This window comes from Vallitalea sp., from assembly GCF_025211055.1.
In the GTDB taxonomy this organism is placed as follows: Bacteria; Bacillota; Clostridia; order Lachnospirales; family Vallitaleaceae; genus Vallitalea.
The window spans coordinates 1-115,343 of sequence record NZ_JAOARO010000099.1; the positions used below are offsets into that span (position 1 = coordinate 1).

101 protein-coding genes and 1 riboswitch (1 of these 102 running past the window's edge) are annotated in these 115,343 nt (G+C 30.1%); of the genes, 84 read left to right on the forward strand and 17 right to left on the reverse strand.

Annotated features, from left to right (window positions below):
- Nucleotides 1–275 precede the first annotated feature (275 nt).
- The 17 genes from N4A55_RS15740 to N4A55_RS15820 all read left to right on the forward strand — a co-directional run bounded on the left by N4A55_RS15740 (nucleotide 276) and on the right by N4A55_RS15820 (nucleotide 21,862).
- Nucleotides 276–1,064 carry a carbohydrate-binding protein gene (locus N4A55_RS15740; RefSeq protein ID WP_443083841.1) on the forward strand — a complete coding sequence of 263 codons (789 nt, stop codon included), beginning with the start codon at nucleotides 276–278 and terminating at the stop codon, nucleotides 1,062–1,064.
- Nucleotides 1,065–1,280: 216 nt separating this feature from the next.
- On the forward strand, nucleotides 1,281–2,606 hold the full coding sequence (locus N4A55_RS15745; protein WP_293758190.1) for a methyl-accepting chemotaxis protein: 1,326 nt from the start codon (nucleotides 1,281–1,283) through the stop codon (nucleotides 2,604–2,606).
- Nucleotides 2,607–3,013: 407 nt separating this feature from the next.
- Nucleotides 3,014–3,526 (forward strand): FmdE family protein, encoded by a 513-nt coding sequence (locus N4A55_RS15750; RefSeq protein ID WP_293758193.1) that lies wholly within the window; start codon nucleotides 3,014–3,016, stop codon nucleotides 3,524–3,526.
- Nucleotides 3,513–4,646, forward strand: coding sequence for a FecCD family ABC transporter permease (locus N4A55_RS15755; protein ID WP_293758195.1), 1,134 nt, complete (start codon nucleotides 3,513–3,515; stop codon nucleotides 4,644–4,646). The genes N4A55_RS15750 and N4A55_RS15755 overlap by 14 nt, the downstream gene beginning before the upstream one ends.
- Entirely contained in the window at nucleotides 4,643–5,395 is a 753-nt protein-coding gene (locus N4A55_RS15760; RefSeq protein ID WP_293758197.1) for an ABC transporter ATP-binding protein, read from the forward strand. Before N4A55_RS15755 ends, N4A55_RS15760 begins: the two co-directional genes overlap by 4 nt.
- A gap of 96 nt (nucleotides 5,396–5,491) precedes the next feature.
- Nucleotides 5,492–6,601: an iron ABC transporter substrate-binding protein gene (locus N4A55_RS15765; RefSeq protein ID WP_293758200.1), complete on the forward strand. Its 1,110-nt coding sequence runs from the start codon at nucleotides 5,492–5,494 to the stop codon at nucleotides 6,599–6,601.
- 52 nt (nucleotides 6,602–6,653) lie between these two features.
- Entirely contained in the window at nucleotides 6,654–7,946 is a 1,293-nt protein-coding gene (gene larC / locus N4A55_RS15770; RefSeq protein WP_293758202.1) for a nickel pincer cofactor biosynthesis protein LarC, read from the forward strand.
- A gap of 13 nt (nucleotides 7,947–7,959) precedes the next feature.
- Nucleotides 7,960–8,772 carry an ATP-dependent sacrificial sulfur transferase LarE gene (gene larE / locus N4A55_RS15775; protein WP_330666445.1) on the forward strand — a complete coding sequence of 271 codons (813 nt, stop codon included), beginning with the start codon at nucleotides 7,960–7,962 and terminating at the stop codon, nucleotides 8,770–8,772.
- Complete coding sequence (larB, locus tag N4A55_RS15780; protein WP_293758206.1) at nucleotides 8,765–9,511, forward strand: nickel pincer cofactor biosynthesis protein LarB; 747 nt, start codon at nucleotides 8,765–8,767, stop codon at nucleotides 9,509–9,511. Before larE ends, larB begins: the two co-directional genes overlap by 8 nt.
- 333 nt (nucleotides 9,512–9,844) lie before the next feature.
- Nucleotides 9,845–12,034, forward strand: a complete 2,190-nt coding sequence (locus N4A55_RS15785; protein ID WP_293758208.1) for an AraC family transcriptional regulator — start codon at nucleotides 9,845–9,847, stop codon at nucleotides 12,032–12,034.
- A gap of 420 nt (nucleotides 12,035–12,454) precedes the next feature.
- Nucleotides 12,455–13,414 carry an ABC transporter permease gene (locus N4A55_RS15790; RefSeq protein ID WP_293758210.1) on the forward strand — a complete coding sequence of 320 codons (960 nt, stop codon included), beginning with the start codon at nucleotides 12,455–12,457 and terminating at the stop codon, nucleotides 13,412–13,414.
- A gap of 15 nt (nucleotides 13,415–13,429) precedes the next feature.
- Nucleotides 13,430–14,317 carry a carbohydrate ABC transporter permease gene (locus tag N4A55_RS15795; protein ID WP_293758213.1) on the forward strand — a complete coding sequence of 296 codons (888 nt, stop codon included), beginning with the start codon at nucleotides 13,430–13,432 and terminating at the stop codon, nucleotides 14,315–14,317.
- Between the two features lie 129 nt (nucleotides 14,318–14,446).
- A complete protein-coding gene (locus N4A55_RS15800; protein WP_293758215.1) occupies nucleotides 14,447–16,081 on the forward strand; it encodes an extracellular solute-binding protein in 1,635 nt (544 codons plus the stop codon).
- 47 nt (nucleotides 16,082–16,128) lie between these two features.
- Nucleotides 16,129–17,514: a sulfatase family protein gene (locus tag N4A55_RS15805; RefSeq protein ID WP_293758218.1), complete on the forward strand. Its 1,386-nt coding sequence runs from the start codon at nucleotides 16,129–16,131 to the stop codon at nucleotides 17,512–17,514.
- Nucleotides 17,507–18,673: a glycoside hydrolase family 88 protein gene (locus N4A55_RS15810; RefSeq protein WP_293758221.1), complete on the forward strand. Its 1,167-nt coding sequence runs from the start codon at nucleotides 17,507–17,509 to the stop codon at nucleotides 18,671–18,673. Before N4A55_RS15805 ends, N4A55_RS15810 begins: the two co-directional genes overlap by 8 nt.
- A gap of 493 nt (nucleotides 18,674–19,166) precedes the next feature.
- Entirely contained in the window at nucleotides 19,167–20,411 is a 1,245-nt protein-coding gene (locus N4A55_RS15815) for an MDR family MFS transporter (protein WP_293758224.1), read from the forward strand.
- Nucleotides 20,412–20,479: 68 nt separating this feature from the next.
- Nucleotides 20,480–21,862 (forward strand): MATE family efflux transporter, encoded by a 1,383-nt coding sequence (locus tag N4A55_RS15820; protein WP_293758226.1) that lies wholly within the window; start codon nucleotides 20,480–20,482, stop codon nucleotides 21,860–21,862.
- Between the two features lie 510 nt (nucleotides 21,863–22,372).
- On the opposite strand, the gene N4A55_RS15825 is transcribed toward N4A55_RS15820, so the two are convergent.
- Nucleotides 22,373–23,131: a leucine-rich repeat domain-containing protein gene (locus N4A55_RS15825; protein ID WP_293758229.1), complete on the reverse strand. Its 759-nt coding sequence runs from the start codon at nucleotides 23,129–23,131 to the stop codon at nucleotides 22,373–22,375.
- Nucleotides 23,132–23,916: 785 nt separating this feature from the next.
- Between N4A55_RS15825 and N4A55_RS15830 the strand changes: the two genes are divergently transcribed.
- The 3 genes from N4A55_RS15830 to N4A55_RS15840 all read left to right on the forward strand — a co-directional run bounded on the left by N4A55_RS15830 (nucleotide 23,917) and on the right by N4A55_RS15840 (nucleotide 26,940).
- Complete coding sequence (locus N4A55_RS15830; RefSeq protein ID WP_293758231.1) at nucleotides 23,917–25,713, forward strand: MutS-related protein; 1,797 nt, start codon at nucleotides 23,917–23,919, stop codon at nucleotides 25,711–25,713.
- 63 nt (nucleotides 25,714–25,776) lie between these two features.
- Nucleotides 25,777–26,448 (forward strand): YukJ family protein, encoded by a 672-nt coding sequence (locus N4A55_RS15835; RefSeq protein ID WP_293758233.1) that lies wholly within the window; start codon nucleotides 25,777–25,779, stop codon nucleotides 26,446–26,448.
- Nucleotides 26,449–26,460: 12 nt separating this feature from the next.
- On the forward strand, nucleotides 26,461–26,940 hold the full coding sequence (locus N4A55_RS15840; protein WP_293758235.1) for a methylated-DNA--[protein]-cysteine S-methyltransferase: 480 nt from the start codon (nucleotides 26,461–26,463) through the stop codon (nucleotides 26,938–26,940).
- A 120-nt stretch (nucleotides 26,941–27,060) separates the two neighbouring features.
- Here N4A55_RS15840 and N4A55_RS15845 read toward each other — a convergent pair whose 3' ends face one another.
- Entirely contained in the window at nucleotides 27,061–27,645 is a 585-nt protein-coding gene (locus N4A55_RS15845; protein WP_293758237.1) for an SPOR domain-containing protein, read from the reverse strand.
- A gap of 246 nt (nucleotides 27,646–27,891) precedes the next feature.
- Between N4A55_RS15845 and asnA the strand changes: the two genes are divergently transcribed.
- The 4 genes from asnA to N4A55_RS15865 all read left to right on the forward strand — a co-directional run bounded on the left by asnA (nucleotide 27,892) and on the right by N4A55_RS15865 (nucleotide 32,471).
- The gene (asnA, locus tag N4A55_RS15850; RefSeq protein ID WP_293758239.1) at nucleotides 27,892–28,899 is read left to right on the forward strand and encodes an aspartate--ammonia ligase; all 1,008 of its coding nucleotides are present in this window, start codon (nucleotides 27,892–27,894) and stop codon (nucleotides 28,897–28,899) included.
- A gap of 134 nt (nucleotides 28,900–29,033) precedes the next feature.
- Nucleotides 29,034–30,281 (forward strand): L-lactate MFS transporter, encoded by a 1,248-nt coding sequence (locus tag N4A55_RS15855; protein ID WP_293758241.1) that lies wholly within the window; start codon nucleotides 29,034–29,036, stop codon nucleotides 30,279–30,281.
- 110 nt (nucleotides 30,282–30,391) lie between these two features.
- Nucleotides 30,392–31,270 carry a hypothetical protein gene (locus N4A55_RS15860; RefSeq protein WP_293758243.1) on the forward strand — a complete coding sequence of 293 codons (879 nt, stop codon included), beginning with the start codon at nucleotides 30,392–30,394 and terminating at the stop codon, nucleotides 31,268–31,270.
- Between the two features lie 247 nt (nucleotides 31,271–31,517).
- A complete protein-coding gene (locus N4A55_RS15865) occupies nucleotides 31,518–32,471 on the forward strand; it encodes a DegV family protein (protein WP_293758245.1) in 954 nt (317 codons plus the stop codon).
- Nucleotides 32,472–32,595: 124 nt separating this feature from the next.
- Here the strand turns inward: N4A55_RS15865 and N4A55_RS15870 are convergent, their stop codons facing one another.
- Both N4A55_RS15870 and pyrB read right to left on the reverse strand, forming a co-directional pair.
- The gene (locus N4A55_RS15870; RefSeq protein WP_293758247.1) at nucleotides 32,596–33,018 is read right to left on the reverse strand and encodes an aspartate carbamoyltransferase regulatory subunit; all 423 of its coding nucleotides are present in this window, start codon (nucleotides 33,016–33,018) and stop codon (nucleotides 32,596–32,598) included.
- Nucleotides 33,005–33,934 (reverse strand): aspartate carbamoyltransferase, encoded by a 930-nt coding sequence (gene pyrB / locus N4A55_RS15875; RefSeq protein ID WP_293758248.1) that lies wholly within the window; start codon nucleotides 33,932–33,934, stop codon nucleotides 33,005–33,007. Before pyrB ends, N4A55_RS15870 begins: the two co-directional genes overlap by 14 nt.
- A gap of 499 nt (nucleotides 33,935–34,433) precedes the next feature.
- Between pyrB and N4A55_RS15880 the strand changes: the two genes are divergently transcribed.
- Nucleotides 34,434–37,337, forward strand: a complete 2,904-nt coding sequence (locus N4A55_RS15880) for a S8 family serine peptidase (RefSeq protein ID WP_293758250.1) — start codon at nucleotides 34,434–34,436, stop codon at nucleotides 37,335–37,337.
- 155 nt (nucleotides 37,338–37,492) lie between these two features.
- On the opposite strand, the gene N4A55_RS15885 is transcribed toward N4A55_RS15880, so the two are convergent.
- Nucleotides 37,493–37,717 carry a hypothetical protein gene (locus N4A55_RS15885; protein WP_293758251.1) on the reverse strand — a complete coding sequence of 75 codons (225 nt, stop codon included), beginning with the start codon at nucleotides 37,715–37,717 and terminating at the stop codon, nucleotides 37,493–37,495.
- A gap of 479 nt (nucleotides 37,718–38,196) precedes the next feature.
- On the opposite strand from N4A55_RS15885, the gene N4A55_RS15890 reads away from it, so the two are divergent.
- The 11 genes from N4A55_RS15890 (at nucleotide 38,197) to N4A55_RS15940 (ending at nucleotide 51,313) form a co-directional block, all read left to right on the forward strand.
- Nucleotides 38,197–39,348, forward strand: a complete 1,152-nt coding sequence (locus N4A55_RS15890; protein WP_293758253.1) for a sensor histidine kinase — start codon at nucleotides 38,197–38,199, stop codon at nucleotides 39,346–39,348.
- A gap of 183 nt (nucleotides 39,349–39,531) precedes the next feature.
- Nucleotides 39,532–40,179, forward strand: a complete 648-nt coding sequence (locus N4A55_RS15895) for a response regulator transcription factor (protein WP_330666447.1) — start codon at nucleotides 39,532–39,534, stop codon at nucleotides 40,177–40,179.
- A gap of 150 nt (nucleotides 40,180–40,329) precedes the next feature.
- The gene (locus tag N4A55_RS15900) at nucleotides 40,330–41,274 is read left to right on the forward strand and encodes a hypothetical protein (RefSeq protein WP_293758257.1); all 945 of its coding nucleotides are present in this window, start codon (nucleotides 40,330–40,332) and stop codon (nucleotides 41,272–41,274) included.
- Between the two features lie 58 nt (nucleotides 41,275–41,332).
- Nucleotides 41,333–42,268, forward strand: coding sequence for an ABC transporter ATP-binding protein (locus N4A55_RS15905; RefSeq protein WP_293758260.1), 936 nt, complete (start codon nucleotides 41,333–41,335; stop codon nucleotides 42,266–42,268).
- A 15-nt stretch (nucleotides 42,269–42,283) separates the two neighbouring features.
- Nucleotides 42,284–43,624 (forward strand): ABC transporter permease, encoded by a 1,341-nt coding sequence (locus tag N4A55_RS15910; RefSeq protein WP_293758262.1) that lies wholly within the window; start codon nucleotides 42,284–42,286, stop codon nucleotides 43,622–43,624.
- Entirely contained in the window at nucleotides 43,625–44,782 is a 1,158-nt protein-coding gene (locus N4A55_RS15915) for an ABC transporter permease (RefSeq protein WP_293758265.1), read from the forward strand.
- A 73-nt stretch (nucleotides 44,783–44,855) separates the two neighbouring features.
- A complete protein-coding gene (locus tag N4A55_RS15920; protein WP_293758267.1) occupies nucleotides 44,856–45,653 on the forward strand; it encodes an exodeoxyribonuclease III in 798 nt (265 codons plus the stop codon).
- A gap of 242 nt (nucleotides 45,654–45,895) precedes the next feature.
- The gene (locus tag N4A55_RS15925; RefSeq protein ID WP_293758269.1) at nucleotides 45,896–47,377 is read left to right on the forward strand and encodes a sensor domain-containing diguanylate cyclase; all 1,482 of its coding nucleotides are present in this window, start codon (nucleotides 45,896–45,898) and stop codon (nucleotides 47,375–47,377) included.
- Nucleotides 47,378–47,504: 127 nt separating this feature from the next.
- On the forward strand, nucleotides 47,505–48,716 hold the full coding sequence (locus tag N4A55_RS15930; protein ID WP_293758271.1) for a tetratricopeptide repeat protein: 1,212 nt from the start codon (nucleotides 47,505–47,507) through the stop codon (nucleotides 48,714–48,716).
- 99 nt (nucleotides 48,717–48,815) lie between these two features.
- Entirely contained in the window at nucleotides 48,816–49,499 is a 684-nt protein-coding gene (locus tag N4A55_RS15935) for a response regulator transcription factor (RefSeq protein ID WP_293758273.1), read from the forward strand.
- 2 nt (nucleotides 49,500–49,501) lie between these two features.
- Entirely contained in the window at nucleotides 49,502–51,313 is a 1,812-nt protein-coding gene (locus N4A55_RS15940) for a sensor histidine kinase (RefSeq protein WP_293758274.1), read from the forward strand.
- A gap of 104 nt (nucleotides 51,314–51,417) precedes the next feature.
- On the opposite strand, the gene N4A55_RS15945 is transcribed toward N4A55_RS15940, so the two are convergent.
- Entirely contained in the window at nucleotides 51,418–53,013 is a 1,596-nt protein-coding gene (locus N4A55_RS15945; RefSeq protein ID WP_293758275.1) for a peptide chain release factor 3, read from the reverse strand.
- A gap of 254 nt (nucleotides 53,014–53,267) precedes the next feature.
- Here N4A55_RS15945 and N4A55_RS15950 point away from each other — a divergent pair, with 254 nt between their 5' ends.
- Together N4A55_RS15950 and N4A55_RS15955 are read left to right on the forward strand one after the other, a co-directional pair.
- Nucleotides 53,268–53,624 carry an ArsR/SmtB family transcription factor gene (locus tag N4A55_RS15950; RefSeq protein ID WP_293758277.1) on the forward strand — a complete coding sequence of 119 codons (357 nt, stop codon included), beginning with the start codon at nucleotides 53,268–53,270 and terminating at the stop codon, nucleotides 53,622–53,624.
- A 90-nt stretch (nucleotides 53,625–53,714) separates the two neighbouring features.
- Entirely contained in the window at nucleotides 53,715–55,730 is a 2,016-nt protein-coding gene (locus tag N4A55_RS15955) for a heavy metal translocating P-type ATPase (protein WP_293758280.1), read from the forward strand.
- An 11-nt stretch (nucleotides 55,731–55,741) separates the two neighbouring features.
- Here the strand turns inward: N4A55_RS15955 and N4A55_RS17100 are convergent, their stop codons facing one another.
- On the reverse strand, nucleotides 55,742–56,041 hold the full coding sequence (locus N4A55_RS17100) for a DUF1722 domain-containing protein (protein WP_443083842.1): 300 nt from the start codon (nucleotides 56,039–56,041) through the stop codon (nucleotides 55,742–55,744).
- Nucleotides 56,042–56,066: 25 nt separating this feature from the next.
- Nucleotides 56,067–57,239, reverse strand: a complete 1,173-nt coding sequence (locus N4A55_RS15960) for an AraC family transcriptional regulator (protein ID WP_293758283.1) — start codon at nucleotides 57,237–57,239, stop codon at nucleotides 56,067–56,069.
- A 213-nt stretch (nucleotides 57,240–57,452) separates the two neighbouring features.
- Between N4A55_RS15960 and N4A55_RS15965 the strand changes: the two genes are divergently transcribed.
- From N4A55_RS15965 to N4A55_RS16000, 8 genes are all read left to right on the forward strand, one after another.
- Nucleotides 57,453–58,535, forward strand: a complete 1,083-nt coding sequence (locus N4A55_RS15965; RefSeq protein WP_293758286.1) for a GHMP family kinase ATP-binding protein — start codon at nucleotides 57,453–57,455, stop codon at nucleotides 58,533–58,535.
- A gap of 38 nt (nucleotides 58,536–58,573) precedes the next feature.
- Nucleotides 58,574–59,311: a sugar phosphate nucleotidyltransferase gene (locus N4A55_RS15970; RefSeq protein ID WP_293758289.1), complete on the forward strand. Its 738-nt coding sequence runs from the start codon at nucleotides 58,574–58,576 to the stop codon at nucleotides 59,309–59,311.
- Nucleotides 59,312–59,370: 59 nt separating this feature from the next.
- Entirely contained in the window at nucleotides 59,371–60,777 is a 1,407-nt protein-coding gene (locus N4A55_RS15975; RefSeq protein WP_293758292.1) for a phosphoglucomutase/phosphomannomutase family protein, read from the forward strand.
- Nucleotides 60,778–60,825: 48 nt separating this feature from the next.
- Nucleotides 60,826–61,842: a UDP-glucose 4-epimerase GalE gene (gene galE / locus N4A55_RS15980; protein WP_293758295.1), complete on the forward strand. Its 1,017-nt coding sequence runs from the start codon at nucleotides 60,826–60,828 to the stop codon at nucleotides 61,840–61,842.
- A 273-nt stretch (nucleotides 61,843–62,115) separates the two neighbouring features.
- Entirely contained in the window at nucleotides 62,116–62,928 is an 813-nt protein-coding gene (locus tag N4A55_RS15985) for a histidinol-phosphatase HisJ family protein (protein WP_293758298.1), read from the forward strand.
- 457 nt (nucleotides 62,929–63,385) lie between these two features.
- Nucleotides 63,386–64,075, forward strand: coding sequence for a GDSL-type esterase/lipase family protein (locus tag N4A55_RS15990; protein ID WP_293758301.1), 690 nt, complete (start codon nucleotides 63,386–63,388; stop codon nucleotides 64,073–64,075).
- Between the two features lie 43 nt (nucleotides 64,076–64,118).
- Nucleotides 64,119–65,405 carry a hypothetical protein gene (locus N4A55_RS15995; protein ID WP_293758304.1) on the forward strand — a complete coding sequence of 429 codons (1,287 nt, stop codon included), beginning with the start codon at nucleotides 64,119–64,121 and terminating at the stop codon, nucleotides 65,403–65,405.
- Between the two features lie 4 nt (nucleotides 65,406–65,409).
- Entirely contained in the window at nucleotides 65,410–66,129 is a 720-nt protein-coding gene (locus N4A55_RS16000; RefSeq protein ID WP_293758306.1) for a hypothetical protein, read from the forward strand.
- A 70-nt stretch (nucleotides 66,130–66,199) separates the two neighbouring features.
- Here the strand turns inward: N4A55_RS16000 and N4A55_RS16005 are convergent, their stop codons facing one another.
- Nucleotides 66,200–66,856 carry a GntR family transcriptional regulator gene (locus N4A55_RS16005; RefSeq protein WP_293758309.1) on the reverse strand — a complete coding sequence of 219 codons (657 nt, stop codon included), beginning with the start codon at nucleotides 66,854–66,856 and terminating at the stop codon, nucleotides 66,200–66,202.
- A gap of 331 nt (nucleotides 66,857–67,187) precedes the next feature.
- Between N4A55_RS16005 and uxuA the strand changes: the two genes are divergently transcribed.
- The 7 genes from uxuA to N4A55_RS16040 all read left to right on the forward strand — a co-directional run bounded on the left by uxuA (nucleotide 67,188) and on the right by N4A55_RS16040 (nucleotide 72,297).
- Complete coding sequence (gene uxuA, locus N4A55_RS16010; RefSeq protein WP_293758310.1) at nucleotides 67,188–68,279, forward strand: mannonate dehydratase; 1,092 nt, start codon at nucleotides 67,188–67,190, stop codon at nucleotides 68,277–68,279.
- On the forward strand, nucleotides 68,263–69,870 hold the full coding sequence (locus N4A55_RS16015) for a mannitol dehydrogenase family protein (protein ID WP_293758312.1): 1,608 nt from the start codon (nucleotides 68,263–68,265) through the stop codon (nucleotides 69,868–69,870). Before uxuA ends, N4A55_RS16015 begins: the two co-directional genes overlap by 17 nt.
- Nucleotides 69,871–69,888: 18 nt before the next feature.
- The gene (locus N4A55_RS16020) at nucleotides 69,889–70,074 is read left to right on the forward strand and encodes a LemA family protein (RefSeq protein WP_293758314.1); all 186 of its coding nucleotides are present in this window, start codon (nucleotides 69,889–69,891) and stop codon (nucleotides 70,072–70,074) included.
- Nucleotides 70,075–70,327: 253 nt separating this feature from the next.
- Nucleotides 70,328–70,738, forward strand: coding sequence for a hypothetical protein (locus N4A55_RS16025; RefSeq protein ID WP_293758316.1), 411 nt, complete (start codon nucleotides 70,328–70,330; stop codon nucleotides 70,736–70,738).
- Nucleotides 70,739–70,748: 10 nt separating this feature from the next.
- Complete coding sequence (locus N4A55_RS16030; protein ID WP_293758318.1) at nucleotides 70,749–71,834, forward strand: hypothetical protein; 1,086 nt, start codon at nucleotides 70,749–70,751, stop codon at nucleotides 71,832–71,834.
- An 11-nt stretch (nucleotides 71,835–71,845) separates the two neighbouring features.
- A complete protein-coding gene (locus N4A55_RS16035; protein ID WP_293758320.1) occupies nucleotides 71,846–72,157 on the forward strand; it encodes a hypothetical protein in 312 nt (103 codons plus the stop codon).
- Entirely contained in the window at nucleotides 72,157–72,297 is a 141-nt protein-coding gene (locus N4A55_RS16040; protein ID WP_293758322.1) for an XkdX family protein, read from the forward strand. The genes N4A55_RS16035 and N4A55_RS16040 overlap by 1 nt, the downstream gene beginning before the upstream one ends.
- A 6-nt stretch (nucleotides 72,298–72,303) precedes the next feature.
- Here the strand turns inward: N4A55_RS16040 and N4A55_RS16045 are convergent, their stop codons facing one another.
- Together N4A55_RS16045 and N4A55_RS16050 are read right to left on the reverse strand one after the other, a co-directional pair.
- Nucleotides 72,304–72,522: a hypothetical protein gene (locus N4A55_RS16045; protein ID WP_293758325.1), complete on the reverse strand. Its 219-nt coding sequence runs from the start codon at nucleotides 72,520–72,522 to the stop codon at nucleotides 72,304–72,306.
- Between the two features lie 216 nt (nucleotides 72,523–72,738).
- Nucleotides 72,739–73,179, reverse strand: coding sequence for an Lrp/AsnC family transcriptional regulator (locus N4A55_RS16050; RefSeq protein WP_293758327.1), 441 nt, complete (start codon nucleotides 73,177–73,179; stop codon nucleotides 72,739–72,741).
- Nucleotides 73,180–73,853: 674 nt separating this feature from the next.
- Between N4A55_RS16050 and N4A55_RS16055 the strand changes: the two genes are divergently transcribed.
- From N4A55_RS16055 to N4A55_RS16120, 14 genes are all read left to right on the forward strand, one after another.
- The gene (locus tag N4A55_RS16055; RefSeq protein WP_293758330.1) at nucleotides 73,854–75,113 is read left to right on the forward strand and encodes a Glu/Leu/Phe/Val family dehydrogenase; all 1,260 of its coding nucleotides are present in this window, start codon (nucleotides 73,854–73,856) and stop codon (nucleotides 75,111–75,113) included.
- A 208-nt stretch (nucleotides 75,114–75,321) separates the two neighbouring features.
- Nucleotides 75,322–77,964 carry a sensor histidine kinase gene (locus N4A55_RS16060; protein ID WP_293758332.1) on the forward strand — a complete coding sequence of 881 codons (2,643 nt, stop codon included), beginning with the start codon at nucleotides 75,322–75,324 and terminating at the stop codon, nucleotides 77,962–77,964.
- Nucleotides 77,965–78,001: 37 nt separating this feature from the next.
- Nucleotides 78,002–79,519 carry a response regulator transcription factor gene (locus tag N4A55_RS16065; protein ID WP_293758334.1) on the forward strand — a complete coding sequence of 506 codons (1,518 nt, stop codon included), beginning with the start codon at nucleotides 78,002–78,004 and terminating at the stop codon, nucleotides 79,517–79,519.
- Between the two features lie 124 nt (nucleotides 79,520–79,643).
- Nucleotides 79,644–80,546 (forward strand): ABC transporter permease, encoded by a 903-nt coding sequence (locus N4A55_RS16070; protein ID WP_293758336.1) that lies wholly within the window; start codon nucleotides 79,644–79,646, stop codon nucleotides 80,544–80,546.
- Nucleotides 80,539–81,411, forward strand: a complete 873-nt coding sequence (locus tag N4A55_RS16075) for a carbohydrate ABC transporter permease (RefSeq protein WP_293758338.1) — start codon at nucleotides 80,539–80,541, stop codon at nucleotides 81,409–81,411. The genes N4A55_RS16070 and N4A55_RS16075 overlap by 8 nt, the downstream gene beginning before the upstream one ends.
- Nucleotides 81,412–81,488: 77 nt before the next feature.
- The gene (locus N4A55_RS16080; RefSeq protein WP_293758340.1) at nucleotides 81,489–83,000 is read left to right on the forward strand and encodes an extracellular solute-binding protein; all 1,512 of its coding nucleotides are present in this window, start codon (nucleotides 81,489–81,491) and stop codon (nucleotides 82,998–83,000) included.
- A gap of 122 nt (nucleotides 83,001–83,122) precedes the next feature.
- A complete protein-coding gene (locus tag N4A55_RS16085) occupies nucleotides 83,123–84,499 on the forward strand; it encodes a sulfatase family protein (protein WP_293758342.1) in 1,377 nt (458 codons plus the stop codon).
- A gap of 20 nt (nucleotides 84,500–84,519) precedes the next feature.
- Nucleotides 84,520–85,986 (forward strand): sulfatase, encoded by a 1,467-nt coding sequence (locus N4A55_RS16090; RefSeq protein WP_293758345.1) that lies wholly within the window; start codon nucleotides 84,520–84,522, stop codon nucleotides 85,984–85,986.
- A 90-nt stretch (nucleotides 85,987–86,076) separates the two neighbouring features.
- Nucleotides 86,077–87,225 (forward strand): hypothetical protein, encoded by a 1,149-nt coding sequence (locus N4A55_RS16095; protein WP_293758348.1) that lies wholly within the window; start codon nucleotides 86,077–86,079, stop codon nucleotides 87,223–87,225.
- Between the two features lie 10 nt (nucleotides 87,226–87,235).
- Nucleotides 87,236–89,251: a hypothetical protein gene (locus N4A55_RS16100; protein WP_293758350.1), complete on the forward strand. Its 2,016-nt coding sequence runs from the start codon at nucleotides 87,236–87,238 to the stop codon at nucleotides 89,249–89,251.
- A 50-nt stretch (nucleotides 89,252–89,301) separates the two neighbouring features.
- Nucleotides 89,302–90,681, forward strand: coding sequence for a sulfatase-like hydrolase/transferase (locus N4A55_RS16105; RefSeq protein WP_293758352.1), 1,380 nt, complete (start codon nucleotides 89,302–89,304; stop codon nucleotides 90,679–90,681).
- A gap of 49 nt (nucleotides 90,682–90,730) precedes the next feature.
- Nucleotides 90,731–92,146, forward strand: coding sequence for a sulfatase family protein (locus N4A55_RS16110; RefSeq protein ID WP_293758355.1), 1,416 nt, complete (start codon nucleotides 90,731–90,733; stop codon nucleotides 92,144–92,146).
- 76 nt (nucleotides 92,147–92,222) lie between these two features.
- Nucleotides 92,223–92,912: a DUF1961 family protein gene (locus N4A55_RS16115; RefSeq protein ID WP_293758357.1), complete on the forward strand. Its 690-nt coding sequence runs from the start codon at nucleotides 92,223–92,225 to the stop codon at nucleotides 92,910–92,912.
- 44 nt (nucleotides 92,913–92,956) lie between these two features.
- Nucleotides 92,957–94,123 (forward strand): glycoside hydrolase family 88 protein, encoded by a 1,167-nt coding sequence (locus tag N4A55_RS16120; protein ID WP_293758360.1) that lies wholly within the window; start codon nucleotides 92,957–92,959, stop codon nucleotides 94,121–94,123.
- 62 nt (nucleotides 94,124–94,185) lie between these two features.
- On the opposite strand, the gene N4A55_RS16125 is transcribed toward N4A55_RS16120, so the two are convergent.
- From N4A55_RS16125 to N4A55_RS16140, 4 genes are all read right to left on the reverse strand, one after another.
- A complete protein-coding gene (locus tag N4A55_RS16125; protein WP_293758363.1) occupies nucleotides 94,186–95,430 on the reverse strand; it encodes an FAD-dependent oxidoreductase in 1,245 nt (414 codons plus the stop codon).
- Between the two features lie 141 nt (nucleotides 95,431–95,571).
- The gene (locus tag N4A55_RS16130) at nucleotides 95,572–96,129 is read right to left on the reverse strand and encodes a YeeE/YedE thiosulfate transporter family protein (protein ID WP_293758365.1); all 558 of its coding nucleotides are present in this window, start codon (nucleotides 96,127–96,129) and stop codon (nucleotides 95,572–95,574) included.
- 39 nt (nucleotides 96,130–96,168) lie between these two features.
- The gene (locus N4A55_RS16135; RefSeq protein ID WP_293758368.1) at nucleotides 96,169–96,396 is read right to left on the reverse strand and encodes a sulfurtransferase TusA family protein; all 228 of its coding nucleotides are present in this window, start codon (nucleotides 96,394–96,396) and stop codon (nucleotides 96,169–96,171) included.
- 20 nt (nucleotides 96,397–96,416) lie between these two features.
- Complete coding sequence (locus N4A55_RS16140; protein ID WP_293758370.1) at nucleotides 96,417–97,112, reverse strand: YeeE/YedE thiosulfate transporter family protein; 696 nt, start codon at nucleotides 97,110–97,112, stop codon at nucleotides 96,417–96,419.
- A 345-nt stretch (nucleotides 97,113–97,457) separates the two neighbouring features.
- Here N4A55_RS16140 and N4A55_RS16145 point away from each other — a divergent pair, with 345 nt between their 5' ends.
- Entirely contained in the window at nucleotides 97,458–98,357 is a 900-nt protein-coding gene (locus tag N4A55_RS16145) for a LysR family transcriptional regulator (RefSeq protein WP_293758372.1), read from the forward strand.
- Here N4A55_RS16145 and N4A55_RS16150 read toward each other — a convergent pair.
- On the reverse strand, nucleotides 98,354–98,572 hold the full coding sequence (locus tag N4A55_RS16150) for a sulfurtransferase TusA family protein (RefSeq protein WP_293758374.1): 219 nt from the start codon (nucleotides 98,570–98,572) through the stop codon (nucleotides 98,354–98,356). The genes N4A55_RS16145 and N4A55_RS16150 overlap by 4 nt on opposite strands.
- A 154-nt stretch (nucleotides 98,573–98,726) precedes the next feature.
- Here N4A55_RS16150 and rffA point away from each other — a divergent pair, with 154 nt between their 5' ends.
- The 5 genes from rffA (at nucleotide 98,727) to N4A55_RS16175 (ending at nucleotide 103,805) form a co-directional block, all read left to right on the forward strand.
- A complete protein-coding gene (gene rffA / locus N4A55_RS16155; protein WP_293758376.1) occupies nucleotides 98,727–99,866 on the forward strand; it encodes a dTDP-4-amino-4,6-dideoxygalactose transaminase in 1,140 nt (379 codons plus the stop codon).
- Nucleotides 99,867–99,918: 52 nt separating this feature from the next.
- Nucleotides 99,919–100,653 carry a glycosyltransferase gene (locus N4A55_RS16160; protein ID WP_293758377.1) on the forward strand — a complete coding sequence of 245 codons (735 nt, stop codon included), beginning with the start codon at nucleotides 99,919–99,921 and terminating at the stop codon, nucleotides 100,651–100,653.
- 34 nt (nucleotides 100,654–100,687) lie between these two features.
- The gene (locus N4A55_RS16165; protein WP_293758378.1) at nucleotides 100,688–101,941 is read left to right on the forward strand and encodes an ATP-grasp domain-containing protein; all 1,254 of its coding nucleotides are present in this window, start codon (nucleotides 100,688–100,690) and stop codon (nucleotides 101,939–101,941) included.
- Between the two features lie 167 nt (nucleotides 101,942–102,108).
- Nucleotides 102,109–103,047 carry an ABC transporter substrate-binding protein gene (locus N4A55_RS16170; protein ID WP_293758379.1) on the forward strand — a complete coding sequence of 313 codons (939 nt, stop codon included), beginning with the start codon at nucleotides 102,109–102,111 and terminating at the stop codon, nucleotides 103,045–103,047.
- A complete protein-coding gene (locus N4A55_RS16175; RefSeq protein ID WP_293758381.1) occupies nucleotides 103,044–103,805 on the forward strand; it encodes an ABC transporter permease in 762 nt (253 codons plus the stop codon). Before N4A55_RS16170 ends, N4A55_RS16175 begins: the two co-directional genes overlap by 4 nt.
- Here N4A55_RS16175 and N4A55_RS16180 read toward each other — a convergent pair.
- Nucleotides 103,800–105,356 carry an ArnT family glycosyltransferase gene (locus N4A55_RS16180; RefSeq protein ID WP_293758383.1) on the reverse strand — a complete coding sequence of 519 codons (1,557 nt, stop codon included), beginning with the start codon at nucleotides 105,354–105,356 and terminating at the stop codon, nucleotides 103,800–103,802. The genes N4A55_RS16175 and N4A55_RS16180 overlap by 6 nt on opposite strands.
- Before the next feature lie 278 nt (nucleotides 105,357–105,634).
- Here N4A55_RS16180 and N4A55_RS16185 point away from each other — a divergent pair, with 278 nt between their 5' ends.
- The 11 genes from N4A55_RS16185 to bchH form a co-directional block, all read left to right on the forward strand.
- Nucleotides 105,635–106,546: a sulfurtransferase gene (locus tag N4A55_RS16185; protein ID WP_293758386.1), complete on the forward strand. Its 912-nt coding sequence runs from the start codon at nucleotides 105,635–105,637 to the stop codon at nucleotides 106,544–106,546.
- A 33-nt stretch (nucleotides 106,547–106,579) separates the two neighbouring features.
- Complete coding sequence (locus N4A55_RS16190; protein WP_293758388.1) at nucleotides 106,580–107,572, forward strand: rhodanese-like domain-containing protein; 993 nt, start codon at nucleotides 106,580–106,582, stop codon at nucleotides 107,570–107,572.
- Nucleotides 107,573–107,736: 164 nt separating this feature from the next.
- Entirely contained in the window at nucleotides 107,737–107,979 is a 243-nt protein-coding gene (locus tag N4A55_RS16195) for a hypothetical protein (RefSeq protein WP_293758390.1), read from the forward strand.
- A gap of 193 nt (nucleotides 107,980–108,172) precedes the next feature.
- A complete protein-coding gene (locus N4A55_RS16200) occupies nucleotides 108,173–108,598 on the forward strand; it encodes a MarR family winged helix-turn-helix transcriptional regulator (protein WP_293758393.1) in 426 nt (141 codons plus the stop codon).
- Nucleotides 108,599–108,618: 20 nt separating this feature from the next.
- Nucleotides 108,619–109,419, forward strand: a complete 801-nt coding sequence (locus N4A55_RS16205; protein WP_293758395.1) for a transporter substrate-binding domain-containing protein — start codon at nucleotides 108,619–108,621, stop codon at nucleotides 109,417–109,419.
- Nucleotides 109,420–109,428: 9 nt separating this feature from the next.
- The gene (locus N4A55_RS16210) at nucleotides 109,429–110,214 is read left to right on the forward strand and encodes an amino acid ABC transporter permease (protein ID WP_293758398.1); all 786 of its coding nucleotides are present in this window, start codon (nucleotides 109,429–109,431) and stop codon (nucleotides 110,212–110,214) included.
- On the forward strand, nucleotides 110,186–110,920 hold the full coding sequence (locus N4A55_RS16215; protein WP_293758401.1) for an amino acid ABC transporter ATP-binding protein: 735 nt from the start codon (nucleotides 110,186–110,188) through the stop codon (nucleotides 110,918–110,920). Before N4A55_RS16210 ends, N4A55_RS16215 begins: the two co-directional genes overlap by 29 nt.
- A gap of 229 nt (nucleotides 110,921–111,149) precedes the next feature.
- Nucleotides 111,150–111,276: riboswitch (cobalamin riboswitch) on the forward strand.
- 274 nt (nucleotides 111,277–111,550) lie between these two features.
- On the forward strand, nucleotides 111,551–112,726 hold the full coding sequence (locus N4A55_RS16220; protein ID WP_293758402.1) for an ABC transporter substrate-binding protein: 1,176 nt from the start codon (nucleotides 111,551–111,553) through the stop codon (nucleotides 112,724–112,726).
- Nucleotides 112,719–113,708 carry a FecCD family ABC transporter permease gene (locus N4A55_RS16225; RefSeq protein WP_293758404.1) on the forward strand — a complete coding sequence of 330 codons (990 nt, stop codon included), beginning with the start codon at nucleotides 112,719–112,721 and terminating at the stop codon, nucleotides 113,706–113,708. Before N4A55_RS16220 ends, N4A55_RS16225 begins: the two co-directional genes overlap by 8 nt.
- Nucleotides 113,709–113,734: 26 nt before the next feature.
- Nucleotides 113,735–114,520, forward strand: a complete 786-nt coding sequence (locus N4A55_RS16230) for an ABC transporter ATP-binding protein (RefSeq protein ID WP_293758406.1) — start codon at nucleotides 113,735–113,737, stop codon at nucleotides 114,518–114,520.
- Nucleotides 114,521–114,586: 66 nt separating this feature from the next.
- Nucleotides 114,587–115,343, forward strand: partial view of a magnesium chelatase subunit H gene (bchH, locus tag N4A55_RS16235; protein ID WP_293758409.1) — the 5' portion only. Its footprint extends 2,987 nt past the window's final position; only the first 757 of its 3,744 coding nucleotides appear in the window; the start codon lies at nucleotides 114,587–114,589; its stop codon lies beyond the right edge, outside the window.

A 115,343-nucleotide genomic window follows, 5' to 3' on the forward strand; every position in this document is an offset into this window, starting at 1 on the left:
GATAATTTTATAAAAATGAAGAAATGGACTCAGATTGCATTATGGGCTGGATTCGTTTCATTCAAGCATCCAAAAGAGAATAAGATCTGTAGATTTGAACTAAAACCAAGTAATGAGTATTATCCTTTTAACATGTTTGTTTTATAATAAAGAAAATATAAACCGAAACGTACCACTATGTTTTGCATTGGGGGTTATATTTTTTAATTTGAAATTTTTGAAAATATTGATATAATATATACTATGAAAATTAAATGCTATAGGAGGTAGTTATGATTAATCTATCAATAGAAGTATTGGATCAAGAAGGTAATAAGTTAGCAGAGTGTAGTAATACTGATGAAGTATATTTAGTTTATCAAGACACATATAAAGAAGGAGACAAAATCGTATTCAAGTCAAGTGAAAAGAATCAATATTTTATAGCACAAATTGATGATGCACTTGGCGAAGCTTTTGTGTATTTTACAGAAAATGAAGTAGTTTATAATGTACCATCTGGAGAAAAAAGAACTAATTTCTCACCAAAAGTATTTAGTGGAGATATTCATCTGCTACATTTGAGACTTGCCACCAATCAAGAAATAGTTGGATATAAGAATCTTGCCAAAAATGTTATTGACCAAAATGGTATTGAAGGACTATATCCTCATGCAAAGGCAAATGTAGAGACAAGAGGAGAAGCAGTTTTTGCAGCAAGAAACGCAATTGATGGTGTTTGTGAAAACAGATCACATGGTCCTTGGCCTTATCAATCATGGGGTATCAATATGCAGGATGATGCCGAGATGAAATTGGATTTCGGAAGATTAGTAGCAGTTGATAAAATCGTATTATACACAAGAAGCGATTTTCCACATGACAACTGGTGGGAACAAGTTAAGATTGTTTTCTCCGATGATTCTGAATTAGTTTGGGATCTTGAAAAAAGCTATAAACCACATATAATGAATATTGAGCAAAAGAAAATCAAGTGGTTGATTCTAAAAGATTTGAAGAAAGCTGACGATCCATCACCATTCCCAGCACTTACACAGATTGAAGTGTATGGAGTAGAAGCTTAAGTACCATAAGAATTAGCACAAGTACAAGCCTTATATTAACAAGAAGTTGTTTATTAAACTGCTTGATAAATTAGAATTTGTCCAGATGACTGAGTCATGTTATATAATCCTCCTATGAAATGAAAAATGAGATAGAATGATACTTGAAAATTGTTATCATTTGCAATATAATCAAATTAGTTGATTTTTAATATTAATAACATAGGAGGAGTTTGTATGAATGAAGTTAAAGCAAAAAACATTAAAATTAACAATAGAACAATAAGAAAAAAAATAATATTTAGCGTAAATATAATGTTTTTATTAGCATTAGGGGCATTAACAATAATTAATATATTTACTGTAAATAAATATGTGGGCAGTGATACATATAATAGCTCACTTATAAGAGAATCAATATTGATAGCTGTCATTTGCTTAATACTAGTTGGAGGAATTCTTACTATCATCATCAATAAATTATTAAAACCATTAAAATTTGCATCTGAACATTTAGAATTAATGGCTGATGGAGATTATACAGTAGAAATATCCCAAGATCAATTTAATATGAATGATGAAATAGGCGTTATGGCAAAATCTTTAATAAAATTGCAGGAAAATTCAATTGAACTAATAAATAAAATTAAATACGAATCTAGTAATGTATCTAATTCCTCCAGTACTCTTTCAGTCATTGCAGATAATTCAGAGAAACAAGCAAAAGAGCTTACAAAAACGATGGAAAGTCTTGCAGATAGGACTATAAAAGAGGTAGAATACAGTGATAAGATTATTAATATATCCAAAACGTTAGAAGAAGATATATCAGAAACTATCGAACATCTTGATGAATCCCTTGAGATTTCCGAAAATACAATGAAACTGGGGGAAAAAGGTGTTAAGATAATGGATGAATTATACAACACTACGGAAGAAAGTACTAGACAGATAAAAGATATAGTTAAAATTATTGATATAGTACATAGGTCATCATTGAATGCAGAGAATATTATTGGATTAATAGAAAATATTGCAAGCCAGACTAATCTATTAGCATTAAATGCAAGTATTGAAGCAGCAAGAGCAGGAGAAGCAGGAAAAGGATTTGCTGTTGTAGCAGGAGAAATAAGAGATCTTGCAGAAAATACTGGTAAAGCTACTAAAGACATACAAGAATTAATTAATAATATCCAAGAAAAAACAGGCTCAGCAGTTGATTCCATAGAAAAAATAGACAATATAGTAAGTACTGGTGCTAATTATATGGTTAACACAAAAGACATATTTGATAAGACAGTAAAATATATTGATAGTATAGTAGATAACCTAGACGACCTGAAAAATGATCATGCCACTAATATGGTAAAAAGCAAAAAAGATATTCTTGATGCCATAAATGAAATCTCTCAAATAACTCATGAAACTGACTCCAGTACACAGCAGGTACTAGCATCAACAGAAGAACAAATTGCCTCCATCGAAGAAATATCAGCAAAAGCAGAAGAGAGTAAAGAAGCCACAGGAAGACTAACGAAAACAGTGGATATATTCAAAATATAACGTTTATTTATATTTTACTGGTGTAAATTTGGTTTGACTTTTAATAACACCTATGATAATATCTTTTTAGAATATAAGCCATGAAGGCTTAATATAAAGACTTATAGAAATTTAAGTTTACGACACAAACAGCCCATGAAGGGTACTAATCTAATTAGTACTTTTTATGGGCTTTTTTACGTCAAAAGAAACTCTTATTAAACGCACACATAAACCAAAATGCAAATTCGAGCGTAAATAGTATAGGAGAATATGGAGCAGTGAGCCATGGACGGCGAACTCAGCTTTTTAAACATGGACGTTTAATAGCTGACGGAATATTCTCCTATACTATTGGAGCGACTGTTAGCCAAATTAGTTAACTATATTAATTAGCCATTGCTACCTAAATCAAAAGGAGGAATATCATGAATAAAAATTTATGGGAAAAATGTAAAGAATTCCACGGACATGAATGTCCAGGCCTAGCTATTGGATACCGTGCATGTGAAATAGCTATGGAAAAAATCAATTTAACATTCTCAGAAGATGAAGAATTAGTATGTATTACAGAAAATGACGCTTGCGGAGTAGATGCGGTACAAGTCATCACTGGCTGTACAATGGGAAAAGGTAATCTTATCTACAAAGATACTGGCAAAATGGCATTTTCATTTTTTAATCGTAACAATGGAGATAGTATAAGATTGATACTAAACGAAGTTAATAGTGAAATGACTAGGGAACAGAAAAAAATACATATATTAGAAGCACCAGCAGAAGAGGTATTCAGCATAAAAAAAACAAACAATGAAGTACCTTCTCGTGCAAGAATATTTAATACTGTCATATGTGAGAAATGTGGTGAAGGTGCAAAAGAAAGTAATATAAGATTAAGCAACGGGAAAAAGCTATGTCTTGATTGTTATGAAGAATATTAGGGAGGCTAGTAAACATAATGAAATGAAAGATGTGATAAATATTAATTCTAGAGCAGTAGTAAAAAAGAATGGGATAGAAGCATATAAAAGCTATACTGCCAAGAAAGTAGCTATAGCCATATGTTCTATTATTATAATGATTATATTATCAATCATTGCTATAGGTGCAGGTTCAACTAATATAGGATATCATGAAATATTTAGAGCTATCATTGGTCGAGGGACAGAAGTCTCTAACGTGGTTGTTCTGCGTATTCGTTTACCAAGAATTATTGCTGCAATTGTAGCAGGTGCTGGTCTATCTGTATCAGGGTGTGTAATGCAGAATAACCTGCGAAACCCTTTGGCTTCACCATCAACATTAGGAATATCTAACGCAGCAGCCTTTGGAGCTAATCTAGCTATAATCATATTTGGAGCAGGAAGTTTTCGAAGCTTGGGAGCTGATGCAGTTATTATTAATAATCCTTATATCGTAACCCTATCGGCTTTTACTCTATCCATCACAGCAGCTTTTGTCATTTTATTACTAGCTAAATTACGAAGTTTTTCACCCCAATCAATTATATTAGCTGGTGTTGCACTAGGTTCACTTTTCTCTGCGGGAACCACTTTGATCCAATATTTTGCTGATGATGTCCAGGTGGCTGCGGCAGTCTTCTGGACATTCGGTGATCTAGGCAGAGTATCATGGAACGAAGTAATAATAATGGCTGTTGTTATAGGTATTGCCTTAATATATTTTATGTTAAAAAGATGGGATTATAATGCTCTAGATAGTGGCGAAGAGTCCGCTAAAAGTCTAGGTGTTAATGTTGAAAGAGTCCGTTTTGGAGGTATGTTTGTTTCATCATTAATAACATCAGTAGCGGTTGCATTTCTTGGAATAATCGGGTTCATTGGACTCATATCTCCGCAGATAGTAAGAAGAATAATTGGTGGCGATCATCGATTCTTGATACCAATATCTGCTATAACAGGTTCCATAATTCTATTATTTGCAGATACATTGGCTAGAACCATCGTTGCACCAGTAATATTACCAGTAGGAGCAATAACTTCTTTTCTAGGAGCACCATTATTTTTATATCTACTGTTAAGGGGGCATAATAGAAAATGATTCTATCAGTACAAGGATTAGAATTTAGTTACCCAAGTAATAAAGTTTTGAAAGACGTTTCATTTTCAATTAAGAAAGGAGAATGTCTTGCCATATTAGGTACTAATGGAACGGGAAAATCCACACTCCTAAAATGTATAAACAGAATTCTAAAACCTCAAAAAGGAGCAGTTTTAATCGACAAATCAGATGTTCAAAAATTAAACCAAACAGATTTAGCTAAGCGTATAGGTTATGTTTCACAGAGCAACCAGTCTTTTAGAACAACTGTATTTGATACTGTTCTTATTGGCAGAAAACCATATATAAAATGGGACGTTACAGAGAAAGATTTGAACATTGTCAATAGAGCAATAGAGATGCTTGGATTACAAGAATATTCTTTGAGATATATAGATGAATTAAGCGGAGGAGAACTGCAAAAAGTAATTATAGCCAGGGCATTAGCACAAGAACCCAAGATTCTTATGTTTGATGAACCTACAAGTAGTCTTGACCTAAAAAATCAATTAGAAGTAATTAACATAATTAAAGATGTAGTAAAAAATAAGAAAATCTCTGCCTTAGTTACAATACATGATCTAAACATGGCACTAAGGTTTGCTGATAAATTTATATTACTAAAAGAGGGCAAAATATATGCAGCTGGAGGAATAGAAATTATGACTTCTCATAATATAGAGTCTGTCTATTCAGTACCAGTGAAAGTTGAGAAATTAAACAGTAAAATGGTTGTAGTGCCTATATAATGAATACCAGATAAGTTGAATCAATAGAGACAGCAATCATAAAATTATATTCAACTTATGAAATCAATAGAAATATATAAGAGGAGATTTATGAATATGAGTAACAAAAATATAAAATTAGTAATTATAACGTTCTTGATAACGACAATATTGCTTATTGGCTGTGCTTCCAAATCTACAATTAGCAAAGATTCAAGGGCAGATGGCATAACCTTGACAGATATGCTAGGAAGAACTATATCAATGGATAACAAAGCAAAAAAAATAGTCGCTATTGGACCAGGAGCATTAAGGCTATATTGTTACATAGATAGTGCAGATAAAGTAGTTGGAATAGAACAGATAGAAAAGGAGCATCCTACAGGAAGACCCTATGCTCTTGCTAATGAGTCATTGAAAGAGTTAGAGGTGATAGGTCAAGGAGGACCAAATAATTCTCCTGATGCCGAAAAACTTTTATCAGTTAAACCAGATGTAATATTTTCTATGTATGCATATGATAAAGCTACAGTAGAAGAACTACAAGCTAAGACTGGCATACCAGTAGTAGCATTGAGTTATGGTAAAGTATCGACTTTTGATCCTGCTGTATATAAGTCATTAGAAATCATAGGAAAAGTTATGGGTAGGGAAAATAGAGCTAGTGAAGTCATCAATTTCATGAAAAATTGTCATGATGATTTGAACAACAGAACAAAAGAGATTAAAGAAGATGAAAAATCAATTACATATATAGGTGCTTTATCATATAAAGGAAGTCATGGTATAGAAAGTACTTATGGTGGTTATTCCTTATTCAAGGCAATAAATGCAAAAAATGTTGTTGATGAAATTGGCAAAACAGGTTCTATCATGATAGATAAAGAAAAGCTAATTGAATGGAATCCGGATAAGATATTTATTGACTATGGCGGACTTAATCTAGTGATGGATGATTATAACAAGAATCCAGATTTTTATAACACTTTAACTGCCTTCAAAAATGGTGAGTTGTACTCACAATTACCATATAATTTCTATCATACCAACATAGGAACTGCAATGGCAGATGCATATTATCTTGGAAAAGTTCTTTACCCTAATAGTTTTAAGGATATAGAACCAGAGCAAAAAGCAAATGAGATCTATAAATTCCTACTAGGTAAAGAAGTATATAAGAAAATGGCTGAGGATTTTGGTGAGTTTGGTAAAATCTCAATAAATTAATTAATTCTTAGGGGATAAATAATTAATATATAAAAAGAAGGAGTAGACTTGAATGAAAATTTTATACTATGACTGTTTTGCTGGAATAAGTGGAGATATGAACTTAGGTGCATTAATAGATTTAGGTGTGAACAAAGATTATCTTATAGAAGAACTCAATAAGCTAACTATTTCACAAGAATTCAAGATTAAGGTTGAAACAAAACATAAGATGGGAATTACAGGAACGAAAGTAGATGTGATCTTAGAAGATAGTAATCCTGCTCATGAACATATTCATAACCATAATAGTAATGAACATATGAATAAACATATACAAGATCATGAACATGGGCATGTACATGGACACAGATATGGACAAGAACATGAGCATACAGATACAGATACACATAATCACGAGCATAGAAATCTAAATAATATATATAAAATTATTGATGATAGTGATTTAAACGAGAACGTGAAGAAATTAAGTAAGGATATGTTTTTAGTTGTAGCAAAAGCTGAGGCAAAAGTACATGGAAAATCTATTGAAGAAGTTCATTTTCATGAAGTAGGTGCTGTTGATTCCATAGTTGATATTATAGGAGCAGCTATATGCATTGATAATCTTAAGGTAGATAGAATCATGTCTTCTACAGTAGAGTTAGGTGGTGGTTTCGTTAGATGTGCTCATGGAATTATCCCTGTTCCAGCCCCTGCAACTACAGAAATTCTTACTCAAATACCTATACACATGGGAAAAGTGAATTCTGAAACAACAACTCCTACAGGAGCTGCAATATTGAAGACTATGGTTAATGAATTCACCGATAAAATAGATTTTAAAATAATAAAAACAGGGTACGGACTAGGTACCAAAGATTTTGAAATACCAAATGTATTAAGAACTTTTCTAGGTGAGGTTGATGACAAAGTTAAAGATGTACAGACAATGTTAGAAATCAATATTGATGATATGAATTCAGAGCTATTTGGTTATATAGAAGATAAACTATTTGAAAATGGAGCACTGGATGTATATAAAACACCTATCATAATGAAAAAAGGAAGACCAGCCATTCAATTAAGTATCTTAGCTGATTCAACTAGCTTACACAAAATAGAGAATATATTACTAGTAGAGACAACTACCTTAGGTCTTAGAAAATATACAGTTGAAAAAGTAATGTTAGACAGAGAGTTCATAACCCTTTCAACAAAATTTGGAGATATACCAATAAAAAAAGGGCTATTAGATGGTAAAGTCATAAAAATGAAACCCGAATATGAAGTATGTAAAAGATTGGCAAAGGAAAATAGAGTACCAATAAGAACTATTTATGATGAAATATATAGATTAACTTGATTGGAGAATGATTATGGACAAATATAATACCTTAATACAATATTTGAAAAAACTAGAAAAGGTAATAATAGCTTTTTCAGGAGGAGTAGACAGTACTTTTTTATTATATGCAGCAAAAGAAGCACTGGGTGATAATGTGAAGGCTGTAACAATAAACTCACCTTATATAGCAAATTGGGAAATAGAAGAGTCCAAAGAATTTACACAAAAAATAGGAGTGAAACATGATTTTTTAGAGGTGGATGTTGTACAAGATATAAAGCATAATCCCATAAATAGATGCTATCTATGTAAAAAATATATTTTCCAGAAAATTATTGACAAGGCTAAAAATGAAAATTACAAATATATTATTGATGGAACCAATTTTGATGATATCAAAGATTATAGACCAGGCATGAAAGCGTTGAAAGAATTAGAGATTGTAAGCCCCTTATTGATATGTGAGATTACTAAATCTGACATTAGAGAAATGGCAAAGGATAAACAATTAGAAGTATGGAATAAACCTTCCTATGCCTGCCTTTTAACTAGAATCCCACATGATACAATAATAGAAAATACTACCTTATCTAGGATAGAAGAAGCAGAAAAATATTTGATGAATAAAGGTATGAGAGCATGTAGGGTAAGGGTACATGGAAACCTAGCTAGAATAGAACTATCTAAGAATGATTTAAGTAAGATATATGATGAAAAAGTAAGAGACAATATTACTGATTATTTTTCAAGAATAGGTTTCTACTATACTACATTAGATTTACAAGGTTATAAAATGGGTAATTTCAGTATAAAAGATATTGAGGTAGGTGATAAGGATGAATGAAATTGATATTATACAGCTGTTGGAGCAATTGAAAAATAATAATATCTCTGTAGATGAAGCATATAGAGCAATAAAAGATCTGCCATTCAAGGATCTTGGTTTTGCTAAGATTGATAATCATAGAGAAATTCGAGTAGGATATCCAGAGGTAATATATTGTGAAAATAAAACCATATCTCAAGTTCGAGAAATAATAAAATTCATGTTAACTAAAAATAATAATATTCTAGCAACGAGAGCAAGTAAGGAGATGTTTGAAGAAGTTAAGGATCTCCATAGGGATTTAAGATATAACCAGCTAGGCAGAACCATTACCTATGAGACAAATAAGATTAAAAGAACAGAATCTTATATTGCTATAGTTTCAGCAGGTACTTCAGATCTGGCAGTAGTTGAAGAAGCAAAAGAAACTGCGTTAATACTTGGAAACAAAGTAGAGGTAATAACGGATGTTGGTGTAGCAGGAATTCACAGATTATATGCCAGACTAGATATCATTAGGGAAGCAAAGGTCATTATTGTAATAGCTGGTATGGAAGGAGCATTAGCCAGTGTAGTAGGAGGTTTGGTAGATAAACCCATCATAGCAGTTCCAACAAGTGTTGGTTATGGAGCTAACTTCAATGGTTTATCAGCGTTACTTTCCATGCTGAACAGCTGTGCTTCTGGTGTTTCGGTGGTTAACATAGATAATGGATTTGGTGCGGCTTATAATGCTAGTATGATTAATAAAATATAATAAAATCACCTTTAGAAAATCCAAATAAATAATTTATAAAAAATAATTTTTCCTACAACAGGTCATTCTATTGTTTTGATAGGTATAACAGATAAGGGGGAATTACATATACTTGTATATGATGAGACATTAAAGGACATTATAATACTCCATTTCTTGTTTTTTTTGTGCATTAATGTTATTATTATACTTGCATTATGAAACGATTTATATATAATAGATAAAAATGGCAATAATAGGCCTTTTTTTATTACTATAAAAGATCCATCATTTTTTAAATAAGCCAATAAAATGGAAATGTGACATATAGATTAAAGGATGTGGGGAAAGATTATGGTACGTGGCAAATACAAGAAGAAATTGAATACAGTATTTTTACTTGTGTTTACATTAATCACTGTTAGCTTTATGAGTATTTTTATGAAGATAGTTATGGACCAGAGGTCAAAAGAATATGAAACCACCATTATTAACACTATCAAGACAACGCTTAACAATAGTCAGATAAAACTAGAAGTTATTAATAGTGCATTAGATCTGGTAATGGAGAGTGACGAAGCCAAGAACTGGTCAGAAAGCGATAACAATGAGATGTTTTACTTGGGACTATTAAAAGTCCAACAAAAAATCAGAAAATCATCTTCCAAGGTAAATAATGTTAATTTTCAAATCTCAGCAACCTTCTTAGATGAAGATTCATTAGTTATTACTCCAGTTTCCAGTGAAACAAAAGACTATTATTTTGAAAAGACTCTTGGCCTGACTACAGTTAAGGTAAAGGAAATCTATAATCATTTTCAAAAAAAATCTAGTTATATGGCTTTCACCATCAATAACAGGGATGGTTCTTCACAGATATGCTATATTACAAAGAAAGCATATAGAAAAAGAGATATATTATATTTTACAACAATAAGTTACAATTCTTTTGTTGAGGAAAATTTAGAGCAAGACTGGTATTTATGTAATAATAATGGCATATTTGCAATGAAAAAAGATGCAAATGTACCGGAAAATGAGATTTTTGAAGCATTTCAAAACAGTGATTTAGCTTCTAACAAATTTATCTACAAGGATTATAATGTTTTTAAACAATCTTTTATTAATATAGATTGGATATTATTGTATTCATATAAAGATAAGAATATTGATACAGCAATGATTATTATATATTTTATGCTCCCATGTTTACTACTCACGTTCTTATCAATATTTCTATCAAGAATCATTACTAACAAATTGTATCGTCCAATAAAAGAAGTATTAGATGACTTTTCTGATGATAATTATCAGAAGGATGTAGACGAGTTCAAGATACTGAAACAGAATTCCAATATGATTAAAACACTTAACCAGCAGTTGAAATTGGCTATAAGTGAGAGAAATAATCTTATAGTACAGAGATTGAACAGAGATCTGTTATTTGGTATCAACATTAATAAATCTATATACAAAGATCATCTAATAGGGGATGACAACTATTGTGTAGCTGTATTGGAATTTCTTAATAATCCCTACGAAGATGTAGATGATAATATATTTTTAAATAAAAATGAAATTCTTGCATACACTCAAGATATCAATAAGCTTAGATATGCAAATATTAATTACTACACATGTGCTATTATAATCCAATGTGACAAAGTAGAAGAAGCTATTACTATGATACATACACTTCTAGAAATAGTTGAAATAGATTATGATTATGATATCAGAGTAGCTATTAGTAATGTAGCATATGGTACTAAGAAGATTAAAGATTGTTATGAGGAAAGCAATAAGATATTAGAATATAAATTCTTATATAATCAAAGAACTATATTGACAATGAAACAGATCAAAGAAGACTTGGACCGTAATTCCTATTATTATCCTCTAGTTATAGAGAATAAACTTATTCATAGTGTACTTAATGGGGACATAAAGGCAGTAGAAATATTCAATGACCTGATTAATGAAAATAGTGCAGGTGACAAATTATCACCAAAGGCATTTAAAAATTTGGTATTTGCTATAATTGGTACAATTAGCAGAATAGTACAAGAGTTGAAAATAGATTCACGCAGATTTTTAAATGAAAATGATGATTTTGTTACTCTCTCTGATCAATGGAACAGAAAAGATATTATACCGAAATTAAGAAAGATATTGGAAGAAATACTCCTATACGTAAATAACAATAAAAAGGACAGTGAGAATTCAATCGCAGAAGAGATGCTAACATATATACATGAACATTATTGGGAAGATATCATGTTAGTAGATATGGCTAAAAAAATGAATGTATCTGAAAAATATTGCGGTATTTTATTTAAAAAGACTGTAGGAGATAACTATAAAAATTACCTAAACAATTATAGAATAGAAAAGGCAAAAGAGATAATGTATAATAATGCCAAAATTAAGGTTTCAACGTTGGGTAAACAAGTTGGATTTAACAGTTCTAATACATTCATTAGAGTATTCACTAAGTATACTGGTATGACACCAAAGGCTTTTGCAGAGCAGATTAAACATATATAAGTAAAAATAATACTAAAGAGATATGGTAGATTACAATTCATGATGAAAAATGGATATAAAATCAATTATATCTCAATTTTTTATGTATTTTTTTATAGTGAAGTAAGAAAGCATAATAGTAATTATTAATAGAATTTTACATGTTCAAAATGTGTAATTTTCTTTTTTTTATTCCCAAAATCATTAAAAAGTAATAAAAAAATGGCTAAATCATAGTAAAATGTATATAGTTGAAAAATGTACATGAATGAACTATTGATATAAAAAGATACAAAAAGACTATCTATTTGTACATTAAATAAATGAGTTGTAAATTGATGATTTATTTTTTATTTAAAACTATGTATAATTCCTTCATAAACAACTTTTGATTGTGCAAAACAAACAATTGAGAAAGGAAAAAGAAAAGGAGACAATAATATGAGCAAAACAAGTAAGGCATTACCCATACATAATAAAAGATATGTCAAAGGCAAAAGTAAATTTACTAAACGATTTAGAAGAGATTGGGATTTGTTTCTTTTATTATTGCCAGGTTTGATATGGTATATTATGTTTGCTTACAAACCTATGATAGGACTTAGAACAGCATTTTATGATTACAATATATTTAAAGGCTTTTCGGGCAGTACATTTGTAGGGTTAGATAATTTTATTCAGTTTATACAAGGTGCTGATTTCGCTAAGACGGTAACAAACACTTTAATGATTGCTTTTTGGCAGTTGGTTATTTGTTTTCCTATACCTATTATATTAGCAATAGCTATTACAGAAATGAAGAATAAGTTTGTAAGTAAGTTAACACAAACAGCTACATTCCTACCATATTTTATTTCAATAGTAGTAGTTTGTGGTATGACAATTAACTTTCTTTCTCCAAGTACAGGAGTTATCAATTTCTTATTACAGAAATTAGGGTTTGATTCAGTTTACTTCATGGTAAAACCTAAATATTTTAGAGGAATATATACAACTATGACTCTATGGAAAACAGCTGGTTTTAGTGCTATCGTTTATATTGCAGCAATTATGGGTATTGACGGGCAGCTATACGAAGCAGCAAAAGTTGACGGTGCAGGAAAGTGGAAACAAATAAGACATGTAACTATACCAGGGATTTTACCTATCGTTGTAGTAATGCTTGTACTTAATATAGGTAAAATGGTTAAAGTAGGATATGAAGCGATTTTACTTCTTTATAGACCAACAACTTTTAGTACTGGAGATGTAATTGCAACTTATGTATATAGAACGGGTATTACTAATGGTAATTATGGACTGGCTACAGCAGCTGGACTTTTTGAAGCATTTGTTGCTCTAATATTAGTAGTTCTTGCAAATAGAATCAGTAAACGTCTTTCTGAGACATCACTATGGTAAGGAAGGAGATAAAGCATGACGAAATCACATAAACCAGTTTCTAGAAATGAAAAGATATTCAATGGTGCAATGACAGTAGTAGGAGTAATTATATCCATAGTTGCACTTTATCCTATATTCTATGTTTTGATAGCTTCACTAAGCAAACCAATATTTGTTGAAAACGGAGATGTAATGTTTTGGATCAAGGGCTTTAATTTTGAGAGTTATAAACAAGCTTTTATGAAAGATGGTATTTGGATAGCATATGGAAATACTATATTTTATACAATAGTAGGTGTTTTTGTTAATATGTTATTTACTACAACAATGGCGTATGCGTTATCAAGAGAGAGATTAATATTTAGAAAGTTTTTTACTCTGATGGCAATATTCACTATGTGGTTCAATGCAGGTATGATCCCATTATATATGACTTTCAAGGATTTTAATCTATTAGATACAAGAACAGCAATAATAGTAGGATTTGCTATGAATACTTATAACCTTGTAATAATGAAGAGTTTCTTTGAACAAATACCGAAATCACTTGAAGAAGCAGCTTTTATTGATGGGGCCAATAACCTTAAGATATTCTCAAGAATATTTTTACCACTTTCAAAACCTGCACTTGCAACAGTTGGTATGTTCTATGCAGTAACAAGATGGAATGGTTATTTCTGGGCAATGAATTTACTTCAGGAGGATAACAAAGTACCTTTACAAGTACTATTGAAGAAACTTATTGTAGATAAAGTGGCTAATGAAACAGAAGCTGCAATTGTAACTGCTAATTCATTGTTTTCTCCAACCACAGTTATTTATGCAATTATCATTATTGCAATAATACCTATGATGATAGCTTATCCCTTTGTGCAAAAATATTTTAAAAAAGGTGCTACAGTTGGAGCAGTTAAGGGTTAATTTTTACATAACGATTTTTCCACAGTTAATGGTATTTAATTGCTAGTTCTATAGCATCTAATTTAACTTGTAGTAGATATTAACTGTGAAAAAATAAATTTGATAATTAAAAAGAAAAGGAGTAGGATTATGAAAACAAAAAAGATACTAGCAATATTGTTAACGTTAACTTTAATGGGAACATTATTTATTGGTTGTAGTAAAAAAGATGATAATGAAAAGGATAACAATACAGATACACAAACAACAGCTAATAAATCAGAAGAAAAAGAATTAGAAGGTAGTTTGATTAGTGAAAAGCCACAGACATTTTCAATATTCTTAAACTTCAATAATATGCCTTTTAATCCTGAATGGCGTGTTTGGCAAGAAATTGCAAAGAGAACCAATATTTCTCTTGAAGGTGTAATTTCACAATCTAATTCCAATGAAGAAGAGGCATTCAACCTAATGCTTTCATCAGGAAAACTTGCAGATATTATTGGATATAAAAATGGTGCAGATCTTGAAAAACTAGGTCGTGATGGGGGGTTAATTCCTCTTAATGATTTAATTAAAGAACATGCACCACATATTCAAGAAATGCTTAACAAAGATTCAAAATTCAAACAAGCGGCAACTTCACTTGATGGCAATATTTATTATATACCAAAAAATCATTCTTTAGTATCTGCAGAATTCTGGTGGATTCGTGGAGACTGGTTAGATAAATTAGATCTAAAAGTTCCAACAACAGTAGATGAATTATATACTGTACTTACAGCATTTAGGAATGAAGATCCTAATGGAAACAATGAAAAAGATGAAATACCTCTATTTGATAGAGCTGGATGGAAAATGCCAGATGAATACTTATACTTATGGGATACTAGTACTGAGTTCTATCCACGTAATGGAAAAATGACTTTTGAGCCAATGGAAGAAAACTTTATAATAGGTGTTACTAACCTTGTAAAATGGTATAAAGAAGGTTTAATTGATCCAGAGATTCTAACTCGTGGAGCAAAATCAAGAGATACTTTATACAGTGCAAATATTGGTGGTATGACACATGACTGGTCAAGTACAGGGAACTATAATAGAAGACTTGGAGAACAAATTCCTGGGTTCAACAATATAAGTATTGCACCACCAGCTAATCAGAATAGTGAAGTTGTTGAAAGAACTACACTATATCCTGGAGTAGGTTGGGGAATTTCTTCTCAATGTAAAGACCCTGTAACTCTTATAAAATTCTTTGATTTTATGTTTACAGAAGAAGGTTCAACTCTAATGAACTTCGGAATTGAAAATGAAACTTATGTAGTTAATAGTGATGGAACAAAGTCTTATACAGATACAGTATTAAACAGTGAATTAACACCTCTAGGGTATTTACGTTCATTAGGTATTTTATACCGTATTGGTATGTTTGAAGGAGTTCAATATGGAAATGATCTAGAACTACAATATGCCCTTATGACACCAGAAGCAAGAGATGCTGCAAAATTATACAATGCAAATAAACAATGGTATAGACAAGATATGCCTCCATATTATGATGGTGAATTAGGATTAAAATACTCTTCAGAAGATGAAGCAGAATATAAAAAAATTATGTCAGAGGTTAGACCATATGTTGATGAAATGTTCCAAAAATGGTTGTTAGGAGCTTCAGATTTTGAAAAAGATTATGATAGATTCATTAAAGAATTAAAGAATAGAGGAATTGAAAGAGCTATTGAAATTAACCAAAAAGCATATGACACTTTTTTAGGAAAATAATATGTTAAATATAATTTATAAGTGTAAGTTTTTGGGAGGAGATTCACATGACTAAGAAAAATTTGTTATATATTTTTGCTGACCAATGGAGAAAGATAGCATTAGGAATAGAAGGGCAAGATAAGATAATAACCCCTAACATGGATAGATTTGCGACAGAGAGTAAAATTTTTGATAATGCTATTAGTACTTATCCCCTTTGTTCCCCTCATAGAGCTGCACTAATGACAGGTAAATACCCATATTCTTGTGGTATGTGGACAAATTGTAAAATAGGATTAGATGAAACAATAATGTTAAAACCACAAGAAGAAACTATAGGAAAAACTCTTAAAAAAAATGGATATGAAACAGCATATATAGGAAAATGGCATTTAGATGCAAGTGAACTTAACTTTAATAATAACCCCAAATCAGGTGCAATTAACTGGGACGCATTTACACCTATTGGAGAAAGACGTCAAGGATTTGATTATTGGTTCTCATATGGAGCTATGGATAAACATCTAAATCCTCATTATTGGAGAAATACACCAATTAAGATTGAACCAGGGAAGTGGTCTCCAGAAGTAGAGACAGATGTAGCACTTGATTATCTTGATAATAGGGATAAGAGTAAGCCATTCTGTATGTTTGTTTCATGGAACCCTCCTCACCCACCTTACGATATAGTACCTGAGAAATATGTAGATATGTATGATGACATTCCTCTTAGAGAAAATGTCCCCGAAGAAATGAGAGAAGATAAGGAATATCTAAGAACTATCAAAGAATACTTTGCAGCTATTACAGGACTTGATGAAAACTTCAAAAGAATACTTGATTATCTAAAAGAAAACAACTTGGAAGAGGATACTATAGTAGTATTATCAGCAGATCATGGAGATATGATGGGTTCTCAAGGAATATATGGAAAGAATATATGGTACGAAGAATCAATTAATATTCCTTTTATGATTAGAGGAAAAGACATAGAAGTTGGAAGGACAGATTGTCTATTTTCAAGTATTGATCATATGCCTACTTTACTTGATTTATTAGAGGTTGATATTCCAGATACTGTACAAGGGCAAAGTTTTAAAGATATTATAGAAAACAATAAGATGGATGAACCAGAAACAGTATTTTTATCAGTGATGCCAGGAATGCCTGAACTTATTGAACCTTATAGAAAAAGGGGATTGAATAATAAAGCCTTTGGATGGAGAGGAATCAGGACTAAAAAACACACTTATGTTATTGATAACGGTATTCATCCAGATGAAAAGCAAAAAAGATATTTATATGATAATGAAAATGATCCATATCAACTGAATCCAGTAATATTAAGTTCAGATGATGAACGATGCAAAAAATATGATGAATATTTAGAAGGTTATTTGAAAGAAATCAATGACCCATTCTTAATGAAAGGATTAGATTATAATGGTTGATATATCTAAATACAAAAAGCCTAGTGATGTAGATATAAAACAAGCTATGAATAACGCTGTAATACAAGTAGAAATAGAACTAGAAAATTTTACACATAAGTTCAAGATAAATGGAACTACTGATAATTTTTATGTCCCTAATGACAATATTTCTTGGACATCAGGTTTTTGGACAGGGCAGATATGGATGGCATATGAAATAACAGGTAATGAGAAATATAGAAAAGCAGCGGAGATTCAGGTAGACAGTTTTCTTCATAGGATAGAAAATAAAATTGAGACTAACAATCATGATATGGGATTTTTATATAGTCTATCCTGTGTAGCAGCTTATAAATTAACAGGTAATGTGAGTGCAAAGAAAGCTGCAATATTAGCAGCAGATAATCTGATTTCACGTTATAGAGAAGATGGTAAATTCATTCAGGCTTGGGGAAATGTTGGAGTAGATGATAACTATCGTTTAATTATCGACTCTCTTCTAAACCTTCCATTATTATATTGGACAAGTGACGTAACTGGTGATGATAAGTATGCTAAAATAGCTAAGCAACATATTGACACTTCATTAAAAGTTATTATGCGTGATGATTGTTCTACATATCACACATTCTATTTTGAACGAGGGACAGGAAAGCCATTATATGGAGAAACAAGACAAGGTTACAGTAATGATTCCCCATGGTCAAGAGGTCAAGCTTGGGGTGTATATGGAACAGCTTTAAGCTACATGTATACCAAGGATCCAGAGTACATTGAAAAATTCTATAAGATAACCGACTTTTTCATTGAGAATTTACCAAAGGACCTAGTACCTTATTGGGATTTTAAATTTACTGATGGAAGTGACGAACCAAAAGACAGTTCAGCAGCTGCAATAGCTGTATGCGGTATGCTTGAAATGTCAAAATACCTTGATGAAGATAAATCAAATTACTATAAGGATATTGCTCTAAAGATACTAAAATCTTTAATTGATAACTACGCAGTCAGCAATCCCGAGATATCCAACGGTCAATTACTACATGGTGTCTATGCAAGAAAATCACCGTATAATCCATGTAGTAACAGGAATGTAGATGAATGTAATACATGGGGCGACTACTATTATATGGAAGCCCTCATAAGATTAACTAGAGATTGGAAATTATATTGGTAGGAAGATAGAACAAATGAGTAGGCATATTTAGGTCTGCTCATTTTAGACTGTCGACAAAGTATTAAGTTGAAAACAGACAACGGTCGTATATTGAAATCATATATAGTGATAATCACTCTCGTTACGTTTGTTGCATCTATCTGTTTATAAGGATGCAACAAGCCGTAAAGGTCGTTATTATCACTATATATGATTTTCTCTATATTTACCACTCTTGAGCCAGTTTGTAAATGTGACTTTAGCCTATAAAATCTATACTGCTCGTTACAAGTATTGCGGTAATGGATAATGTCATATGTTTAATTTTTTATTTATCTATGAAAAAGCAATAGCCAGTAGTTATTTAAAATAGAAGAAAAAGTGTTTTGTAATTATATTGATGGAGACTTAAAACAAAATAATGATTATTAAATGAATTCACTTGACAAGAGTCGAATTATAGTCCATTATATTATAACAATGTTTAAAAAAAGTTAATAAGGAGGATAATGTAGTGGTTATAAAATCGTTTAAACAGTATTCAGGTTTGCCGAAAGAGATCTACATTCTAGCTATTCAGAGATTTGTTAATTCCATTGGCGGTTTTGTTTATGCCTTTTTAACACTGTTTCTGAGTAAGAGATTAGGTTTGCAAGAAGATGTTATTGGTAGTTTAATGTTAGTTTGTTCTCTAGTGGGTATACCTGGTTCACTTATTTCTGGTCATCTAGTTGATAAATGTAATAGAAAAACAATTTTACTTGTTTCAAGAACTTTATCAGCTTTCATATTTATTATTTGTGGCTTCCTCGGTAATTCAATAATGGTTGTTTATTTACTTATTTTTTCAAGCTTTATATCTAGTTTTTCAGGACCAGCAAGTGGTGCTATGACAGCAGATTTAACTACTCCTGAAAATAGAAAACAAAGTTTCTCCTTATTGTATCTAGGAATGAATGTTGGACTTGCTTTTGGTTTTACAATTGCAGGATATTTATTTGAACATTACACAAGATGGATATTTTGGGGTGATGGTATAACCTCTTTACTTAGTTTATTATTAGTTGTTTTTTATATAAAAGATACTAGACCAACAAAAGCTCAGATAAAAGAAATTAATGAATCTGATAGAGAGGGAGAAAAAGAAGAAAAGGGCTCTGTTGTTACAGCACTTGTTAGAAGACCATTTCTATTAGGTTTTGTAATTATATCCTCTGTTATTGGTTTTGTATATAATCAACATGGATTTATTATGCCATTGCATCTGGAGGAATTATTTCCTAATAGTGGAGCAAAATATTTTGGTAATATAATGGCTATTAATACAATAATTGTTGTTATCTTTACACCAATTATTATGTACTGTACAAGAAAGATTAAACCAGTTGTTAATGTGGCAATTGCAACCTTAACATACATAATAGGTTTTGGTATGATGGGATTTGTTAATGAGTTATGGGTATTCTTTGTTGCTGTATTCATCTGGACAACAGGTGAAATTATTGCTACGACTAATATAGGAGTTTATATTTCTAATCATTCACCAGTTAATCATCGTGGACGATTTAACTCTATAATCGGTATGATTCAGGCTGCTGGACGTTCTTTTGCTCCATTCTTCATGGGAATGTTCTTAGTTTCATACAGCAATTCAGAAGGTTGGATATTGACTGGATTTGTTGGAGTAATAGCTTTTATAATGCTTTATATATTATTTACAAAAGAAAAGCGTCACAATGAAAATATTAATAATGCTTAGGTATTACTTTCGAAAAAAGTGGCATTATAACAATAAAGCTATAAGGGTTATATAGAAAGGATTTACTTATGAAGAAGAAAAATATTGACGCTACTAAAGGCGATATAAAGAATAATCTCTGGATACTGGCATGGCCTATAATGATAGGTAATCTGATTCAGGTTATATATAATATGACAGATACATATTGGGTGGGGAAACTTGACAATAGTACTGAAGCTATTGCAGCTGTTACTATTACATTTTCAGTTGTATTTGTATTAGTTTCATTAGCAGCTGGATTAGGTATAGGCTCAGCAACACTAGCGGCTCAATACTATGGTGCTAGAGAGTATAAGAAGGTTGATGAAGTAACCTATACATCATTAATTATAATTGGTGCCATTGCATTGTTTTTTGTTGCAGGAGGTATTATATTTTACAAACAGCTTTTTGCCCTATTGCAGACCCCAGATAACATTATTCATCTAGCAAAAGATTATTTCATTATAATAATGGTAGGTATGATATTCATGTTCATATTCTTTATTATGAGTGGGATATTACGTGGAATTGGAGATACTAGAACACCTATGATTGCAGGTATAGTCTCTGGTGTAATAAATATGATATTGGATCCATTTCTTATATTTGGATGGGGGATATTCCCAGAACTTGGTATTACGGGAGCTGCTTATGCAACTGTAATATCCAGAGTATTTGCTTCAGGATACATTTTTTATGTAGTACTCAGGGGTAAGACTTTCTTGAAGATGAACTTACGTAATATAAAAGTTGATTTGAAAATCACTAAACAATTATTTAAGATTGGAGTACCTTCCAGTATTTCACAAGCTGTAATAAGCCTAGGTGGAACAGTTATTCTTAGTAGAGTAAATATGTTTGGTGATGTTGCAATAGCAACACATGGTATTGGAAACAGATTAGAATCCCTGTTGATTATGCCTACAATGGGGCTGGCTCAAGCTGCAAGTTCAATTGTTGGACAGAATCTTGGTGCTGGACAAAAGGAGAGAGCATTTAAGACTGGTCAATATGCCATGAAAGTATCATTTTGTGTTCTTGTAATAATGGGTGCTATTTTTGCAATTTTTCCTTCTGTATTTTTTGATATATTTTCTGATGATAAAGAAGTAATAGAGATGGGACGTTATTACATATATGGAATAACATTATTATTTGCATTTGTGGGTTGTAGAATTGTTATGTCCAATGTATTCCAGGGGGCAGGTGCTGCATCTGTATCAATGTGGTTAAGTCTTATCTGCTTATGGGTATTTCGGGTTCCACTTTCTTATGCACTATCATATACTCAATTAGGAATAAAAGGATTATGGTTAGGAGTAGGATTATCTTTCATTGTTAGTTTCTTCTTTATGTATTACTTCTATAAAAAAGGAAAATGGATGGATAAGGTTGTTGTAGAAAAGAAAGAGACTGTAGAAGCATAATGTATTAATCAGAATACTAGGCAGTAGGATAATACCAAGAATGTATTATCCTACTGCCTCTTTTTGTGTGCCAGTCATGGCACTAATCTAGCTAGTGAAAGTCTAGCCATAGGTATTTACCGCCAAGTGTAGCGAACTACAAGTTGGTGTCAGTAATGGCATAGATGAAGGAAGTGGTGTAGCAAAGTTCTCGAGCCTACGAACAGAAATTTGATAAGGCGATTAGGTGGGTGAGGTTGCAAGAAAAAGGTAGTTGCCAATAAAGGTGCAAGATATAAGAACGGATTTAACGAAGAGAGTATTTTCAAAGTTGCTAATTCAAGATTAGGTTGATACAAAAGATGTAGCATGAATGTAGTAAACTACATTTTAAATCCTACACTGTTTGAAACAAAAATAAAGGACGGAGTTGGTCTGCTTAATTAAAAGATGGTGTATTAAAGATTGTAGTTCCTAAAAAGGAAAGATCTGATAATACATTTAATATAGAAGTCAATTAAGAGATAGAGCCTATAGGGGCTCTATTAATTGTTTTCCGATGCTGTTTTCAATATTAGTAAATTTTATTTCTAATCTCTTAATTTTTTTTAAATATTGTGTTGGTATTGGTTGTTGAATATTTTTATTTCCAGATAAGATTAGTTCTTTTAAATTACTTAAATTTGCAATAGTATTTATATAAGATATATTATTTCCGCCTATTGAAAGTGATTCAAGTTTTATTAAGTTTTCAATACCATCTATAGCTGATAAATTATTTAAGTTCAAATTTAGTAATGTAAGATTCTGTAGTTTGGTTATATCAGAAATATCATTTATATTATTATTAGATAGAACTAAATCTTGTAAACTTGGTAAATTTGATATATTCTGTATATCTTTAATATTATTTTCTGATAAGTCTAGTATACGTATTTTAGGTAAATTTAATTTTGGAATATTATCAATTTTATTGTTGCTTAAAATCAACGAATCTATATCTAAATTATTAATATACTTAATTTCTTTAATTTGATTATATGACAAGTCTAGAAATCTTATATTTTTTAAGTTTTGTACCCCATCTAAGTTTGATATATTACAATTAGATAGATTTAATATTTTAGCATCATATAAATTTGCTCTAGTTAATTTACCTATATTTTGTTTTATTGCATTTCTTAAATTAGAATCACTTATTGAAACTTCTGCTACATACCAATAATAATAGAAACAACTAGTAATTAAAAGTATTATTGGTATAGTAATCAGAATTATTTTTTTTTTCATAAAAATACCTCTCATAATCCCTCATTATTTTATTAAATAATTTAAAAATATATTTTTATTATATATTTTGCTTCACACTATTATTTTATACTATTTTAATTGAATTGTCTATATAAATAATTAAAATGTTTTTGATTATAAATCAATAAAAGGCTACTTACCTCTAGATTCTAATCTGAGTAAAATAGCCTTTTATTATAGAATTATATTAAATGTATATATCTATTAATATACTGAGAATTCAGATTGCATAAACATATCATTAGATAAAAATGTTCTAGTTTTATCTGTTGATGCTCCTACTGTAAAAAAACCAGGAATTACATCAATATCTCCATGAACACTTATATTAACCTTTACTTGAAAATGTCCGCTCTTATTTTTAAATATTCATCTCTAGAGATATCTGTAACTATAAAATTATTGTTGTTTGAAGTTTTTATTGCATTATTCATCCTTCGTAATTTAATATATTTCATTATTTTACTATTAATGTGGCCGCTTATAAATTATATAACAATTATAAGTTAATATCAATACTATTTTAAAAATATTATTATATGTAGAATTTATTATAAATTTATAATATAAAATATATTACAAAATGAGATATAATATATTAGCAAATAAACACATATAAAACAAGCATGGTTAGAGTATATAAGATTATTTAATTTTTATATATATTCACACTTTAAAAAGATTATTATATGTGGTATTGTTGTATTAAAAACTATGGGAATTAATTATAGTAATAATATTTAGTAAATGGAGTGTGAATAATAATGAACCCAAAAAGAGAATACATAAAGGGAAAAGATACATATAATAAGGAGTTAGACAAGCTTAATCATAAAATCAATGTTTATGGTAATGTTAGACTTATTGTAATTCTTTTAGGATTAGGACTTACTATATGGTCATATACTAGAAAATCTTATCTACTTAGCTTGAACAGTTTAATTATTACACTGGTTCTATTTATCAGCTTAATAATTATACATCAAAAAAATATTGATTTAAAACCTAGACTAATAGCACTTTGTAAAATCAATGAAAATGGCATTAAACGTCTAAGGGGAGAATGGAAAAAATTTCAAAATAATGGTAAAGAATTCATTGATGAGGACCATAATTATTCATGGGATTTAGACTTATTCGGTAAGAATTCCTTGTTTCAATGGATAAATCATACTAATACCTGGGTGGGTAAGAAGAAACTAAGAGATGCACTTATTAAACCCAATAAAAACCTTGAACTAATTAGAAGAAGACAAAAAGCCATAATAGAGCTTTCTAAAAATATGAGTTGGGTTCATGAATTAGAATCAGCAGGTATGTTAGAAGATAATGACAGTATCGACGAAGGAGAGTTAATAAAATGGAGTAAGGATATAGCACCATTCTATCTAAATAACCTTTTAGGATTATTTGTGAAGATACTACCTATAGTTTCAATTTTGACTATTGTACTACCTTTTTGTATATCTTCTTTTTCACATATATATGGATTGATATTCATAAGCATACAGATAATAGTTGCTTTCATAGGTCTTAATAAAAGCCATACAAGGTTATCTACTATAGATGATTTCAGAAAACAGATATCCATATACGATAAGATGATTAAGTTAATTGAAACACAAGATTTTGAATCAAGTTTATTGGAAGACTTGAAGAAACAAATGGAAAGTGATAATGAACTTACTTCTTTGCAGATAAAAAAACTTGATAGTATTATGGATATGGTCAATATCCGACATGTTCAATTCTATTTGATATTTGATATACTAACATTATGGGATTATCAATGTGCTATATCACTTGAAAATTGGAAAAATAGATATGGGAAAAATCTCTCAAAATGGTTAAACTCATTGGGAGAAATTGAAGCTCTAGCAAGTCTTGCTACAGTAGTTTATGAACAACCTGATTGGGTGATGCCGACAATTACTAACGAATATAGAGTATCAGCTACTAGCATAGGACATCCTTTGATAAATGTTAGAGATAGAGTGTGTAATAATGTTACATTTGGCGGAAGGTATTCTTCTCTATTGGTAACAGGTTCCAACATGTCAGGTAAAAGTACATTTCTTAGAACTATAGGTATCAATCTAGTGTTAGCTTATGCTGGTGCTCCAGTATGTGCAAAAGAATTTTGCTGTCCGATTATGGATTTATATACTTCTATGAGAGTAAAAGATGATATAGATAACAAAATATCTTCATTCTATGCAGAATTATTAAGAATTAAAAAAATAATTAGGGCTACTAATGAGGGTAAAAAAGTATTTTATCTATTAGACGAAATATTTAAAGGAACTAACTCAAGAGATAGACATATAGGTGCTAAAACCTTAATAAAAAAATTATGTGAAGGAAATACATTAGGGCTTGTTTCAACTCATGACTTGGAGTTAGCTGATTTAGAATTAGAACCAAATTCTAGAGTTAAGAATTATCATTTTCAAGAACATTATAAGGATAATAAGATATTATTTGATTACAAGTTATATTCAGGTGTCTCCAACACATTTAATGCGGTATTTTTAATGAAGGAAATTGGGATAGATATATAAGATATTATTTGATATAATTAAATGAGTTAAGTTGTTTTCTAATCAGATGGAAAGGAGAACCTCATGAGTTTACAATCTTACGGACTATTAAAAGGCAAAGCAGTAGCAACAAAAGAAGAAAGAGACAATAACAGACCTCATTATCATATTCATGTTAAAGCTAATGAAGAAGACTATAGAATATCAATCAATATAAAGTCAAATGATATTCTATCTGAATTACTCTTTTATACTGAAGAAAATTTCGAACATGGTATAACTTCAATAATTACTGAATTACCATATGGATTTTATTTTAGTAATCATGCATCTATTGATTATATACGAGGAAATATGGGGTTCTCTAGAGATGATATGAAGAAAATTCCTCATGATAAAGCTGGTCCAAATAATGACCTTAATGAAAAACTTAATTATTACATAGATAAAGCAATTACATCTGAACATACTGATATTTATATATATGGGTCAAAATGGAAAACAGGTAATTACTGTAAACCAGATAGGATTTTTGGCTTTAGCCCTTCAATGGGATTACATGATATTCATATGAATCAAGGTAATATCAAAAAGTGGAAAAAAGATAGTGGAGTATGGCAAGACGGGTGCCTTTTGATAAATTATAAAGAGCAAGACAAGTGGATTGGAATATTTCTTGCCTTTCAATCCCAATCATGGGATAATGATGATTGTACAGGTCAGGCTAACTATAAATACAAGAAGAAAAAGAGATAAGGAGGATTAAACATGTATTATGGAATATTTAATTCACCTTTATTTCCTATTATTGTTGTAGGAGATGACAAGGGACTATCTTATATACATCTTCAAACTAAATCAGGTAAAGAACTTAAACAATCAAAAGAATGGATTAGAAATGATAATTTTTTTATAGATACTTTTAACCAACTAGATGAATATTTTAGTGGCAAAAGAAAAATATTTGATCTCAAATTGAATCCACGAGGTACCCCGTTTCAAAAGAAAGTATGGAATGCACTAACTAAAATACCCTATGGGGAAGTTTGTTCATATAAGGATATTGCTGTTGCAGTAAGTAATGAAAAAGCTTGTAGAGCAGTAGGAATGGCTAATTCCAAAAACCCCATAGCTATCGTAGTTCCATGTCATAGGGTTATAGGCAGTAGTGGAAAACTGGTTGGGTATGCTGGAGGATTAGATACAAAAGATGAGCTATTAAAATTAGAAAAAAGATATAATGTATAATGATATTAAGGGGCAGTACATAATATATTTGACTTAACTAGTCGTGGAATATATAGGGGACTGCCCCTTAGATACTATATGTAATTTTATAATATTTATTTATATAATAACATATAATGTTTATTCAGAAACAATAAAGCTGTTATATCCTGATTTATCTACAAGGTCTTTTCTTTTAGTAGCATTCTTCATTTGTGAAAATGTACCTGCGATTACTCTATACTTATTGTTACTTGGTGAAACATAAGCATCTATTTTTTTAGTGAGAAGCTCTTCTTTTAGTTTTGTAGCATTTTCTTTTTTGTCAAATGAACCTACAATTACTCTATAATATTTTTTAGCTGTGTTTGAAATTGTAGTTGTACTGGATTTTGAACTAGAAGAACCATTATTTACTGTAGAAGTATTAGCTTTTTTATCTTCTTCTTCTTTTTCTTCTAATTTTTTATTAAGGTCTTCATTTTGGCTTCTAAGATCATCAATAATCTTGTCTTTTTCAGCTAAGGAACCTTCAAGTTCTTTGATTTTGTCCATAGTTTCAGTGTCTGCATTTGATTCAGTGTCATTATTATTATCTGTAGTTTTTTGTTGCTTACTTACATCAGTAGTATCATAATTTACCATTTCATTAAGAGATGGTTTCTTTTGGCAGCCAACAAGAACTAGGGTTAATAGTAACATGCTAATCAATACTTTTTTAATCATTTATTCTCCTCCTTGATATGATTATTATACATAAGTTATTTTGCTGATAATATGATAATCATTGTAATAACTTATGTCTTATTAAATTATATAGCAGATATTTGTCGATTTCAATAGGAGAAGTGTTTGAGGGTTGACTTTTTATGTGTAGAACAGTATATTTATATTATTGTATTTACATTTTTTAAATATCGTGGTTTAATGTAATAAAAAGTCAAAGCGATAAAGCTAACACAAGGAGGTAACATGAAGCGATTAATGATTATTGAAGATTATGAACCAAAAATGAGTCTAATGGAGACGGAGATAGCAGTAAAACAAACGAAAGATTTTTTTGAAAATTCTTTATCAAAGGTATTGAATCTTACTAGGGTATCAGCTCCATTATTTGTATTACCAGAAACAGGACTTAATGATAACTTGAATGGATATGAAAGACCTGTTAGTTTTGATATCAAGGAAACAGGTAAGGTTGCAGAGATTGTACATTCTCTAGCAAAATGGAAAAGAATGGCTCTTCATCGTTATAAGGTTGAAGCTTCAAAAGGTATCTATACAGATATGAATGCTATAAGAAGAGATGAAGATATGGACAATCTTCACTCAATCTATGTAGATCAATGGGATTGGGAAAGAGTTGTCACTAAGGAACAAAGAAATGAAGAATTTCTAAAAGATGTCATTAGGAAAATCTATAAAGTATTTAAAGATACAGAGACTTTTTTATATGAAAAATATCCATTTTTAGGTAAAAATCTACCTGAAGAGATCAAGTTTATAACTACTCAAGAATTAGAAGATTTGTATCCTAATCTAAAACCTTCTGAGAGAGAAGACAGAGCTGCAAAAGAACATTATGCTGTTTTCATCATGAAAATAGGCGGTACTTTAAAATCAGGAGAGAAACATGATGGTAGAGCACCAGACTATGATGATTGGGAATTAAACGGAGATATTGTATTCTGGAATCCAGTACTTAATAGAGCTTTTGAATTATCATCTATGGGTATCCGTGTTGATGAAGAATCTCTTAAAAGTCAATTAGTAATTGCAGATGCAGAGGAAAGAAAAGAATTAAAATATCATCAAATGATATTGAATAAAACACTTCCTTATACAATTGGTGGTGGAATAGGTCAATCAAGAATATGTATGTATTTCTTAAGAAAAGCACATATTGGAGAAGTACAAGCTAGTATTTGGCCAGAAGAAATGATAACAGATTGTGAATCTCACGGTATTAATTTATTATAGTTCGAGGGAAAGGAAATTATTATGAACTCATTTGATGTAACTAGTTCTATAATTAATAAAGACGTGAAAAGTATATTAAATTTAGCTTCAAAAGTGATCATATCAAATAGTAGAGAACATCTAGGAGTATATATATGAATAGCTTAAAATACAGTAGTACAAGTAGTTCAACAAATCATTATATGTTCAAAAGATGGACGTTTGTTATTCTGGGGATGATAATGTTTATGTGTCTAGGAACAGTATATTCCTGGAGTGTGTTTAGAACTCCCATAGAAGAACAGTATCAGATTGATGCTACCTTGAGTGGTTTACCATATCTAGTATTTTTATTATCATATACAGCATCTATGGTAATAACTGGTAAATTAATTGACCGCTTAAATCCTAAAATTATGATTTTAATAGGTGGTGTTATGGTAGGTATAGGTTGGATTTTATCAGGTATTGCAGTATCATTTAGTATGATTATACTGTCATATGGTGCAATATCAGGTGCTGGTGTTGGTATTGCTTATGGACCTCCAATAAAAGTTATATCAAGTTGTTTTACAAAAAAACGTGGTATAGCTATTGGATTATTACTTGCAGGATTTGGTTTATCACCTTTAATAACAGCTCCCATAACAAAAGCTTTAATTAATCAATTAGGCGTTAATAATACTTTTAAGGTTGTGGGCATTTTTTTCTTAATTGTAATACCTTTATTAGGATTATATTTTGAAAAGCCTGCTCAAGTAGCAGAAAGTAATAATAAATTGAAAATAGATAACAACATTACCAATGAAGACAGTATTCTTGAATTAATAAAAAATACCAAATTTCAAGGACTGTGGTTATGTTTTGTTATTGGTACTTCCATTGGTCTTATGATTATTGGTATCTCAAGCCAAATTGGTGAAGAGTTGTTCAAAATTAATTCTAATACAACAGCTTCACTTCTATCCATTTTTGCAATTTTTAATGCAATTGGACGCCCGCTTTTTGGCTGGATTACAGATAGATTTAGTCCCTTTGTATCTGCTATGACTTCATTCATACTTATTTTTATTACAGCAGGTCTAATGTACATGACTAATAACTATACTATCTTAATATATATAATAGCACTATCAGTTCTTTGGATGAATTTAGGTGCCTGGCTTTCAATTGCACCAACGACTATAGCTATGTATTTTGGTGAAGCAAACTATAGTCGTAATTACGGTGTGTTATTTACTGCATACGGCATAGGTGCAGTAATAGGAACACCTTTGGCTGGCTTTATTAGAACACAGTTTGGTAGCTACCATTATATCTTTTTACCTATAATGATTATGGCGATTATAGGTATGTTTATAGCTCTATTAACAATAAAACCTAAGAAAATTACAAAATTATGATAGAAACGAGTTCAGCAATTTTCAAATTAATATGGATAATGTAACAAAAAGCATTTCTCTTTCTTATAATGGTATTAAGTTATATTAATATTTATGTGGGAGAGATGCCTATGGATATGTTTGATTGTGGAATTTATTCTTTTGTAAATGCTATTACAATAGAAACTATCAGGTATTGGTCTAAAAACTCGTACCAGCATATTGATGTTTTATTGAATTCTACAACTCCAAACAAAGGAATTCTATTTGATAGCTTTAATAATGACTTGAAAAGGCTCTATAAAACGTTTCAGAACATCTATAATGAACTGGATGATGTGAAGAGAGATACTAATGTCTATTTTATGGTAAAAAGATTTCTTATAGCCAATGATCATTTTATCACATTATTACAAAGGCTGAAATTTGAAGGCTTCAATGGTTTTCCAATATTATATCAAGTTACATATCATATCTTATATGAACAGATGTATGTTAAGGAAATTTTTAGACCTTTGATGTGTACTGGAGATGTTTATCCAGATAATGTGATAATAAACTCTAATTTTAGACGAATGGCTCTAGGTACTAATCCATTACAATGCATATATGGACAAATATATTTTTGGAGTATTATAGGTGCTGAACATCCATCTATCATAATGAATATCAGCCCTAATGAAATGGAGCAATTACCTAAAAAAGTCATTGGTGATTTTAATGATATAGCTAATAGATTCAATAAGATTAATTATAAACTCTCTTGCATATATTCTAAGTTAAATATGATGAATCTTAGTATAATATTAAAAGAATTTTGTAATGTCAACAAAGAATTTCTTATATTGCTAGATAGATTTAAAGACAGTATGGAAAATTTACCTGCTAATATTAAGAATAACTTGCCAAAATTGTTCTTTGCTATTCTTGAACATATAATCAAAGAACATGAATATGCAAAATTGTTGACAGAAAAAATTATGGAAAGTCAATATGGTAGAAATAACTAAAAGATAATATATAAGCTTATTAAAATAGACTTTACTTAATCAGATAACTTAAACCTAAGTTTAAGGACTGTTTAAATGAATAGAGTCTATTTTTTTATTCCATTTATTTCTATAAGAACCATAACAATTCTTTTAAATTAGTGCAAAATGGAGTATACTAAATATAAGTATTCGGATATTACATATTATTAATTAACAGTAACCATTAATTGATAAAAATACAACAGAAAGCAATCAGGAGGAAAAAATGATAAAAATAATAGCAGATTCAACTTGTGACCTATCACCAAATATTATTAAGAAATATGATATAGGAATAGCTCCACTTACCATTAATATCAATGGCAAAGTTTATAGAGATAAGATAGATATATCAGCAGATAAATTCTATAGAATTATTGAAGAATTAGAAAATGAGCCAACTACATCAATGCCTAACCCATCTGAATTCTTAAGAATCATCAATGAGGCAGTTGAAGAAGGACACAATGAGATATTATGTATTTGTATGTCTAGTTTAACTAGTGGTTCATATCAATCTGCAGAACTTGCAAAAACATATTTCTATGAAGAGAATGAGAAATCAGAAGTCAAGATACAAGTAATAGATTCTATGTGTATGAGTCATGGTAGTGGCTGGTTAATAATGAAAGCTGCTATTTATAGAGATAGAGGAGCTAGCTTTGACAAATTAGTTAACTGGATAGAGATTCATAAAAAACAAGTAAAACATTTCTTAACAGTGGATGACTTAGATCATCTTATCAAAAGTGGAAGACTTACCAATTCTAGTGCTTTTGTAGGTAAAATACTTAGGATTAAACCAATAATGACTATAAAAAAAGGAAAAGGTGCTATAGTAGCAAAAGAACGTGGAAGAAAAAAAGTTCTATCATTTTTGGTTAAGGAATTTGATAAAAGAATTGACATGAGATATAGTAATTTCATTATAATTGGCTATACATCTGATATAAAATATGCAGAAAATCTAAGAGAAAGAATCAAGAGAGATTCTGATTTCAATGGGGAGATTTTAATAATGCAAATGGGAGTTGCTGTAGGTACTCATGTTGGGCTTGGAGCAGTTTCTATGTTCTATATGGAGAAAAGGAAAGGACAAGTTTTTGATAATCTATTAGTTAATCGCATGCATGATTTTGTGGATAAGACTAATGGTTTTATTGATAAGATAAAGAAATAAGTAATTTGTAGCTAAATCATTGAAATGGATGTATAGATGTTTTAGTTCAATATATAATAGGCTGTCTTAATATATTTTATTTAAAAATTGTAATATATTTAGACAGCCTGTAATGATATTATTTTTATAGAGAAGTTCTAGTATCACAATACTCGCATTTATATTCTTTCTTCTCTGGATCAACTAGAGTAAATGTAATATCTTCATTTTTTTCAATAGTAGTAACACATCTAGGATTATTGCATTTTAGAATACCAACTACTTTTTCTGGAATAGATAGCTTTATCTTATCCACTATGTTCTCGTCATCAATAATTGTTATTGTAAGTCCTGGGTCGATTAATCCAAGAACGTCTAGGTTTAAATCAATTACATTATCTATTTTTATTAAATCCTTCTTACCTAATTTGTTGGAAGGTGCATTTTTGATAAGAGCTGTAGTACAGTCTGCTTCATCTAATTTTAGTTCTTTGAATATTTTATATCCTAGTCCTGCTTTTATATGGTCTATAACAATCCCTTTTTTGATTCCATTAATTTTTAACATTAATATCCCCTCCTAAAAGCTTTAATATCAGTGCCATTCTAACATACATACCATATTTAGCCTGGTTAAAATAAACTGCTCTTGGGTCATTATCTACCTCTGTGCTTATTTCATCAACTCTTGGTAATGGATGTAGAATAATCATATCTTTCTTAGCATTCATCAACTTCTCATTATCTAATAGATAATAACCTTTTAGTCTAAGATATTCTTCTTCATTAAAAAATCTTTCTTTTTGAATACGGGTCATATATAGTATATCAAGATCAGGGATAGCTTCCTCGAGATTGGATGTTTGATAAAATTCATGGTTAGTAAGCTCTTCTATAATATAAGATGGTATTTCAAGCTCTGGAGGAGCTATAAAGACAAATTTAATATTTTCATATCTGCTAAGGGCTTTGACTAATGAATGAACTGTTCTTCCAAATTTCAAGTCACCGCATAGTCCGATAACATTATTGGAGAAACTTTTTTTGTATGAGCGGATTGTAAGTAGATCAGTTAATGTCTGAGTGGGATGTTGATGTCCTCCGTCACCAGCATTTATTACTGGTATATCAGAATATTTGGATGCAAGTTTTGGGGCACCTTCTTTTGGATGTCTCATTACAGCTATATCAGCATAGCAACTTACAGTTCTAATAGTATCACCAATACTTTCACCTTTGGAAACTGATGATGATGAAGCTTCAGAGAATCCGAATACGCCTCCACCTAGTCTTAGCATTGCTGCTTCAAAACTAAATCTTGTTCTTGTAGATGGTTCGTAGAATAGAGTAGCTAATAATTTGCCTTTGCAAACGTCCAAATATTTATCTGGATCTTTAATAATGTCATCTGCTAATGTAAAAATATCTTCCAATTCCTCAACAGTAAAATCATCTGGTTGTATCAAATGTTTTCCTTTTAACATGGTATTTCCTCCTTTTTAGCATCACGGTACTAGATTAAAGGTTATAATTTTATAGGATATCTTTTGGAAAAAATCATATTAAACGTTACCTTCCTAGCCTCTCTTGGACTAAATTAAAGATACCTATTAATCAATAGATTAACACTTATTTTTACATAAGTCAAGCAAAAAAAATTTTATAAATATATAAAAATATAAAATTATTTATTTACTTTTTTTACAGTATATGTTAATATAATGTTGTATAATTTATAAATTATAATACAAGCTTGTTATAAACATATCTGTTTAATCGAAAATCACTTAATATAATGCGAAATATCTTATTCTATGGTCTATTCAGAAAATTTCTGCGTAAAACTAACCGAATATTTCTAAAAATATACTCTTATTTACATAATAATAATGAAGTATAGATTAGAGGTGGTATTTTTCAAGTAATTTAATATGTAACCCTCAATAAAATTTTTTGAAAAGTAAAAAAAAAGGAGGAATTGTAATGAAGAAAAATTTTAAAGGGAAAATTGGGTTGTTATTAGTTATTATGTTTGTTACATTTACATTGTCTCCAAAGTCTTTGCTAGCTAGTACTGTTGAAGGTGATAATGATACCCCGTGTATTATTTATTTAAAAGGTTTTGAATTGAACTTAGATGAATTAAAAAGAGCAAAAGTCGAAGATTCTGGTATATATATTATTTCTTTTGAAGGACCAATTGATGAGTATATGAAAAACGATATAACGAAATTAGGTGTAGAACTTATTGAATATATCCCGAATTTTGCATTTCTATCAAGAATAAAATCTAATACAATTTCTGATGTTTCACTACTTCCTTACGTAAATAAGATTGTAAGTTACCAGCCTGAATATAAAATAAATCCTGTATTAAAAGATAAAAAAAGAATAACTAGATTAATTACACCAGAAGAATTGACTGAAGAAATATCTGTCAAAATATTTACATTTGACGATTCATCTATTCTAGATGCTTATATAAAAGAATTCGGTGGTACTAAAATAGGTTCTACTGAAAATGAAGTAATCGTTAAATTGAATCCAAATAGTCTTGAAAAATTTGCTAGTCTGAATTCAGTTAAATACATAGAACCAGTGATTGAATATGAATTATTCAATGATAAAGCTAGAGACTACATGGGTGTGAATAGTATTAATAATTTAGGTCATAAGGGAAATGGACAAGTTGTTGCAGTTTGTGATACTGGTATTGATACTGGTGTTAATAATAGCGGAATGCACTCAGACTTTCAAGGTAGGATAGATAGTATATTCCCATTAGGTAGAGCTACAGCTGATGATATACATGGTCATGGTACTCATGTTGCTGGGTCAGTTCTAGGTGATGGTACTAGTTCCAATGGTCAAATTAAAGGTATTGCTCCACAAGCTCATCTTGTATTTCAATCAGTATTAGATTCTAATGGCGGACTAGGAGGTCTACCAGATGATTTGAATAGTTTATTCCAACAAGCAGAAAATGAAGGTGCTCATATTCATACAAATTCTTGGGGAGCTCCAGTTAATGGACAATATACTGGAAGTTCACAAGATGTTGATGAATATGTATGGAATAATAAAGATATGATTATCCTTTTCGCTGCTGGAAATGAAGGCGATGGATACAGTGGAACAGCTTATAATTCAATTGGTTCTCCTGGAACAGCTAAAAACTGTATTACTGTAGGAGCAACTGAAAACTATCGTCCTAACATGCCTAATACTAAGTGGGGTAATATTGGGGATAATCCAAATGAGATTGCGCCATTTTCTAGTCGTGGTAATTGTGATGATGGAAGAATAAAACCTGATATAGTGGCTCCAGGTACATGGATACTTTCTACCAAATCATCTGTAGCACCTGCAAGTAATTACTGGGCAGGCTACAATAATTACTATGCTTACATGGGTGGTACTTCAATGTCTACTCCATTAACTGCTGGAGCAGTAGCAGCAGCACGTGGATATATGCAGGATGTTTGGAATCATACACCAAGTGCAGCATTAATGAAAGCTGCAATTATCAATGGTGGTACTGATTTAGGTTTTGGTTTCCCAAGTAAAGATCAAGGATGGGGACGTGTTAACTTAGCAGATTCATTGAAGAACAAAGAATATGAATATTCTGATGAAACTTATAATCTAGCTACAGGTGCTACACAAAACTTTACTTATACTATTGAATCAACTAGTACTCCATTAACTATATCTCTAGTTTGGTCAGATTATCCTGGTTCAACAGCTGCATCTAAAGCATTAGTTAATGACCTAGATATAAAAGTTACATCTCCTTCTGGTATCATATATTATGGTAACGATTTTACTCAACCATATAATAGCAGTTATGATAGATTGAATAATGTAGAAAATATATATATTAATTCTCCAGAAACAGGTAATTATTCAGTTGAAGTTAAAGGCTACAATGTACCACAAGGACCTCAATCCTTTGCATTATTTGCCTCTGCTAATTTTGGTAATCCAGTAGTTGATAATGTAGCACCAACATGTAATATAACTTCACCTGCTAATGGTGATGATGTTAGTGGAACAATAAATATTAATGCTGATGCCTGGGATAATATAGCAGTTAGTAAAGTTGAATTCTATGTGGATAATAATAAAATAGGTGAAGACACTACATCACCTTACAGTTATGAATGGGATACAACTACAGTAAGTAATGCATCTCATACATTAAAAGTAAAAGCAATAGATTCATCTAATAATGAAGGTCTATCTAATGAGATTACTGTTACTGTAAATAATACTTCTGCTGTGAAATATAAAACTAAAACTTCCACTGGTATTGCAAGTATATTCTATAGTCCACAAATTGACATTAATGTTACTGCAAATGGTAAAATAGATTTAAAATTATCAGGTAGTTCATCATCATTAGAAATGAGACTATATAATCCTAGTGGTAATCTACTAGCTACTAATAGTTCCAGTATATCATATGATGCCACTGAAACTGGAACATATTCAATTGTAGTTTCAGCATTTAGCTTTTTCGGAGCAGATTATTCCTTAACAGCAACTTATCCTGTTGTTTCTACTCAAGATGAAGATATAGATTTAGTTGAGGATTCAACAGAAACTATAGAACCAACAGATGTTATTGTTGATGGAGATATCATTAGTGATATTATGACTATAGATACTTACGTTGATGAGAACAAATCTATAAAGCTTATTGAATTATATGTTGATGAAAATAAAGTAATACAATTCACTGAAATACCTAAAGTTATTGAATGGGATACTACTACAGTAGACAACGGTAATCATGAGATACAAGTAAAGATTACTGATGAATCAGGTAATGTTATTACTTCAACTACATTGAATGTTGTTGTAGAAAATGATATGAGTGAATAGATAATAAGTTAATGATAAAATTAAACATATAATCTATGCTCAGTAATAATTAATAATCATAGTACATAATTATGATTATTAATTAAAATAATCACTCTAAACAAGTAAGCACAGTATAGATACACTGTGCTTACTTGTTCTGTTAGTAACATATTTTATAAATCAACTCTATATAGAACATTAGGAGAATTTTCTAAAGTATAAAAAATGTTTTTATCAGTAATTGCTGTATGAACATAATCATCGGAATCTTTAACAATATCAACATAATGTTTGATCTCTTTTGTATTATAGTTAATTCGCATTATACCACATAGTACATTTCCATCTTTATTGACAGAAATACGAATAACATCGTAAGAAGTAAGCTTTATAGCCATCCATTGTATTATTCTATAATCAAATCAAGATTCAGGTATTTTTCTATATCAGCTAAAGGCATATAAAAATCTAAACCAATGATATTTTTCATATATGTGAAAGATAAGAATGGTATCCCTTCTTCTGAGATATATCCTATTTCTTTGTCTTTATGATAGTTTCATTAAATATATCTAATAAACTATGTTATAACAATTATACTCTATTTATCATATGTATCAAAGAATAAAATTAAATAGCATGTGAAGTTACATTGAAATAATAAGATATCTAGATTATAATTTATCTTATAGAACTATGACGAGGCATAACCTCTTTTCTTGTCGTATAGGAAAGTCCTTGAATATAGCATATAAATGAAGCATTTTCAGATGCGTTATGGATACTTTCCTAACGAACAACTTGCTTTTCAAGACGAAGTAACTTTTTTGAGTAAAGAAATATAACTTTTTATTAAGGTAAGGTGTTAATAATGATAATGGTTAGAAAAATAGGATACTATTTGATAGATTTACTTGCTATGATAATATTTTATTTTGCGTTTATATACGAAGGAGCTAAGGATAATAGATATGTGTTATTACTAACATTATTCGTAGCTTATGTCATATTGTCTATTGTTAAGAATATCTTTAAAGAACATTCAAAAATAATACTAGTCATATTATGTTTGAAGATATTGTTGTTGCTGTTTATAGAAATCAATTCAAAGTTTGCTATCAATTATTTTATACATGCTGTTTATTTATTAATAATTATCGAATCGACCTCATTGCTTAGTTTCAAAAGCAGTTTGATAATTAATTCTTTGGCATTTATAATATCGTTGTACAAATTTTTTAATCTAATATCTTTTAACAATAGCATTTCTAATATATCTCAGATGTTTCTTTTCGTTCTCATTAATTCTTTGGTAATTATTATATTGGGGTTCGCTAAGTATCATCAAGAAGAAAAAAGTAAGATTGATAATATATATAAGGAATTATTGAGTGCTCATTATAAATTAAAAGACTATGCTCAGAAGATTAAGGAACTGACAACTACCCAAGAAAGAAATAGGATAGCTAGAGATTTGCACGATACACTTGGACATAATATGACAGGGCTTATAATGCAGATGGAAATGACAAGTTCAATGATGGATAAAGATATGGATGAGGCAAAAGTTCTTATGGAAGAATCTAAGATAACTGCAAGGGAAAGTTTGAAGAAAGTTAGAGAGATTGTAGAAACTTTTAAAGATGAAAGTAGAATGTATACTGATATAGGTGCTATCAAGGAGCTTATTGAGGAGTTTTCAAACAAGACAGGTGTTAATATTTATTTTGAAGTTAATGGAGAGAAGATAGCTTTGTCGCCAGATGTTTATATAACATTGTATCGAGTTATACAGGAATCAATGACCAATGCTGTAAGGCATGGAAAAGCTGATGAAATGAAGATTGTTATTAAATATGAGAAAGATGTTATTAGATTTTCTATAACTGATAATGGTGTTGGATGTGATGATGTTTGTGAAGGGTATGGATTAAAGGGGATGAGAGAAAGAGTGAGTTTATTAGGAGGATTTATTGAGTATAGGAATGAATATGGATTTGAAGTTATGGGGGAAATTAATAGGGGATAGGTTTTAATTTTATAGACTAACGGGATTAAGCGTAGTGATAAATAGTAAGTTTTACTTGCCTTACTCCTGAAGGAACGGTCTTCGTAAAACTTACTATTTATCACAATGTAGTGTACGTATTGGTTAGTGATTAGGGTATCTTGGGTGATATTTAGTTGATTAATTTGGAAAGGGATGTGGATGATGATAAGAGTATTGTTGGTGGATGATCAGGATATTTTGTTACAGGGGTTGACTATGATTTTGGGGAAAGAGGGAGATATTGAAGTAGTAGGGGGAGTAAAAAATGGAGAGGAAGCTGTAAATAGATGTAAGGTAGATAATATTGATGTGGTATTGATGGATATTAGAATGCCTGTTATGAATGGTGTGGAGGCTACAAGAGCCATAAAAGATTATAATGGGAGTATTAAGATTATCGTTTTGACAACTTTTAATGATGATGAGTACATATTTGATTCTCTGAAATATGGGGCATCAGGTTATTTGTTGAAAGATGCAATGCCAAAAGAGATATCTGAGGCAATTAGATGTGTATATAATGGAGGAACATTGATAAATCCATCTGTTGCAACAAAAGTTATGGATAGATTCAAGGAGATAAGTAACAATGAACAGGAATATGAAAGGGTACAGGAGGTAACTACTTTAACATCAAGGGAGAAAGATATCTGTAGTCTATTGGCAAAAGGAAAGAATAATAAAGAAATATCTGAAGAATTATTCTTGAGTCAAGGGACTGTCAAAAATCATATAACTAGTATATTGGGAAAACTTGATCTCAGGGACCGTACTCAGTTGGCTATTTTTGCTATTAAGAATAAGCTATAGTCATATTAAATGAGTTTTCATTAGTCATGAATATTATAAATGTGCAAAAAGTCATGGGTATAATGTGACAATAGATACATGGAATATTATTGGTGATGGTGTATATTAGTTGTATAGTAATTAACTAAATAGCTAAATGAGGTGTATAAAATGAAAAAGATGATTAGTGTAATAATGATGACGGTTATTATAGTAGCAATGTTGACTGCATGTTCAACTAAAGCAATGGTAGATTATAATAATGCGGTAGTAAAAACGGATTCTGAGAAGATGGGGAAAGAATCTATGGAAATAAAGATAAATGTAGATTATAATACAGAAGGTTTATCGTTAGAAAAAGTTACACAACTGAATCATTATAAGGAAATGATGTTTAATATAACTAATCAGTATGATATGATACAAGATAAGATTGCAACAGATATTTATATGAATTTTGGTGGATTAGGTATGGATTCTTATTTTTATAAGGATGGAGATAAGGAATATATACAAATTCCAGTACTCAAGAAATATGCTAAGCTGGATGAAAAGAATTTCACTACTAACAACTATGATAAGATATTTGCTAATGTATCAGATAAATGGCTAGAACTATTGGGAGAAGAAAATGTACTGAAAGGTGAAAATACAATTATTGATACAAAAGATGGTCAGGTAAAAGCAAAAGAAGTATCAATAAAGATTAGTGCTGAACAATTAAAAGAATTGAGTAAGGAGATATTTATAAGTTTAAAAGAAGGTGAAATCATTGAAGATTTTATATTCATATCTGATGATAGAGATAACCCAGATAATATTGATAAAGAAGATATTATGAAAAATATTGATGAGATGTTTGAAATAGTGGTTTTTGATAATTTTGAAGCCAAAGCTTATATTGATTTTGACGGATATCTTATAAGAGAAAAAATGACAATAGAAATGAGTATGACTGATCAGAAAAAAGGAGAGCCAATGTCAATTCAAGTCTCTATTGATAAAACTAACTGGGATATAGGAAAGAAACAGGAGATTAATATTCCTAAGTTCAACGAAGAAGATATCATTGAGATGGATGAATTGAAGAATATAGATAGTATCATAGGTTTGTAAATCAAAAGGTAATGAAATGTATAATTATATAGAATCATAGGAATGGAGGCATATTAATATGCAATTACTTAATGTATCACATCTAAAAAAATATTTTAAAGACATAAAAGCGGTGGATGATATTTCATTTAGTATAGAAAAAGGTGAAATATTAGGGTTGCTTGGACCTAATGGAGCAGGAAAATCAACAACTATCTCCATGCTTTCAACATTGATAAAACCTGATGATGGTGTCATAACATACAAAGGTAAAGATATCGTAAAAAGTCCACAAGCCATTCAAGGAAGTCTAGGTTATGTGCCTCAAGAAATAGCCCTATATCCAAACCTTACAGGTAGGGAAAATCTTGAATTCTGGGGAAGAGCTTATGGGTTGAAAGGTAAGAAACTTAAGAAGCAGATCAAGAAAGTCTCTGGAATCATTGGTATAACAGATAGATTGAAAGATAAAGTAAGTCAATATTCTGGTGGAATGCAGAGAAGACTTAACATTGGAGCGGCTCTTTTGCATGAACCTGAATTAATCATCATGGATGAACCAACTGTAGGTATAGATCCACAATCAAGAAAGCATATTCTTGATACTGTTTTGGAGCTTAATAAAGAGGGAATGACAGTAATATATACAAGTCATTATATGGAAGAAGTAGAGTATATCTGTAACAAAGTATGTATTATGGATAATGGTAGAATAATTGCAAATGGTACTAAGAAAGATTTAGTTAATCTCATTGATGATAAAAAAAGAATTCTTATAAAAGTGGATAATGTCAATGATACATTATTGAAGGATATAGGTAATATTGAAGAAGTAACAGATGTCAGCAGTGAAGAAAATACAGTTATCGTTACTGTCAGTAATGGTAAAGCAACATTTAAAAGAATTATTGAAGTGTTGAATAATACAGAAAGCGGTATCCGTTCTATTGATATTAATGAACCTAACTTAGAGACTGTATTCTTACACTTGACAGGTAAGGCACTTAGAGATTAGAAAGGATGGGGCTAATTGAAACTAAGACATATCATAGTCAAAGATGTAAAGAAGATTATTTACGATAAAAAGTTATTAGCTATTATCCTTTTAATGCCTATTGTACTTATGACTATATTAGGTTTTTCTCTTAACGATATGTTTGGGGATGGGGGAAATTCTATAGGAAATATTAATGTAGCCATTGTTAAAAATTATGATGCCTTAGAGGATATGGCAAGATTTGAAGAAACTGTGAATAAAGGTTTTTTTACAAAAGATTTGGATGAAAAAAGTAGAGAGAGTCTATTATCATTCGTAAAAGATTATAACATAGAAAATATATTTTTTGAGTTTCTTGATTCAGACAACATACAAGAAGTAATGACTTATACTGTACAGGATGAAGAGAAAGCAAGAAAAATGTTAGAATCAAAGGAAGTGACTGCTGTTGTTATTCTACCAGAAAACTATATTTATAACACTTACATGAACTATGCTTTACCTGTAAGAAATATAGTGGATGTAGAAATTTTAAAGCATACGGATAATAGCATAAAAGGAAGTATTGTAGAAGCTGTCATTAATGGTTTTATGGGAACAATGAATAATTATTCTCTTGATAAAGAAGTGTTTATCAATAAGGTTCAGGAATACAGTAATTTGGAGTCGGCATTCGAAGGAATTCCTTATTTGATGGAAGAGTTAACTGAGAATGTTCAGAAGAACCTTAATATAAAAGATATAGATGTGGAAGGAAAGAAAAATTTGTCTAGCTTCCAGTATTATGCTGTAGCTATGATGGCTATGTTCATTCTTTATAGTGCTAGCAATGGTGGTAGATTGTTATTGGAAGAAAAAGAGAATATAACATATCAAAGAAATAGAGTTGCTGGAGTACCACTTAGTAAGATAATGATAAGTAATTTTTTTATGATATGTATAGTTGCTATATTACAGTCAGTTGTTATGATTCTCTATTCAAGTATCGTACTGAAAATAAACTGGGGAGATATAGGGCTTGTCTTGTTAAGTGTACTAAGCAGTAGTTTGGCTATTGGTGGTCTGGGAATATTTATATCTGTTATAACATTGATAGTGGGTAATTATAAATTTGCTAATGTATTCGAACTTGGAATAATACAATTCATGGCGTTGATAGGTGGTAGTTTCGTACCAATAGAGACTTTACCAAGTTTTATGAACAAGTTATCATATTTTTCTACCAGCGGGGTTGCCATAAAAATATATACTGGCATCATGAGAAACAATAGCTTGGTTGATATGTGGAATTATTATGCAATATTAGTTGGTACTGGAGTAGGGTTTATTATGGTCTCTGCTATACTGGTCAAGTTGCGAAGGGAGGCTATATAAATGTTTGCAGTACTGAAAGTCAAAATTTTAGGATATAAGAATGATTCACCTATTCTTCTTAGTTTTATTGCTATGATGCTAATATTCACTTATATATTTGGTGCATCTTTTTCCACAAAAAGTGTTAAGCCAACAGTCTATATTGTGGATAATGCAGAAAACAATATAAGTGAATTGTTGATAACTAAATTACAAGAGAGTAAAGTTCTAAAATTAAAAGAAGTGAAATATGATAAAGCAGTAGATAGCGTAAAAAGGTCAAAAGGGATTGGTGCTATTGTTGTAGAAGAAGGTACACAAGGTATCAAACTATCTGTAATGAGTATAAATAAGACTAGAGATACAATAATGTTAAAACGCTTACTTTCAGGGATATCAAATATATTTCAAAATGATATGAAACTTGCAGATATAACATACAAGTATCTTAATAAATCAGGAATAGCTGTAGAAAAGAATAAAATTCAAAAAGAAATTATGGAGGAAATGGGAGAGCTAAGAGATAAAAAAGCATTTTATAAAACTAGTTCAGAATTCATTGATACTGATTTGTATAGTTATGATAATCTCAAGCAGGCTTTAGCAGGTTTTGCATTGTTCTTTTCCATGTTCTTGGTATTTTTTGGTATAGGGAATATAGTTGACGAGAAAAAGCACTATGTTTGGCAGCGACAGCTAGTATCTCCATTAAAAAACATTTCTATATTATCAGGAAATGTTATTGCAACATTTATAGCTGGTTTTGTTAATATATTAGTTATGGTGTATGGAGGTAAATACTTATTTCATATAGATTGGGGAAAAAGCGATATTGGAGTACTTTTACTATTAGGAGCTTTTATATTTACAATTACATGTCTTGGACTGTTTATATCTTCATTTTTCAAGACGAGACAGCAATTATCATCTATAGTGCCTGTAATTACTGTTAGTACATCAATGCTAGGTGGCTGTATGTGGCCATTAGAAATAATACAATCAAAAACATTACTGTTCATTGCTAATCTGACACCGCAAAAATGGGCTTTAGAGGGTATAAAGGACTTGATAATGTATGGGCATGGGATAGAATCCATAGTTACACCTGTACTAGTATTATTATTGATGGGAATTATATATCTAGCATTGGGAATCAGATTTGTTAATGCTAGTAAATAAATATAGTATACTAATTACAGTTGGTTACAATTAAATATACAATACTGTAGCATAAGTGGTTAAGGAGGACATAATGAAACTAATATCTTGGAATGTTAATGGTATAAGAGCTTGTATTAAAAAGGGCTTCTTAGATTTTTTTAATGAAGTAGATGCAGATATTATGTGTTTACAAGAAACCAAAATATCTGAAGGACAAATTGAGCTAGATTTAGACGGATATTATCAATATTTTAATTATGCAGAGAAAAAAGGTTATTCAGGAACAGCTATTTTTTCTAAGATTCAACCTATATCTATTAAAAATGGAATAGGTATTGAAGAACATGACCAAGAAGGACGAGTTATAACTGTTGAATACGATAACTTATATTTAGTTAATGTCTATACACCTAATTCTAAAAGAGGATTGCTTAGACTTGATTATAGAATGCATTGGGAAGAAGATTTTAGAAACTATGTTAATGAACTTGATAAGATTAAGCCTGTTGTCATCTGTGGTGATTTGAATGTAGCCCATAAAGAAATTGATATAAAGAATCCAAAATCCAATCAAAAGAATGCAGGATTCACTATTCAAGAAAGAACTAAGCTGACTAAACTACTAGATTCTGGCTTTGTAGATTCATATAGATTTTTCTATCCTGATAAAGAAGGAGCTTACAGTTGGTGGTCATATATGTATAATGCTAGACAGAATAATGTAGGATGGCGTTTAGACTACTTCACTGTTTCTAAAAAATTGGAAGATAAGTTGAAGAATGCAGATATCTTATCAGATGTATTAGGTTCAGATCACTGTCCTATTAAGTTAGAACTTGATATTGAAGTTAATGAACCTACTATGAATGATATCAACATGATTCTATAGAACACTTTGTATTATCACAGAAAGGAATCTAATGACAATAGTAAAAATTAATTAATTACTTATATTCTAGTGGATATAATATATAAATTATAGTAAAAATATATTGATTTAAGTAATAATTTACTATTACATATCTTTTAAAAAAGTTGAAAATATTGTAAAATTATGCTAAAATTATACTAGTTATAATTAATTATGCCTAATCATAATAGTATATTAAGACTAGGTTAGGGGACGGTTATATGTGTAATAAATTAAGGTCTAACTTAGATTTAAAAATAATAATTAGAAGTCTTATAATAATTTTTACTGTATTTAGTATATCTTCCATATTTGTTTATAAGCAAACCACTAAGAAGTTTCATACTAATACAACAAAGCAAATACATCTCAAATCTCAGCTTGTGAATAAAGATATCACAAATATATTTGAAAACAACAAGATAATATCAGAAATCATTGAAACAGATGAAAATGTTAATAGATATCTATTGGAAGTAAAAAAAAGAGAAGATGTGAAAACAAATGTTTTATATCCAAAGGTTATAAAAACATTTAAAAATATAATGAAATCACATGATGATATATATAGTATTTGGGTTGCTAATGAACAAGCAAACTTTTATTTAGATGCTATTGGAAATTCCAATAGCAGTTGTTATAATATCTACAAAAGACCTTGGAGAGAACAAGTTGCTAATTCAGATGAAGTTATATTAACAGATCCTTATATAGAATATGGTACTTGCATAGAGGTCATATCTCTAATTAAATCATTGAGACAAGATAATAAAATAATTGGTTATGTTGGCATAGATATAAAATTAGATCATATATTCACTATAATGGAAGATTACATTGTAGGGAAAAAAGGTATGAATTTCCTAATAAATAAGAACTATGAATTTATATATTCATATGTAGGAGAAAATGATGAAGATATAGTATTTAAAAATAAATTGATAGAACATGTTAAAACACTTGATAAAGATTGTAGAGATTATAGGAAGATAACTTACAAAAATAATAAATATTTTATTTATCACCATATAATTGATCTCAATGGATGGGGAATAATACAATTAATTCCTGAAAACGATATTGATCAAGATATAAATGATTTCCTGAAAATCATGTTGATTATATTTAGTATTGCTGCTATATCTTTATTAATAATAATTATTTTTGAAGGAATAATGTATAAATTACGTGAAAATAGATTGAAAATACAAGCTAGAACAGATTCTTTGACAGGATCAATTAATAGAAGTTATTTTATGGAACTTTCAAAACAAGAATTTTGTCTTGCTAAAAAAGAAAATAGAAAGTTTAATCTACTGATGATAGATATTGATTATTTCAAAAGTGTGAATGATAATTATGGACATCATATAGGGGACGTTGTATTAGAAAATATGGCACGACTAAGTGTTAGATTATTAGGTAATAATAATGCTATATTTGGACGAGTTGGAGGAGAAGAATTTGCAGCTATAATAATGGATATAGATGAAAAGGAAGCTTTTATAGTTGCTGAAGATCTTAGAACTAAGATTTCCAATATGGATATAAATACTGACAAAGGTAATATTAGCATCAATGTAAGTATAGGATTAACCAGTATGAAAAATAGTGATATACAGCTAAAAGAAATTCTAAAAAGAGCGGATAAAGCTATGTATGAAGCTAAGAAAAGTGGTAGGAACAAAGTTAAAATCAAATAAAAGATGTATTATATATTGGATAATTAAAAAACACATGATTCACAAATACATTTCACACGTTTTTCACATGGCTATACTATACTTTACTCATGAAACAAAAACAAAAAAAATAGATGGAGGAATTAGTATGAATATTAAAAAAGGATTATTAGCAGGAGCATTAGTAGCAACATTAGGAGTGACATCATTGGCTAGCGTATACGCAAAAGCTGACGTAAAGGAGTTGAATGATAACATAGCAATATGCACTATGGATGAAAATTATGTGTTTAACTTCAAAGAGTTTAGTAAAGAGTTTAAAGACAATATATCAAAGCAAGATTACAAAAAAGCAGAAAAACTCTTTAATAAAGCTATTAAACTAGAAGATGATGCATATAAATATTGGGATGAATTATATAAACTTGATTTATTTGACACATCAATTGTAAATGATATTGAACCACTACCTTTTGAAAACATTGCTGAAATGTTCAAAAAAGATATAACAACTGAAATAAAAAATAAGGCTGAGAAGATATATAGTAAAATAGTAAAGTTTGAAAAAGAAGGAAATTTTGATGAGGCAATAAAATTATGGGAAGAACTAGATTCATTAGATGTATATGATATAGAAGATTGTGTTGATATGGGGGTATCAACTATAGAAAATATGTCATTTGAAGAATTTTCAAAGAACTTTAAAAAAGATATAAAACCAGAAGATAAAAAGAAAGCTAAACAATTATATGAAAAAGCAGTAAAACTAGAAAAAGAGAATAAAATTAACGATGCAATAAAAGTATGGGATCAATTATTTTCTTTAGATATATTTGATAAAACAGAAGATACTAATATGATTGTATCATCAATGGAAGTTGTGTCATTTGAAGAATTTGCAAAAGGCTTTAAAAAAGATTTAAGCCAAAAAGATAAAAAGAAAGCTAAACAATTATATGAAAAAGCATTAAAACTTGAACAAAATAATAAAATGGATGAGGCAATAAAAGTATGGGATCAATTATTTGAAATGAACCTTTTTGATGGAATGGGAGATATTGAGTATATAGATGGAGGAAATGTTGAAGTTATAAGTGCAATTGATGGAGATATTGATATAATGAATAATGAAGATAATGATGTTGATATTAATTCAGAAGTAATGGATAATACAACATTAACATTTGATGAATTCTCAAAAGGATTCAAAAAAGGTCTAAAACCAGAGATTATCAAAAAAGCAAAAGAACTATTTGCAAAAGCAAATAGTAAAGAAAAAGAAGCTAGAGAAGTATGGGATGAAATCTATAAAATGAATATTTTTAAAGTATATACTGAGGAAGTAAATACTAAGAAGTAATTTTAGAGTCAAAAATGTGAATATAACCGCCTATTATATTTATATAAAAAATGGTATACTTATTATAAGTATACCATTTACTAATATAAGGAGTTTATTATGAATAAAAATATTTTAGTTGTAGAAGATGATCAAAGAATGCTTGAAATCATATGTGATTATCTTGAAATAGATGGTTTTACGGTTTTTCAAGTGGATAATGGCATAAAAGCGATGAATGTATTTGAAAATAATAATATTGATTTAGTATTACTGGATATAATGATACCTGGACTTGATGGCTGGTCTGTGTGTAGAAGAATAAGAAAAAAATCAAATGTACTAATTATCATATTAAGTGCTCGTAGTGATGAAGATGACAAATTATTAGGATTTGAACTGGGAGCTGATGAATATGTTACAAAACCTTTCAGTCCAAAAGTATTAGTTGCAAGAGTTAAGACATTACTTAGTAGATTTAATGAAACTAATGGTGAACAGATTAAAAACAATATAATTTCTAGAAAAGAGATAGTTATAGATAAAGATGCTTATTCTACAAAAGTAAATGGAGAGGAAATCATATTTACAAGAAAGGAATATGATTTGTTACTTCTTTTAATTGAAAATGAAGGAATAGTTTTAAGCAGAGATAAAATTATTAATCATATTTGGGGATATGATTATTATGGTGATGGACGAGTTGTGGATACAAATATCAAAACAATTAGAAAAAAACTTGGTCAAGCATCAAAATATATAAATACCGTTGTGGGTATAGGATATAAATTTGAGGTGGTTTGATAATGAAGAAAATTAAAAAAAGCAAATCTATTGTATTTAAAATGTTCATTATAACATTTGTTTCTGTAATGAGTCTTATTACTATAATTTTTCTTGTGCAAAGCTTGTTTATTAATAAATACTATATTACAAAAAAAATAGATAACATAATAAATAATATTAATAGCTTCAGTAAACAATATAAACAAGAAAAATGGAATTATGATGAACTTGCAAGGCAGATAAATAAATTTGAAGGAAATAACAATACTACTGTAACAGTTAATGGATTAAGCTATAGTGATATGCAATATGAAGAGTACATCTTAACATTACAAATAGATAATAGTACTTATTATGATATTTATATTACTAAGGAAGATTTATTAAAAGCATTTGATGGAGAGATGCCTATTCAATATCAAAAGTTTTATTTAGAAGCAGTAATCTATGATACAGAAATATTGACCCCTTATAAAATAAATAATTATCAGATGTATGATGTACTAGCAGAAGAAAATTATACTTTGTTAAAAGGTGATGCTACTATTATAAACATTAGTAATGTGATGGATAATATCACGGATATACAAGTGGCAAACAATGTTGATTTCATTAATTTAATCGATATTGAAGATATGACTATACAGTATACCAAAAAAGATGATGTGTATTATCTAATTGATGACATGCCTTTTCTTAATGTAAAACAAGTTAATTATGTTAAAATAATAGAGATGGATAACGGAAAAAAAACATATATTAATGTTACTTCTTCATTACAACCAGTTGGTGAGGTTATGAGTATATTAAGTGACTACTATATTATATTCTATCTATTAGCAATTTTTATATCTTTGGCTATTGCATGGATATATTCAAGATCAATCTCTAATCCGTTATTAAAATTAACTAAAGTAGCAGATAAAATGGCAGGGATGGATTTTTCAGTAAGATCTACTCTTAATAGTGATGATGAATTAGGTATTTTGTCTAATAGTTTAAATATATTATCAACCAATCTTGATGAAGCACTAACTGACGTGAAAGAAGCCAATAATCAACTGGTAATTGACATGGAAAAAGAAAAACAACAAGAAAAAGTCAGAAGAGAATTTGTTGCAAACATATCTCATGAACTAAAAACACCCCTCGGCATAATAAAGGGTTTTGCGGAAGGGATAAAAGACGGCATCAAGAAGGAAAAAACAGATTATTATCTAGAAGTCATCTTGGATGAGATAGAAAAAATGAATACTCTTATACTTGATATGCTTGAACTATCAAAATTTGAAACAGGCAAGATTGAAGATAAAGAGGAATTTGACATTATAAAATTAATTAATAAAGCAGTTACTCTCTTAGAAATACCAATAAGCGATAAAAAACTGAAAATAGATATTAAAGGTGACTTTACAAATGTATATGGTGTCAAATTTCAGATAGACCAAGTAATAATGAATCTGATTTCTAATGCAGTAAAATATTGTACCAATAATACAACAATAATTATTACAGGCGAAATCATTGACAACACCAATTATATATATATCTATAATGAAGGCAACAGTCTTACTAAAGAAGAACTTGAAAGCATTTGGCTCAGATTCTATAAAATAGATAAATCACATAATAGAGAAAGCGGAGGAACAGGACTAGGACTAGCAATCGTCAAAGCCATACTAGATGGCCACGGAAGCGACTACGGGGTTATCAACAAACAAAACGGAGTAGAATTCTACTTCAACATAACAACTAATCCTACAAAAACCACAACCGTAATGGTTAATAATGTACGATTTAACACAGAGGAGAGAGAGTATAGGGGAATATGAAGCAGTGAGCCATGGACGGCGAACTCAGCCTTTTAAACACGGATGTTTAATTGGCTGACGAATATTCGCCTATACTCTCTCTGCGACCATAAGCTATCAAAAACTTAAGAATGCTCTTTTAACTCAATACCTTCATTTCTCTCCAATATATGCCTAATAGACCATTCATTCTGAAATAATAATACTGGTTGTTCATTCTTATTTACTACCAACATGGAATCCATTGTTAAAGATAAATCAGAAGTATCAATACCTTCATTAGCAATCCAACGTATATGCCTATAAGGTAACAGCTGCTTAGAAACTTCCACGCCATACTCATTCTTCAATCTGTATTCTAATACTTCAAATTGAAGCACACCAACTACACCGATAATAAGCTCTTCCATCCCAATATTAGGACGTTTATACACCTGAATAGCTCCTTCTTCTGACAATTGGGTAATACCTTTCAAGAATTGTTTTCTCTTAAGAGAATTGGTTGTTGAAATTCTAGCAAAATGTTCAGGTGCAAATTGAGGTATATCTGCATATTCCAATTTTGAGCCATCTTCACATAATGTATCACCAATATTAAAGATACCAGGGTCATGTACACCTATTATATCACCAGGATATGCTGAATCAACTATAACTCTATCAGTAGCAACAAATTGCTGTGGTTGGGCCAGTTTAACTTTTTTGCCTTTCTGTACGTGATTAACCATCATTCCTTTATCAAATTTACCAGAACAGATACGGAGAAATGCAATTCTATCCCTATGAGCAGGATTCATATTAGCTTGAATCTTAAATATAAAACCAGAAAAATTAGTTGCTTCAGGGTTAATATCACCTAGATTACTTGCACGTGCCTTTGGAGGTGTAGTAATATCTAAAAAGGATTTTAAGAAGGGTTCTACACCAAAGTTGGTAAGAGCACTACCAAAAAATACAGGTGTCAGATTACCATTCAAAACCTCTTCAAGACTAAAATTATCTCCTGCAATATCTAATAATTCAATATCACTTTTTAATTGTTCATGTAAATCTTCTCCTAATAATTCAGTGAAATTTTCGTCTGATAAATCACCTATTATTGTTTCTGCAATAGATTGTCCATGATTACCATCATTGAAGACTTCAATTTGACTCTCATGTCTATTATATACACCTTTGAAGTTTTTACCAGAGCCAATAGGCCAGTTGATTGGACATGACCTGATACCTAATACATTTTCAATATCTTCCATTAAATCAAAAGGGTCTTTACCCATTCTATCCATTTTATTTATAAAGGTAAAAATAGGGATTCCTCTCATCTTACAGACTTGAAAAAGTTTTTTTGTCTGATCCTCAACACCCTTAGAACAGTCAATTACCATAACTGCACTATCAGCCGCCATTAGAGTTCTATAAGTATCTTCACTGAAATCTTGATGCCCAGGAGTATCAAGTATATTAATACAAAAGTCATCATATTCAAATTGAAGTACACTAGATGTAACGGAGATACCTCTTTGTTTTTCTATTTCCATCCAATCCGAAACAGCATATTTGGCAGAACGTCTAGATTTTACTGAACCAGCAGAACGTATAGCTCCACCATATAATAAGAATTTTTCTGTCAATGTAGTTTTACCAGCATCTGGATGTGATATTATTGCAAAAGTCCTTCTTCGCTTAACTTCTTTAATAAAACTTAACTTATCCTTTACCATCATAATCTTCCTTTATTAAAATATTTAGCCTACCTTTTCGTACGAGTCACTTTTCTTATAAAAAAAGTGTAGCAATATTGATGTTATACTTTTATTGCGTAACTGTCAATTATTATTTAAAAAAATTATTATAAAGCATAATTTTATTTAAAAAACAAGAAAATACTATGTAGTATGTTGCAAAAATATAAAAAAGTGATATAATATTAATAAGTAAACATATGAACAATTATTCATATATAAGGAGATGAATTATGTTGCGTAAGGAAGAAAAGAAGAAAGAATGCTGTAAGGACGATAAATTCATAACTAAGGTTCAATCAATAATGGCAGATGAAGAAACAATATTCTTGCTATCTGATTTTTTTAAGAATTTTGGTGATAGTACCAGAGTAAAAATAATGGGAGCTTTATTTAATGGTGAAATGTGTGTAGGAACTATTGCAGATGTACTTAACATGACACAATCAGCAGTTTCACATCAATTACGAGTGCTAAAAGCAAGTAGATTAGTTAAAGCAAGAAAAGAAGGAAAATTAGTCTATTATTCTCTTAATGATGACCATATTAAAATGATATACAAGATGGGGATTGAACACATATTAGAATAATTAATATTATTAGTAATCATTATGAAAATTATTTATAGTTGATAAGTAAATTAATGAAATAAAAGTTTTAGTTAGAAGGGTGGTATTAGTATGGCAGAAAGAATAACTGACAACATTGGTAATTGTTGTTGTGGAAGTAAAAGTTGTTCAAGTAGTAATCATCATCATGATCACGATCATGATAAACATCATCATGACCATGATCACAATCACAATCATGATGTGCATGGACATAACCATGAACATCATCATCATGATAAGTTCACAAAAAAAGATGTTATAGAATTTATCATAGGTTTTGGATTGTTTGCATTAGCATTATTGCTTAATGTAAAAACAGAGGTAAAGATAGGATTATATGTAGTCGCATATATTGTAGTAGGAAGAGAAATTGTAATTAGTGCAATAAAGGGTCTATTTACTGGTAGATTATTAGATGAAAACTTCCTGATGACAATTGCTTCTATATCTGCATTTGCTATAGGAGAATATCCAGAAGCTACAGCAGTTATGCTGTTCTACAGAGTAGGTGAGTTATTTGAAGGATTAGCTGTTAACAGATCTAAGAATTCAATAGAAGAGTTACTAAATATTAAACCAGATGTAGCTAATCTAAAGGTTGGAGACAAATATAAGATTGTTGATCCTGAAAAGGTTAAGGTTGGAGACACTATAATGGTGAAACCAGGAGAAAAGATTCCTCTTGATGGTTATGTAATAGAAGGAACTTCTTCTATTGATACATCAGTTATTACAGGAGAGTCATTACCTAGAGAGGCCCAAGAAGGTACAGAAGTTTATAGTGGTTCTATTAATAAATCTGGTGTTATTATAGTTAAAGTAACAAAAGAATTCAGTGAATCTACAGTTGCTAAGATACTAAAACTTGTTAAAGATGCCAATTCACAAAAAGCTCATACTGAAAAATTTATTACCAAATTTGCTAGATATTACACACCTATTGTTGTTGGAATAGCAGTTCTATTAGCTTTTATTCCTGCACTCTTTTTTGGAGAAGATTTTGGTTCATGGATTTATAGAGCCGCAATATTTTTAGTAGTTTCTTGTCCTTGTGCCCTTGTGATATCTATACCATTAGGTTATTTTGGTGGAATAGGTGGTGCTTCTAGTAAAGGTATATTAGTAAAAGGTGGTAACTATCTTGAAGAACTTAGAAATATCAAAAGTATTATTTTTGATAAGACAGGAACACTTACAAAAGGTGTTTTCAAAGTAACACAAGTAATCAGTTCTAATCAAGGAATGAATAAAGAAAAAGTTGTTGAGATAGCAGCACATGTTGAACACTATTCCAATCATCCCATAGCAATATCTATTATTAATGAATACAATAAGAATATTGATGAAAAACGTGTAAAAGACATTACAGAAGTTGCAGGTAAAGGTGTAAAAGCTTTGTTTGATGGTAAAATGGTTGCAGTTGGTAATAGAAAGTTAATGGAAAAAGAAAATGTTCCTGTAGGAAATATAGATACAGTTATAGGAACAAAAGTATATGTATCTATGGATAATAAGCTTATGGGTATAATCGTTATAGCTGATGAATTGAAAAATGATACAATTAATGCTATAAAAGAGCTTAAAAATCATGGAGTAGAAGACATTGTAATGTTAACAGGTGACCACAAAGATGTGGCAGAAGATATTGCAAATAGAGTTGGCATAACTAGATATTATAGTGATCTATTACCAGATCAAAAAGTTAATAAGCTTGAAGAAATAAAGAACTGTGTTGGTAAGAATAATACTGTAGTATTTGTAGGTGATGGAATTAATGATGCTCCTGTTCTAGCAAGAGCTGATGTAGGAATTGCAATGGGCGGAGTTGGCTCTGATGCAGCAATAGAAGCAGCTGATGTGGTTCTTATGTCAGATGAACTATCTAGTATCCCTACAGCTATGAGAGTATCAAAAAATACAAATAAAATTGTTTGGGAGAATATAATATTTTCTCTAGGCGTTAAAATAATTATAATGATATTGGCAACTCTTAATCTAGCTAATATGTGGATGGCAATATTTGCTGATGTAGGAGTTGCAGTAATTGCAATATTGAATTCTATAAGAGCTTTAAGAGTTAAATAAAGATTATAAGTTTATTTGATTCCTTTCCCTGAATCATTAACATCCATTAGTTCTTTGGGAAAGGGGTCAAAGAAACTTTGATTCATTAGATAGTCGATATGAAATCTTATCACATATCCTTTAATTACATTTAATGGTGCGCTGAAGGGTACTTTATGATTTTTATATTCTTCAATAAGGTTATATATGAAATTAAGTTCTTCTGAACTTATATTTTCTTTGAAATAATCAACGCATTTTAATAAAACTGTTATATTAGAAGAGATGTTTAAGTTTAATATAGTATAGATAATATTTTGTGTGAAGAGTATTAATTATATTCTAGTATTTTTTGTTTTAGTTTTTCAATGATTTACTATATACTATTGGGCTTATACCGTAGCGTTTTTTGAACTGTTTGGAAAAGTAATGTATGGAGTTAAAACCAAGAATCTCAGCAATCTGAGTCAAGCTAAGATCTGTGGACTTAATATATACCTTACTTGTGTCCAAACGATAATTGTTAATGTAATCAATAATTGTTACACCCATAACATCCTTGAAAATACGAGATAAATAAGATGAACTAATGGATACCTTATCAGCTAATTCATCCACAGTAATCTTTTGGCTGATATGAGAATAGATATACTCAAGGGACGTATTAACAAAAGCATTATTCGTATTGACCTGCATAGAAGTATGAAGCTGCTTTATTGAATTTGTTTTGGAGATAATACGTATCAGCTTAACTATAAATTCTTTTAGATAACATATAATCAGATCTGGACTATACACACCATTATAATTCTTTTCGTCTAATATTTTTTCTAATATTGATTTTAACTCATGGTCACAAATGAAAATCTTATCTTTTAGAATGTCCTCTTCTTCAAAATCCATCTTGAAACTAATAGTAAGAAAGGAAACAGGCACAGAACTATTGTTTTTTTGGGTATGATATTGATTTGGTGCATAGAAAATAAAATCACCTTGTTTCAAAATGAATTCCTTTCCATCAATTAATGTGGATAATTCACCTTGATCCACATAGGTAATTTCCCAAAAATCATGTTTTTCACCTTTGTATGAAAAAAATTTATCAAATTCTTGATAATATAAGGTATATATTTTAGCAATATTAAGTTTGCTTTTTATACCACGAGAAAAATCAATGCGGGTGTTGCTTCTTTGTATAGAAGTTGTTTTATTGTTGAACTTAATCTTAATGGTACAGGAGTTATCAAGAGGAACCACTTTATAAAAAACGTTAGGGTTCAATATAACACATTTGTCCAGAAAAAAAGACCTTGAGTCATTACCAGGGGTATAGGTGTATAAAACAGCAGTTCCTTCCTCAATATTGATAATTGTCTTATTAATAGTATCAATAAAGTAGGAATTAAGATCAAAAGCGGTAATTATCTTTGTTGTTTCATTATTTACATCATCCAATTGTATATCATTATATGGAATGGAACTTATAGTACCATAATTCGTAAATGATAATTTTGTAATATTTTTAATCAAGGATAGACCTCCAATATAAAAAAATTAAATAGGCATAATTTTACAAGCTATTACTGGGAGTGATTAAATAGCCGTCTAAAGACTATTATAACCTATAGTACAGAATTATACAAATATAATTCAGGATTATACAAATACATTTATTTTAATGTGGATTACAATACAAGTATAAATAGTTTAAAATTTGCAAATCAATAAAAAGGAGAGTATGTAATGAAAATATCCGTATCAACACCTAGTCGCATATGTTTATTCGGAGAACACCAAGACTATCTTAACTTAGAGGTAATAGCATCTGCTATTAATCTAAGATTTAGGGCTGATGGAACAAAAAGAGATGATCGTATTATTCATGTTCGCCTAAGAGGGGAAGGAATCAGTACAGAAGAAGTAATTAATCTAGATAAAGAAATTGTTTACGAAAATAACAGGGACTACATAAAGAGTGCTATCAATGTACTTAGAAGAAATGGTTATGATATTGAATCAGGATTTGATATTTATATGGATTCTGACATTCCAATCGGAAAAGGAATGTGTTCATCTACAACAATGGTAGTAGTATTTATCAAGGTTTTACTAGAGCTAATTAATCATGAAGATAAGGATAATGAAGAAAAAATAGCTCTATTAGGATTTGAAGCGGAAGTTACAGAATTCAATGAGCCAGGTGGTCTTATGGACCATTATTCATCAGCTTATGGAGGTCTTTTACACTTAACTTTTGATAGAGATAAAACAGTAGTTGAACCTCTTAATACAGAAATTCCTGGTTGCTTTATACTGTTTGATTCTCTAGAAGATAAGCAGACTACTAAGGTATTGGCTAGTGCGAAATATCCTGTTCTTGAAGCACTTGATGAACTAAAACAATATGGTATAGACAGTATTAGAGATTTTGTTGATGATGAAAATAATCTTGTTTATCTAGAAAAATTACCAGAAGCAAAATTAGTTAAAGTTAAGGCAAATATTGATAATTATAGAACTTTGAAAGAAGCTCAGGAGATGTTTGAAACAGGAGTTGATTCAGTAAAACTAGGTGAACTTCTTAAGAGACATCATGGTAATCTTAGGGATGGACTTGAAATATCAACACCTAAGATTGAAGAAATTCTTGAAACAGCTTATGAAAATGGAGCTCTTGGAGGTAAAATCAATGGTTCTGGCGGAGGCGGCTGTTGCTATGTATACGCTTATGAAAAAGATGCACAGAAAATATTGGATGAAGTATGTGCCAGAGGATATTGGGGCGTAATCCTCAAGCAGGATTCAGGTGTAAGAGTAGATAGTTAATTAAAAAATGACATAATACAAACGAAAGGATGATTAATATGAAAGCAATCGTACTAGGAGCAGGAAAAGGTACAAGGTTACAATCAGAAAAATATAACATGCCAAAAGTTCTCAGGAAAGCTCACGGAAAGCCATTGATTGAGTATGTTATAGATGCTTTATCTTTTATTGAGCAAGAAGATACAACAATAGTTGTAGGTTATAAAAAAGAAATGGTTTATGAAGAGATTAAAGGGAATTATAAATTTGTAAGTCAAGATGAACAACTTGGAACAGGCCACGCTGTTTTAGTTACAGAAGATACTTTCAAAGATTATGATGGACCTATTTTAGTTGCATATGGTGATATGCCATTATACAAGAAAAGCACTTATAAAAAAATGTTTGAGATACATGAAAAAGAAAATGCAACTTGTACTGTTTTGACAGCTGTTATTGATGATCCACCAGCATATGGAAGAATTGTTAGAGATGAAAATGGTCAGATGGAAGGCGTTGTTGAAGCAAAAGATTGTACTAAGGAACAGTTAGCTATAAAAGAACTAAATGTTGGGGTATATATTTTTGATAGCAAGTTTTTATTTGAAAATCTGAAACTATTGAAAAATGATAATATCCAAAACGAGTATTACCTAACTGATATTCCTAAGATGGTTATGGAAAAAGGTGAGAAATTAGTAACTCATACTATTTATAATACTAATGAAGTTTATGGAGTGAACACAGTAGAAGAGTTAGAATTCTGTGAGAAAGTTTTACAAGAAGAAGCTAATTAATATACAATTTGGTACTGACGTTTAATGGTGACTAATTGACAAGGGAAGGAATGAGCTATATGATTGAATTTGGTACAGGTGGTTGGAGAGCTATAATCGGTGAAGATTTCATCAAGAGTAATTTACAACTTTTATCACAAGGTTTAGCTAATAGAATGATACAAGAAAATGCTAATGAATTTGTTATTGGTTATGATAGAAGATTCTTATCAGAGAAGAGTGCACAGTGGATGGCGGAAGTTATGGCAGGAAACAAAATAAAAGTGTATTTCATTAATAAGATTGCTCCTACACCAATGATTATGTTCAGTGTTAAAGAGATGAATCTACAATATGGAGCTGCTATCACAGCCAGTCATAACCCTGCTGATTATAATGGAATCAAAATATTCACTGAAGGTGGTCGTGATGCTTCAGCTGAAGTAACTAATGAAATTGAAGCTGAAATTAGCAAAATCGAAGAAAAAGATATAAAAGTAATGAATTTTGATAAAGCTGTTAACGAAGAGAAAGTTGTGATATATAATCCTTTTAATGATTATATTGATACAATAATTAACATGATTGATTTAAAAGCAATAAAAGATAAGCAGTTGAAAATATTACTTGACCCAATGTACGGTGTATCCAAGACATCTCTACAAACAATACTTATGACTGCTAGATGTGAAGTTGAATTGATTCATGATAGACATGATACACTCTTTGGTGGTAGATTACCATCTCCTAGTGCAGAAACCTTAGGCAGACTTAAAAATGATGTAGTTGAAAAAGGTTTTGATCTAGGAATCGGTACAGATGGTGATGCTGACCGTTTAGGAATTATTGATGAAAAAGGTAATTTCATTCATCCTAATGAAATTATGGCACTTCTTTACTACTACTTATTAAAGTATAAGAAATGGACTGGTCCAGTTGTAAGGAACTTAGCTACTACACATTTACTTGATAAGATTGCAGAAGGTTTTGGCGAAGAATGCTACGAAGTTCCAGTTGGTTTCAAGCATATTAGTTCTAAGATGGAAGAAACTAATGCACTTATTGGTGGAGAGAGTAGCGGTGGATTAACTATCAGAGGTCATATTAAAGGAAAAGATGGTGTTTTTGCAGCTTCTCTACTAGTGGAAATGATAAGTGTTACTAATAAGCATCTTTCAAAACTTCTTGAAGAGATTCATGAGCAATTTGGAAAATTTGAGATGGCTGAGCATGGATTTGGATTTGATGTTGAAGAGAAAGAAAGATTATTGAAGATACTATATACAGATAAAAAGATTCCAGAATTCAGCTTTGAAGTTGAAAGAGTAAGTTACATGGATGGAGTAAAAGTATTCTTCAAAAATGGTGGTTGGATTATTGCTAGATTCTCAGGAACAGAGCCACTACTTCGTGTGTTTGCTGAAATGGATTGTATAGATAAAGCAGAAATCGTGTGTAAGGAAATGAAAGAGTTATTGGGAATATAGATTATATATTATCATAGGAACTTTGTTTCTAGAATGGAGGAAAATTAGATGAATATCTTAGTTACTGGTGGAGCTGGATATATAGGTAGTCATACAGTGGTTCAGTTGTTAGAAGAGGGATATGGAGTAATAATTGTTGATAATTTTTCTAATAGTAAGCCTGAGTCACTCAAAAGAGTGAAAGAGATTACAGGAAAAGATTTTAAATTCTATGAAGTGGATTTATTAGATAGAGAAGCCCTCGAAAAAGTTTTTTTGGATAATGAGATTGATGCAGTAATTCATTTTGCTGGTCTTAAGGCAGTTGGAGAATCTGTTTCAATTCCAATGAAGTATTATCATAATAATATAACTGGTACGCTTGTGTTATGTGAACTAATGAAGAAACATAATGTGAAGAACATGGTATTTAGTTCTTCGGCTACTGTATACGGTATGAATAATGTATCTCCTTTAACAGAGGATTTACCTCTTAGTACTACGAATCCTTATGGAAGTACTAAACTTATGATTGAGCAGATTCTAAGAGATATCTATGTATCTGATAATACATGGAGTATTGCTTTACTTAGATATTTCAATCCTATTGGAGCAGATATAAGTGGTAGAATCGGAGAAGATCCTAATGGTATTCCTAATAATCTTATGCCATATATCACTCAGGTTGCAATAGGCAAGCGTGAGGAGTTAAGTGTATTCGGTAATGATTATGATACACATGATGGTACTGGTGTGAGAGACTATATTCATGTAGTTGATTTGGCAAGTGGACATCTAAAAGCTCTTAATAAGGTTATGGGTATGAAAGGTATAGAAGCCTATAATCTAGGTACGGGTACAGGATATAGCGTTCTTGATGTTATTAACAATTTTGAAAAGGCAACTGATGTGAAGGTTCCATATAAGATTATTGAGAGAAGACCTGGGGATATAGGCACATGTTATGCAGACGCTTCAAAGGCCTATGAAGAGTTAGGGTGGAAAGCAGAAAAGAATCTTGAGGATATGTGCAGGGATTCTTGGCGTTGGCAGAGTAATAATCCTAATGGGTATGAAAATAAGTAGATAAGTATTATACATTTGCAGTTATTTATAGATAGTACATTCAGATATAAAATCGTAATATTTTGCATAGTTATATGCAAGATATTATGATTTTTTTATATTAATTATTATTATATCTATGGTACTAGGTTATAAGTAGGACGATCGATTAAGCTTATATATCTTACAAATTGCTTAGCATAAAATGACTAAATGTGCTATAATTATAGGTTATTAAATAGCTTATATTAAGTCATCAGAAATAATACGTGAATTATTTAGAAGGAGATTGTCATGAAAAGAATTTATCAAGATTATCATATGCACAGTAGCATTTCTCCTGATTCTAATGTACCTATAGAGGAGATGTGTCAGGCAGCACTTGACAAAGGATTCAGAGAAATAGCTATCACAGACCACTTTGAATTTTATTCTAAAGGAGTAATTGAATATAGATTCAATGAAGCCTATTTAGAGGAATATTCTAAAACCATAAAGGCTTGTATAGAAAAATTTGATGGTAGATTAATAATTAAAAAGGGGATTGAGTTAGGGCAGCAGCATTTACAGTTAGAAATGTCTAATAGAATATTGCAATCATATAAATTCGATTTTGTACTTGGTTCAGTACATAAAATTAATAAACTGGACCTTAGCCAGATTAAGTATAATTATAGTATTATAGATATATATTGCAAAAGATACCTGGAGCAAGTATATGAGCTTGTAGACAAAGGAGATTTTGACTCTCTCGCTCACTTGGATTTAATTAAGAGATATGCATCGCAACTTAATGTAGAAGTTAATTTAATAGATTATAGAATTGAGTTAGCACAGATATTTGAGCGATTAATTGAAAGAAATAAAGGGCTTGAAATCAATACTTCAAGTTTGCGCCAAGGATTAGATGAGCCTTTTCCAACAGTACCAATACTTAAGATGTATAAGTCTATGGGTGGAGAAATAATAACCATAGGTTCAGATGCTCATAATCCATTTGATATCGGTAGAGATTTTGATAGAGTTATTAGTATTCTTGAAGAAATTGGGTTTAGGAATATATATACTTTTGACAACAGAAAAAGCCAAAGAATTGAGTTGTTTTAGTTGGAAAAAGCTAAACAGAGTTTGTTTATAAAATATAATTTAATTAAGTTTATTATAATCAAGCTAATATTTTCAATAACAGATTTTAGGGTGAATTCATAGATAAAGAACTTGTTATTAGAGCTGTCATAAAATATTCCAAATTATTCCCCCCAGTCTTTTAGTAAAGCTGACAATTCCTCTATATCTTTAAGTTTTTTATCATTATATAATGTATTCACTAGGCTTATTATTGAGTTCTCATGAAATCTTTCTATAAAATTTTCTGTCTCAAATTTTTAGATAATCTTCTTTTGTGACTAATGGCAGATAGGTTCGTTAAAGCATGTTAATTATATATGTTAAGCATTATGAACATTATATTTTAAATGGTTAAAAACTTCCTGAATAATTTTCCTTATTAAAACACCTACTAATAATAAATATAATAAAAAATGACATCAATAAGGAGTTAAACATGCTTAAATGGATAATATCATCAACTTTTATAATTGTAGCCCTTAAAACATATAATATAATCTGTAAAATACCATCAACATGGTTATTTCACCATTATATTGAGAGGGTAGATTACTTTAGAAGATTGAATAAAAAATTAAAATCAGGTGGAATTGTATTCATAGGAGATTCACTAACTGAACATTTTATTGTATCAGAATTCTTTCCAGAACACTATGTAATTAATAGAGGAATATCTGGTGATACTACTTATGGGGTTCTATGCAGATTGAAGGAGAGTGCCTTTGACTTACAACCTAAAAAGATTTTTTTGCTTATAGGAATAAATGACATAGGTAATGAAAAAGAACCAACATATATAATTAATAATACTAAGCTGATTATAAAAAAATTAAAAAACAAACTACCAAAAACAAAGATTTATGTTCAATCAATATATCCAGTCTATAAAGAGGTTAATAATAGCATCAAGAAGAGAATTGTAGGAAATAGAGATAACAAACAGATACAGATAATAAATAGACAGCTATACAGATTATCAAAGAGATATAATTGTACGTATATAGATATGAATAAAAAACTAAGAGATAAACGTGGTCAGCTAAAATATGAGTATACAATAGAAGGCTTACATTTATCCCCACGTGGTTATGAAAGAGTTGCTAGAGAACTAGAAAAGTATCTATAAATAAAAATAAACCTATGAATAGAAAGTGTAAGCTGGTGATTATATGGCAGCAAATATTAGAAGATGGTATAGATTAGATAATACTGGTAAAATATATCCTTCGATTACATCAACAAGAGTATCAACAGTATTCAGGGTATCAGCAACACTAAAGGAAAAAGTTGAGCCTGTATTATTACAAAGTGCATTAGACAACATAATAGAACGTTTCCCATATTTCAAAGTCAATCTGAAAAAAGGACTTTTTTGGTATTACTTTGAATACGCATATCATAATCCTAAGGTTAAAAAAGAAGTTTTCTATCCTTGTATGTTCATGTTTTTCAAAAAGAAAAAGACATTCCCTTTTAGAGTATTGTACTATAACAGAAAAATAAGCTGTGAATTCTCACATAGCATTACAGATGGGACAGGAGCTATAGCATTTCTTAAGACGTTATTAGTAGAATATTTTAAACTGAAAGGTATCCAATCAACTATATCAAAAGATATCTTGGATATAAAATCTTCAGTAAAACAAGAGGAATATGAAGACTCTGCTCACAAATATTATAAGAAGGAAATACCTCCTCCAGATGTACCTAAGAAAGCTATGCATTTTCCCTTTAAGCTAAATAAAAAAGGGGAATATTACATTATAACGGGAATATTAGATGTATCACAATTAAAAGAGAAGTCCAAAATATATGGTTGTTCAATAACCGAACTACTATTAGCATTATATTTTGAATCAATTCAGGATTTTGTTTATTCCCAGGATAATAGGACAAGAAAAAGATTGAAAAAAAGAGTAGTAATTAACCTACCAGTTAATCTTAGAAGAATATTTCCTTCCAGTACCATGAGAAACTTTTTTATTAGTATTACACCTTCTATTGACTTAAGATTAGGGAAATATACTAGAGAAGAACTGATAAAACAAGTTAAGAATTATCTTGAATTGAATCTGAATGAAAAATATCTAAGTATGTACATTAGTAGAAATGTAAATAATGAAAAGAATAAATTCATAAGAGTAATCCCCCTGTTTATTAAAAATCTAATAATGCCAGTAATATATCAGAGATTTGGAGAAAGCGGATATACAAGTAGTATATCCAATCTAGGGCTTATAGTAATGCCTAGTGAAATACAGGGATTAATAGAAAGATTTGAATTCTATCCACCTCCAAGCAAAGGTAACATAGTAAAGGTTGGAGTGGCTTCATATGAAGATAATATCTATATATCATTTGGAAGATTAACAAAAAATACTGAAATAGAAAAATGCTTTTTCAGGAAAATAAAAAAGATGAATATTTCTGTGAAGGTTGAAACAAATTTGAGGTGATTTTATGCCCTATTGTGCAAAATGTGGTGTGAAAGTTGATAATAATATAAAAAAATGTCCTCTATGTGATTTCCCAATACCAGATGTAGGACAAGAAGCAGATGAACAATCAATTAATACTTTTCCAGAAGCAGAAAATATATATAAGGATAGAGTAAGCATTGTTAAGAACAAAGTCTTTTTCATATTCGAGATAATATTTCTTTTTGCCATACCAATATTGATAAGTATAAGAGTATTCTATCCATCGGTAACTCTAAAAATAAATTATATAATAAACTGCATAATAGCATCCGTTTTTTATCTTTTTTTTCTATTCGGGTATCTAAGAGTTTATTATAATATATTAGGTATTGGTATAACATCTATAGTTCTAACATATAAATTGGACAGTATAGATAATAATATTTCATGGTTTTATAGTTATGCAATATTGATTATATTATTGGCGGTGGCTATTCTCTATATATGCATTTTCTTATATAGAAGAAATAGAAAAGAAAACCAAGCCATATATATATTAACTTATATTTTTGGCGGTGTAGGTTTATTGTGTTTAGGTATCGATTCCATCATATCCTATAGACTAAACAATATAATAAAGCCAAGCTGGTCAATAATTGTACTTATAAGTTCAATTGCTATATGTCTTTTGATTCTAGGATTATATTATGGTTTACCAGGTAGAATTAGAAATAAAATTAGGAGAAAGTTACATGTATAAAAAGAAATCAAAAGACTTTAATTAATCAGCTAGTTATTTAATTATATATTACTATATTAAACATTCAGTTTCATTTTTTTATATACTCATCAAAGTGCTCTTGAAAATAGAAAGAATTTACATCTGCACGTATATGATGGTGAATAAGCTGTTCTATATTATCCGTTTTTCCATCAATGATATACTTTAGTATTAGTTGGTGTTCTTCCAATATTTCAGTCAGTTTTTCTTCTTTTAACATATTTAGCTTTCTATATCTTATATAATGAGCATTAAATTGTTGAATGATATCCCATAAAAACAAGCGTCCAGCCAATGTGAATAGAGTTTTATGAAAGGCATCATCAAGAGACATAAAATCCTTGAACGAATCAGGGTTTTTTATATATCCTTCCTGTTTTGTCAAGATGGTTTTCAATTCATGTAACCCTTTTAGAGGGATATTTAGAGATAGTTCTTTAATGATTTCTTTTTCAAGTGTACTTCTAAGATATATAATCTGTTCTACGGATTCTAAGTCAATGTATGAAACTATACTGCCTTTTTGAGGGTATATATTTACATATCCTTCGGCAGAAAGCTGTTTTAGAATATCACGAATTGGAGTTCTAGATATCTGAAAACGCTCAGATAGAGTTGTTTCACTAATAATTGTACCTGGTTTTAATTCCATACACAATATTTCTTCTTTCAGTTGCTTTATAATTTCTTCTTTTTTTAATACCATTTAAGTTCCAACTTTCTATATATGTGAACCTATTGTTAAAGTACTAACTGGTATACAAGATGGTCATTTAACAATAAGCATTTTGAATTATATTATATGTATTAAGCAATAGTGGTCTATAATAATTGGTAGTTTTGCTAATATATTCAAGTATACATAAAAATATATGATTGGTAAAGGGAAAAATGAAAAAAATATATTGACAAAAGGTATATGATTATTATACTATTAAACCATAAAAACTTGTATACAAGAACTTTTCTTAGGAAATAAACAGATTTAGAATGATTAATGAAATTTAGTAATAGCATTGAATACAAGGAGGAATACTATGCAGATGACATGGAGATGGTATGGAGAAGGCAATGACTCCATAACCTTAGACCATATTCGCCAGATTCCTGGAGTTACAGGAGTAGTTTGGTCTTTACATGATAAGGTAGCGGGTGAAGTATGGGAAACAGAAAGAATTGAGGAAGTAGTAAGTCAAATAACTAGCAAGGGATTAAGCCCAGCAGTTGTTGAAAGTGTAAATGTTCATGATGATATAAAATTAGGTTTACCTAGCAGAGATAAGTATATTGATAAGTATATTGATACTATCAAGAAACTATCCAAGGTAGGCGTAAAAGTTATATGTTATAATTTTATGCCTATATTTGATTGGACTAGAACAGAATTATATAAGAAATTACCAGATGGCTCTAATGCTCTGTTCTATGAAAAGAATGCTATTCAAAATAATCCAAAAAAAATGGCTCAGAAGATACTAGATGGAGCAGGAGAATTCACTATGCCTGGCTGGGAGCCAGAACGTATGGCAAAATTAGATGATTTATTTAAAGCTTATGAAGGAATGACAGAAGATATACTCTTTGATAATTTGAAGTATTTCCTTGAGCGTATCATTCCAGTATGTGAGGAATATGATGTGAAAATGGCTATTCATCCGGATGATCCACCATGGCCTATTTTTGGATTACCTCGTATTGTTAGAAGCAGGGATCATATTAAGAGATTTCTTGAATTAGTAGACAGTCCTTATAATGGATTGACACTATGTACTGGTTCTCTAGGTCCAAACCTAGAAAATGATATACCAAGTATTATTCGTGAATTCCATAACCGAATACATTTTGCACATATACGTAATGTTAAAGTATATGAAAACGGAGATTTTATTGAAGTATCTCATAGAGGTAAAGATGGCAGTGTAGATATCTATGAAGTATTGAAGGCATATCATGATAATGATTTTGAAGGATACATTCGTCCTGACCATGGTAGACATCTATGGGGTGAGGAGAAAGGTTGTAGACCTGGTTACGGATTATATGATAGAGCACTAGGTGTCATGTATATGTTAGGTATATGGGATAGTCTTGATAAGAGAAAGGAGGAGCTTGATGTTAAAGTTAAATAGAGAAAGCATAGAGAATAAATCAGCATGGGAAGCAATAGGTGTAGAATTACCAGAGTTTGATTACAACACTGTTTTACTTAAAACAAAAGAAGAACCTAAGTGGATACATTTTGGAGCTGGTAATATATTCAGAGGATTCATCGCTAATGCTAATCAAAAATTACTTGACACAGGAAAAGCAGATACAGGAATAGTGGCTGTAGAATCCTTTGATTTTGAAGTAATGGACAAAGTATATGAGCCTTATGATAATCTAACTTTATTAGTATTAATGAATGCTAATGGAGATTTTAATAAAAAGATTATTGGCAGCATTGTTGAAGGAATAACAACAGATAAGAACAGGACCTCTGATAATGAAAGATTAGTCAGTATATTTGAGAATCCAAGCTTACAAATGGTAAGTTTCACTATAACTGAAAAGGGATATTCCTTAATAGATGCTTCTGGTAATTTTATGACAGTTATACAAAAAGATATTGAAAATGGACCAGAGAACCCTCTTCATACAATGAGTATCATTACTTCATTAGCATATCGTAGATATCAAAATGGTAAATTACCAATGACATTAGTCAGCATGGATAATTGTTCCCATAATGGAGATAAATTAAAACAAGCAGTTATAACAATAGCAATAGAATGGTTAGGAAAAGGTTTCGTTGAAGAAGGTTTCATTAACTATCTTGAAGATGATACAAAAATAACATTCCCATTATCAATGATTGATAAAATAACTCCAAGACCATCAGAAGCAGTAAAAGAAGCCTTGTTTAATGAAGGAATAGAAAATATGGATGTAATTATTACATCAAAGAATTCTTATATGGCACCATTTGTCAATGCTGAAGTAAGCGAATATCTTGTTATAGAAGATAAGTTTACTAATGGTAGACCAATGCTTGAAGAAGTTGGAATCATATTTACTGATAGAGAGACAGTCAATAAGGTAGAAACTATGAAAGTAACAACGTGTCTTAATCCTTTACATACTGCTTTGGCTGTATCAGGATGTTTGCTTGGACATACTTTGATAGCCGATGAAATGAAAGATGAGATCTTGAAAAAATTTGTCACAACTATTGGATATGAAGAAGGGTTAAAAGTTGTTGTTGATCCAGTAATCATTAATCCAAAAGCGTTTTTGGATGAAGTAGTGAATGAGAGATTTGCTAATCCTTTTATACCAGATACTCCTCAACGGATTGCTACAGATACATCACAGAAAATGGGTATCAGATTTGGTGAAACAATAAAATCTTATGTAAAAAGAGCTGACCTTAATCCAGAGGATTTAGTAGCTATTCCATTAGCTATTGCAACTTGGTGTAGATATCTATTAGGTGTTGATGATAATGGTAAGAAATTTGTTCTTAGTCCTGACCCATTGATTGATGATTTACAAGCCTTAGTAGAAGGAATTAAGCTAGGAGATGCAACAGCAGATATTAGTGGGATTCTATCCAATGAAAAAATCTTTGGTGTTGATTTATATGAGATAAATCTAGGTAAGAAGATTGAAGGTATGTTTATGGAAATGATTAAAGGTACTAGAGCTGTACGTAGTACATTACAAAAATATATTGGTTAAGAAATAATAGAAATTAATTTGGAAGTAAAAGAACAGTTATCTGGGGCTAGAAGATTCTATAATGCAGCATTAGCTGAGTATAATAATAGTATCATGACTTTTCCTAGTAATGTGATTGCTGCTATTGTTGATTTTAAGAGTGAAGATTTATTTAGTAGTAGTAATGAGAAGAGGGAAAATGTTAGTATAAAGGATTTGTTCTAATAAGGTAATTAAAATGGAACTATATTGTCGTATTATGGTGTGAAACTAAACGGTGCAATAATTGATATTGTACTGTTTAGTTTTTTATATGTAGAAATCTGATTTAGACATAGTTTTTGTGTTAGAAAAACGTGTCGTGTTAATGTCGTGTTGCATGATGTTATTATTAATTCAAGCAAAACATGTTTTTAATAGTAATTAATACGTACGTTAATAAATTATTAAATAATAAACAATTAAGGAGGTATCAACAATGCCACAATATACATCAAATATGGATTTGTATAAGGTAGATTTAGAAACAGATGGCAATTCCACATTTAATATTAAGACTATGTTGAATGATAATTGGGATAAGATTGATAGTAAATATGATGAACATGAGGGAAAGATAACAGGAAATAACGATGTTATTAATAAGGTAAAAAAAGATGTAGGTGATAAGAGTAAATTAAAGACTATAGATAAAAGTAATTTGGTTGAGGCGGTTAATGAGATTAGTATGGGTATGGCTGATATTGCGAACGAAGTAAGTGGTAATACTACTGCAATAGGAACTAAAGAAAATGTCTTAAATGGTGATCAAAAGAGAAAAATAACTATATCTGCATCTGATCCCACAGGTGGTATAGATGGTGATATATGGATTAAGTACAAGGTATAGGTGATATATTATGAGTATAAAAGTAAATGTTAATGGTGCTAATAAGGAAATGAATAAAGGTTTTGTGAATGTTAGTGATTTGTGGAAACCAATCAATAAAATTTTTATCTATACAAATGAAAATTGGAAAGAAACATGGGTTGATGTTATACCATTAATATTCGCAACTGGGTCAGGTGAGCATGATTTTAGGTTATATGATTATAATTTGAATTTAATATCAACTATTTCAAATTCTCAGACAACCATAGATGCATCACTTGATACAGTAAGAAATATTGTATATGTAGTTACGATCAGCTATAGTAATAACATGTACATCTCGCACATTAAAAAAATAACTAATAATGGAGCAAGTATTTCTACTTTATACTCTTGTGAAAATGCTTATCCATTAAATATAGTGGCTGATAATGTAGACGGAAGTTTATATCTTTGGGTGTGTGACAACAATAATACTTCTTCAAGTACCTATTTAAAAAAAATTGATACTGAAACAGGAGAAGTAGCTTGGAGTCGTTTCATCTATAGAGGGCATTATAGTTCTAAAGGGATGGCTATAACAGATTATGGAATATGCCTTTCTATAGATGAATCTATGGATAAGCCAAATATAAAAACATATGATAAATCTAGTGGTTTGTGCCTTCATCAAAACACTTATTTATCTTCAATTGATAGTAGATATGTACAAAATATTGTAACTGAAAGCAATGGAGCTTATATTTGGTGCTCAACTGTACGTGAAGTAGGAACTCCTAGTTCTGGATTTCATAAGTTATTTATTGCTGGTAATTCCAGTTCTAGGTCTAACTATAAAGATGGATGGTACTACACAGAGCAACAGAATGCTCTTGGTATATTTTCAACTAATAAATTGGTTGTTTCAATTCCTGATTGGGGAGTGAAGAGTGATGATTTCACAATTACCTCAGACCCAAATAGCAATACACACTTTGGAGAATTAACCGTACTACCAAATGATGATTTTGTTTATTCTTCTGGTACAGCAAGATCAATAGTAAAGCGTAATAGCGACGGTGTTTTCATAAAAAGCATTAAAGTTTCTAATTCACAAAAAATATTAAAAGCATAGGAGGTGTTTTTATGATATATCTAGGAGAACTGACAAGCGTAACAGATTCTAAACAAAAGGTTGGATTAATTCATTATAATATAGATTTGTTAAGTGAGGAAATAATAAAAAATGGTATTTTAGTAGACCAACCACAAGAAGCACAACCGCAAGAGGGTAAGATTCCAGTAATGTATTATGATCCTACGAGTAATACAGCTTATTATGAAATGGAAGATATACCAATACAACCTAAGACGAAAGAAGAACAGTTGCAAGAACAAGTAGACCAATTAGCATTGACAGTATTACAATTACAAGCTCAAAGTGGAGGTGCAAGTTAATGTACGATGTGGTTAATAGATTATATAAAAATGAAAAGATTAACGATAGTTATTTGGATATTGCTATTAATTTAGGTTGGATTAATAAAGAACAAAAACAACAGATAGTTAGTGCGTCTTCGGATACAATTAAGAACTAAAAACAATTATCCACTATCATTTTTACCATCATCACCATCTTCTTCATTTGAAGTTGAAAATATAAAATGAATATAGTGCTTAAAAGTTCCAAATATAGTTTTGGCTTCAGTATATGTATTTATTTTTTTAATCTTATCTAATTTAACAAGAGATAAAGTTTTATATATAATAAGAAGTATTAGAGCTAAATTTAATAATATTAATGGTGGTAGGTAGCTTATCATATTTATCACCTATTTTTATAAAAAATTTACTTATATGAGTATATGTCCAAATATACAAGCTTAGAACAATTATATAAGAAAAAAACATAATAATTAATATGCGGAAGAAGAATTGTAGCTATTGCAATATACATGTATGTTACAACAAGCAAAGAGGATATTCAAAAAACTTAAGGCTTTTTGAATATCCTCTTTAATTAATTTATGTATTTAGTTTTATTCATAGTCAAAATTCAATGATTTGAATTCAATTGGGCTAGATAAAATAATAAGTGTTTCTGTACTCCCATATTGTTGTATTTTGCCAATTAAATATTCTAGGTCAGAGGTGTTTTGACATAATACCTTAATCGTCATGGAGTATTTTCCAGTTACATGATGACATTCAACAATTTTTTTGTTTTCTTGAACTAGTGCTAAAAACTCTTTTCTTTTTGCGGACTTAATTGAAATGTTTATAATAGCCTTTACTGTTTTCCCTAGTTTTTTTGGAGCAACAATAGCTCTATATCCAGTAATTATGCCACTTTTTTCTAGTTTTCTTACCCTCTCAGCAACAGCAGGTGGAGTTAGTGAAACTTTTTCTGCTAATATTTTCATGGGCATTCTTCCGTCATCTTGCAAATATCTAATAATATCGTAGTCGGTTGAATCCATTTCATCCCTCCTATAAAATAGAATTATATCTTAACAAGGAAATTATAAATTATAGGTTTTCTACTAAAATAACAATTTTTTTCTATAGATTTTGTATTTTCTATTACTTAATTGATATTAAATATAGAGTTTAAAATATAAAGCTAATCACCTTGTTTCAATATGTTTGCAAAAGTCTGACCTTTTCTTTTGCAGTTTAAACATAGTCTACTTTTCTATTATAACAGAAAAATAAAAATAAATCATTAACATACTTCCATTTTAGAATATATAGATTTACATTTTTCATAAAAAATAAGTCTAATAAAGCAAATAAAGAATACTTAAATATAAAAATAAATATATATTAATAACTTAATTAAATAAAGCTAATAATAAAATAGATATATTAATCAAGCAATTTAATGCATGATATACACAAAAAATAAATATAATGTTAATATACGAATAGAGAGAGTTACATTCAATCAAGAACTATAAGTATACCCTGTAAGTTACTTAATTAATACATAAGTTTTTAATTTCAAAAAGAGAGTTATATATTATTATTCACTAATTTATTCTTCTCTTTTGGTAGTTAAAATATTATCTAATTGGATTATTTTTATATAATTATAGTTCAATAAGGAGAATAGGTAATGAAAATTTTATTTAAGATTGGGAGGCATTAGTATATGTCAGAAAAAACGCTTAATCCTTTTAAGATTGCACAAAAACAATTAAAAGAAGCATGCGATGCACTAGGAGAAGAAGATGCAGTATACGAGTTATTGAGTCAGCCTGAAAAAGTTCTAGAAGTTACTATTCCTGTTAAGATGGATAATGGTACAACAAAACTATTTACTGGATATCGTGTTCAACATAACGATGCATCTGGTCCTACTAAAGGTGGTATTCGTTTTCATCCTGGAGTAACAAAAGATGAAGTAAAAGCGTTAGCAACTTGGATGACTTTTAAATGTGGGGTTGTAGGATTACCATATGGTGGAGCGAAAGGTGGAGTTATAGTTGACCCTACTGTTCTTTCAAAACGAGAACTTGAAAGATTATCAAGAGGGTATGTAAGAGCTATTGCTCCTATTATTGGAGAAAGAAGAGATATTCCAGCACCAGATGTTAATACTAATGGTCAAACAATGGCATGGATGGTTGATGAATATTCTAGCCTAAGAGGTATTGGTCAAACTTTACCAGCTTCATTTACAGGAAAACCTGTTGAATTTGGTGGATGCCTAGCAAGAAAAGAAGCTACTGGTTACGGTGTTATGCTTATGATGAGAGAAGCAGCTAAGTACAAAGGAATTAACATAAAAGATATGAAAATAGCAGTTCAAGGCTTTGGAAATGTTGGAGGTTATGCTGCAATGTATGCTCAGGCTTTTGGAGCTAAAGTTGTTGCTGTATCAGATGTTTCATGTTGCTTATATAATGAAAATGGCTTAGATGTTAATGATATTATGAAATATGTAACAGAAAATAAATTAATCACTGGATATACTGGTGAATGTGAAGAAATAGAAAGAGAAAAAATATTTGGAGTTGAATGTGATGGATTTGCGCCATGTGCACTTGAGAATTCTATAACAAGCAGCACAGCAAAAGATATCAAAGCTAAGATTATAACTGAAGGTGCTAATGGTCCAACTACTCCAGAAGCAGAAGAATACTTATTAGAAAAAGGAGTATTCATAGTACCAGATATATTAGCTAACTCAGGGGGAGTTATCGTTTCATATTTTGAGTGGGTTCAGAATCTACATAACTATTATTGGCGTTTTGACGAAGTACAAGAAAAACAAGAAGTAAAAATGGTAGATGCTTTTGTTAAAGTTACCAATGCTATGGATGAAAGAAAAGTTGATATGAGAAAAGCTGCTTACCTAGTAGCTATTAAGAGTCTTGCAATGCCAATGAGGCTTAGAGGTTGGTTTTAATAATCTAATAATTCTGTAACGCAGTGTTGTTAGCAAGATATTAATATTAGGGTAAACAATTTTGCACCAAAAGAGATTTTGGTGCTTTTTCTATACTTAATAATTTACTTATCAATATAGGTTATTGGACAGATGCTTTACATTCGTGTAAAATAAATTCTATAATCTCATGAAAACTTAAAAAGTAAATTATAAGGGGATAGATTATATGTTTAATAGTTTAAGAAAAAAATTAGTAAGCACGTCTATTTTAATTATATTAATCACGACAATTATAGTTAGTATTATGAGTTATGATATTTCAAGAGACATTTTATTTGATGACATAATAGAAAGCAGTAATAACCAATTATCATTATTTAATAATATGAGTAATGATACTTATTTGGATTTAAAACAACAAATACTAATGGAAGCTAGTTCAAAAGAATTAAAATCTTATATAGACAATATAAGTTCCTCTGAAAAAATAGCTTTTAAAATGGTAGCAATAAATAAATTACAAAATTATCTACGGTTAAAATTGTATAATAATTATGAATTTAATAGTTTCATTATAATTACTCAAAACAATATTATAGGTAGTTTTCGTAATAAGGACAGCTATTATGTAAAGAGATTAAAAGATGATGTACATAATATAACTACTATATATGAAGAACAAATATTTAATAAATATCATAATAACAATGAAAGATATGTATCAGGAAAAATAGATGACAATACGTATATAATTGGAACAATAAACTATGATTATATATTCAAAAATTTTAATAATAATTTTTTGATTTTAGATAATCAATTAAATGTTAGATGGATAAACTTTAATCAACCTGAATCTATAGAAAAAATAAAAAATAAGATTAGGAATATTGAGAAAAACAGTATATCCAATATAAAAGAACAAAATTATGTTATATCAATTCTAAAAAGTAATGAGGAATATTATTGCCATTTCTATGATCTGAATGAAGTAAAAAAGCAATTAAATAAATTGATATTAATAATTATGCTAATTATTATTTTTTTATTTATTATATTTGGAAGCGTAAGTATTGTATTTGCAAATAATATTGTTATTCGGATTAAAGATTTAAAAAATACAATAAAAAATACAGAAGATTTTGATGATGATATGATTAAAAAAATCCGAGCTTTTAAAAGCAAAGATTTATATATAAGAAAAAATGTATCATTATTTTATCGTATAGATTTAATTCCTGTTATCATAATTATTATTGTAAATATTATGCTTTTTAGTAATGTTATTAATAAAAATTCATTTAATAAAATTAATAATTTAACAAATCAAGTAAGCACACTCGTGGAAAACAGATTCCAGCAATTTGAAAAAAATATAAAATTCTATAGTATAGATAGTGAATTTCAGCAAACAATGGTAGATGTATATGAGAATAAAAATACTTCAATTGATTCAAATATTTTATTAGAAAGTGTTTATTATTTAAATGTATATGATCATAAGGGTGATTTATTATATACTACTAACAAAGTTATTGATGAGCTTCTTAATGTAGAATTAGAAGATGATGAATCAATAAAAACTATAATTAGAAAAATCGGAAACAAGGATATTCTGACTGTTATAAAACCTATACGACTATTAAATGAATCGGAAAAAGTGAAACAATATACAGGTATTGGTTATTTAGAAGCAGGTTTAGAAATAAATTTGGATAGATTACTGAATAACATTACGTTATCGGATGCATTAACTGTTTATTTAATTGATAAAAATAATAACGTATTATTGGATTTTAAAGGTTATAGGTATAATGAAGATATTATAGATAAGATAATACAGTTAGATAATAATACTCATATCTTTGATCAAAAAGGTGATATCTATATTGATAAATATAAATTAAAGGATGGCAATAATACACTTATATTTGTAAATAATATAGATAAAAATATAAAACTAAAATTTATGATTGTTAAAAACAATACATTGTTACTTTTGGTTTTTATGGCTATTGTATGGATTCTTGCTATAATACTTACCTATCGAATACTAAAACCCATTAGTGATCTTAGAAAAGAAATGAATAAACTTAATTATGGACAAGTTGTAGATCTAAGTTACATAAAATGTGATGTTGAATTAATGGATTTAATGAACAGTTTTGAAGATATGTTAAAGCGACTGAATAAAATGGCTGAAGGGTTAAAGCAAAAGGAAGTTGAATATTATCAAGTAGAAAAGAAAAAAAATGAAATAGAGTTATCCTTATTACAGTCCCAGATAAATCCCCATTTTTTCTATAATACGATTACCTCTATTGTATTTTTATTGAAAGCAGGGAATAACGAGAAGGGAATTAAGATGCTACTATTGACAGGTAAGTATTTTAAGTTGGGATTATATAGAGGTGAAACAATGATTAGTATTGAAGAGGAGATACAATTTGTTAAGAGTTATATTGAAATTCAGAAGATTAGAATGCAAAATATAATAGATATAGAGTTTAATGTATCGGATAATTTGAAAGATTATAAAGTTATTAGGTTTATTATGCAGCCACTTGTAGAAAATGCAATTGTGCATGGAAGAAAAGTGGGCTCATATTTACACATAGATATATCTATTAAAGAAGAAGATAATCATATGATTATTGAAGTTTGCGATAATGGAAAAGGTATTGATCATACAGTCATAGAAGAGATTAAAAGTGTAATAGAAAAAGGAAAAGCTTCAAAACATACAGGAATTAGGAATATAAACGATCGAATAAGACTTCGATTTGGAAATGAATATGGTGTTAATAATATAGATTCAGATGATAACGGTACAGTTATAGAGTTGAAAGTTCCTATTATTAAAGAGTAACAGTATAAATCACTTATTTAGAAAGTAGGTCTCTGATATGTATAAATTACTTATAGTTGATGATGAAGATATTATTTTAAATGGTATTATAACAACATTTGATTGGTTTAATTTGGGATATGAAATTGTGGGTCAAGCTACAAATGGGGTAGAAGCACTAGAATTATACAATAAACTAAAGCCAGATGTTATTCTTACAGACATAAAAATGTCTGATATGGACGGTTTAACATTGCTGAAAAAAGTAAAAGAATTACATCCTGCGGTAGAAGTGGTTTTATTAAGTGGATATGATGATTTTGAATATGCCAAACAAGGCATTCGATTAGGTGCTTATGATTATTTGCTTAAAATTGATATGTTTGATGAATTAGAAGATACGTTTAAAAGGGTTTATAATAGTTTGACATTTAAGAGAAACAAAGAAGAGGAATATAAAAGTTCTATTAAACAAAAGGAAGAATATAAATTTCTAAAGGCAATTGACAAAGAATATATCATTGATAAAGATGAAATACAAGATAATTATTATTGTATGCTGGTATTATACATGAAGAATCAGTTGAAGCCTTATTATCTTAGAAGTATAAAAGAACGTTTGAGTGATAAAGACATTATTATTTATTCCAAAGATAATTATTATATAATAATTTTAAATAAAGATACCCATAGTCAGTTAATATTTGAAAACTACGTTAATAATTTAGTGGAATATATACAAGTCAGCATAGAAAGTTTATATAAAGGCAGATACATAATTGGAATTGGGAAAATAAAAAATGATATAAAATTAGCAAGAGAAAGTTTTATAGAAGCTAGTAAAATGATAGATTATGGAAGGGAAATAAATGATAAAGAAAAGATAATTTATGACTATAGCAAAGAGAATAATAGGATGAAGCAAATCAATACAAGTATAGATTTAGACTTGATATATAAGTACATTGCATTAGAAGAACAAGACAAAATAATTAAAATGATTGATGAACATATCAAGTCGTGTATCTTATGTCATAATTGCTTAATTACAGATATTACTGGATTATATAGCAAAATTCTTGTAGAACTGCATATAGAATCTGAAAAAAATGGTGTGAAATCACAAAATGGAATTAATAAGGTTATTAGTCAATTAAGCAAAATAAGCTCTTTTATAGAGTGTAAAGCGTGGATGAATAAAACAATAAAAGAAAATTATAGGGATAAAGCATTAAGTTTAAAAAGCGATACTTTGCAACAAATTGACAAAGCAATAGTTTTGATAGAAGAACGATACCACTTAGATATTAAGTTGGAAGAGGTAGCCAAATATGTTCATATGAGCAGCCCCTATTTTTCAGCAAAATTCAAGGAAGCCATGAATGTGAATTTTAAGACATATATCAAAGAAAAAAGAGTTAATGCTGCCTGTCAATTGTTAGAGACAACAGATCATAAAATATACGAGATAGCAAAAAAAGTAGGTTATAACGATGAAAAGCATTTTAGTAAAATATTTAAAAAATATCTAGGTATGAGTCCTAAGGAATATAAATCAATAAATGATAAAAAATAACACCTTTTCTAATAAATCCACCTACTGTTAGTTGAAAATTTATTATGATATATTATTACTGAAGTATTTATTCGCGAATAAATTATACTATGATTAAAAAAATACTAAGTAAGGAATGGCGTAATTGAAAATTAAAAGATTTTTTAGAAGATATGGACATTTATATGTTTTCGTGTTGCCAGGACTGTTGTTTTTTGTTCTTTTTAAGTATTTGCCACTTTATAATTTGCAAATAGCATTTAAAGATTATCGAATTACTAGACCTATCAATAAAAGTGAATGGGTAGGATTGAAATATTTTAGCATGTTATTTACCAGTCCAGGATTTTCAGAAGCATTAATAAATACTATAAAAATAAGTTTTTGCAAAATTGTTTTTGGATTCCCAGCTCCAATAATTTTAGCTCTATTACTTAATGAAGTTAAGAACCTCAGGTTTAAAAAAATGACACAAACACTCATATATTTACCACATTTTATCTCATGGGTAGTTGTTGGAGGGATAGTATATACCATGTTTAGCCCTTCAGGTGGTCTTGTTAATGAGTTGCTTGGTATGTTTGGTATAGAGCCAATTTATTTCTTAGGAGATAACAAGTATTTTGTATCATCATTAGTCTTGTCTGATATTTGGAAAGAAACTGGATGGGGTACTATTGTATATCTAGCAACATTATCTCAAATAGACCAAAGTCAATATGAGGCATGTGCAGTAGATGGAGCAAATAGACTACAGAGAATAATTTATATTACTCTACCAGCATTAAAAGAAGTTATAGTTGTACTATTAATCATGAGGCTAGGGAAAGTACTGACAGTTGGATTTGAGCAAATCATGATTTTAGGAAATCCACTGGTAATTCCAGGACGTCATGTGTTAGAAACATATACATATAATATGGGTCTTTTAAATCTTAATTACTCCTTAGCTACGGCAGCAGGGATATTCTTATCAATTGTAGCTGCAATAATGGTTTATGGTTCGGATAGAATTTCTAAAAGATTAGGAGGAAAAGGACTTGTCTAGGAAGAATATCGTGAAAAAAAGCAAGAAGAAGATTGAAGGATTTGATATTTTTCTAGTGGTTTTTTTAGGACTTATATGCATAATAATGTTATATCCATTTTGGTATACTTTTATTGGTTCTATTATACCGTACTCAGAATATTTATCAAAAACATTTTTGCTGTTTCCTAATAAAATTGATTTATCAGCATATAGACAAATCTTTGAATCAGGAGATATTTTAAGACCTTTGTTTGTAACAGCATTTGTAACAATAGTCGGTACGTTTTTATGTACTTTTTTTACAGCTACAGCTGCATATGCTTTATCAAAAAAATTCCCTGGGAGTGCGTTGATTGTTAATTTAATTATTTTAACAATGGTATTAAGACCAGGATTAATTCCTCAGTATATTAATCTGAAAAGACTAGGATTAATAAATAGTATATGGGTATATATATTACCAACATTGATTATTGTATATAATTTTGTTATTATGAGAACATCTTTTGCGGCTTTTCCAAAAGATATAGAAGAATCTGCAAGAATTGATGGATGTTCTGAATATGGTATATTTTTTAAGTTTGTAATACCATTATCAAAAGCTATATTAGCAACAGTAGCATTGTTTTATGCAGTACAATTATGGAATACATATAGTGCATCCGTGTTCTATGTAACAGATAATAAGTTAAAAACAATTCAAGAATATTTAAGTAGAATAATTATGGAAGATCCTGAAGCAAATACAGAAGAAGTTAAGATTTTTTCAGAAACTGTAAAACTAGCTAATGTTATTGTTAGTGTAACACCAATATTAATAGTATATCCATTTTTACAAAAATATTTTGTAAAAGGGGTTATGATTGGTTCAGTAAAAGGATAAGTAATGTACTATAAGTATTATAAAACATAAGTAACATAAAAATTAATATAAAACTTATGACTAAAGGAGATGTTGTAATGAAAAAAACGATAGGTATTATTTTGAGCTTATTAATTATTGTTGGTGTAGTAGGTTGTGGACCTAAGGAAGGAAAAAAAGATTCTTCAGTAGATAAGTCCACTACCTTACAGGGTGATGTTTTAGATTTTAGCAAGAAATTAGATATTAATATTACAGCTTGGTATCCAAAAGTTCTTAGTGAAGATGATGAAATTATTAAATTTATTGAAAATAAATTTAATGTTAATATTAAATATGAATTATTACCAGGTGCAGAATATGATAAAACAATTAGTATGAGGGTTGCAGCAGATAATCTTCCTACATATATGCGATTAAAACAAGCGGCTGTATATGCTAATCTTCGTGATGACGGCTATATAGTTAATATTAGTGAATATGCTGACAAATATGGATTTGATAATATTAAGAAATACTTATCAAATCCTGCTCTTGAAACAGAAAAAGAAGCAGATGGTTTTTATAAAATGCCAGGTAAAATTGGACCAGCATTACATGGTATGTATATAAGAAAAGATTGGTTAGATAAGTTAGGATTGGAAATACCAAAAACATATGATGACTTATATACAGTATTAAAGGCATTTGCAGATAATGATCTAGATGGACAAGATGTTGCACCATTAACAATGAATGGTTTGTTTTATTTGAGAAGATCAGTACCAGCCTTTACAGGTGTAAATGAGTGGGGTAAAGTTGATGGTAAGTGGACAAGTGAGCAAATGGTACCAGAATATAAAGATTTCTTGAGAACAATGAATAAATTTTATGAAGAAGATTTATTAGACAAAGAAGTATTTACACTAAATAGAGCACAAGCGTTTGAAAAAATAGCTTTAGGTAAAGCTGGTTTGATTTATTCAAATGATGGATTTTTTAATACTATAAGAAAACAACTCTTAGATGTGAATCCAAATGCAGAGATTGTTCCAATAACACCTTGGATTAAAGGACCTAAAGGATCTCTACGACCTACGGGTATAGGATACTATGGATATGGTGTATTATCAAATAAAATTCCTGAAGAAACTAAAGTTAGAATGCTTGCAATATTAGATTATCTTTTCACAGAAGAAGGTTCTAATCTAATTTGGAATGGTATTGAAGGAATTCATTATAATGTTGTAGATGGCAAAAAAGTTTTTGTTGATGAAACAAGGGAAAGAGATTTCTTTGGAATTCAGTATCATAGATTTGCACAATTTGTTGATTATTCAAAAGCTTATACTCTTCTTAAAGATCCATTATTAATTAAAAATGCTGAAGATGCAATGAAGGAAGAGAATGGATGTATTGACTATACATCAAGTTTTACATCACCAGTAGCACAACCAATTAAACAATTAATTACAGATATTGCTAATAAATGGACTGTAAACTTTATTACCGGTGAGGCTGATATTGATGATGAAAAACAATGGGAACAATATATGAAAGAAATGAAAAAAGCAGGATACGATACTTATATTGATGAATTAACTAAATTTATGGCTGAAAGAGGTAAATAATATATTGAATAAATTTAAAAAAGGATAAAATCCTTTTTTAAATTTATTAAAAATAAAGATGGTAAAATATATAAAAAAGCATTAAAGTGCTTTTTTATATGAATGTAGAAAGAGTGATTAATATGAGGGAAAAGAAAAATTTGGTTTTTATTATGACAGATCAACAAAGAGTAGATACTATTTTTATGGTACAAGATGGTAAAGAGGTTACACCAAACCTTAATAAATTAGCAAAAGAGTCCATAAATTTTAATAGAGCTTACTCTACATGTCCTTTATGTGTGCCAGCAAGAACAGCTATTGCTACAGGAAAACATCCAACTTCTAATGGTGTTGTATTAAATAGAGGAGAGGTTGAACCAACAGATTATAAAGCTATTCATCAGTACTTAAGAGAAGATGGCTATAGAGTTGCACATATTGGCATTAATCATGTAAGAGTTAAGCCTCATTTGACAGAAAGCGTTGATTTTGATGTATACATAGATGAAGATTCTTACAAAGATTATGCCAATAGCAAGGGTATCAATCCAAAACGATGTAAAGAGGATGCTAGTGAAGTAACTGAAGATCAAAATGGAACATATGTTAAAAAAACTTATTCTAATGCAAGAGTATCACAGTGGCAAAATGATGATATGGATCATAAAGATACCTATTTTTGTTCTAAGGCATTAGACTTTTTGGATACTATCGATGATGACAAACCCTATGCTTTATTCTTATATCTATGGGCACCACATCCACCACTTGTTGTACCTAAGTCATATTACATAAAATTTAATCCAGATAAAATAAGATTGCCAGAAAATATTGGTAAAACGACACTGAATGAATCTAAATCACATGAATTTAATTGCCCTAGACAATTAGCTTATACTGTTGATAGTGATTATTGGAAAGAAGTATGGTCTGCTCACTTAAGCTTAGCAAATTATGCTGATAATTTAATTGGAAAAGTAATAGATAAAGTTAATTCAATTAATAAGGATAACACAATTACATTGTTTACGGTAGATCACGGTGAACATTTAGGGCAACATAATATGTACCAAAAAATGGAGATGTATGAACAAGCTATTCATATTCCATTCATGATGAAAGTACCAGATGTAAAACCAAGAGAGGTAAATGAAGTGGTATCTCATATAGATATACTACCAACTGTACTTGATCTACTTAATATTAAACATGAAAAGCTAGATGGGAATTCATTAAATGCTCTATTTAATGGTGGCAATCTATCTACGGATAGGATAGCGTTTAGTCAATATTCAGGAAATCGTCCTATTGTAAGTCAAATTAGACGGGCAGTTATCACTGATAGATATAAGTATGTTTATGATGTAGTTGGAAGTCCTGAATTATATGACTTAGAAAAAGATCCTTTGGAAATGGAAAATATAGCAGATAAAGAACAAGTTAAGGAAATCGTTTCTGATTTACATAAAAAATGCAAAGAATATTTTGTTGCACATAACGATTGGGTTAAATATTAAGCAGTAAAAGAGGTGATTGAGTGAAAACACTATTTATAATGATGGATTCACTGAATAGACATTTTTTAAATGTATATGGTAATAGTTTTATTAAAACACCTAATATAGATCGACTTGCAAAAAGAGGTATTGTTTTTGAAAATCATTATAGCGGTTCGCTTCCTTGTATGCCAGCAAGACGTGAAATGATGACAGGAAGATTTAATTTCATGGAAACACCATGGGGACCAATAGAACCTTGGGATGATTGTTTACCTGTTGAGCTAAAAAAACAAAAAGGTATATATTGTCATATGATAACGGATCATTATCATTATTTTCATAGTGGAGGAGAAGTATACAATACTTTGTTTGATACATGGGAATTTGAAAGAGGTCAAGAAGGTGACTTTTGGCACCCATTGGTAAAAGAACCCAAAAGACCTGTTTTCAAAGGAAAGAATAGAAGGCCTTATTGGGTAAACAGAGAATTTGCTGAGTTAGAGAATGAAGAAGATTATTCAACACCTAGATGTTTTAAAAGGGCTATTGAATTTATAGAGAATAATCATCAAGAAGATAATTGGCATTTGCATCTGGAACTTTTTGATCCCCATGAACCTTTTATGTGTCCACAGAAATATATTGATATGTATAATGATTCTTGGGATAATCGCTATCATTTTGATTGGCCAAAGTATGCTCCAGTTGAAGAAGAAGAAGAGGCAGTAGAACATATTATTAATAGGTATGCTGGTGTATTAACTATGGCAGATCATTGGCTTGGTAAATTGTTAGATAAGATGGATGAATATAATATGTGGAAAGATACAGTAATTATTTTCTCAACAGATCATGGACATCTTTTAGGTGAACATGGTTACTGGGCTAAGAACTACACATTTGATTACCAAGAACTAGTTCATATTCCTTTGATTATGTGTACGCCAGAAACAGCTTTTAAAAATAAAAAAATAACTGCTTTAACTCAGACAGTTGATATTATGCCTACTATAATGGAACTTCATAAGGCACAGGTTTTTGAAACTGTTCATGGAAAATCTCTTTTACATTTATTAAATAAAGATGATGAAAAACATCATGATACAGTTTTATATGGCTACTTTGGTAAGGATATTAATATTTTTGATGGACAGTATTCCTATTGTAGACAGCCAGTAGAGGATTCAGTTGTCTATCATCATACAGCAATGCCTAGAGAATATCATGATTTTTGTGATAGGGATTTATTAAAGACAGCAGATTTTGGTCAATTTTTAAAGCATACGTATGGTATTTCCCATTTTAGATTAAAGAAAAAGTCATATAGGCACCATAATGCACCTGACTATAATATCATTTATGATATTAAGGATGACCCTAATCAGAGGAAACCTATAATGGATGAACAATTAGAAAAGAAGCTATCTCAAAAAATGATAGATATTATGAAAAGTTATGATGCACCTGAAAATGAATTTAAGCGAATTGGTTTAGATTTTATGTAATTAACATAAAAAGGGATTTAATCCCTTTTTTGTTTTAATAGTAATCATAATATGCTTCATTCAACATAAATAGGTGAAAGGGATGAGAAAATGTTATATACTAAAGGAGAACTTAATTTTATAATAGAAGAAGTTGAAGTATACAAATATAATATTTTTGCAGAAAGACATTTTAGCTTTGGGACATGGACTAGTAGACAACATGCCTTTGTTCGAATAGTTAGTAAAGATGAAACAGGTTTTGGCGAAAATATTATATCCACTAATGTTCCAGAGATATCATTAGAAGAATGGGGGGGCTGTTTAAAAGCGTTTATTGGTCTTAGCATCAAAGAAGCTATTGAATTAACAAGAACAAAATACGAGAGTTGGGGCGGTAGATGCTGTGAAATGGCGGAAATGGCATTAATTGATTTAGGTGGTAAACTCTTAAAACAATCGGCACTTGACATGCTGAATTTAATAGGAGATAAACCTGTATTCGGAGTTTATGTTATATTAAGTGATGATGTTGAGTATGTTAAAGAGCATGCTAAGTGGGCATATGATAATAAAAGAGCAACCTACATAAAAGTAAAACTTTTTGGTGATTTAGAATTAGACTCCAAAATAATAAAAGCTGTTAGAGAAAATACAGATGAAAATACATTCTTAATAGGTGATGTTAATACAGGTTATGGTAAAGCTGTACAAAAAGATGAGATTGATGATATTGCAAAAAAATTAAATATATTGTTTGATTGTGGACTTGATGCATGTGAAGATCCAGCAGCTATGAGCCATGAGTTATGGATAGAATTACAGGGAAAAGTAGGAAAATTAAATTTAATTCCAGATGAACCAATGAGACCAGCACGTGTTGTTATTAATGAAAATATTGAAGGTATGGGACGTATCTATAATATTCATCCCGGTTGTATGGAATCAATTATTGATGCTGTTAATCTATCAAATAAGATTAAAGAGTTAGGTGCAAAATTAATGATTGGTGATGATAGTTTAATAGGTCCTGCTTGTACGGTATGGCAACAATTGGCTATTGGATTAGAGGCTGATTGGGTAGAAGCTATTGAAAAAGCAGGTGATTCAGATAATTTTAATAAAGCAATAATTGATATTTCAACCACTACAGATGAAGAAGGAAGACTCTATTTGAATAAAAATACCTATGGCTTTGGCTTAAGCTTAGATATTAGTAAGCTTAAAGAAGATGCTGTAGATGTAATTACGTATAGATAAGGAGAAAAAAATGAATAATTCTAAGTTTAAATATATTCTTAGATTTTGCATACAGCCAAATCATTTTGAAAAAGAAAGATTCGAAGATTTAGTTGAGTTTTGTAAACAAGCTCATATTGATGATGTTATGTTTTTTACTGATTGTGAGGAATTAAATCAAGGACATCCTACAAAAGATGAAATATCAGATTGGATGGTAATCATTAATTGGGCAAAGAAAAAATTACAAGAATACGATATTACAACATCTATAAATCCCTGGACAACACTTAATCATGCAGATAGAGGAAGACAATTAAAACAAGGTCAGGATTTCAATCTTATGGTAGATGTGGAAGGGAATAGAGCCGCTTTATGTGCGTGTCCTATGGGAGAAAACTTCGGTGACTATCTATCTCACATATATGCTCATTTTGCTGAAATTACACCAGATTTAATATGGGTAGAAGATGATTTTAGATTTCATAACCATAGTCCATTAATGTGGGGTGGGTGTTTCTGTGATGAACATATGAAAGAATATAGTAAAAGAGCAGAAGAAAATCTTACAAGAAAAGAATTTATTAGAGGTATATTACAACCTGGAAAGCCACATCCTTATCGTAAAATATGGCTTGATACTGCTAGAGATAATATGTTAAATCTAGCAAAAAAAGTAGGAGATAGTGTACATGAAGTTAATAAAGATGTAAAAGTAGGATTAATGAGTTCAGTTCCTAGTGTACATTGTACAGAAGGCAGAGACTGGACTGGAATTTTATCTAACCTAGCAGGAAATACACCTTTAGTCAATCGTCCACATTTACCAAGTTATCAAGAAGTAAGTCCACAATCTTATTTCTGGTATTTTAATACCATTAGTATGCAAACAAAGGCTATGGTTCCAAAGGAAACAATTATATATCCAGAAGTAGAGAATTCTCCTAGAACATTATTTTCCAAATCTAGAACATTCACTAATTTTCAAATTGAAACTTCATTATTACTAGGTGCACAAGGTATAACAATGAACTTATTCAATGTTATGGGAAATGGTATAAATATGGAAGAAAAATACCAAGATAGTCTAGGTAATATAAAAGATTTTTTAGAAGAGATGGCTAAATTAGATATTCACAATGCTGATATGGATGGTATTAAGGTCATGTATAGTCCACTGTCTTCTTACACGAAACATACAGATAAAGGCGTAAGCATGAAGGAATTAGAACCTTCAGAGAACTTTTGGGCTGGAATTCTATCATCTTATGGTATAGCTAATTGTTATTGTGATAATGATAATTTATGTAATGAAGTAGTAGCTATCTCTGGTCAATATTTTAGAAATTTAACCCAGATTCAAATTGAAAAACTATTGAAAAATAATTTTATTCTACTAGATGGTGAAGCAGCATTTACATTATTTGATATGGGATATGGACAATTAGCTCAAATAAAAAATATGAAGTGGTATTCACAATATAGTGGTTATCAATCTTATGATGAAGTTGCTAATGGAAAAACTTATTGTGGTATTAAACAAGCAAGAACAACATTACAAAGAGCAGTTGGTGGATTTTATGATATTGAGTATGGTAATGATGTAGAAATTATAACAAAAGCTAAAGATCCATATAACAATACCATTGGAGCGAGTGTGGTAGTAGCCAATAAAAATATATGCATATTACCAAGTAAAGGTGATAGTACCTATTATCAGGTACATTTAAATTGTTATAAGCAAGCTATTTTTAAAGATATTATTAAAAATAATATTATAGGTAAGCCAATTATTTATACAGACAAAGCTCCTTATATAGGTGTATATGAATATAATTTTGCTCAAGAAAAAGTTATATTATTAGTCAATGCATCTCTGGACGATGCAGAGGGTATTCATATTTATAACCTAAATAAAAATTATAATCAAATAATTGAAATAAGCAAATATAATGAAGAATTAGTTAGTAATAGAGTAACTTATAGGGATGGTATAATTATAACAGATATGAAAGCACTTGAAGTAAAGGCATTAAGATTGATTTAAAATAAAAAGTATAGCTTTGTCTAACAACTTATAATATGAGGAGAATAAGCATGAACAAGAATAAAAATTTGATATTTATCATGACGGATCATCAAAGAGCAGACAGTATTTTTATGGTACAAGATGGTAAGGAGGTTACACCAAACCTTAATAAACTTGCAAAAGAATCTGTTAAATTTAACAGAGCATATACAACATGCCCTTTATGTGTACCTGCAAGAACAGCTCTTGCTACAGGTAAACATCCAACAGCAAATGGTGTAGTACTAAATAAAGGTAGTGAACCAACAGATACGAAACCAATTCACCAATATTTAAAAGAAAGTGGTTATCAAGTAGGTCATGTTGGAATAGATCATATTAGAGTTAAACCAACCTTAAAGGATAGAGTTAATTTTGATTTTTGGATAGATGATGATGATTACTTTGCATATGCTAAGAATAAGGGGATTGATACAACACGTTCTAATGAAGATGTTTGTGAAATAATGGAAAACCATAATGGTAATAGAGTGAAAAAAGCTTATTCCAATGCAAGAGTTTCTAAATGGAAATATGAAGACAATAATCATAAAGATGCATTTTTTTGTTCGAAAGCATTAGAATTCTTGGATAACATAGATGATGATAAACCATTTGCATTATTTGTGTATTTATGGGCGCCTCATCCACCATTATTTGTACCAAATGCACATTATCAGTTATTTAATCCTAATAATATCACATTACCAAATAATATAGGAAAAATAAGTTTGAATGAATCAGAAACTCGTAAATATGGTGCACCTAGACAATTAGCAGAAAGTGTAGATAGTGATTACTGGAAAGAAGTATGGTCTGCACATTTAGGATTAGTTAATTATGCAGATAATATAATTGGGAAAATACTTGATAAAGCTAATGAGATTGATAGAAATTCAGACACAATTAAACTTTTTACTGTAGACCACGGTGAACATTTAGGGCAACATAATATGTATCAAAAAATGGAAATGTATGAACAAGCGGTTAATATTCCACTAATAATTAATGTACCAAATTCTAAGCCAAGAGAAATTGAAGAAATTGTATCTCATATTGATATTTTACCTACAATACTTGATTTACTTAATATTGAATATGGTGATTTGGATGGTAAAACATTAAGAGGTGTATTTGAAGGAGAAAAGCTACCTTCAGATAATATGGTATTTAGTCAGTATTCGGGTAATCAACCTGTTATAGGGGATATTAGAAGAGCTGTAATAACTGATAAGTATAAATATGTTTATGATGAAATTGGAACACAAGAACTATATGATTTGAAAAATGATTCAATGGAAATGGAAAATATAGCAGGAAATGCACTAGTGAAGGATGTTGTTTCTGATCTATACAAAAATTGCAAAGAGTTTTTTATAGCTCATAATGATTGGATTAAATATGAATAAATGTAGTGTCATTAAGTTATAAATAAAATGCATAAGGAGGGTATGCAATATGAAAAAAAAGAAACCTAATATATTATATATATTTGCTGATCAATGGAGACGTCAGGCAATGGGATTCATGAAAGAGGATGAAGTTATAACACCTAATATGGATAAATTTGCAAAGGAAAGTATGGTTTTTGACAATGCAATAAGTTGTTGCCCATTATGTTCCCCTCAAAGGTCAACTTTAATGACTGGGAAGTATCCAATTAATACAGGTGTTTTTACTAATTGCAAGAGAGGTTTAGACATTCGACTAAAAGATGAAGAAATATGTATTGGTGATGTGTTAAAACAAGAAGATTATCATACTGGTTATATAGGGAAATGGCACTTAGATGAACCTGAATTAAATCATTGTAAAAACCCATTATCAGGTGCAGATGGTTGGGATGCGTTTACGCCACCAGGTGAAAGGCGACATGGATTTGATTTTTGGTATTCATATGGTGCAAAAGATAAGCATTTATCACCACATTATTGGAAAAATGATTGTAATAAAATACATATTAATAAGTGGTCACCAGAGCATGAAACAGATATTGCTATTGAGTATATAAAAGAGAAATATGATAGTGAAGATCCTTTTGCTTTATTTATTTCATGGAACCCACCTCATAGTCCATATGATGCAGTTCCAGATAAATATAAAGATATTTATAAAGATAAAAAAATAAATTTCAGAAAAAATGTTATAACAGATAATATTATTTGTCATACTTATGAACAATGGGGAAGTGGATTAGAGAAGATAGAAGAGGCTACTAAAGATTATTATGCGGCAATTACAGGTCTGGATGAGAATTTTGGCAGGCTATTAGAGGTACTTAATGAATTGAAAATTGCAGATGATACAATAATTGTACTTACAGCAGATCATGGTGATCTTATGGGGTCTCATGGTATGATCGCAAAACATGTTTGGTATGAAGAATCTATCGGCGTTCCATTTATTCTAAGATGGAATAATCATATTCCAAAAGGTCGAGAAAGTAGAATTATTAATTCTGTTGACATTATGCCAACTTTATTAGGACTTATTAATATACCTATTCCAAATACAGTTGAAGGTGTGGATATATCACCAAATATAATAGGTACAGGTAATGTAGAAGTTCCATCGGCATTAATACATGCTTATCCAGGTAGAGATGTATTCTTAGAAGCATATAGAGAAAAAGGATTAAATCCATTATCAAAAGGATGGAGAGGATTAAGAACACAAAAGTATACCTATGTAGTGTATAAAGGCTATTGGCCAGATGATGAGATTGATGTTAGGTATCTATATGATCTTGAAAAAGATCCATACCAACTAAGTCCAATTGAGATAAAAGATATCAATAATAATGAATTAGCATTAAAATTCGAAAAAGAACTTAAAAAACGGTTAGATGCATTAGGTGATCCATTTGAGTTTTAGTATTTAGCTCAAATGCATTCATAATTAGAGACTTCATATATAAAGTTAGTTATATCATATTAGGGAGGAATATAAATTGTTAGGTAAATATAAATTTGTTGAAAAACTTTATGAAAATCCTTTGTCTTGTGAAGATAATGTTAAAGACTTTGTTTTAGAAGGTGAGGCATATCGCTCTTTTCCAAGGGGGAGAATGAGATTAGAAAATAAAATGTCTATGAGTGAAGGGCAAAATTCCAACTATGTTTTTTGGTGCCCAAAAGACTTTGAAGGGGATATTGCTATTTCATGGAGATTTTGGCCAATAAAAGAGCCAGGGTTAGCTATTATATTCTTTTGTGCAAAGGGACAAAATGGTGAAGATATTTTTGATGAAGCATTAGCAAAACGAACAGGACCTTATAAACAATACCATCATGGGGATATAAATGCTTATCATGTAGGTTATTTCAGAAGAAGATTTGAAGTGGAAAGAAATTTTCATCTAATTAATCTTAGAAAAAGCTATGGGGCACATCTAGTAGCAGATGGAGCTGATCCAATACCTAGTGTTAATGATGCCAAAGAAGAGGGCTATCTAATTACAGTTATTAAATGTGAATCTAAAATATCTTTTTATGTTGATGAATTATTAATATGGACTTATGAAGATGATGGTGAAACATATGGACCTGTTTTAAATGAAGGTAAAATTGGTTTTAGACAGATGGCACCATTAATTGCTGAATATGCAGATTTGAAAGTATATAGAGTAATAACAAAATAATGGGTTTAAATTGAGAGCCTACTTAAATAGAAAGGATTAAGGCAATGGTTAATTTAACAGAATATAAAAAAACATCTGATAAAGAAATTGAACAAGCAATAGCAAATGCAATAGTACAGGTTGAAAATGATTTAGAAAGTTTTACACATAAATTTAAAATTAATGGTACTACTGATAATTTTTATGTACCAGAGGATAATATTTCATGGACGTCAGGTTTTTGGACAGGACAAATATGGATAGCTTATGAATTAACAGGTTGTCAAAAGTTCAAAGATGCTGCAGAGGTACAGGTTGATAGTTTTCTACATAGAATCGAGAATAAAATTGAAACCAATAATCATGATATGGGATTTTTATATAGTTTGTCTTGCGTGGCAGCTTATAAATTAACAAGCAATAAAAAAGCAAAAAAAGCAGCTATTTTAGCCGCAGATAACTTGATAACTCGTTACCAAAAAAATGGAAAATTTATACAGGCATGGGGAAATGTGGGTGCAGATGACAATTATCGTTTAATTATTGATTGTTTATTAAATCTTCCTCTCTTATATTGGGCAAGTGATGTTACAGGTGATGAAAAATATGCAAAAATAGCAAAACAGCATATTAATACATCACTGAAAGTAATTATGCGTGAGGATTATTCCACATATCATACTTTTTATTTTGAAAAGGGTACAGGTAAACCACTATACGGTGAAACCAGACAAGGATATAGTAATGATTCAGCATGGTCAAGAGGGCAAGCGTGGGGGATTTATGGAACTGCATTAAGTTATATGTATACGAAGAATAAAGATTATATAGATAAATTTTATAATATTACAGATTTTTTCATAAAAAATTTACCTAAAGATTTAGTACCTTATTGGGATTTTAATTTCAATGATGGAAGCGATGAACCAAAAGATAGTTCAGCGGCAGCAATTGCAGTTTGTGGTATGCTAGAGATGGCAAAATATCTTGATGAAGAAAAAGCAAATTACTATAAGGACGTAGCATTAAAGATTCTTAAGTCCCTTATTGATAATTATGCGGTTAGTAATCCTAACATATCTAATGGTCAATTATTACATGGGGTTTATGCAAGAAAATCACCTTATAATCCATGCAAAAATAGAAATGTCAATGAGTGTAATACTTGGGGAGATTATTATTATTTAGAAGCTCTTATTCGATTAAGTAAAGATTGGGAATTATATTGGTAAAATATAGTATTTAAGATAATACCAAGACTGTTTACATAGTCTTGGTATTATTTTAAATAATTTTATGCATTTAATGCACTGTTCAAAGCATGAATAATTGTTTCTTCATTAAAATCTTTAATATGTTTTTCATATATTTTTCCTTCTTTAGTAATAACAGCAGCAGGGAATTCTTTTATACCTAATCTATCAGATATTCCTGTTGATTTATATACATCTACTCTATTAACAGTTATTTTATCACCAAAGAAATTCTCTATTTTTTCTACTTCTGTCAAGAACTCTCTTGAATCAGCATTAATGGCATTATATATATAAGTTAGACCAGGTTTTTCTTTTTGCATGATAACAGTATTGAATGTTTCGTTCTCTGCTATGTATTTCTCTGCGGCAAAACCAGCTATGGCTCCGTCACCAACAGCAGTTGCTACTTGTTTTAACCATTTTTCTCTAACATCTCCACAAGCGAAAACACCTTCAATATTTGTCTGCATCTTATCGTTTGTAAGAATATACCCTTGGTTAGTAAGATTTATCTGATCTCCGAAAATCTCAGTATTAGGTATATAGCCAATAAATTCAAAGCAAGTATCACATTTTACGGGTATTTTTTCACCTGTCTTAAGATTTTTTAGTACTACAGTATCAAGATGTTCGTCACCTTCAAAAGAATCTGTAATAGTATTCCAGATAAATTCTATTTTAGGATTTTTAAGAGCTGCTTCTTTAGCTATTTCATTACAGTCCATGATTCCTTTATCATGCATAACTGATACGATAACTTTATTAGCAAATTTAGTTAAGAACATTCCTTCTTCAATAGCAGCGTCACCACTACCGATAACAACTACATCTTTACCAGTATTAGCAGCGGCATCACATGTTGCACAGAATGAGATTCCTTTATCAAATAGATAGTTTTCTTCATTCTTTGCTTTTGTTACTCTTGGGCGTCCACCTGTTGCAAGGACAACTGATTTTGCTATGAATTTATTTCTAAATGTTTCAACTATTTTTTCTTCACCTTCAAGATTTACACTTTTAACATCTGTCAACTTGAATTTTACACCCATCTTTTTAGCTTGTTTTTTCATTTGATTAGTGATTTCCTCACCCTTAGGGCTATTTGGAAATCCTGGGTAATTCTCTATCTCATTGGTATAAGTAGCGAGTCCTCCTACCAAAGCTTTTTCTATAAGAAGAGTACTTAGTCTAGCTCTAGCTGAGTAAATCGCAGCAGTAAGACCAGCTGCTCCACCGCCAATAACAACTACATCATAATTTTCAATACGTTTTTCTCTTGGCATGACCAATCCTCCATTTGATTTTAGTAATTATTAATAAGGAAACAAACGTTGAAACATAAGTTCAAGTAACTGAATAGAAAAAATCTAAAAACCACAGATTTTTCCTATTCAGAACATGAACTAAAATGTTTAAGCCGTTTGTTACATAAAGAATTTCACAAGTAATTTACTGCCGACGATGGCGCCGAAGAACATGGCTACCCCGAATACCCAGCCTGAGAGTGATAGTGAGGCTATACCGCTGAATAATGCACCTATGTTACATCCGTATGCAATTCTAGCACCGTATCCCATGAGTAAGCCACCTAAAACAGCAGCGAATACTTGTTTTTTTGATTTAATTTTTTTAAATTTGAATTGTGATGCGAGTAGTGTTGCGAGTAAAGCACCAAATATGATACCAAGATTTCTCATAGTACCAGGATCATTCAAGAATCCATTATTAAGTGTAGCCTGTGCTCCATCACTACTAAAGTAGTACCATTTATCTACGCTGCCACCAACAGCTTCATATATCCAAGCACCCCAATTAGCGAATACTCCAGATACACCCCAAGGGTTACCAGTTGTAGCTAAGGTTACGATTTGGAATAATGAAAGAAGGATAGCGCCTGTTATATAAGGCCATGCATCTTTTAACCACTTTTTATAGAATTCATTTTTACTTACTTTGTTAAAATATTCTTTAAACGAACTCAAAATGACACCTCCGTATAAGGCATTAATTTTATTTAATGATTAGTGAGTTTTTTCAATGACTACTTCCCACTCCCCGTCGTCTACTTCTTCAACTTCAACATTGTGTCCATCTTTACGTGCCCATTCTGGAACATTTTTCATAGCACAACTATGGTCGATTTGAACAACGAGAATATCACCAACAGCTAATTCTTTCAATTTATTTTGAGCCTTTACTAAAGGCACCGGACAAGCTTCTCCTAAACAATCTATTACAACTTCATTCATAATAATATCCTCCTATTTTTTTAATTATTTGTTTTTGCTTTTTCATATTTGACTGCTGCTATATATAGCAACAAAATGATTAATAATTGGATGATTACAGCACCTAGCCAGCCAAATACATCAGGTAAAAAGATTGCTTTACCTTTGCTTATGACATTAAGTTTCCACCATCCAAAATCATGTGCGCCCCATAATGAGCCGATAACAAAAAATACTAATGATAGCAATTGCATAGAAAATCCTTCACCTACACGCATTAATGTACCAGAAGCACAACCACCTGCAATAACCATACCAATACCAAATAGAAATGCTCCAATAACAGTAGCAAAACTAATTGGTACAACATAACCCATTCCTGGAATTGGAAGACCATTTTTGAAATAACCATATTTGATTGCTGTAAAGCCTATAGTTGTAACAGCGAAAGCTATTAGAACTGCACGTGTAAGAGATGTACTACCTGTTAAATATGGGTCACGCATAGAGGCTGTGAAGCAGAATCTTGCCTTCTGCAAGATAAAACCAAATAGTATTCCAGTCATCCAGAATAACAATGTATTATTAGTTTTAAGTCCTAATAAAACACCAATAACAGCAATAATAATTAAAACAAGAATACCGATAGGTATCTGATTCTTCTTAGGTTTTCTTCTTCTTGTTCCTGCACGAGAAGAACTTCTCCTAATTGTAGAAGTTGTTCCATTTTCACTCATGGTAAACACTCCTTAATGATTATTGTATAATTTCATTGAAGTGACATAACAAACTTGACACTTATTAGATTTAATAAGATTGTTGAGTTTTTAACAATTTCCCTATTCCTATGATATCATAGATTTAGTAACATCTAATATGCACTTTGCTAATACTGTATTAATTATTTTTATGGCATAATATTTAATAAATATTTCTATATATGTTAAAATTAAGCATAAACTATATAGTGGAACCATAATGTATTTATAACATTTAAAATTTTATTGCAATTTTCTCTAGTTTGTTTTATAGTTATGCATATAGAAGATAGTTAATTTGATAACAAAGTTTGGAGGGATAATATGCATTTAGAATCCTTAAAGTATTTTAGAGAAGTAGCATCTGAAAAAAGTATTTCAAAGGTTGCAAAGAAATCACATATTTCTCAATCAGCTCTTAGCCAGCTTATTCATAAGCTTGAAGGAGACATTGGATATAAGCTGTTAAACAGAAGTAACAAGGGTGTTGAACTTACTGAGATGGGAGAAATTGTACTAAAATACTCTAATAATATAATCAGAAACTATGAGACTATGGTGGAAGAACTAGAAACCACCATAAAACAATATAACAAAGTAAGAATTAATGGTACTTGGGCGTTGGTTACATATTCTTTACCGTGTGTTATATATAAGATAAAGAAAAAATATCCAAACCATCAATACGAACTTATTGCCAGTACGAAAGAAGATACAATTACAGATGTTCAAAATGACATTTGCGATTTTGGCATAGTTAATGGTAATATTAGTAAAGAGCATGATTTGTTTACTTATGCAATTGGTAAAGAGAAAATTGTTCTGATTGCTCCAGGTAAATACAATATTCCTGACAAAATCAAACTTGAGAATTTAACTAAATATGACATGATAATGTGTAATAGTAATAATCGTATCAGTTATAATCTGAAAATAGAATTAAAAAATATAGACAAAGATCTGGACGACTTAAACATTATATTTAATGTGGCTACGGATGGTGCTGTCAAATTAGCAGTAAGTAATGGTTACGGGCTTGCTTTTGTACCTTATGAATCCATAAAACATGAGCTGTATGAAAAAACAGTAAAAGTTATTGAAATAGAAGAAGTAAGTCTAGATGATGAAATATATCTTATTAGTAAAAAATTCAATAAGCTTACTAAGGCTCAAAGAGAATCCATCGAATATTTTATGGAGATAGGTCAAAAGAGTTTCTGTTAATCTTTAGTTACAGTTATTTCCCATACACCATTAAAGATTTCTTTACATGAAATGGTACATGTTAATTTATTAAAATATTCTTTTATTGATTCTACGACACAACTATGGTCTGTAACTAACATAAAAGACTCCCCGAAATTTAAGCTTTTGAATTCTTTTTTAGCTTTTAGTAATGGTATTGGACAGAAATCCCCAAAACAATCAATTTTATTCATTGCATAACTCCTTTGCTAGTGATTTTCAAGTTGATATGTTAATAATTATATCATAATTGTGGATAAACTAATATACAAGGGACTGTTATGCCAAAAAATAACAAAGAATATAAATAGGTTTTATATGAGTAATAGCAACTAGAGGTGGTTACATTTGAAGATACCTTTTAATAAACCTTATCATTCAGATAAGGCAATGGATTATATAAAAAAAGTAATAGACAGTGGAAATATTGGCGGAGATGGTTATTTTACTAGTAAATGTAAAAAACTATTAGAAACAAGGTTAGGCGTAAAAATATTATTAACCACTTCTTGTACCCATTCTCTTGAATTGGCAATGAAATTGATTAATATAGAGAAAGATCAAGAAGTTATAATGCCATCTTATACTTTTCCATCTACAGCTAACAGTGTACTATTTAATGGAGGAAAAGTTGTTTTTACAGAAGTCAATCATGATGATTTATGTATAGATGCTTCTAAAATTGAAGAAAAGATAACCCATAGAACAAAAGCTATAATTGTGGTCCATTATGGAGGCAACCCATGTGATATGGATAGAATAATGGGTATTGCTCAGAAATATGGACTCTATGTTATAGAAGATGCTGCTCAAGGATTATACAGCACTTATAAAGGTAGACAACTTGGGACAATAGGACATTTTGGATGCTATAGTTTTCATGAAACCAAAAATGTATCAGCTGGCGAAGGTGGAGCTATTACTATTAACAGTGATAATAAGAAACTTATTAGAAGAGCTGAATATATAAGACAAAAAGGGACTAATCGAATAGATTTTAATAATAAGAACGTAGAACTCTATCAATGGGTAGATATTGGTTCCAGTTATTGTCCATCAGAGTTATTGATGGCATATCTTTACTCACAATTAGAAAATATTGATGATATCCATAGTAAAAGACTTAAGATATTCAATAGGTACTTAGAAATATTAGATAATATAGAATCAGATAAAATTCAATATTATGCCAAAGGAAATAAGTCAGAAGATTTTAATGCTCACATATTCTATATTATATTCAAAAAAGAAGCATATGCAGATGGATTTATTGATATTTTAAAAGCTAATGATATTTCAGCATATAGACATTTTGTTCCACTACACCTAAGTAAAATGGGACTATCTCTAGGATATGAAGAAAACGATTTTTGTTATGAAAGAGATTTGTACAAGAAGTTAATAAGGTTGCCAATATATCCTGATATGACCGAAAAACAATTAGTAAAGATGGAACGAATAATAAAAAAGGCAGTTAATAATATATAGCCATTATTAAATAATAATGAACTAAACAATAATGATTAAGAGAGGAATAACTATGATTTCTATAATAATTCCTGTATATAATAGTGAAAAAACAATATCATTAGTTTGTGAAAAAATTATCAAAACAATGGTAGATAATAATATGGAATATGAAATCATTTTAGTAGATGATTATAGCATAGATAGCAGTTACAAAATAATGAAAGATATGTATAAGAAGTACAATCATATAACATGTATAAAATTAAAACAAAATTTTGGACAGCAAAACGCTTTGTTATGCGGACTAAGATATGGACACGGAGAATATTATGTCACAATAGATGATGATCTGCAAAATAAGCCTAAGGACATTATTATTCTTTTTAATGAATTGAAACAAGGCTATGATGTAGTATATGGTATATCAGATAGTACAGTTTACAAGGATTATAGAGGAATTGGCACAATGTTGAAAGAATTCATGTTCAGTACAATTCTTCATAAGCCAAAAAAAATCAAACTAACTTCTTTTCGTATAATGAAAAAAAATATTGTCCAAATGATTATAAGAGAAAAATTATCCTATGTTTATTTGTCAGCATCAATACTGAAATATACTAAAAATATAGGTAATGTACATGTCCCCTACTATAATAGAATTTATGGTAAATCCAACTATAACTTCAGAAAACTATATAAGTTATTCATTAATATTTTAATATATTATAGCAACATTCATTTATTTAACAAAAGGAAAAAAAATACTCCTCAATATGTTATTGAAGAAGTTTTACAGGCTCACTAGATAGTTACAGACGAAAGATGAAAGGATATGAACTATGAAGTTAATGATACTAGGTGCATCAGGTGCTCAGCTGAATGCAATAAAAAGAGCAAAAGAATTGGGATACAAAGTAGTAGCAACTGATTACTACACTAATTCACCAGGAAAACTAATTGCAGATGAATGTGGATTAGCAAGTACTTTTGATTACGAAGAAACTCTAAAAGTTGCTTTAGAAACGGGGATTGATGGTATCATGACTACAGGAACTGATCAGCCAGTTTATACTGTCAATAAAGTAGCTGATAAACTTAGTTTACCAAGATTTTTATCTGTGAATACCTCCTATGCAGTAACCAATAAACGTGTAATGAAAGAAAAATTCATAGAATCAGGTATACCTACTCCAGATTATAGAATCATAAAAAAAGATTTTGCTGATAATCAGTTAGAAGGACTGAAATTTCCAGTTGTAGTAAAACCTTTTGATTCTCAAGGTCAGAGAGGTATTTTTAAGTTAAATACAATAGAAGATGTTAGACTTCGCTTTGATGATGTCATTAAACATTCCAGAGAAGATTCTATATTAGTGGAGAGTTATTATAAAAATGACGAAATAACTATTAGCGGCTGGGTTAGAAATAAAAAAGCAAAAGTATTGACAATTACTGACCGTGTAACTTTTGATAACGATAAATATATAGGCATATGTTCATCTCATGAATTTCCATCAAAACACTATAAACAGTATAAAGAGGAATTTATCACATTAACTGATAAAATAGTAGATGCATTTAACATTGGACAAGGACCAATATACTTTCAACTATTTGTCGGTGATGAAGGAATAAAAGTCAACGAAATAGCTTGTAGAATCGGCGGTGCATATGAAGATGAATTCATACCCCTTATAACTGGTGTAGATATCCTGAAAATGGTTATAGATTCTTCTATGGGACAAGATATTGATTACCACCCTCTTGATAACTATAATATTGAAAATAACAAAAACCACCTAACAGTACAATTATTCTTCGCAAACTCTGGCACAGTACAATCCATAACCAGTCGAGATGAAATAATCAAACTAGAAGGTGTTTATAATATGAACTATAACTACAAAGAAAAAGATTTCATAAAACCAATAGAAAATGCATCAGTACGAGCAGGATACGTAATAGTAACAGGCAATACCAATCAAGATATCCAGAAAAAAGTTGACAACTTATATAAAAAAATGTTGATACTTAACAGGCAAGGGAATAATCTAATTATAAACCGAGATTATTATGAGCGGTATACTGATTAATATTGATTTTTCATCTATAATATAAAATCTGAAGTAGCCAATCGTTATGCTACTAAGAAGAAAAAGCAAAAGCCAAGTCCGAACAAAACTCTTTTTCTTACTTACTTGCAGTATATATTAAATAAAAACTGATAATAAATACTTAGTATAGAAAGGATGACATACTAATGAAAATAAAATCAACATTAATACTAACAATCTCAGTTATTATGTTATTAATGACAGCATGTGGAAAAAAACATGACAATACTGTCAAGATCGCTCAGCAATATGGCCTAGCTTATGCCCCTATCCAAATAATGAAGGAAAAAGGATTCCTAGAACAAGCCCTACCTGACAATAAGATTGAATGGGTTAAACTTTCTAATACAGCAGCTATTCGTGAAGCTGTTCTTGCAGATAATCTTGATGTAGGATTTATGGGAATACCACCTTTTCTTATAGCCATTGATAACGGTATGAAGTGGAAAATGATGACAGGTCTTTCTAGCTGTCCAGTTGGTCTAGTTTCAAATGATAATAAAATTAAGACTCTTAAGGATTTTACCCCAAAAGATAAAATAGCTCTACCCCAACCAGGAAGTATACAGCATATCTTACTTGCCATGGCATGTGAAAGAGAACTTGGCAAGGCTGATGCTCTTGACAATCAATTGGTTTCCATGAAACACCCAGATGGATTCCAAGCATTGACTGCAAAACAAGATATAAAAGCACATTTTACTTCTCCACCCTATTTATTTGAAGAATTAGCCAATGAAGATAATCATATAGTTATAACTGGTGAAGAAGCTATAAAAAGTGAATTTACTTTTGTCGCAGGTGCTTGTACTGAAGATTTTTATACTAATAACAAAAAAGAATACTCCGTGCTCATAGAAGCTATTAATAAATCTATAGAATTCATGATTAATAATGAAGATGAAACTTTTCACATACTGTCTAATTTATATGAGATGGATAAAGAGAAGTTGAAAGGTTATCTTAATTACGAAGGTATGAAATATGCTACAGACATTCAAGGTGTAGAAAAATTCGTGGATTTCATGGTAAGGAATAACTATCTTAATAAATCATACAAAAGTGAAGAGGTCATATGGGAATGAAAAAATTATATATACATCGATTTCTATGGATAGGTTTTTTTATAATCATATGGGAAGTTACATATTATTCTAACGTATATGCTAGACAGATTTTTCCTTCAATCGAGCAAATTATCAAATCTCTAGGTATTAGCATTACTAAAGGTGATTTGTTGATGCAGATAGGATTTTCTTTTATAATTATTCTAAAAGGATTGTTGATAGGTGTTATTCTATCTGTATTATTAAGCTTTTTTGATTACTTCTTCAAGAATTTTAGTAGTTTACTAGATACAGTAATTGGTATACTCCACCCTCTTCCAGGTATAGCGTTACTTCCATTAGTCATCATTTGGTTTGGTGTTGGAGAAAAAGCGATCCTCGTAGTTATAGTGCATTCGGTTATATGGCCTATGACTATCAACATGAAAACAGGTTTTAGATCTGTAGACAATGAATATATAGAAATCTCTAAGAATCTTGGTATGAATATATGGCAGATTTTTTATTATGTTCTAATACCTCTTAGCCTCCTTCATATAGTATCTGGGTTAAAGATTGGCTGGTCTCGAGCATGGAGAGCACTAATAAGTTCTGAAATGGTATTTGGAGCAATCGGACCCTTTGGTGGTCTAGGCTGGTTTATCTTCGAAAAACGAGTATATATGGATACTCCAGGGATGTATGCTGGTTTAGTTGTTATAATTATCATTGGCATGATTATGGAAGATTTCATCTTTGGCAGACTGGAAAAAAAATGTGAAGAATTACTATCATAATATATTATTTATCTTATAGACCTTCACTTTCCAATCATATTCCATCATGTATCTAGGTATCCTTATACCATATAGAGGGTTACTGAACTCATGAATAAGGGTACAATTTTTTTCTATATACTTATTCATTTCATCGTAATAATGATCGTTTCCATAGAGAACATTCCATCTAGGATTTCTGTGAATGTAATCTAATTCTTCTGTATAGACGATATACTCAATATTATTGGTTACGATATAATCCCTGAAAGATATATTATTTTCTTCTAGAAATGTGAGATTCCTATAATCCAGTAATTTATCATTATCAAAATAAAACTCCATATTCAGATTTCCTAGAGTTTTTGCATCTGAAGGAATAACACTCAATTCATTTATATATGCATCATAATTGTAGGGCGTATATAATCTTACCTCTTCAAAAGTATAATACGAAGATAAAATAATTGATATTACCATAAAACATATTATTAACTCTTTTCTATAATCAACAATCTTACATATTAAGACAAGGGTAAGCAAATAGAAGAATGGAAAAATAAATATAATATTTGTTTGATTATATCTACCAATAATGATAAAACCAATATTGATACCTATAATAAAAGTCAATAATCTAATAATAGTTAGACCAGAAAATGATTTTTTTTTGCCCAATAAATATAGAATTGATACAATTGTTATAATAGCAAAAATGATAAGATAAGCTTGTATAGGTGGTGTGTAATAAGTACCGCTTATACCTAAATATAACTTTTTGTAATAATATGGAATTGTTAATATTTTATCAAGAAAGCTAGAGCTTACCCCTAGAGTCTCACCGAAATTAGTATAATGAGTAATGAAATCAGCATCACCAATAAAACTTAGAATGACAAATATTAATGCAGTAAGCCCAGTAGTCATAATTAATGTTATTAGATGATTGAATTTTTTAATTTTATGAAATACGTCAATTATATATAATAATCCAAAAACAACAGCTATAACAAAGCTATTTGGATGAATCCCTATAGATAAGCCGATAATAAGTCCAAGTAGAATGTGTGGATTTATTTTTTTATTGCCAAGTGGTGATAAGTAATGAAAAAATCCAAGCATAAAGAAAAACAGGATAATAATCTCTTGTCTTGCTAAGTGAGAAGCATATATGAATTGTATATTTACACTAAATAATATAGTCAGCAATACTGAGTATATACCATTTTTAAATATTTTGGTGCATATACCATAAAAAAGAATTAACGTGAATATACTAAAAATAAGAGAAACCAATCTGACTGCAAAGACGTTATAGCCAAAAACAAGTATAAAAGGCATTTGAATTAGATGGAAGATTACTTTTATACTATGAGGAAATCTTGGATAAATATTAAAAAATGTTTCAGTACAATAGATTGATTTGTTTTCCATCATATTCCTTGTCAAGCTGCTTAACCACGGTTCATCAGAATGAACGAAGGGAAAAATTTCTAGACAATTAAGACTAATAATGAAGTATAATATTAGATAGACAACAATTATATAAAAAAATTTTTTAGAATTTATCATATCAATCAATCCTTGTAAATTAAAAATTTAGTAGTTTGCCTTATAATTAACATAGTTACTATATTATATCACAATATATACTACCCTATCCAACTATCAAATACTATATCAGCAAAACTTATAACAATCTTAAAAATTAATAGTGTATAATTGTATCTATAAGAAAAAGAGTTGAGTTTAATAATTCCCTAGTTTGTATATTATTTAACAATGTTCGCTAATATAATCAGAAAGTATTTCTAGCAGTTCTAGTTAGAAATATATAGGAGGAGTTAGTCATGAAGTATAGAACTAACCATAAGAGAGGTATTTTACTTCCTCTATTGATTGTGTTTGTTTTGTCCATTACTTCCTGTAATAATACTAGTTATAAAGGAAGTAATAATGTAGTAGAACCAACTGAAGTTAAAGAAGTAATGAATAATAGTGATGTAATTATCATTGATGCAAGATCAGAAGAAGATTATGCAAAAGGACATCTTGAAGGAGCTATTTGTCTTAATCCAAGCAGCCTTACCATATCTGAACCAATTAAAGGTATGTTAGCTCCAAAAGAACAGGTTGAGAAGGTATTAAGTGAAAAAGGAATTTCTAATGATAGTACTTTGTATATCTACGATAATAGCGGCGGGGTATATTCAGGTCGTGTATGGTGGGCACTAAAAGTCTATGGACATGATAATGTAAAAGTTATCAATAATGGTCAAAGAGGTTTAGAAAAAGCTAAACTTCCTATGTCTTTAGAAGTACCGGAATTAGCACCAACTGAATATGTTGCCAAAGAAGCTAACAGCGATATGATAGCTACTATGGATTATGTTAAGACTGTTGCAGAAAATGAAGATAGTAAAGAAAAAATTATAGATGTAAGAAGCAAAGCAGAATATGAAGAAGGGGCTATTCCAAACGCTATATTATATCCCCATACAAAAAATTTGTATACAGATGGAACATTCAAGTCAGCTAGAGATACATTTTTGTTCTATAAGGATTTGGGTCTTGATAAAGATGATATAATCATTCTTTATTGTAAATCATCTTTCCGTGCAGCTCAAACAGCACTATTACTTGATGAAGCAGGTTTTGAAAATGTAAAAGTGTATGATGGTGCATGGTTAGAATGGTCTGCTGGTGATATGCCAACGGAGAAAGAAGAAAAAACAGTACCTGATTCCGGGGATGCTTCATAATTATTATGATTTTATTTAAATGGAGGGAACATAATGAAAAAACTTAATAAGTTAGTAGCTTTACTTTTAATGGTAGTCATGGTATTAAGTGTTGCAGGTTGTGGTTCTAAGAAAGATGATACTGCAGGAACAATGGATTTAAGTAAAGGTACAGAAAGCAATACAGATACAACTAAAGATGACGACACAAAAAAAGATGACGTTGAAGAAGCATATAATCTAGAAGAAGGCATTAATGCTTATTATGCTAATATGCCAAAACATATTTACAAGATAAATCAAAAAGAATTTATTGAAAAAGTAAGAGCTAATGAAGATATGGTAATTGTTGACATCCGTTCAGAAGCAGATTATAAGAAAGGTCATGTAAAAGGAGCATATAATGCACCTTGGGGACCAGCAATAGCAGAAAATATTACTAAGATATCTCAGGACAAAGACGTCTATATCTACTGCTATTCAGGACAGACAGCAGGTCAAGCTGTTATGACATTGAACTTAGCTGGTATTAATGCAAGAAGCGTTAACTTAGGATTTAACTTCGGTATTTCAAAAGTTGAAGGATACGAAGACGTTATAGAAGAAACGGTCAACGAATTCGGTTCAGAAACATATGACGTACCAGAGGAAATTAAAGCAGCCTTGACAGCTTACTATAATGGTTTAGCGGATGTAAAAGAAACTAAGTTCAAGAATTACAAAGTATCTGAAAAGAACTTAAAAGCTATGATTGATGATAAAGAAGACTTTTATCTATTATCAATTAGGAGTGCAAAGGACTTTGAAGAAGGACATATAGCCTTAGCTAATAATATACCTTGGGGAGCAGGAATGGAAAAACAGTTTGGTACTCTTCCAAAGGATAAGCCAGTGGTTGTTTACTGCTACACAGGTCAAACAGCAGGTCAAACGGTAGCCGCACTTAGATTATTAGGTTATAATGCTGTATCACTTAATGGTGGAATGGGCATGGAAATAAATTCTCCACTTGGATGGATTAATAATGATTTTGAAGTTGTAAAATAATAAATAAGTTTAATAAAAACTGTCAGTGAGAAATTGCTGGCAGTTTTTTTGAAATTAAATAAGATGTATATAATAGCACAAATATGGATAACTTTATAATGAGATATATTTATCTATTAAGGCTAAAAAGTTATTAAAAAGTAAAAATAAAGGAAGGAATAAGCATGAAAACTATTATTGGAATTAAAGTAAGCAATCGCCTAGAAGAAGTTGACAGGATGCAGGATGTCCTTACAAAACAAGGCAGTATTATCAATACAAGATTAGGATTACATCAAGGTAACACATCCCAAGAAGGCATTATCCTATTAGAGTTAACTGAGGAAACTGAAAGTAAGTGTAACGAATTAGAGGGCTCATTAAAATCAATCGAAGGTATTGAAGTTAGCAAAATGACCTTTTCTTAAAAAATATTATTAAAGAAGAAATAATTAGACAAAAGGTGCAAAAATAATTTTTGTATCTTTTTTAATTTTATGAAAATAAATAGAATTTCCTTGACATTACTTGGATATCCAAGTATAATGTGTATAAACTTGGACATCCAAGTAATATTATTTGCGACATAACTTAGCATTTTTCTTGAAAGGAAGCGATATATTGAAGGCTGATAATACATTATATTTAATTGGAAAGGTTAGAGTCTTGATTAATCAATTCATTATCTCAGAATTAAAGAAGAAAGGGATTAACGGAATTGTACCTTCTCATGGTAATATAATCCTATCACTTTTAGAAAATAATAGTTTAACTATGAGTGAACTAGCAGATAAGATTGGAAAAGATCCATCTACAATAACAACATTAGTTAAGAAATTAAATGATTTTGGATATACTCAAATGATAAAAGATGAGGAAGACAAGAGAGTTAACAGAGTATCATTGACATCTAAGGGAAAAGAATTAGAGGAAGCATTTATTATTATATCTGAACAAATACATAATAAGCAATATAATAATATTAGTGACGATGAAAAAGAAATTTTTAGACAGGTACTAAAAAAGATGATAGACAATTTTAGTTAAACTAGAAGGAGGTTTATTCTATGAAAAGATTACTTATAATACTATGCTTAGTATTATTTAGTGGATTAATATTATCAGGTTGTAGATCTAAATCGAATAAGGACAATACATTAACTATAGGAATGGAACTGGCATATCCACCTTTTGAAACAAAAGATGAAGAAGGCAATCCGACAGGTGTAAGTGTAGACCTTGCAAAAGCATTAGGAGAATACTTAGACAGACCTGTGACAATTGAAAATATCAACTGGGATGGACTAATACCATCATTACAGACGGGAAAAGTAGATGCAGTAATATCCTCAATGACTATAACTGAAAAACGTGGAGAGGTAATAGATTTTTCAGATCCTTATGCATATTCCTATCTAGGTTTATTAGTAAATAAGAACTCAAATATAAATAATATCCAGGACCTAAATCAAGAGGGTAAAACAATTGATGTGAAGAAAGGCACAACAGGCTATCTGTATGCAACAGAGAATCTTACAAAAGCTAAGATAAATGGACTTTCATCAGAAAATGCATGTGTAATTGAAGTAACACAAGAAAAAGCGGATGCTTTCATATATGACCAACTCACCATATATCGTCAAAGTAAACTAAATGAAGAAACAACTGAAGCAATATTGATACCATTTCAAGATAGTGAAAGTTGGGGAATTGGGATAAAGAAAGGCAATACGGAATTACTTAATAAGATAAATGACTTTATAAAAGAATTTAAAGAAAAAGAAGGATTCAATAAGATTACCGAAAAATATTTGAAAGAGGAAAAGGAAACATTCGATGAACTTGGTTTTCCTTGGTTCTTTGATTAAGGTGAAAATATGAGACAAACAGATGATAAAAAAATAACAGTTCTAAATAAAGTCATTAGTGCTGCATTAGTCATAGTAATTATAATATTTTTTATGTGGGTGTCCATAAAAGCCATTGACCTGAAACTTGATTTTACAACTTTATTAGAATATAAGCAAAGACTATGGCATGGGTTTTATATGACTATCATAATATCTATAGGAAGCTTATTACTTAGCTTGCTAATAGGCTCTATTACTGCCATAGGGCAGAATTCTAAGATATTGACAATTAGCTATTTATGCAAAATATATATACAGATTATTAGAGGAACCCCATTACTTGTGCAAATATATTTTTTCTATTATATAATCGGTACTGCATGGGGTGTTGATAACAGATATGTAGCAGGAATAATCATCTTGTCAATATTTGAAGGAGCTTATATTTCAGAGATTATTAGAGGTGGTCTAGAAAGTATAGACAGTCAGCAATATGAGATATCAAAAGCTATTGGACTTACACCAAGAAAAACATTTCGATTTGTGACTTTTCCTATACTGATGTCACGAATATTACCAGCATTGACAGGGCAGTTTGCTTCTATTATAAAAGATTCATCCCTATTATCTGTAATAGCATTAATTGAACTGACACAAACCATACAAGAAATATCAGCAGTCAATTTTAGGATGTTTGAGAATTATATATTTGTAGGAGCGTTATATTTTATACTTACATTTGCAGTGTCCATGTTATCTAGATTGTTTGAGAGGAGGTACAAACATGAATATAGAGCTAAAAAATATCTGTAAAAATTATGGCGATAATATTGTGTTACAAGATATTAACTATGAAGATAATATTAATTCTATTGCAATCATTGGTCCATCTGGCGGAGGAAAATCAACTCTACTCCGTATAATTGGAGGACTACTTACTCCAAGTTCTGGTGAAATGTACATTGATGATAATAAGATAAATTTTGATGAGAAGTCACTTGTGATGTTACGTAGAAACATTGGTTTTGTATTCCAGTCCAAAGGATTATTTGAGCATTTGACAGCTATGGAGAATGTAATGCTTCCTCTAATACATACTTTTGGTATAAACAAATCTGATGCCGTCCAAACAGCTAGTAAACTATTTGATAGATTTGGATTATCAAGAGAAAAGGATAAATATCCGTCACAACTCTCGGGTGGACAGCAGCAAAGGATATCTATAGCTAGAGCGGTAGCTATTAAACCAAAACTACTATTATTGGATGAGCCTACATCTGCCCTAGATCCTGAATATACTGGGGAGGTTCTAGACATGCTTAATGAATTCCAAAATGACGGATTAGATTTAATAATAGTTACGCATGAAATGGGATTTGCCAAGAATTCATGTGATAAAATCATATTTTTAGCAGAGAATACGATTTTAGAAAGTGGTAAAAGTACCAAGCTATTTAGGGAGCCGAAGACTAAGCAGTTAATAAGTTTTTTGGATAAGATTTTAGAATGGAAAGTTTAATTATAATTAAAGTATCACAATTTTTTAGATGAATTCTTAGCAAGTAAGCTTTCTGACAGTCCAGTAGAGCTGTCAGATTAACTGCTGGGTTCGGCGTCCTGCCTCACTACTTCACATATACCTAAATTGGCATGACTATTGGCTATTTTATAGTTTGTTGGATAAAAATGGGGAAACTCGAATTAATATAACATTGACATATCATGATTTATGTTTTAAACTAGAAAAAAAATGAATAATTGGAGTAGGTGGCAATTTTTATTGCATAATAGGGAATCAGGTGTAAAACCTGAACGGTCTCGCCGCTGTAATGTGTAAACTAAGTCAGAAAACCTGCCTGTCTCTAAAACACTTTCACTTATACTAAGTGAAAACTCTGCGAGTGACGGAGGGTGTGGAATACTTGATATAATCTTGTGATTAGATATTTGCTGTATTAGGTAGGCAGGAATTTAATTATAGCAGATTGGGAATATAGACTTATATTGATGATTTTCATGCTTTTTAACTTGCAGAAGTTAAGGGGCATTTTTTATTGCAGTAAATTAATATGTGTATTCACACTGCAGTTTAAAGTATTCCAATTATATATTAAAACAAAAAAAATTGATCTTGTATGGAGGAAAAAGGATGAATAAAAAATTAGCTATCATATTTACTTTAATAGGATGTATGATCATTTTAAGTTTTACAGGGTGTAGTAATGATAAGAAAACAGAAAAGAAAGAAGTTAGTGTAGAGTCAAAAGGAATAAAAAAAGATAATTCTCAAGAAAAAGATTCTTCCAAAATGGATAAAGAAAAAGATAAGATGCCAAAAGAAATGGATAAAAAAATGCCAGAAGGTATGGATAAGAAGATGCCAAAAGGTATGGGTGAAGGTAAAATGCCATCTATGGGTGGTGCTGTAGTTACTATATCAGAAGGCGAAGGCTATCCAGTTACTATTACTGATATGTACGGTAATGAAGTAACTCTTGAAAAAAAACCAGAAAAAATAGCAGCAATATCAGGTACTTTTCTAGGAGTATTATATGATTTAGGAGGTAAATCAATATGTACATCTGAAATTGGTAATAGTGCTCCTGTAGATCCAAAGGATATAGAGGGATTACCAGTAGTGGGTAAAGTCTATAATCCTGATATAGAAAAAATAGTTTCATTACAACCAGAATTGGTCATAGCCCAATTTGGTTTACATAATGGAGTTGTTCCAGTTCTTGAACAAAGCAAAATAAAAACTTTGGCTTTACATATGAGAACATATGAAGATGTTATAGACAATATTAGAGCAATAGGACGTATCATTGATGAATCAATCAAGGCAGAAGAAGTTATCGCTAGCATGGAAAAGGAAAAGAAAGTACTAGTTGACAAATTACCAGAGGAATCTAAAAAAGTAGTTATACTATATGCTACATCAAAAGATGTTTCAGTAAAATTACCAAAGAGTATAGCAGGAAATGTAGCAGACATATTAAAACTTGATAATATAGCAGCAGGTTGTGCACCAGAAGGAATGGGTGGAGAAACTACACCTTTCAGTATGGAATATATCATTGAAAAAGACCCAGATGTAATCTTAGTAACAAGCATGTTAAGTTCTGATGAAGATGCAAAAAAAGTTATTAGTGAAAAATTAGGAAAAGACCCAGTATGGAAAGAACTAAGAGCTGTAAAAGAAGGGAATATAGTTTATCTACCACAAAAATACTTCTTATACAATGCAGGTTGTAATTTTGTTGATGCCATTGAGTATATGGCAAAAGGTGTATATCCTGAAGTATTTGGTGGATTAGATGAATAAAACCATTTCAAAAGACAATAATAAAATAGCATTTATTATAGCATTTGGAATTTTATTGATAATAGCATTCTTATTAAGCAATGCTAAGGGAAGTATGAATGTTTCTATGAGAAGAATATTAGAAGTAATTATTAATAATGATGGTTCAGCTGAAAGATTAGTAATATGGAATATCAGATTACCTAGAACTATAGTAGCAGGATTAGTTGGAGTTAATCTAGCTTTGTCTGGGTGTATTTTACAAGGGGTTATGCGAAACCCCTTGGCTGATCCAGGTATTATTGGTATATCATCAGGAGCTGGACTTGCAGGGATAATCATATTGATACTATTTCCAAAATACCAGATTTTAGTTCCGCCATTTGCATTTGTAGGTGCAATGGGGGCAGCGATAATGATATATGTATTATCTTGGAAAGGTGGTATACAACCTATAAGAGTCATATTAGCAGGTGTTGCTGTCTCAACATTACTTGGTGCAGGTATTTCAGCATTAATGGTGTTTTTTAGTGACAGAGTACATGGTGCATTAATGTTTATGAACGGTGGATTATCTGCTAGAAGTTGGCCTGAGCTTAAGACAATTTTACCATATACCATTATAGGATTGATTATACTATTGTTTATGTCGGAAAAGTTGAACATACTTATTCTAGGTGATGATATTGCAAGAGGTGTAGGGCTTAATGTTGAATTGGTTCGTTTCGGGTTAACGGCAGTTGCAGCTATGTTGGCTGCTAGTGCAGTATCGGTAGTTGGTTTATTAGGGTTTGTAGGTCTTATTATTCCACATAGTGTCAGACTTATGGTTGGCAATGATTATAAGTACTTAATTCCTGGTTCATCTTTACTAGGGGCAGCAATTGTTATGTTGAGTGATACTTTTGCTCGTACTGTATTAAGTCCTGTGGAAATCCCAGTTGGAATTGTGATGGCAATCTTAGGAGTACCGTTTTTTCTTTATTTGTTAAGAAAAGATTAAAATACATATATATGAGAGTTGGTTATATGGAAGAAATACTAAGAGCTGATAATATATCAGTTAAATATAAAGAAAACCAAGTTATAAGAGACCTGAATCTAAATATTGGAAGAGGGAAAATATATTCAATAATAGGACCTAACGGTTCAGGTAAAACAACATTATTGAGAACATTATCAAGAAATATCAAACCTAATAAAGGTAAAGTTTTTTTAGATGGAGAAAATATTTCTCGTATCAAAAGTAAGGAGATAGCTAGGAAAATGGCTGTTTTATCTCAGATACATGGCAGTAATACAGATGTGACAGTAAGAAATCTAGTAGTGTATGGTAGATATGCTTACAAAGAGTGGTGGAAGGGAGACAATGAACAAGATAATGGCATAGTTGATTGGGCTCTGGAAACTACTAATATGAAGGATTTTGCTAATAAGAAGATGTGTAATCTGTCTGGTGGTGAGAAGCAGAGAGCGTGGATTGCAATGGCTATTGCCCAGAAGCCAGAGATATTATTATTGGATGAACCTACAACTTTTTTGGATATAAGCCATCAGTTAGAGGTATTGGAATTAATTAAGAGTCTTAATAGAGAGAATGGTATTACTATACTTATGGTATTGCATGATATTAATCTTGCGGCAAAATATTCGGATGAATTGATTGTCATTAAGGATGGACATGTTCATTTGAAAGGGGAACCGTGGGATATAGTAAGTGAGGAAAACTTGAAGGATGTTTTTAATATTAATGGGGATATAACAGAAGATAAAGAGAGTGGGAAGCCGGTGTTTTTTCCTAGGTTAATGAGGTAGATATGTAGCTATAGTTGATTAGTATGTAATGTAGTGATTCTAAATTTATGGAGAGAGGGAATTGGTGTGAAGGTAACTGTGATTTCGGTTTCTACATCGGTGATAACAGGATTGATTAAGGTACAAGAGGATATTAATAGCAGGTTTAATGATGTGTTGGAGTTACGTTTGTTTTATGCGTCTAGGGCATTAGAGGATAGTAAGCTTGAAGATATGGAGATTGATATTGTTGATTCGGATGTTATTTTTGTAGATTTGATGGGAAGTCCTAAGAAGATTGTAGAGGCTGTAATACGAGGATTAGAAAAGTGTAAGGGGAACATAATACCTATAGGTGGAGCAGGCAGGAATTATCTGCGACTTGGGGAATTGACTTCTAGTGATATGGGGATGAATAGAAAGAGTAATAAGAAGCCTAGGAAACCTATGAATATGAGTAAGATGCAAAAGATGGCTGATATGGCGGAAAAAATGGGAAAAATAATTCCAGTTGGAAAGCCAAGGGATATGAGAAATTTTGTTCAGATAGGTAAGTATTTTCAGAATGCTACTATTATACAATTGACTAACATGATGTATCTGTTGTTAAGAGATTATGGGAGAGTAAAAGGGATTCCCAAACCTCAAGAATCTGAGAAGCTACCTGACATTGGTTTGTGTGATCCAGAAACGAAAATGTATTTTGATAATTATAAAAAATATGCTGATATTCATGGATTTAATAGTAATAACCCAACAGTAGCCTTATTATTCTATGGACATACTTATCCCAATGATACTTCAGCTTGTGTCTCCAAAATAGCTGAGAAAATTAGAGAATTCG

Bases quoted from the DNA above. Each gene is read 5' to 3' on its own strand.
- N4A55_RS15745 (WP_293758190.1), top strand. From the start codon at position 1,281: ATGAATGAAGTTAAAGCAAAAAACATTAAAATTAACAATAGAACAATA.
- N4A55_RS15750 (WP_293758193.1), top strand. From the start codon at position 3,014: ATGAATAAAAATTTATGGGAAAAATGTAAAGAATTCCACGGACATGAA.
- N4A55_RS15755 (WP_293758195.1), top strand. From the start codon at position 3,513: ATGAAGAATATTAGGGAGGCTAGTAAACATAATGAAATGAAAGATGTG.
- N4A55_RS15760 (WP_293758197.1), top strand. From the start codon at position 4,643: ATGATTCTATCAGTACAAGGATTAGAATTTAGTTACCCAAGTAATAAA.
- N4A55_RS15765 (WP_293758200.1), top strand. From the start codon at position 5,492: ATGAGTAACAAAAATATAAAATTAGTAATTATAACGTTCTTGATAACG.
- larC (WP_293758202.1), top strand. From the start codon at position 6,654: ATGAAAATTTTATACTATGACTGTTTTGCTGGAATAAGTGGAGATATG.
- larE (WP_330666445.1), top strand. From the start codon at position 7,960: ATGGACAAATATAATACCTTAATACAATATTTGAAAAAACTAGAAAAG.
- larB (WP_293758206.1), top strand. From the start codon at position 8,765: ATGAATGAAATTGATATTATACAGCTGTTGGAGCAATTGAAAAATAAT.
- N4A55_RS15785 (WP_293758208.1), top strand. From the start codon at position 9,845: ATGGTACGTGGCAAATACAAGAAGAAATTGAATACAGTATTTTTACTT.
- N4A55_RS15790 (WP_293758210.1), top strand. From the start codon at position 12,455: ATGAGCAAAACAAGTAAGGCATTACCCATACATAATAAAAGATATGTC.
- N4A55_RS15795 (WP_293758213.1), top strand. From the start codon at position 13,430: ATGACGAAATCACATAAACCAGTTTCTAGAAATGAAAAGATATTCAAT.
- N4A55_RS15800 (WP_293758215.1), top strand. From the start codon at position 14,447: ATGAAAACAAAAAAGATACTAGCAATATTGTTAACGTTAACTTTAATG.
- N4A55_RS15805 (WP_293758218.1), top strand. From the start codon at position 16,129: ATGACTAAGAAAAATTTGTTATATATTTTTGCTGACCAATGGAGAAAG.
- N4A55_RS15810 (WP_293758221.1), top strand. From the start codon at position 17,507: ATGGTTGATATATCTAAATACAAAAAGCCTAGTGATGTAGATATAAAA.
- N4A55_RS15820 (WP_293758226.1), top strand. From the start codon at position 20,480: ATGAAGAAGAAAAATATTGACGCTACTAAAGGCGATATAAAGAATAAT.
- N4A55_RS15825 (WP_293758229.1), bottom strand. From the start codon at position 23,131: ATGAAAAAAAAAATAATTCTGATTACTATACCAATAATACTTTTAATT.
- N4A55_RS15830 (WP_293758231.1), top strand. From the start codon at position 23,917: ATGAACCCAAAAAGAGAATACATAAAGGGAAAAGATACATATAATAAG.
- N4A55_RS15835 (WP_293758233.1), top strand. From the start codon at position 25,777: ATGAGTTTACAATCTTACGGACTATTAAAAGGCAAAGCAGTAGCAACA.
- N4A55_RS15840 (WP_293758235.1), top strand. From the start codon at position 26,461: ATGTATTATGGAATATTTAATTCACCTTTATTTCCTATTATTGTTGTA.
- N4A55_RS15845 (WP_293758237.1), bottom strand. From the start codon at position 27,645: ATGATTAAAAAAGTATTGATTAGCATGTTACTATTAACCCTAGTTCTT.
- asnA (WP_293758239.1), top strand. From the start codon at position 27,892: ATGAAGCGATTAATGATTATTGAAGATTATGAACCAAAAATGAGTCTA.
- N4A55_RS15855 (WP_293758241.1), top strand. From the start codon at position 29,034: ATGAATAGCTTAAAATACAGTAGTACAAGTAGTTCAACAAATCATTAT.
- N4A55_RS15860 (WP_293758243.1), top strand. From the start codon at position 30,392: ATGGATATGTTTGATTGTGGAATTTATTCTTTTGTAAATGCTATTACA.
- N4A55_RS15865 (WP_293758245.1), top strand. From the start codon at position 31,518: ATGATAAAAATAATAGCAGATTCAACTTGTGACCTATCACCAAATATT.
- N4A55_RS15870 (WP_293758247.1), bottom strand. From the start codon at position 33,018: ATGTTAAAAATTAATGGAATCAAAAAAGGGATTGTTATAGACCATATA.
- pyrB (WP_293758248.1), bottom strand. From the start codon at position 33,934: ATGTTAAAAGGAAAACATTTGATACAACCAGATGATTTTACTGTTGAG.
- N4A55_RS15880 (WP_293758250.1), top strand. From the start codon at position 34,434: ATGAAGAAAAATTTTAAAGGGAAAATTGGGTTGTTATTAGTTATTATG.
- N4A55_RS15885 (WP_293758251.1), bottom strand. From the start codon at position 37,717: ATGGCTATAAAGCTTACTTCTTACGATGTTATTCGTATTTCTGTCAAT.
- N4A55_RS15890 (WP_293758253.1), top strand. From the start codon at position 38,197: ATGGTTAGAAAAATAGGATACTATTTGATAGATTTACTTGCTATGATA.
- N4A55_RS15895 (WP_330666447.1), top strand. From the start codon at position 39,532: ATGATAAGAGTATTGTTGGTGGATGATCAGGATATTTTGTTACAGGGG.
- N4A55_RS15900 (WP_293758257.1), top strand. From the start codon at position 40,330: ATGAAAAAGATGATTAGTGTAATAATGATGACGGTTATTATAGTAGCA.
- N4A55_RS15905 (WP_293758260.1), top strand. From the start codon at position 41,333: ATGCAATTACTTAATGTATCACATCTAAAAAAATATTTTAAAGACATA.
- N4A55_RS15915 (WP_293758265.1), top strand. From the start codon at position 43,625: ATGTTTGCAGTACTGAAAGTCAAAATTTTAGGATATAAGAATGATTCA.
- N4A55_RS15920 (WP_293758267.1), top strand. From the start codon at position 44,856: ATGAAACTAATATCTTGGAATGTTAATGGTATAAGAGCTTGTATTAAA.
- N4A55_RS15925 (WP_293758269.1), top strand. From the start codon at position 45,896: ATGTGTAATAAATTAAGGTCTAACTTAGATTTAAAAATAATAATTAGA.
- N4A55_RS15930 (WP_293758271.1), top strand. From the start codon at position 47,505: ATGAATATTAAAAAAGGATTATTAGCAGGAGCATTAGTAGCAACATTA.
- N4A55_RS15935 (WP_293758273.1), top strand. From the start codon at position 48,816: ATGAATAAAAATATTTTAGTTGTAGAAGATGATCAAAGAATGCTTGAA.
- N4A55_RS15940 (WP_293758274.1), top strand. From the start codon at position 49,502: ATGAAGAAAATTAAAAAAAGCAAATCTATTGTATTTAAAATGTTCATT.
- N4A55_RS15945 (WP_293758275.1), bottom strand. From the start codon at position 53,013: ATGGTAAAGGATAAGTTAAGTTTTATTAAAGAAGTTAAGCGAAGAAGG.
- N4A55_RS15950 (WP_293758277.1), top strand. From the start codon at position 53,268: ATGTTGCGTAAGGAAGAAAAGAAGAAAGAATGCTGTAAGGACGATAAA.
- N4A55_RS15955 (WP_293758280.1), top strand. From the start codon at position 53,715: ATGGCAGAAAGAATAACTGACAACATTGGTAATTGTTGTTGTGGAAGT.
- N4A55_RS15965 (WP_293758286.1), top strand. From the start codon at position 57,453: ATGAAAATATCCGTATCAACACCTAGTCGCATATGTTTATTCGGAGAA.
- N4A55_RS15970 (WP_293758289.1), top strand. From the start codon at position 58,574: ATGAAAGCAATCGTACTAGGAGCAGGAAAAGGTACAAGGTTACAATCA.
- N4A55_RS15975 (WP_293758292.1), top strand. From the start codon at position 59,371: ATGATTGAATTTGGTACAGGTGGTTGGAGAGCTATAATCGGTGAAGAT.
- galE (WP_293758295.1), top strand. From the start codon at position 60,826: ATGAATATCTTAGTTACTGGTGGAGCTGGATATATAGGTAGTCATACA.
- N4A55_RS15985 (WP_293758298.1), top strand. From the start codon at position 62,116: ATGAAAAGAATTTATCAAGATTATCATATGCACAGTAGCATTTCTCCT.
- N4A55_RS15990 (WP_293758301.1), top strand. From the start codon at position 63,386: ATGCTTAAATGGATAATATCATCAACTTTTATAATTGTAGCCCTTAAA.
- N4A55_RS15995 (WP_293758304.1), top strand. From the start codon at position 64,119: ATGGCAGCAAATATTAGAAGATGGTATAGATTAGATAATACTGGTAAA.
- N4A55_RS16000 (WP_293758306.1), top strand. From the start codon at position 65,410: ATGCCCTATTGTGCAAAATGTGGTGTGAAAGTTGATAATAATATAAAA.
- N4A55_RS16005 (WP_293758309.1), bottom strand. From the start codon at position 66,856: ATGGTATTAAAAAAAGAAGAAATTATAAAGCAACTGAAAGAAGAAATA.
- uxuA (WP_293758310.1), top strand. From the start codon at position 67,188: ATGCAGATGACATGGAGATGGTATGGAGAAGGCAATGACTCCATAACC.
- N4A55_RS16015 (WP_293758312.1), top strand. From the start codon at position 68,263: ATGTTAAAGTTAAATAGAGAAAGCATAGAGAATAAATCAGCATGGGAA.
- N4A55_RS16025 (WP_293758316.1), top strand. From the start codon at position 70,328: ATGCCACAATATACATCAAATATGGATTTGTATAAGGTAGATTTAGAA.
- N4A55_RS16030 (WP_293758318.1), top strand. From the start codon at position 70,749: ATGAGTATAAAAGTAAATGTTAATGGTGCTAATAAGGAAATGAATAAA.
- N4A55_RS16035 (WP_293758320.1), top strand. From the start codon at position 71,846: ATGATATATCTAGGAGAACTGACAAGCGTAACAGATTCTAAACAAAAG.
- N4A55_RS16040 (WP_293758322.1), top strand. From the start codon at position 72,157: ATGTACGATGTGGTTAATAGATTATATAAAAATGAAAAGATTAACGAT.
- N4A55_RS16045 (WP_293758325.1), bottom strand. From the start codon at position 72,522: ATGATAAGCTACCTACCACCATTAATATTATTAAATTTAGCTCTAATA.
- N4A55_RS16050 (WP_293758327.1), bottom strand. From the start codon at position 73,179: ATGGATTCAACCGACTACGATATTATTAGATATTTGCAAGATGACGGA.
- N4A55_RS16055 (WP_293758330.1), top strand. From the start codon at position 73,854: ATGTCAGAAAAAACGCTTAATCCTTTTAAGATTGCACAAAAACAATTA.
- N4A55_RS16060 (WP_293758332.1), top strand. From the start codon at position 75,322: ATGTTTAATAGTTTAAGAAAAAAATTAGTAAGCACGTCTATTTTAATT.
- N4A55_RS16065 (WP_293758334.1), top strand. From the start codon at position 78,002: ATGTATAAATTACTTATAGTTGATGATGAAGATATTATTTTAAATGGT.
- N4A55_RS16080 (WP_293758340.1), top strand. From the start codon at position 81,489: ATGAAAAAAACGATAGGTATTATTTTGAGCTTATTAATTATTGTTGGT.
- N4A55_RS16085 (WP_293758342.1), top strand. From the start codon at position 83,123: ATGAGGGAAAAGAAAAATTTGGTTTTTATTATGACAGATCAACAAAGA.
- N4A55_RS16095 (WP_293758348.1), top strand. From the start codon at position 86,077: ATGTTATATACTAAAGGAGAACTTAATTTTATAATAGAAGAAGTTGAA.
- N4A55_RS16100 (WP_293758350.1), top strand. From the start codon at position 87,236: ATGAATAATTCTAAGTTTAAATATATTCTTAGATTTTGCATACAGCCA.
- N4A55_RS16105 (WP_293758352.1), top strand. From the start codon at position 89,302: ATGAACAAGAATAAAAATTTGATATTTATCATGACGGATCATCAAAGA.
- N4A55_RS16110 (WP_293758355.1), top strand. From the start codon at position 90,731: ATGAAAAAAAAGAAACCTAATATATTATATATATTTGCTGATCAATGG.
- N4A55_RS16120 (WP_293758360.1), top strand. From the start codon at position 92,957: ATGGTTAATTTAACAGAATATAAAAAAACATCTGATAAAGAAATTGAA.
- N4A55_RS16125 (WP_293758363.1), bottom strand. From the start codon at position 95,430: ATGCCAAGAGAAAAACGTATTGAAAATTATGATGTAGTTGTTATTGGC.
- N4A55_RS16135 (WP_293758368.1), bottom strand. From the start codon at position 96,396: ATGAATGAAGTTGTAATAGATTGTTTAGGAGAAGCTTGTCCGGTGCCT.
- N4A55_RS16140 (WP_293758370.1), bottom strand. From the start codon at position 97,112: ATGAGTGAAAATGGAACAACTTCTACAATTAGGAGAAGTTCTTCTCGT.
- N4A55_RS16145 (WP_293758372.1), top strand. From the start codon at position 97,458: ATGCATTTAGAATCCTTAAAGTATTTTAGAGAAGTAGCATCTGAAAAA.
- N4A55_RS16150 (WP_293758374.1), bottom strand. From the start codon at position 98,572: ATGAATAAAATTGATTGTTTTGGGGATTTCTGTCCAATACCATTACTA.
- N4A55_RS16160 (WP_293758377.1), top strand. From the start codon at position 99,919: ATGATTTCTATAATAATTCCTGTATATAATAGTGAAAAAACAATATCA.
- N4A55_RS16165 (WP_293758378.1), top strand. From the start codon at position 100,688: ATGAAGTTAATGATACTAGGTGCATCAGGTGCTCAGCTGAATGCAATA.
- N4A55_RS16170 (WP_293758379.1), top strand. From the start codon at position 102,109: ATGAAAATAAAATCAACATTAATACTAACAATCTCAGTTATTATGTTA.
- N4A55_RS16175 (WP_293758381.1), top strand. From the start codon at position 103,044: ATGAAAAAATTATATATACATCGATTTCTATGGATAGGTTTTTTTATA.
- N4A55_RS16180 (WP_293758383.1), bottom strand. From the start codon at position 105,356: ATGATAAATTCTAAAAAATTTTTTTATATAATTGTTGTCTATCTAATA.
- N4A55_RS16185 (WP_293758386.1), top strand. From the start codon at position 105,635: ATGAAGTATAGAACTAACCATAAGAGAGGTATTTTACTTCCTCTATTG.
- N4A55_RS16190 (WP_293758388.1), top strand. From the start codon at position 106,580: ATGAAAAAACTTAATAAGTTAGTAGCTTTACTTTTAATGGTAGTCATG.
- N4A55_RS16195 (WP_293758390.1), top strand. From the start codon at position 107,737: ATGAAAACTATTATTGGAATTAAAGTAAGCAATCGCCTAGAAGAAGTT.
- N4A55_RS16205 (WP_293758395.1), top strand. From the start codon at position 108,619: ATGAAAAGATTACTTATAATACTATGCTTAGTATTATTTAGTGGATTA.
- N4A55_RS16210 (WP_293758398.1), top strand. From the start codon at position 109,429: ATGAGACAAACAGATGATAAAAAAATAACAGTTCTAAATAAAGTCATT.
- N4A55_RS16215 (WP_293758401.1), top strand. From the start codon at position 110,186: ATGAATATAGAGCTAAAAAATATCTGTAAAAATTATGGCGATAATATT.
- N4A55_RS16220 (WP_293758402.1), top strand. From the start codon at position 111,551: ATGAATAAAAAATTAGCTATCATATTTACTTTAATAGGATGTATGATC.
- N4A55_RS16225 (WP_293758404.1), top strand. From the start codon at position 112,719: ATGAATAAAACCATTTCAAAAGACAATAATAAAATAGCATTTATTATA.
- N4A55_RS16230 (WP_293758406.1), top strand. From the start codon at position 113,735: ATGGAAGAAATACTAAGAGCTGATAATATATCAGTTAAATATAAAGAA.